General features: G+C 69.4%; 110 protein-coding genes, 1 tRNA gene, 1 other RNA gene, 1 pseudogene and 1 riboswitch (2 of these 114 cut by a window edge). Of the genes and pseudogenes, 69 read left to right on the top strand and 44 right to left on the bottom strand.

Going from position 1 to position 111,269, the window contains the following annotated elements; genetic code table 11:
- Positions 1-554 carry the 5' end (the start) of a M48 family metalloprotease gene (locus EOD42_RS05635; RefSeq protein ID WP_206020245.1) on the bottom strand. The gene continues 1,579 nt to the left of window position 1, outside the view, so only the first 554 of its 2,133 coding nucleotides appear in the window; it begins with the start codon at positions 552-554; the stop codon falls past the left edge of the window.
- A 121-nt stretch (positions 555-675) separates the two neighbouring features.
- Between EOD42_RS05635 and EOD42_RS05630 the strand changes: the two genes are divergently transcribed.
- Positions 676-1,098: a DUF1489 family protein gene (locus EOD42_RS05630; RefSeq protein WP_127786599.1), complete on the top strand. Its 423-nt coding sequence runs from the start codon at positions 676-678 to the stop codon at positions 1,096-1,098.
- Positions 1,099-1,101: 3 nt separating this feature from the next.
- Here the strand turns inward: EOD42_RS05630 and EOD42_RS05625 are convergent, their stop codons facing one another.
- Entirely contained in the window at positions 1,102-1,344 is a 243-nt protein-coding gene (locus tag EOD42_RS05625) for a DUF3297 family protein (protein WP_127786457.1), read from the bottom strand.
- A 78-nt stretch (positions 1,345-1,422) separates the two neighbouring features.
- Here EOD42_RS05625 and EOD42_RS05620 point away from each other — a divergent pair, with 78 nt between their 5' ends.
- Positions 1,423-2,280 (top strand): alpha/beta hydrolase, encoded by an 858-nt coding sequence (locus tag EOD42_RS05620; RefSeq protein WP_127786456.1) that lies wholly within the window; start codon positions 1,423-1,425, stop codon positions 2,278-2,280.
- Positions 2,281-2,604: 324 nt separating this feature from the next.
- Positions 2,605-4,608 (top strand): TonB-dependent receptor domain-containing protein, encoded by a 2,004-nt coding sequence (locus EOD42_RS05615; RefSeq protein WP_127786455.1) that lies wholly within the window; start codon positions 2,605-2,607, stop codon positions 4,606-4,608.
- A gap of 36 nt (positions 4,609-4,644) precedes the next feature.
- Here the strand turns inward: EOD42_RS05615 and secB are convergent, their stop codons facing one another.
- Entirely contained in the window at positions 4,645-5,118 is a 474-nt protein-coding gene (gene secB, locus EOD42_RS05610) for a protein-export chaperone SecB (RefSeq protein ID WP_127786454.1), read from the bottom strand.
- Positions 5,119-5,364: 246 nt separating this feature from the next.
- Between secB and EOD42_RS05605 the strand changes: the two genes are divergently transcribed.
- The 7 genes from EOD42_RS05605 (at position 5,365) to EOD42_RS05575 (ending at position 11,114) form a co-directional block, all read left to right on the top strand.
- Positions 5,365-6,639: a hypothetical protein gene (locus tag EOD42_RS05605; protein ID WP_127786453.1), complete on the top strand. Its 1,275-nt coding sequence runs from the start codon at positions 5,365-5,367 to the stop codon at positions 6,637-6,639.
- Positions 6,636-7,085, top strand: coding sequence for a hypothetical protein (locus tag EOD42_RS05600; protein ID WP_127786452.1), 450 nt, complete (start codon positions 6,636-6,638; stop codon positions 7,083-7,085). The genes EOD42_RS05605 and EOD42_RS05600 overlap by 4 nt, the downstream gene beginning before the upstream one ends.
- Complete coding sequence (locus tag EOD42_RS26485) at positions 7,085-8,002, top strand: peptidoglycan-binding protein (RefSeq protein ID WP_127786451.1); 918 nt, start codon at positions 7,085-7,087, stop codon at positions 8,000-8,002. The genes EOD42_RS05600 and EOD42_RS26485 overlap by 1 nt, the downstream gene beginning before the upstream one ends.
- Positions 8,003-8,046: 44 nt before the next feature.
- Positions 8,047-8,517 (top strand): RidA family protein, encoded by a 471-nt coding sequence (locus tag EOD42_RS05590; protein ID WP_127786598.1) that lies wholly within the window; start codon positions 8,047-8,049, stop codon positions 8,515-8,517.
- Positions 8,518-8,762: 245 nt separating this feature from the next.
- Positions 8,763-9,698 (top strand): FAD-dependent thymidylate synthase, encoded by a 936-nt coding sequence (thyX, locus tag EOD42_RS05585; protein ID WP_127786450.1) that lies wholly within the window; start codon positions 8,763-8,765, stop codon positions 9,696-9,698.
- Entirely contained in the window at positions 9,691-10,266 is a 576-nt protein-coding gene (locus EOD42_RS05580; protein WP_127786449.1) for an HD domain-containing protein, read from the top strand. Before thyX ends, EOD42_RS05580 begins: the two co-directional genes overlap by 8 nt.
- Positions 10,263-11,114, top strand: a complete 852-nt coding sequence (locus EOD42_RS05575; protein ID WP_127786448.1) for a PfkB family carbohydrate kinase — start codon at positions 10,263-10,265, stop codon at positions 11,112-11,114. The genes EOD42_RS05580 and EOD42_RS05575 overlap by 4 nt, the downstream gene beginning before the upstream one ends.
- Here the strand turns inward: EOD42_RS05575 and EOD42_RS05570 are convergent.
- Entirely contained in the window at positions 11,111-11,578 is a 468-nt protein-coding gene (locus EOD42_RS05570; RefSeq protein WP_127786447.1) for a hypothetical protein, read from the bottom strand. The two genes, EOD42_RS05575 and EOD42_RS05570, sit on opposite strands and share 4 nt — an antisense overlap.
- Before the next feature lie 5 nt (positions 11,579-11,583).
- Positions 11,584-12,321 (bottom strand): hypothetical protein, encoded by a 738-nt coding sequence (locus EOD42_RS05565; protein WP_127786446.1) that lies wholly within the window; start codon positions 12,319-12,321, stop codon positions 11,584-11,586.
- Positions 12,322-12,642: 321 nt separating this feature from the next.
- Between EOD42_RS05565 and EOD42_RS05560 the strand changes: the two genes are divergently transcribed.
- Positions 12,643-13,983, top strand: a complete 1,341-nt coding sequence (locus EOD42_RS05560) for an MFS transporter (RefSeq protein WP_127786445.1) — start codon at positions 12,643-12,645, stop codon at positions 13,981-13,983.
- Positions 13,984-14,030: 47 nt separating this feature from the next.
- On the opposite strand, the gene EOD42_RS05555 is transcribed toward EOD42_RS05560, so the two are convergent.
- Genes EOD42_RS05555 through EOD42_RS05540 form a run of 4 tightly spaced genes read right to left on the bottom strand, consistent with a single transcriptional unit; the run spans position 14,031 to position 18,451 of the window.
- Positions 14,031-15,788 (bottom strand): ATP-dependent nuclease, encoded by a 1,758-nt coding sequence (locus tag EOD42_RS05555; RefSeq protein WP_127786444.1) that lies wholly within the window; start codon positions 15,786-15,788, stop codon positions 14,031-14,033.
- Positions 15,789-15,822: 34 nt separating this feature from the next.
- Positions 15,823-16,686, bottom strand: coding sequence for an HpcH/HpaI aldolase/citrate lyase family protein (locus tag EOD42_RS05550; protein ID WP_240654911.1), 864 nt, complete (start codon positions 16,684-16,686; stop codon positions 15,823-15,825).
- Positions 16,683-17,561, bottom strand: coding sequence for a polysaccharide deacetylase family protein (locus EOD42_RS05545; RefSeq protein WP_127786443.1), 879 nt, complete (start codon positions 17,559-17,561; stop codon positions 16,683-16,685). Before EOD42_RS05545 ends, EOD42_RS05550 begins: the two co-directional genes overlap by 4 nt.
- Positions 17,558-18,451: a polysaccharide deacetylase family protein gene (locus EOD42_RS05540; protein ID WP_127786442.1), complete on the bottom strand. Its 894-nt coding sequence runs from the start codon at positions 18,449-18,451 to the stop codon at positions 17,558-17,560. Before EOD42_RS05540 ends, EOD42_RS05545 begins: the two co-directional genes overlap by 4 nt.
- 146 nt (positions 18,452-18,597) lie before the next feature.
- Here EOD42_RS05540 and EOD42_RS05535 point away from each other — a divergent pair, with 146 nt between their 5' ends.
- The 3 genes from EOD42_RS05535 to EOD42_RS05525 are packed head-to-tail and all read left to right on the top strand — an operon-like array spanning position 18,598 to position 21,325.
- Positions 18,598-19,800 carry an aspartate aminotransferase family protein gene (locus EOD42_RS05535; protein WP_206020244.1) on the top strand — a complete coding sequence of 401 codons (1,203 nt, stop codon included), beginning with the start codon at positions 18,598-18,600 and terminating at the stop codon, positions 19,798-19,800.
- Positions 19,797-20,750 (top strand): ornithine carbamoyltransferase, encoded by a 954-nt coding sequence (gene argF / locus EOD42_RS05530; RefSeq protein WP_127786441.1) that lies wholly within the window; start codon positions 19,797-19,799, stop codon positions 20,748-20,750. The genes EOD42_RS05535 and argF overlap by 4 nt, the downstream gene beginning before the upstream one ends.
- Before the next feature lie 2 nt (positions 20,751-20,752).
- Entirely contained in the window at positions 20,753-21,325 is a 573-nt protein-coding gene (locus EOD42_RS05525; RefSeq protein WP_127786440.1) for an HDIG domain-containing metalloprotein, read from the top strand.
- A gap of 4 nt (positions 21,326-21,329) precedes the next feature.
- On the opposite strand, the gene EOD42_RS05520 is transcribed toward EOD42_RS05525, so the two are convergent.
- Both EOD42_RS05520 and EOD42_RS05515 read right to left on the bottom strand, forming a co-directional pair.
- Positions 21,330-21,542, bottom strand: coding sequence for a hypothetical protein (locus tag EOD42_RS05520; RefSeq protein WP_127786439.1), 213 nt, complete (start codon positions 21,540-21,542; stop codon positions 21,330-21,332).
- A 141-nt stretch (positions 21,543-21,683) separates the two neighbouring features.
- Positions 21,684-21,766, bottom strand: a tRNA-Leu gene (locus EOD42_RS05515).
- Between the two features lie 73 nt (positions 21,767-21,839).
- On the opposite strand from EOD42_RS05515, the gene lipB reads away from it, so the two are divergent.
- Together lipB and arsC are read left to right on the top strand one after the other, a co-directional pair.
- Positions 21,840-22,535, top strand: a complete 696-nt coding sequence (gene lipB, locus EOD42_RS05510) for a lipoyl(octanoyl) transferase LipB (protein ID WP_127786438.1) — start codon at positions 21,840-21,842, stop codon at positions 22,533-22,535.
- Positions 22,532-22,876: an arsenate reductase (glutaredoxin) gene (arsC, locus tag EOD42_RS05505; protein WP_127786437.1), complete on the top strand. Its 345-nt coding sequence runs from the start codon at positions 22,532-22,534 to the stop codon at positions 22,874-22,876. The genes lipB and arsC overlap by 4 nt, the downstream gene beginning before the upstream one ends.
- A gap of 96 nt (positions 22,877-22,972) precedes the next feature.
- Here the strand turns inward: arsC and EOD42_RS05500 are convergent, their stop codons facing one another.
- The 7 genes from EOD42_RS05500 to lgt all read right to left on the bottom strand — a co-directional run bounded on the left by EOD42_RS05500 (position 22,973) and on the right by lgt (position 29,660).
- The gene (locus tag EOD42_RS05500) at positions 22,973-23,794 is read right to left on the bottom strand and encodes a putative hydro-lyase (RefSeq protein WP_127786436.1); all 822 of its coding nucleotides are present in this window, start codon (positions 23,792-23,794) and stop codon (positions 22,973-22,975) included.
- An 11-nt stretch (positions 23,795-23,805) separates the two neighbouring features.
- On the bottom strand, positions 23,806-24,756 hold the full coding sequence (locus EOD42_RS05495; RefSeq protein ID WP_127786435.1) for a Bug family tripartite tricarboxylate transporter substrate binding protein: 951 nt from the start codon (positions 24,754-24,756) through the stop codon (positions 23,806-23,808).
- Positions 24,757-25,187: 431 nt separating this feature from the next.
- On the bottom strand, positions 25,188-26,120 hold the full coding sequence (locus EOD42_RS05490) for a ribose-phosphate pyrophosphokinase (protein ID WP_127786434.1): 933 nt from the start codon (positions 26,118-26,120) through the stop codon (positions 25,188-25,190).
- Positions 26,121-26,159: 39 nt separating this feature from the next.
- Complete coding sequence (locus EOD42_RS05485) at positions 26,160-27,068, bottom strand: hypothetical protein (protein ID WP_127786433.1); 909 nt, start codon at positions 27,066-27,068, stop codon at positions 26,160-26,162.
- 71 nt (positions 27,069-27,139) lie between these two features.
- Complete coding sequence (gene pgeF, locus EOD42_RS05480; RefSeq protein WP_127786432.1) at positions 27,140-27,892, bottom strand: peptidoglycan editing factor PgeF; 753 nt, start codon at positions 27,890-27,892, stop codon at positions 27,140-27,142.
- Complete coding sequence (locus EOD42_RS05475; protein ID WP_127786431.1) at positions 27,889-28,866, bottom strand: class I SAM-dependent methyltransferase; 978 nt, start codon at positions 28,864-28,866, stop codon at positions 27,889-27,891. Before EOD42_RS05475 ends, pgeF begins: the two co-directional genes overlap by 4 nt.
- Entirely contained in the window at positions 28,863-29,660 is a 798-nt protein-coding gene (gene lgt, locus EOD42_RS05470) for a prolipoprotein diacylglyceryl transferase (RefSeq protein WP_127786430.1), read from the bottom strand. The genes EOD42_RS05475 and lgt overlap by 4 nt, the downstream gene beginning before the upstream one ends.
- Before the next feature lie 58 nt (positions 29,661-29,718).
- Here lgt and EOD42_RS05465 point away from each other — a divergent pair, with 58 nt between their 5' ends.
- The 3 genes from EOD42_RS05465 to EOD42_RS05455 all read left to right on the top strand — a co-directional run bounded on the left by EOD42_RS05465 (position 29,719) and on the right by EOD42_RS05455 (position 31,498).
- Positions 29,719-30,021 carry an accessory factor UbiK family protein gene (locus EOD42_RS05465; RefSeq protein ID WP_127786429.1) on the top strand — a complete coding sequence of 101 codons (303 nt, stop codon included), beginning with the start codon at positions 29,719-29,721 and terminating at the stop codon, positions 30,019-30,021.
- 235 nt (positions 30,022-30,256) lie between these two features.
- Positions 30,257-30,763 carry a type III secretion system chaperone family protein gene (locus tag EOD42_RS05460; RefSeq protein ID WP_127786428.1) on the top strand — a complete coding sequence of 169 codons (507 nt, stop codon included), beginning with the start codon at positions 30,257-30,259 and terminating at the stop codon, positions 30,761-30,763.
- A 9-nt stretch (positions 30,764-30,772) separates the two neighbouring features.
- Positions 30,773-31,498 carry an SOS response-associated peptidase gene (locus EOD42_RS05455; RefSeq protein WP_127786427.1) on the top strand — a complete coding sequence of 242 codons (726 nt, stop codon included), beginning with the start codon at positions 30,773-30,775 and terminating at the stop codon, positions 31,496-31,498.
- Positions 31,499-31,508: 10 nt separating this feature from the next.
- Here EOD42_RS05455 and EOD42_RS05450 read toward each other — a convergent pair whose 3' ends face one another.
- Complete coding sequence (locus EOD42_RS05450; RefSeq protein ID WP_127786426.1) at positions 31,509-32,456, bottom strand: hypothetical protein; 948 nt, start codon at positions 32,454-32,456, stop codon at positions 31,509-31,511.
- A gap of 47 nt (positions 32,457-32,503) precedes the next feature.
- A complete protein-coding gene (locus EOD42_RS05445) occupies positions 32,504-32,959 on the bottom strand; it encodes a hypothetical protein (protein WP_164867797.1) in 456 nt (151 codons plus the stop codon).
- A 176-nt stretch (positions 32,960-33,135) separates the two neighbouring features.
- Between EOD42_RS05445 and EOD42_RS05440 the strand changes: the two genes are divergently transcribed.
- The 5 genes from EOD42_RS05440 to EOD42_RS05420 all read left to right on the top strand — a co-directional run bounded on the left by EOD42_RS05440 (position 33,136) and on the right by EOD42_RS05420 (position 37,824).
- Complete coding sequence (locus tag EOD42_RS05440) at positions 33,136-34,278, top strand: ATP phosphoribosyltransferase regulatory subunit (protein WP_127786424.1); 1,143 nt, start codon at positions 33,136-33,138, stop codon at positions 34,276-34,278.
- 5 nt (positions 34,279-34,283) lie between these two features.
- On the top strand, positions 34,284-35,573 hold the full coding sequence (locus tag EOD42_RS05435) for an adenylosuccinate synthase (RefSeq protein WP_127786423.1): 1,290 nt from the start codon (positions 34,284-34,286) through the stop codon (positions 35,571-35,573).
- Positions 35,574-35,638: 65 nt separating this feature from the next.
- Positions 35,639-36,367 (top strand): Crp/Fnr family transcriptional regulator, encoded by a 729-nt coding sequence (locus EOD42_RS05430; RefSeq protein ID WP_164867796.1) that lies wholly within the window; start codon positions 35,639-35,641, stop codon positions 36,365-36,367.
- Between the two features lie 159 nt (positions 36,368-36,526).
- Positions 36,527-37,480 (top strand): NAD(P)H-dependent flavin oxidoreductase, encoded by a 954-nt coding sequence (locus EOD42_RS05425; protein ID WP_127786421.1) that lies wholly within the window; start codon positions 36,527-36,529, stop codon positions 37,478-37,480.
- Between the two features lie 110 nt (positions 37,481-37,590).
- Positions 37,591-37,824, top strand: coding sequence for a hypothetical protein (locus tag EOD42_RS05420; RefSeq protein ID WP_127786420.1), 234 nt, complete (start codon positions 37,591-37,593; stop codon positions 37,822-37,824).
- 12 nt (positions 37,825-37,836) lie between these two features.
- Here the strand turns inward: EOD42_RS05420 and EOD42_RS05415 are convergent, their stop codons facing one another.
- Positions 37,837-39,411, bottom strand: coding sequence for an ABC transporter substrate-binding protein (locus EOD42_RS05415; protein WP_127786419.1), 1,575 nt, complete (start codon positions 39,409-39,411; stop codon positions 37,837-37,839).
- A gap of 104 nt (positions 39,412-39,515) precedes the next feature.
- Between EOD42_RS05415 and EOD42_RS05410 the strand changes: the two genes are divergently transcribed.
- From EOD42_RS05410 to EOD42_RS05385, 6 genes are read left to right on the top strand one after another with little or no spacing between them, the layout of a single operon-like run.
- Positions 39,516-39,965, top strand: coding sequence for a DNA polymerase III subunit chi (locus tag EOD42_RS05410; RefSeq protein WP_127786418.1), 450 nt, complete (start codon positions 39,516-39,518; stop codon positions 39,963-39,965).
- 46 nt (positions 39,966-40,011) lie between these two features.
- Entirely contained in the window at positions 40,012-41,304 is a 1,293-nt protein-coding gene (locus EOD42_RS05405; protein WP_127786417.1) for a DUF1800 domain-containing protein, read from the top strand.
- Entirely contained in the window at positions 41,301-42,482 is a 1,182-nt protein-coding gene (locus tag EOD42_RS05400; RefSeq protein WP_127786416.1) for a DUF1501 domain-containing protein, read from the top strand. The genes EOD42_RS05405 and EOD42_RS05400 overlap by 4 nt, the downstream gene beginning before the upstream one ends.
- A 26-nt stretch (positions 42,483-42,508) precedes the next feature.
- Positions 42,509-43,651, top strand: coding sequence for a GNAT family N-acetyltransferase (locus EOD42_RS05395; RefSeq protein ID WP_127786415.1), 1,143 nt, complete (start codon positions 42,509-42,511; stop codon positions 43,649-43,651).
- On the top strand, positions 43,648-44,517 hold the full coding sequence (locus EOD42_RS05390) for a DMT family transporter (RefSeq protein WP_240654909.1): 870 nt from the start codon (positions 43,648-43,650) through the stop codon (positions 44,515-44,517). The genes EOD42_RS05395 and EOD42_RS05390 overlap by 4 nt, the downstream gene beginning before the upstream one ends.
- 10 nt (positions 44,518-44,527) lie before the next feature.
- Positions 44,528-45,157, top strand: coding sequence for a histidine phosphatase family protein (locus EOD42_RS05385; protein WP_127786414.1), 630 nt, complete (start codon positions 44,528-44,530; stop codon positions 45,155-45,157).
- 4 nt (positions 45,158-45,161) lie between these two features.
- On the opposite strand, the gene EOD42_RS05380 is transcribed toward EOD42_RS05385, so the two are convergent.
- The gene (locus EOD42_RS05380; RefSeq protein WP_127786413.1) at positions 45,162-45,449 is read right to left on the bottom strand and encodes a putative quinol monooxygenase; all 288 of its coding nucleotides are present in this window, start codon (positions 45,447-45,449) and stop codon (positions 45,162-45,164) included.
- Between the two features lie 66 nt (positions 45,450-45,515).
- Between EOD42_RS05380 and aat the strand changes: the two genes are divergently transcribed.
- Positions 45,516-46,220, top strand: coding sequence for a leucyl/phenylalanyl-tRNA--protein transferase (gene aat, locus EOD42_RS05375; RefSeq protein ID WP_127786412.1), 705 nt, complete (start codon positions 45,516-45,518; stop codon positions 46,218-46,220).
- Here the strand turns inward: aat and EOD42_RS05370 are convergent.
- Positions 46,219-47,217: pseudogene (locus EOD42_RS05370) on the bottom strand (methylated-DNA--[protein]-cysteine S-methyltransferase); the annotation flags it as partial. The gene aat and the pseudogene EOD42_RS05370 sit on opposite strands and share 2 nt — an antisense overlap.
- 76 nt (positions 47,218-47,293) lie before the next feature.
- Between EOD42_RS05370 and EOD42_RS05365 the strand changes: the two are divergent.
- Together EOD42_RS05365 and EOD42_RS05360 are read left to right on the top strand one after the other, a co-directional pair.
- Positions 47,294-47,752, top strand: coding sequence for a hypothetical protein (locus EOD42_RS05365; RefSeq protein WP_127786411.1), 459 nt, complete (start codon positions 47,294-47,296; stop codon positions 47,750-47,752).
- Positions 47,749-48,243, top strand: coding sequence for a L,D-transpeptidase family protein (locus EOD42_RS05360; RefSeq protein ID WP_127786410.1), 495 nt, complete (start codon positions 47,749-47,751; stop codon positions 48,241-48,243). The genes EOD42_RS05365 and EOD42_RS05360 overlap by 4 nt, the downstream gene beginning before the upstream one ends.
- 266 nt (positions 48,244-48,509) lie before the next feature.
- Here the strand turns inward: EOD42_RS05360 and EOD42_RS05355 are convergent, their stop codons facing one another.
- Genes EOD42_RS05355 through EOD42_RS05340 form a run of 4 tightly spaced genes read right to left on the bottom strand, consistent with a single transcriptional unit; the run spans position 48,510 to position 53,030 of the window.
- Positions 48,510-50,039 (bottom strand): class I adenylate-forming enzyme family protein, encoded by a 1,530-nt coding sequence (locus tag EOD42_RS05355; protein WP_127786409.1) that lies wholly within the window; start codon positions 50,037-50,039, stop codon positions 48,510-48,512.
- Positions 50,032-51,270, bottom strand: coding sequence for an acyl-CoA dehydrogenase family protein (locus EOD42_RS05350; protein WP_127786408.1), 1,239 nt, complete (start codon positions 51,268-51,270; stop codon positions 50,032-50,034). Before EOD42_RS05350 ends, EOD42_RS05355 begins: the two co-directional genes overlap by 8 nt.
- A gap of 3 nt (positions 51,271-51,273) precedes the next feature.
- Positions 51,274-52,029, bottom strand: a complete 756-nt coding sequence (locus EOD42_RS05345) for an alpha/beta fold hydrolase (protein ID WP_164867795.1) — start codon at positions 52,027-52,029, stop codon at positions 51,274-51,276.
- The gene (locus EOD42_RS05340; protein WP_206020243.1) at positions 52,026-53,030 is read right to left on the bottom strand and encodes a M29 family metallopeptidase; all 1,005 of its coding nucleotides are present in this window, start codon (positions 53,028-53,030) and stop codon (positions 52,026-52,028) included. The genes EOD42_RS05345 and EOD42_RS05340 overlap by 4 nt, the downstream gene beginning before the upstream one ends.
- A gap of 326 nt (positions 53,031-53,356) precedes the next feature.
- Here EOD42_RS05340 and EOD42_RS05335 point away from each other — a divergent pair, with 326 nt between their 5' ends.
- The 5 genes from EOD42_RS05335 to EOD42_RS05315 all read left to right on the top strand — a co-directional run bounded on the left by EOD42_RS05335 (position 53,357) and on the right by EOD42_RS05315 (position 58,240).
- A complete protein-coding gene (locus EOD42_RS05335) occupies positions 53,357-53,851 on the top strand; it encodes a MarR family winged helix-turn-helix transcriptional regulator (RefSeq protein ID WP_127786405.1) in 495 nt (164 codons plus the stop codon).
- A 77-nt stretch (positions 53,852-53,928) separates the two neighbouring features.
- A complete protein-coding gene (locus EOD42_RS05330; protein WP_164867794.1) occupies positions 53,929-55,065 on the top strand; it encodes a glycosyltransferase family 61 protein in 1,137 nt (378 codons plus the stop codon).
- 56 nt (positions 55,066-55,121) lie between these two features.
- On the top strand, positions 55,122-55,553 hold the full coding sequence (locus EOD42_RS05325) for a MarR family winged helix-turn-helix transcriptional regulator (protein WP_127786403.1): 432 nt from the start codon (positions 55,122-55,124) through the stop codon (positions 55,551-55,553).
- The gene (locus EOD42_RS05320) at positions 55,550-57,109 is read left to right on the top strand and encodes an MFS transporter (protein ID WP_127786402.1); all 1,560 of its coding nucleotides are present in this window, start codon (positions 55,550-55,552) and stop codon (positions 57,107-57,109) included. The genes EOD42_RS05325 and EOD42_RS05320 overlap by 4 nt, the downstream gene beginning before the upstream one ends.
- A 3-nt stretch (positions 57,110-57,112) precedes the next feature.
- Complete coding sequence (locus EOD42_RS05315) at positions 57,113-58,240, top strand: HlyD family secretion protein (RefSeq protein ID WP_127786401.1); 1,128 nt, start codon at positions 57,113-57,115, stop codon at positions 58,238-58,240.
- Positions 58,241-58,318: 78 nt separating this feature from the next.
- Here the strand turns inward: EOD42_RS05315 and lpdA are convergent, their stop codons facing one another.
- Complete coding sequence (lpdA, locus tag EOD42_RS05310; protein WP_127786400.1) at positions 58,319-59,710, bottom strand: dihydrolipoyl dehydrogenase; 1,392 nt, start codon at positions 59,708-59,710, stop codon at positions 58,319-58,321.
- Between the two features lie 210 nt (positions 59,711-59,920).
- Here lpdA and EOD42_RS05305 point away from each other — a divergent pair, with 210 nt between their 5' ends.
- From EOD42_RS05305 to EOD42_RS05265, 10 genes are all read left to right on the top strand, one after another.
- Complete coding sequence (locus EOD42_RS05305) at positions 59,921-60,895, top strand: tripartite tricarboxylate transporter substrate binding protein (RefSeq protein WP_127786399.1); 975 nt, start codon at positions 59,921-59,923, stop codon at positions 60,893-60,895.
- 302 nt (positions 60,896-61,197) lie between these two features.
- Positions 61,198-62,157: a Bug family tripartite tricarboxylate transporter substrate binding protein gene (locus EOD42_RS05300; RefSeq protein WP_127786398.1), complete on the top strand. Its 960-nt coding sequence runs from the start codon at positions 61,198-61,200 to the stop codon at positions 62,155-62,157.
- A gap of 321 nt (positions 62,158-62,478) precedes the next feature.
- Positions 62,479-62,649, top strand: coding sequence for a hypothetical protein (locus EOD42_RS25820; RefSeq protein ID WP_164867793.1), 171 nt, complete (start codon positions 62,479-62,481; stop codon positions 62,647-62,649).
- Between the two features lie 151 nt (positions 62,650-62,800).
- The gene (locus EOD42_RS05295; RefSeq protein ID WP_206020242.1) at positions 62,801-63,568 is read left to right on the top strand and encodes a (Fe-S)-binding protein; all 768 of its coding nucleotides are present in this window, start codon (positions 62,801-62,803) and stop codon (positions 63,566-63,568) included.
- 1 nt (position 63,569) lies between these two features.
- The gene (locus tag EOD42_RS05290; RefSeq protein ID WP_127786396.1) at positions 63,570-64,292 is read left to right on the top strand and encodes a 2OG-Fe dioxygenase family protein; all 723 of its coding nucleotides are present in this window, start codon (positions 63,570-63,572) and stop codon (positions 64,290-64,292) included.
- Between the two features lie 65 nt (positions 64,293-64,357).
- Positions 64,358-64,912, top strand: coding sequence for an NADPH-dependent FMN reductase (locus EOD42_RS05285; RefSeq protein ID WP_127786395.1), 555 nt, complete (start codon positions 64,358-64,360; stop codon positions 64,910-64,912).
- Positions 64,913-64,920: 8 nt separating this feature from the next.
- Positions 64,921-65,667: an alpha/beta hydrolase gene (locus tag EOD42_RS05280; protein ID WP_127786394.1), complete on the top strand. Its 747-nt coding sequence runs from the start codon at positions 64,921-64,923 to the stop codon at positions 65,665-65,667.
- A gap of 39 nt (positions 65,668-65,706) precedes the next feature.
- A complete protein-coding gene (locus EOD42_RS05275; RefSeq protein ID WP_206020241.1) occupies positions 65,707-67,038 on the top strand; it encodes an LLM class flavin-dependent oxidoreductase in 1,332 nt (443 codons plus the stop codon).
- A 185-nt stretch (positions 67,039-67,223) separates the two neighbouring features.
- Positions 67,224-68,576 (top strand): leucyl aminopeptidase family protein, encoded by a 1,353-nt coding sequence (locus tag EOD42_RS05270; RefSeq protein WP_127786393.1) that lies wholly within the window; start codon positions 67,224-67,226, stop codon positions 68,574-68,576.
- A 212-nt stretch (positions 68,577-68,788) separates the two neighbouring features.
- On the top strand, positions 68,789-69,211 hold the full coding sequence (locus tag EOD42_RS05265; RefSeq protein ID WP_127786392.1) for a MarR family transcriptional regulator: 423 nt from the start codon (positions 68,789-68,791) through the stop codon (positions 69,209-69,211).
- On the opposite strand, the gene EOD42_RS05260 is transcribed toward EOD42_RS05265, so the two are convergent.
- A complete protein-coding gene (locus tag EOD42_RS05260; protein WP_127786391.1) occupies positions 69,195-69,599 on the bottom strand; it encodes an Hsp20 family protein in 405 nt (134 codons plus the stop codon). The genes EOD42_RS05265 and EOD42_RS05260 overlap by 17 nt on opposite strands.
- Positions 69,600-69,778: 179 nt before the next feature.
- On the opposite strand from EOD42_RS05260, the gene def reads away from it, so the two are divergent.
- Positions 69,779-70,297 (top strand): peptide deformylase, encoded by a 519-nt coding sequence (gene def, locus EOD42_RS05255; RefSeq protein ID WP_127786390.1) that lies wholly within the window; start codon positions 69,779-69,781, stop codon positions 70,295-70,297.
- Here the strand turns inward: def and pdxR are convergent.
- Entirely contained in the window at positions 70,280-71,743 is a 1,464-nt protein-coding gene (gene pdxR, locus EOD42_RS05250) for a MocR-like pyridoxine biosynthesis transcription factor PdxR (RefSeq protein ID WP_240654903.1), read from the bottom strand. The genes def and pdxR overlap by 18 nt on opposite strands.
- An 83-nt stretch (positions 71,744-71,826) precedes the next feature.
- Between pdxR and EOD42_RS05245 the strand changes: the two genes are divergently transcribed.
- Positions 71,827-72,540 carry a pyridoxamine 5'-phosphate oxidase family protein gene (locus EOD42_RS05245; protein ID WP_127786389.1) on the top strand — a complete coding sequence of 238 codons (714 nt, stop codon included), beginning with the start codon at positions 71,827-71,829 and terminating at the stop codon, positions 72,538-72,540.
- 22 nt (positions 72,541-72,562) lie between these two features.
- Here EOD42_RS05245 and EOD42_RS05240 read toward each other — a convergent pair whose 3' ends face one another.
- From EOD42_RS05240 to EOD42_RS05215, 6 genes are read right to left on the bottom strand one after another with little or no spacing between them, the layout of a single operon-like run.
- Positions 72,563-73,408, bottom strand: a complete 846-nt coding sequence (locus EOD42_RS05240; protein WP_127786388.1) for a ParB/RepB/Spo0J family partition protein — start codon at positions 73,406-73,408, stop codon at positions 72,563-72,565.
- Complete coding sequence (locus EOD42_RS05235; RefSeq protein WP_127786387.1) at positions 73,405-74,202, bottom strand: ParA family protein; 798 nt, start codon at positions 74,200-74,202, stop codon at positions 73,405-73,407. The genes EOD42_RS05240 and EOD42_RS05235 overlap by 4 nt, the downstream gene beginning before the upstream one ends.
- On the bottom strand, positions 74,195-74,794 hold the full coding sequence (gene rsmG / locus EOD42_RS05230) for a 16S rRNA (guanine(527)-N(7))-methyltransferase RsmG (RefSeq protein WP_127786386.1): 600 nt from the start codon (positions 74,792-74,794) through the stop codon (positions 74,195-74,197). The genes EOD42_RS05235 and rsmG overlap by 8 nt, the downstream gene beginning before the upstream one ends.
- Positions 74,794-76,641 carry a tRNA uridine-5-carboxymethylaminomethyl(34) synthesis enzyme MnmG gene (gene mnmG, locus EOD42_RS05225; protein ID WP_127786385.1) on the bottom strand — a complete coding sequence of 616 codons (1,848 nt, stop codon included), beginning with the start codon at positions 76,639-76,641 and terminating at the stop codon, positions 74,794-74,796. Before mnmG ends, rsmG begins: the two co-directional genes overlap by 1 nt.
- Positions 76,642-76,659: 18 nt before the next feature.
- Positions 76,660-77,949 (bottom strand): tRNA uridine-5-carboxymethylaminomethyl(34) synthesis GTPase MnmE, encoded by a 1,290-nt coding sequence (mnmE, locus tag EOD42_RS05220; RefSeq protein ID WP_127786384.1) that lies wholly within the window; start codon positions 77,947-77,949, stop codon positions 76,660-76,662.
- Positions 77,946-78,260 carry a (2Fe-2S) ferredoxin domain-containing protein gene (locus EOD42_RS05215; protein ID WP_127786383.1) on the bottom strand — a complete coding sequence of 105 codons (315 nt, stop codon included), beginning with the start codon at positions 78,258-78,260 and terminating at the stop codon, positions 77,946-77,948. The genes mnmE and EOD42_RS05215 overlap by 4 nt, the downstream gene beginning before the upstream one ends.
- 57 nt (positions 78,261-78,317) lie before the next feature.
- On the opposite strand from EOD42_RS05215, the gene EOD42_RS05210 reads away from it, so the two are divergent.
- The 3 genes from EOD42_RS05210 to EOD42_RS05200 are packed head-to-tail and all read left to right on the top strand — an operon-like array spanning position 78,318 to position 81,772.
- Positions 78,318-80,297, top strand: a complete 1,980-nt coding sequence (locus tag EOD42_RS05210; protein WP_127786382.1) for a thioredoxin domain-containing protein — start codon at positions 78,318-78,320, stop codon at positions 80,295-80,297.
- Between the two features lie 48 nt (positions 80,298-80,345).
- The gene (locus tag EOD42_RS05205) at positions 80,346-80,801 is read left to right on the top strand and encodes a methylated-DNA--[protein]-cysteine S-methyltransferase (RefSeq protein WP_127786381.1); all 456 of its coding nucleotides are present in this window, start codon (positions 80,346-80,348) and stop codon (positions 80,799-80,801) included.
- Positions 80,798-81,772 (top strand): quinone oxidoreductase family protein, encoded by a 975-nt coding sequence (locus tag EOD42_RS05200; RefSeq protein WP_127786380.1) that lies wholly within the window; start codon positions 80,798-80,800, stop codon positions 81,770-81,772. Before EOD42_RS05205 ends, EOD42_RS05200 begins: the two co-directional genes overlap by 4 nt.
- On the opposite strand, the gene EOD42_RS05195 is transcribed toward EOD42_RS05200, so the two are convergent.
- Entirely contained in the window at positions 81,769-82,983 is a 1,215-nt protein-coding gene (locus tag EOD42_RS05195; protein ID WP_164867792.1) for a flavin monoamine oxidase family protein, read from the bottom strand. The two genes, EOD42_RS05200 and EOD42_RS05195, sit on opposite strands and share 4 nt — an antisense overlap.
- A 34-nt stretch (positions 82,984-83,017) precedes the next feature.
- On the opposite strand from EOD42_RS05195, the gene EOD42_RS05190 reads away from it, so the two are divergent.
- Positions 83,018-84,121 (top strand): DSD1 family PLP-dependent enzyme, encoded by a 1,104-nt coding sequence (locus tag EOD42_RS05190; RefSeq protein ID WP_240654900.1) that lies wholly within the window; start codon positions 83,018-83,020, stop codon positions 84,119-84,121.
- 220 nt (positions 84,122-84,341) lie between these two features.
- Here EOD42_RS05190 and EOD42_RS05185 read toward each other — a convergent pair whose 3' ends face one another.
- Positions 84,342-85,136, bottom strand: a complete 795-nt coding sequence (locus EOD42_RS05185; RefSeq protein WP_164867791.1) for an urease accessory protein UreD — start codon at positions 85,134-85,136, stop codon at positions 84,342-84,344.
- Between the two features lie 47 nt (positions 85,137-85,183).
- On the opposite strand from EOD42_RS05185, the gene EOD42_RS05180 reads away from it, so the two are divergent.
- From EOD42_RS05180 to ssrA, 8 genes are all read left to right on the top strand, one after another.
- Positions 85,184-86,035, top strand: coding sequence for an NHL repeat-containing protein (locus EOD42_RS05180; RefSeq protein ID WP_127786376.1), 852 nt, complete (start codon positions 85,184-85,186; stop codon positions 86,033-86,035).
- A gap of 121 nt (positions 86,036-86,156) precedes the next feature.
- Positions 86,157-86,663 carry a VOC family protein gene (locus EOD42_RS05175; RefSeq protein WP_127786375.1) on the top strand — a complete coding sequence of 169 codons (507 nt, stop codon included), beginning with the start codon at positions 86,157-86,159 and terminating at the stop codon, positions 86,661-86,663.
- Positions 86,664-86,674: 11 nt separating this feature from the next.
- Positions 86,675-87,631, top strand: a complete 957-nt coding sequence (locus EOD42_RS05170) for an ABC transporter substrate-binding protein (RefSeq protein WP_127786374.1) — start codon at positions 86,675-86,677, stop codon at positions 87,629-87,631.
- Positions 87,632-87,642: 11 nt separating this feature from the next.
- On the top strand, positions 87,643-88,599 hold the full coding sequence (locus EOD42_RS05165) for an ABC transporter substrate-binding protein (RefSeq protein ID WP_127786373.1): 957 nt from the start codon (positions 87,643-87,645) through the stop codon (positions 88,597-88,599).
- On the top strand, positions 88,589-89,353 hold the full coding sequence (locus EOD42_RS05160; protein WP_206020240.1) for an ABC transporter ATP-binding protein: 765 nt from the start codon (positions 88,589-88,591) through the stop codon (positions 89,351-89,353). The genes EOD42_RS05165 and EOD42_RS05160 overlap by 11 nt, the downstream gene beginning before the upstream one ends.
- Complete coding sequence (locus tag EOD42_RS05155; RefSeq protein WP_206020239.1) at positions 89,350-90,099, top strand: ABC transporter permease; 750 nt, start codon at positions 89,350-89,352, stop codon at positions 90,097-90,099. Before EOD42_RS05160 ends, EOD42_RS05155 begins: the two co-directional genes overlap by 4 nt.
- A gap of 197 nt (positions 90,100-90,296) precedes the next feature.
- Positions 90,297-95,147, top strand: coding sequence for a DUF4011 domain-containing protein (locus EOD42_RS05150; RefSeq protein WP_127786371.1), 4,851 nt, complete (start codon positions 90,297-90,299; stop codon positions 95,145-95,147).
- Position 95,148: 1 nt separating this feature from the next.
- Positions 95,149-95,471: a transfer-messenger RNA gene (gene ssrA, locus EOD42_RS05145) on the top strand.
- A 161-nt stretch (positions 95,472-95,632) separates the two neighbouring features.
- Here the strand turns inward: ssrA and EOD42_RS05140 are convergent.
- The 4 genes from EOD42_RS05140 to EOD42_RS05125 all read right to left on the bottom strand — a co-directional run bounded on the left by EOD42_RS05140 (position 95,633) and on the right by EOD42_RS05125 (position 98,534).
- A complete protein-coding gene (locus tag EOD42_RS05140) occupies positions 95,633-96,202 on the bottom strand; it encodes a class I SAM-dependent methyltransferase (protein WP_127786370.1) in 570 nt (189 codons plus the stop codon).
- An 88-nt stretch (positions 96,203-96,290) separates the two neighbouring features.
- Positions 96,291-97,490 carry a cupin domain-containing protein gene (locus EOD42_RS05135; protein ID WP_127786369.1) on the bottom strand — a complete coding sequence of 400 codons (1,200 nt, stop codon included), beginning with the start codon at positions 97,488-97,490 and terminating at the stop codon, positions 96,291-96,293.
- Between the two features lie 3 nt (positions 97,491-97,493).
- Entirely contained in the window at positions 97,494-97,973 is a 480-nt protein-coding gene (locus EOD42_RS05130; RefSeq protein WP_127786368.1) for a hypothetical protein, read from the bottom strand.
- Positions 97,974-98,078: 105 nt separating this feature from the next.
- Positions 98,079-98,534 (bottom strand): hypothetical protein, encoded by a 456-nt coding sequence (locus EOD42_RS05125; protein WP_127786367.1) that lies wholly within the window; start codon positions 98,532-98,534, stop codon positions 98,079-98,081.
- Positions 98,535-98,790: 256 nt separating this feature from the next.
- Here EOD42_RS05125 and EOD42_RS05120 point away from each other — a divergent pair, with 256 nt between their 5' ends.
- From EOD42_RS05120 to EOD42_RS05110, 3 genes are all read left to right on the top strand, one after another.
- The gene (locus EOD42_RS05120) at positions 98,791-99,507 is read left to right on the top strand and encodes a SapC family protein (RefSeq protein ID WP_127786366.1); all 717 of its coding nucleotides are present in this window, start codon (positions 98,791-98,793) and stop codon (positions 99,505-99,507) included.
- 313 nt (positions 99,508-99,820) lie between these two features.
- Entirely contained in the window at positions 99,821-100,633 is an 813-nt protein-coding gene (locus EOD42_RS05115) for a formate/nitrite transporter family protein (protein WP_127786365.1), read from the top strand.
- A 19-nt stretch (positions 100,634-100,652) separates the two neighbouring features.
- Entirely contained in the window at positions 100,653-102,377 is a 1,725-nt protein-coding gene (locus EOD42_RS05110; protein ID WP_127786364.1) for a bifunctional protein-serine/threonine kinase/phosphatase, read from the top strand.
- Here the strand turns inward: EOD42_RS05110 and EOD42_RS05105 are convergent.
- A complete protein-coding gene (locus EOD42_RS05105; RefSeq protein WP_127786363.1) occupies positions 102,374-103,198 on the bottom strand; it encodes a GNAT family N-acetyltransferase in 825 nt (274 codons plus the stop codon). The two genes, EOD42_RS05110 and EOD42_RS05105, sit on opposite strands and share 4 nt — an antisense overlap.
- A 47-nt stretch (positions 103,199-103,245) precedes the next feature.
- Between EOD42_RS05105 and lysA the strand changes: the two genes are divergently transcribed.
- Positions 103,246-104,586 (top strand): diaminopimelate decarboxylase, encoded by a 1,341-nt coding sequence (gene lysA, locus EOD42_RS05100; protein ID WP_127786362.1) that lies wholly within the window; start codon positions 103,246-103,248, stop codon positions 104,584-104,586.
- Entirely contained in the window at positions 104,583-107,102 is a 2,520-nt protein-coding gene (locus EOD42_RS05095; protein ID WP_127786361.1) for a DUF4175 domain-containing protein, read from the top strand. The genes lysA and EOD42_RS05095 overlap by 4 nt, the downstream gene beginning before the upstream one ends.
- Before the next feature lie 233 nt (positions 107,103-107,335).
- Here EOD42_RS05095 and EOD42_RS05090 read toward each other — a convergent pair whose 3' ends face one another.
- Positions 107,336-110,101, bottom strand: a complete 2,766-nt coding sequence (locus EOD42_RS05090; protein ID WP_127786360.1) for a [protein-PII] uridylyltransferase — start codon at positions 110,099-110,101, stop codon at positions 107,336-107,338.
- A gap of 123 nt (positions 110,102-110,224) precedes the next feature.
- Between EOD42_RS05090 and EOD42_RS05085 the strand changes: the two genes are divergently transcribed.
- Positions 110,225-110,497, top strand: coding sequence for a PGPGW domain-containing protein (locus EOD42_RS05085; protein WP_164867790.1), 273 nt, complete (start codon positions 110,225-110,227; stop codon positions 110,495-110,497).
- A 27-nt stretch (positions 110,498-110,524) separates the two neighbouring features.
- Positions 110,525-110,663, top strand: a riboswitch (TPP riboswitch).
- 52 nt (positions 110,664-110,715) lie between these two features.
- Positions 110,716-111,269: the start of a phosphomethylpyrimidine synthase ThiC gene (gene thiC, locus EOD42_RS05080; protein WP_127786358.1), read on the top strand. The gene runs 1,252 nt beyond the window's last position; the window shows 554 of its 1,806 coding nt (coding positions 1-554); it begins with the start codon at positions 110,716-110,718; its stop codon lies off the right edge, out of view.

The following is a 111,269-nucleotide window of genomic DNA, read 5'->3' as shown; positions in this document are numbered from 1 at the left end:
GCCTCGATGATCGCCGAGGCCTCGAAGGCGATGACCGCGACGACGCCGACCGTGGCCAGCACCACCTGCGCGCCCATCAGCGGCGGCAGCAGGCGCCGGACGACGGAAAAGCCCCGCACCAGCGCATCGCGCGATGCCCGCCCCAGCCGCCCGAGCAGCACGGAGGCCAGCAGCGCCAGCACCGACAGGCCGGCCACCAGCGCGGCGCAGGCCATCACGACCGGCGGCAGGAACAGGCGATAGCCGTGCAGCCGCTGCGCCTGCTCGACCTCCGCCAGCGCCGCCCGGGCCTGGGTCACGGCCAGGGGGCCGGCATAGTTCTGGCCGTTGCGGCGGTAGCGGGCACTCATATCGGGGCGCGATTCCAGCACCGCCACGGTCTTGGCGGCCTGCATGCGCTGCTGCGCCAGCTCGGCCGTGCCATCCGCGCCGCGCTGCTGTTCCCAGAAGCCCAGCGCCAGGAAGGCCAGGGGCAGCAGGATGGTGCCGAAGATGAGGCTGAACAGGGCGCGGCCCCGCCGGGATGGCTCAGAAATGGCCGGTCTCCTCCACACGCCCCGATGGCGAACGTTTAGGAGCGCGATCCGGTTGCCGGAACCCAGTCCTCGGCATGATCGAGAGGGTGTGATCTCACCCTTGCCCGACTCCACCCGGCACCCCATCCTGTGGGGTGTCATGCTGAACCTGGTGAAACTGTGCGTCGGCGTGCGCGATATCGCGCATCTGACAGCCCTTCAGGCCGCGCGGATGGTCAATGACCCGCCGCTGCGCCACCAGACGCGCATGGTGCCCAAGCGGCGCGAGGAATTGCTGGCCGGCGGCAGCCTGTACTGGGTGATCCAGGGGCATGTGCTGGTGCGCCAGCGCCTGCTGGATATCACGGACGACAAGTGGGACGACGGCACGAGCTGCGCCGGGCTGATCCTGGACCCCGTGCTGGTGCCGGTGCAGGGGCGGGCCATGCGGCCCTTCCAGGGCTGGCGCTATCTGGCGCCGGACGCGGCGCCGCCCGATGTGGGCGCCACCGGCCCGGCGGACGGGCTGGACGCCCTGCCGCCGGAGATGGCGCGCGAACTCAGGGCGCTGTGCCTGATCTGAGCGTCACTCGCCCTTGATATAGGCCTCGACCTTGCCCTTCAGCAGCTGGGTCAGCGGCTTGCCGCGGCGGTCCACGGTCTTGCCCAGGCTGACGCGGACCCAGCCTTCGGAGATGCAGTACTCCTCGACATTGGTCTTCTCGACGCCGTTGAAGCGGATGCCCACGCCCTGCTGCAGCAGCTCGGCGTTGTGGTGCGGGCTGGACGGGTCCACCGAAAGGCGGTCGGGAATGGTCTGGTCGCTCATGCGGCGTCTGGTGCCGCTTTCGCGCGCGGGATGCAAGAGGCATGGCGGCGCGGCGGGCCGCATGACAGGCTGCCGGCCATGACCGACGCGCCCGACACGCCCGAAGCCGCCCGCCGCGCCCGCGCCCTGTATGACCTGGGCCCGACCGCCATCTACTCCTGCAAGGCGGACCCGCGCTTCCACTACTGCCTGTATGTGCCGCCCGTGGTGGGTGAGGGCGAGAAGGTGGAGCTGCTGGTGGCGATCCATGGCACCAGCCGCACGTCGTTCCTGGATTTCCGGGACGGCTTCGCCGCCTTCGGCAAATGGAACAAGGTGGCGATCCTGTGCCCCGTCTTCCCGGTGGGCGTGCTGGGGGACGGCGCGCGGTCCGGCTACAAGTACATGCGCGAAGGCGACATCCGGTACGATGAGCTGGTGCTGAAGATGGTGGCCGAGGTCGCGGCCACCTATGGCCAGGACTGGTCGCGCTTCGCGATGTTCGGCTTTTCGGGCGGCGGGCATTTCACCCACCGCTTCGCCATCCTGCACCCCGAGAAGCTGTGGGCGGCCAGCATCGGCTCCCCCGGCTCCGTCACGCTGCTGGACCCGGCGCGGGACTGGTGGGTGGGCATCCGCGACATCGAGGCGCGCTTCGGCCGGCCCTTCGACCAGGCGGCGCTGGCGCGCGTGCCGGTGCAGATGCTGGTGGGCGACGCGGATCTGGAGACCTGGGAGATCACCCACAAGCCCGGCGGCACCTATTGGATGGAGGGCGCCAACGACGCAGGGCGCACCCGGCCCGAGCGCCTGAAGACCCTGGCCGCCAGCTTCGAGGCGGCCGGGGTGACGGTGCGGCTGGAGCTGGTGCCCGGGGTTTCCCACGACCGGATGAAGGTGCTGGACCGGGTGCAGGACTTCCTGGCGGGTGTGCTGAAGCGCATGCGCGCCCCCTGATTGTGCCTTTCCTGCCACGGGCCGCGGCCTTTGCGGGGCGGCGCCTTGCGGCGTTATTGCAAGCGATTCTCATTCTCGTTAGATCACGATTGCCGGCGCCGGGAGCGACGGGGCCATGCCTCGTCTGACCCGGCGAATGATCTGACACAGTTACAATTTCGGTCGTTGACCGAATCAATTCATAAAATTACGTAATTCTCGGGGCAGATCACAGATCAGAAGTTTCAACCTGATGGTTGTTCGTTTCCTTTACTGGATTCCGAACGCGATGATGCTTGCCCTTCTGATGTGTGATGTCACCAATCACGCATTGAGGTTCAACCCGTGACCGACACGACTTTCCGCCGATCCCTGATGCTCGGCGCCTCCGTCCTGGCCATGGCCTTCGCCGCGCCGGCCTTGGCGCAGCAGGCCGCGAGCGGGGCCGGTGTCCAGCTCCGCCCCGTTCAGGTCGAGGGCGAGCTGCCGCCCGAGAACACCACCACCATCGACAGCGCGCGGCTGAACCTGGAAGGCGCCGCCAGGCTGGACGACGTGCTGCGCGGCACGCCCGGCGTGTTCACGCGGCAGAACGCCCAGCAGCCGGGCGTGGCCGTGAACATCCGCGGCTTCGAGGGCGCGGGCCGGGTGAACATGTCGATCGACGGCGTGCGGCAGAACTTCCGCTTCACCGGGCATGAGGCCGCGGGCTTCACCTATGTCGACCCCAACCTGCTGGCCGGCATCGACATCGCGCGCGGAGAGGTGACGGGGCTGGGCGGCGGCGCGCTGGCGGGCAGCGTGAACTTCCGCACCCTGAACGTGGATGACGTGGTGCGCCCGGGCCAGACCTATGGCGGGCTGGCGCGCCTGTCCTGGGGCACCAACGGCGCGCTGTTCAACAACATGATGGCCTATGGCGTGCGGCTGGAGAATGCGGGGGTGGTGGGCGCCATCAGCAAGCGCAATTCCAACCTGTACCATGACGGCAACGGCAACATCGTGGCCGGCACCAGCCAGGACCTGCTCTCGGGCCTGGTGCGGGCCAATGTCAGCCACGGGTCGCACAGCCTGTCGCTGGGGGCCCTGTTCTACAGCAACTACTTCCTGGCCAATTCCTACAACCAGCAGGTCGACAACCGCACCGTCTCGGCCAACTACCGCTACAACCCGGGCAATCCGCTCGTCGATCTGCGGGTCAACGCCTACTACAACCAGCTGCGCATGAACTACACGGGCGGGACCAGCACCAGCGGCATCGGGCGCGACATCACGGATGACGGGCTGGGCTTCGACATCTCCAACGTCTCACGCTGGAACCTGGGGCGCATCGCGGTGCGCAGCACCAACGGCGTGGAGTATTTCCACGACGACGTGCGCAGCACCAATGGCGGCGTGAACCCCGGCAGCGGCACCAGCTCGCAGCTCGGCATCTTCACCAACAACACCTTCAGCTACGGCATCGTCGATTTCACGGCGGGGCTTCGCTACGACCATTACACGCTGAACGGGTCGGGCGTGACGAATGACCGGGTGGGGGCGTTCAACATCGATACCTCCACCGGTTCCCTGAACCCGAAATTCACCCTGGGGGTGAACGTCACGAACTGGCTGCAGCCCTATGTCAGCTGGGGGCGGTCCATGCGCTCGCCCACGCTGCAGGAGACCATGCTGGGCGGCAGCCACCCCGGCACCACCAGCGGCAGCTACCTGCCCAACCCCAACCTGCGGCCCGAGACGTCCCAGGGCTGGGAGATGGGCGTGAACCTGCGCCGCCACGCGCTGCTGAACGAGCGCGACAGCCTGCGCCTGCGCGCCAACTACTTCATCAAGAGCGTCGAGGATTATATCGCGGCGAGCTATCTCACCGCCTCTCGCGCGTTCCAGTACACGAACATCGCGGGCCGCACCCAGGTGCAAGGCTTCGAGGTGGAGCTGGGATACGATGCGGGCTTCGTGTTCGGCGGCATCAACTACACCAACATGCGCTCCTCCATCCCGACGCAGGTGCCGGGGCTGGGCGCCAGCCAGTACATGCCGGACCACGTGCTGTCGGTGGATGCGGGAATGCGCTTCCTGCGGGAAAGGCTGACGGTGGGCGCGCGCTACAACTACGTCTCGGCCGGGCCGGTGGCCACGCTGAACAGCAGCTTCACGGGGGCGACGGCGACCGAGGGCGGCAAGCCGTACAACATCGTCAACCTGTTCACGAACTATCGCGTGACGGACAATTGGGACGTGAGCTTCCGCATCACGAACCTGCTGAACGAGAGCTACACGCCCTTCCTGAGCACCACCGGCAACGGCCAGGGGCGCACCTTCTACCTGGCGACGCAGATCAGGTTCTGAAACGAAAACGGGGGCCTGCACGGCCCCCGTTGCTGTTCAGGCCGTGCCGACGGCGGGGCCGTCCAGGCTGGTCTGGCCGCGGCGGTTCTGCCACAGCGCCACGAAGTCGATCGGCTGCAGCATCACGGGCGGGAAGCCGCCTTCGCGCGTCGCATCCGCCAGCACGTTGCGGGCGAAGGGGAACAGCAGGCGCGGGCATTCCACCAGCAGCACCGGCTCCAGATCCTGCTCGTTCACGTTCAGGGTGAAGATGCCGCAATAGACCAGCTCGGCGATGAAGCAGACCTGGTCGCCGGCCTTGGCGTCGGCGCGGATTTCGAGGGCCACCTCAAAGACGTTCTCGCCTTCCTGGATGGGGCGGGCCTGCACGTCCAGCCGCAGGTCCACCTGCGGGGCCTCGCGCAGGGTGGTGTAGATGGCGGGGGCGTTCGGCACCTCGAAGCTGAGGTCCTTGGTGAACTGCATGTTCACCACGATGGGCGGCATGGGCTGCTGGGCCTGATCGGACATGAGAGAGGTTCCTTGATCGCGCCTGCGGGGTAGCACGCCGGGCCGGGCCGCCCAAGGGGCAGACAATTTTCTTGCTTTGTTCGCATATATAGGATTATGTGCCTGTTCCCTTTCCCGGAGACAGGCATGCCCCCCGACAATCCCCGCCTTCTCTCACCGGCACTGATAGCCGGCACGATAGGCATCGTGGCGATTTTAGCCGCCATGGCCTGGCCGGGGGGCATGAATGCCACCCATCTGGCCGCTATGCTGATATTCCTTGTAGGGCTGGCCTTTGCCGCCTTCCTGTGGTGGCTGGCCGCGCGCAGCTTCGCGATGCTGAACAACCCCGCCACCACCGCGGAGCAGATCGCGGCCATGCGCGAACTGCCCATGGCCCTGCCCGAGGGCACGGTGCGCGCGGTGCTGGCGCTGATCGTGGGCGTTGTGGGCCTGCCGCTGCTGCTGTTCGCGGCCACGCTCGGGCTCTCGGACGCGATCGCGGGCTATGTGAACGGCATCATCGCCGGCGTGTTCGGCTATTACTTCGGCGCCCGCACCCAGACGCCGGATGCCCAGGCCCAGCGCCGCGTCAGCGAGGCCCTGACCACCGAGCAGCGCGCCCATGCCGAGACCCGCGCCACCGCCGCCGCCAATACCGAGAACGCGGTGGCCGCCGCCCTGCGCCCGGTGCACGAGAGCGACGCCACCGGGAAGCTGAACCGCCACCTGGCCGTGGCCGAGCTGGTGGTGGAGGGGCTGGGCAGCGCCCTGCCCGGCGGCATCATCCCCCAGGGTGCCACCAACCTGCTGCGCCAGGCACGCCAGGCGCTGAGCGGCGGCGACATCTCCGCCATCACCGCCGCCACCACGGCGCTGACGGGCGCCTCCGGGCCGCTGGCCAGCCTAATCTCGGCGGCGGCGCCCGTGCTGGGCGGCGTCGCGGGCGGGCCGCTGGCCGGGGCCGCGCTGGTGCTGGGGCTGGGGTGGAACCTCTCGGCCTCCGGCTGGCGGCGCTGGCAGGCGCAGGTGCTGGACGCGCCGCATGACCCCACTTTGTTCGACCCTGGCAGCATCACCCCCGCGGATGCGCTGGCGAGCCTGGCCGCCGTGCCCGACATGGCCCAGGCCCTGGCAGACAAGCGCAACAGCGCGGGCTTCGCGGCGGAGCTGACCGACATGGCCCTGCGCGACGACGGCGCGGCGCGGCTGTGGTCGGCCTGGGGTGCGGGCCGTTTCGCCTCGCCTGCCGCCGTGGAGGACGCGATGACCCGCTTCCGCCGCGCCCTGCTGGGCACCGAGGCGCGGCAGGACGTGACGGACGCCGCCGTGACCGATGTGGCCGCGCGGCTTGCCACCGCCAGCCCCGCGCTGCGCCCGGATGCGCCGGACCCGGAGGCGGTGCGCCGCCTGCTGGCCCCCACCTCCGCCAACGCGCCCGAGGCCGCGCGCGCGGCGATGGAGGCCCTGACCCTGCTGACTGGCACCCTGCGCGACACGCATCAGGACCCCGTGCAGCTGCTGCAGGAGATCACGCCATGAACCGCCACCTGTGGCTGCTGCTGGGCTGCATGGGCTGCGCGCCGCTGGCCGCCGTCATCGACCCGCCGCTGGCCCAGCTGAACCGCTGGAACAGCGCGCCCCTGGCGGAGATCGCGGCCGAGCCCGTGATCTCTCCCTGCCCGGCCGACAATGCGGCCTGCCCGCGCCTGCACGCCCGGCGCGCCGAGGCCTGCATGACCCAGGCCATGGCCGCCCGCGCCCCGCGCGCGGCCTGCCCGGGCCTGGCCGCGCGGCCGATGCTGGATTGCGCGGCGGGTGAATACGAGGCGGCCGGCGGCCCACCCGACAACCAGGCCCAGGCGCTGATCTGCCTGGGCTGGCTCTCCGGGCCCGAGGAGGCCGCGCGGCATGCCCGCGCGGCACTCGCCGTGGCCCGCAACCCCGTCCTCATCGCCCGTGCCCGGGCGCTCGGAGAATCACGCTGATGATGATGCTCGATCGTGCCCTGTCCTTCCGGCTGCCGATGCTGCGCGGGGCGGATGTGCGCCAGGCCCAGCAGGCGCTGCGCCGCGCAGGGCTGCTGGCGCTGGAACCCGACGGCGTGTTCGGCCCCGCGACGCGGGATGCCGTGCTGGCCTTCCAGCGCGCCAACGGCTTGCTGGCCGACGGCATCCTGGGGCCGCGCAGCTGGGCGAGGCTGATGGAGCAGGCCCCGCCCGCGACCAGCGAACCCGGCTGGCAGGCCATGCTGGCGCCCTATCTGCCGGCGCTGACCGCGCTGCATGGGGCGCCCGTGGGCAATGCCGCGCGCCGCTGGCGGCTGACCGCCCAGGGCGTCGAGGTCGATGGCGCCCTGCCGCGCGGCAATGCCGCCACCGTGCTGCGCTGCTGGACCACGCACGGCCCCGCCATGTCCAGGGTCGCGGCCGCCCGCCAGGTGCCGGTGGAACTGCTGCTGGCCACCGCCTGCACCGAGAGCGGCGGCCGTGCCGATGCCGTGCGGGAGGAGCCGGGATACCTGGACGATGAGAGCACGCCCATGCGCGTCTCGCCCGGGCTGATGCAGACGCTGATCGGCACGGCGCGGGAAGCTCTGGCTGACCCGAAGATCGACCGCGCGGCGCTGCTGAAGCCCGAGACGTCAATCGCGGCGGGTGCGGCGCTGATGCGCCGGCAGGCGATGGGCGGGCGCGTGCCCACGGGCTTCGACCCGCCGCTGGTCGCCTGCGCCTATAACGCCGGCAGCCTGCGGGCGGCGACCAACCCCTGGGGGCTGGTGCAGACCAATCGCGGGGCCGGGCACTGGCACGCCGATGCCTTCGTCGAATACTTCAACGAGGCCTGCGCGCTGATGGACGGCAACCCGGATACGCCCAGTGTGGTGGCGTTGCTGAAAGGATAGTGGCGGTTATGCTGCCGGCCATCGAACCCAATCTGGAGGTCTCCATGGCCGGCCGCATCGACGCCCGTCTCGCCGAACTCGGCATCACCCTGCCCGCCGCCCCGGCGCCGGTCGCCAACTATGTGGGCTGGACCCGCACGGGGAACATCGTGGTCGTCTCCGGCCAGATCCCGCTGAAGGACGGCGCCATCGCATACACCGGCAAGGTCGGCGCGGACGTGACGCCCGAGACGGCGAAGGAAGCGGCGAAGCTTTGCTTCGTGAACGTCATGGCCCAGCTGAAGGCCGCCTGCGGTGGCGATCTGGACAAGGTGGTGAAGGTAGTGCGCCTGGGCGGCTTCATCGCCGCACCGCCGGAATTCACCGCGCATCCGGTGGTGATGAACGGGGCGTCCGACCTGGCGGTGGAAGTGTTCGGCGACGCCGGGCGCCACGCGCGCAGCACCATCGGCGTGCCCAGCCTGCCGGGGAATGCGGCGTGCGAGGTCGAGGGGATGTTCGAGATCGCGGGGTAAGCAAGCCCCAAATATTGGCGGGTGTGGGAAGAATGTTCTTTTTTGTAAAAAAGAACCAAAAAACTTTTGATAGTTTTATCTAACATAAAACTCGAAAAGTCTTTTTGCTTTTTTTTCTTCAGAAAAAGAAGATTAATTTTACCCACACCTATGATAACTATGTAAGCCCCTGCTTGGCCGTGCGACGCTGGTGCAACGCCACGCCAGGCTCTACACAGGCGCCTTTACACCACAGGGGTTCCGCCATGGCGCTGACCGACGAACAGAAGGCCGAGATGGCCGAGGCCGCCGCCCAGCGCACCCCGACGGCCCGCCCGGTCTCGGCCGGGCTGGAGGCGATGCTGGCCACCGCCATTCCGGTGCTCGACCACGGCTTCGTGCGGGTGGTGGACTATATGGGCGACGATGCGGCGGTGGTGCAGGCGGCGCGTGTGTCCTACGGGCGCGGCACCAAGGCCGCGAATGAGGACCGGGGGCTGATCCGCTATCTGATGCGGCACCGGCATTCGACGCCGTTCGAGATGTGCGAGATCAAGTACCACATCAAGCTGCCGATCTTTGTCGCGCGGCAGTGGATCCGCCACCGCACCGCCAATGTGAACGAGTATTCCGCGCGGTATTCCGTGATGGACAAGGAGTTCTACATCCCGGCCCAGGCCCAGCTGGCGGCCCAGAGCAGCGTGAACCGCCAGGGCCGCGGCGATGTGCTGGAGGGCGAGGAAGCCGCCCATGTGCTGCGCCTGCTGCGCGACGACGCCAGCCGCAACTACGACCACTATATCGAGATGCTGAACGAGGATGAGGCCGGCACCACGCTGAGCGCCGAGAAGTCCGGCCTGGCGCGTGAGCTGGCGCGGATGAACCTCACGCTGAATACCTACACGCAGTGGTACTGGAAGACGGACCTGCACAATCTGCTGCATTTCCTGTCCCTGCGTGCCGACGCGCATGCGCAGTATGAGATCCGCGTCTATGCCGAGGCGATGATCGACACGGTGAAGGCCTGGGTGCCGCATTGCTATGAGGCGTTCCGGGATTACCGCATGGGGGCCGTGACGCTCTCGGCGCAGATGCTGGCGATCGTGAAGCGCCTGCTGGCCGGGGAAGTGGTGGAGCAGCCGGCCTCCGGGCTGTCCAAGCGCGAGTGGCGGGAACTGATGGAGACGCTCGGTCGTGAGTGAGGACGGCCTGCTGGGCTTCTTCAGCCTGGCAAGCCGCCTGAAACACGTCCATCGCGCGGCCTTTACCGAAGGCCGGCCGGAGAACAGCGCCGAGCATGCGTGGCATGTGGCGCTCATCGCGGTGCTGCTGCATCCGGAAGTGACGCCGGCGCCCGATCTGGGCCAGACCCTGGCGATGATCGCGGTGCATGACGTGGTGGAGATCGAGGCGGGGGATACCTTCGCCTTCGACGATCGCGGGCTGGAGACGCAGGTGGAGCGCGAGCGCGCCGCCGCCGAAGCCCTGTTCGCCCGCCTGCCGCCCGCGCAATCCGGCCGCATGCACGCGCTGTGGCGCGAGTTCGAGGAAGGCGTGACCCCCGAGGCGCGCTTCGCCATGGGCTGCGACCGGCTTCAGGGCTTTCTGCAGCAGGTGGATTGCGGGGCGCCGGCCTGGGCCGAGGTGGGGCTGACGCGCGCCCGCAGCCTGAAGCGCATGCAGCCCGCCATCGACCTGGGTGCGCCGTTCGAGGGCATGATCAACGCGCTGTATGACCGCGCGCTGGAACTGGGGCTGATGCGGCCATGACCGTGCTGGTGTTCGGCTCCGCCATCGTTGACCAGATCTTCCGCACCGCCGCCCTGCCGCTGGCCGGGGAGACGGTGCTGGCCGAGACCAGCCCTGCCTCGGCCGGCGGGAAGGGGCTGAACCAGGCGGTGGCGGCGGCGCGCGCGGGGGCGCGGGTGTCCTTCTTCGGTGCCGTGGGGCGGGATGCCAATGCGGCGCTGCTGCGCCAGGCGCTGGAGGATGCGGGCGTGGCCGCGCATCTGACCGAGGTGGAGGCGCCCACCGGCATGGCCGCCGTGGTGGTGGATGCGCAGGGGCGCAACCAGATAGCGGTCGCACCCGCCGCCAACATGCTGGCCAGGGCGCCGGAGGTGCCGGCCGGCACGCTGGTGATGCTGCAGATGGAAGTGCCGCCCGCCGAGAATGCCGCGATGATCCTGCGCGCGCGGTCCGTGGGGGCGCGCAGCATGCTGAACCTGGCCCCGGCCGCGACCCAGCCGGAACTGTCGGCGCTGAACTGGCTGGTGGTGAATGAGCCGGAGGCGGCGTGGCTCGCCTCTCAGCTGGGGCGCGCGCCGGATGCGGCGGCGCTGGCGGCCGCACTCGGCATCGGGGTGGCGCGCACCCTGGCGGAACGCGGCGCGGAATATGCGGGGCCGGAGGGGCGTTTCCACGTGCCGGCCTTTCCCATCGCCGTCACGGACAGCGTGGGCGCGGGCGATGCCTGGTGCGGGGCGCTGGCGGCGGCGCTGCACGCGCGGGTGCCGATGGGCATCGCGCTGCGACGGGCGAATGCGGCGGGGGCACTGGCCTGCACGCGGCCGGGCGCCTGGGCGCCGACGGCCGCGGAGATCGACGCGCTGCTTTAGCGCCCGCCATTGGCACGGCTGCATTCCCGCAGCCGGGCCACTGCCGCACCCACATTCTGGTCGAAGCCGATGGTGCCGCTGCGCGGGCTGCCGTTGACGAGCAGGCGCCATTGGAAGCCGCGCCCCCGCACGACATGGGCCAGGGAGCCCTCGTCCAGGTTCAGCGTCAGCCGCTGGGCGTTCGCGGTGGCGTTGACCGGCTCCGATTCACCGGCCGCCGAGAAGAAGGTCTCGCGATAGGTCGCGGGCGGAATGCCGTTGGCCGGAACCGATACGGCGACGGCGCCCGACGTCCAGCGCAGGATGCGGTTGTCGCCCAGATAGGCGCGGCACAGGACCACGTTCCGGGGCTGGTCCTGCTGGGTGAAGCGCCAGGGGCCGATGTTCTGGCCGAAGGGCTCCTCGGCGGCGCGGGCGGTGCCGGTCGTCAGCAGCAGGGCGGCGAGGATCAGGATGTGCTTCATGGGCCTCAGCCTCGGGACAGGATGAACTTGGTGGCGGTGGCGGCGCAGGGGGCGACGTTGACCGTGTACGGGAAGGGCGTCTCGGGGCGGGCCATGGCCGGGATGGTCAGGCACATGCCCGCTGACGAGCGCACGATCGCTTCCTCGGTGGCGGTGGCCTGAGTGGTCCAGCGGGGGGAGCTGGGGGCGCAGGGCTCCGCGATCAGCTCTGCCGGGCGGCCCATACCGGGGGCCTCGACGCCGAGGCAGAGGTTGCCCGAGAGGGTGAGCGCGCCGTCCGGGGCGCGCTGGACGAGCAGATCCGCCGGAACGCGGCAGTTGCGCAGCACCATCCGGGTGCCGGCGGCGAGCGCCCCCTGGGGGCCGATGCAGGCCGTCAGGCCCGGGGTGATGGGCCACAGCGCGAAGCCGTTGGGCTGGGCGGCCTGGGCGGTGCGCAGGGCCTCCGGCGACAGGGCGCGGGCGCAGATGCGGACATTGGCGCCGACCCAGCAGGCACCCTGGCGGCGCAGCTCACCCAGCGGGTTGTGGGCGTGGGTGGAGGCGGGGTCCGCGTTCCAGCTGGCCTCGGCCACGCCGGGGGCGGTGACGTTCACATAGGCGAAGTAGTCCGTGCCGTTGATGCGGAAGCTGCCATCCGCATCGGCATCGAACTGGCACTGGCCGCGGATGTAGCTGCGGCCGTTCACCGTCAGCTCGCAATCGGCGGGGCGGGGGGCGGCCCCGGCGGTGCGACTTTGCACGGCAAGACACACAACCGCAGCGAGCAAAGCAACGGCAAGACGCATGGGGCTCTCCAACCTCGGGATACTGGTAACGTTTCAGTGATCGAAGGCGGAAACAAGGCGTGATTCAGTTATTTTCGGGCCTGCGCCTGGGGCGGGGCTGCCCAGCGCGCCCCGCGCTGGCCGCATGACATTTCAGCGACTAGCCTCGGCGGAACATTGCTGCGGGGCGCATCGGCGCGACCGGAAATGTCGGCGGGCCCTGCCCGGCCGCAGCATTGCAACGAGGACGCGACGAGACAGGCCAGCGAGGGCACGCCCCGCACTGAAAGAGCCACCATGTCCGCCACCACTGCCGAGGCCGTTCCCGCCAATCCGCGATCCCGCGTGATCATGGCCAGCCTGATCGGCACCACCATCGAGTTCTATGACTTCTATATCTACGCCACGGCGGCGGTGCTGGTGTTTCCGCACCTGTTCTTCCCGGCGGGCAATGACACGGTGGCGCTGCTCGCGAGCTTCGGCGTGTTCGGCGCGGCGATGGTGGCCCGGCCGCTGGGGGCGATCGCCTTCGGGCATATGGGCGACAAGAAGGGCCGCAAGGTGACGCTGGTGGGGTCGCTGCTGACCATGGGCATCGCGACCTTCCTGATCGGCGCGCTGCCGACCTATGAGATGGTTGGGTGGCTGGCGCCGGCGCTGCTGACGGTGATGCGGCTGGCGCAGGGTTTTGCGCTGGGCGGCGAGTGGTCCGGTGCGGCGCTGGTGGCCACCGAGAACGCGCCGAAGGGCAAGCGCGCCATCTATGGCACCTTTCCGCAGCTGGGCGCGCCGCTGGGCTTCATCATCGCCAACGGACTGTTCCTGATCATCGCGGCGGTGCTGCCGTCCAGCGATCCGTCCCGGCCGTCGGAGGCCTTTCTGAGCTGGGGGTGGCGGGTGCCGTTCCTGTTCTCGATCGTGATGGTCGTGGTGGGGATGTGGGTGCGGCTGAACCTGGTGGAGAGCGCGGCCTTCAAGAAGACCGTGGACCAGGGCCAGGTGCACAAGGTGCCGCTGGCCGCCGTGTTCCAGAACCATGGGCGGCAGCTGGTGCTGGGCACCTTCTACATGCTGGCGACCTATGTGCTGTTCTATCTGATGACCACGTTTTCGCTGAGCTATGGGCGGGCGGCGGTGAACGCGGCGCTGCCGGGGCTGGGGTATGACTATCGCAGCTTCGTGCTGATGATGATTTTGGGCGTGGTGTTTTTTGGCGTGTTCACGCTGGTCTCTGGCCCCTGGGCGGAGAAGTGGGGGCGGCGGAAGACGATGATCGGCATCACGCTGGGCATCGCGGTGTTCGGGCTGCTGTGGGTGCCGATGCTGGCCGGGGGCTTCGTGGGCGTGATGGCGTGGCTGGTGCTGGGCTTTTCGCTGATGGGGCTGACCTTCGGGCCCATGGGCGCGCTGCTGCCGGAACTGTTCCCGGCGAGCGTGCGGTATACGGGGTCGGGGATCAGCTACAACCTGTCCTCCATCCTGGGGGCCGCGCTGGCGCCGTTCGTGGCGGTGGCGCTGTGGAGCGCCGGGGGCGGGAGCCCGTTCTGGGTGGGGGTTTATTTGAGCGCGATGGCGGTGCTGACGCTGGTGGCGTTGGTGTTAGGGCCTGAGACTAGGGATGTGGATATGGAGGGGTGAGGCCCGCAAACGTTGGGAACGGGCGGGTTTACAACCCGCCCACGCTTTCAATTGCACATATTCACAATTTCGTTGATCAAATACGACACATCTTCCGGCACTTCGTCTTTTTTAAAATTTGAAACAACTTTAAATTTGTCTACCTTAAATAATTTATTTATATTATTGTCTACCTCTTCCATTATTTCTTTTGCTCGCGCGTCCAGTATGGCTGAAGCGACGTCACGGGACTTAAAGTCGTCAGGTATAACAAGAGCTTGCGCTGCCATTGCACTAATTATTTCACTTTCATCACAGCCTCCAGCTCTAGCTATAGCCGGTGGATAAATAATATAACCTTCGATTTGCCTACGTCGCCATGTTTTTAGTGACATATCAGGTTCTTTTCCCGAAAATGAACCATCCTCGAGGCTTATTGGGTCAACCTGTGCTAATTCAAGATCATCGCGATCCCTAATTCCAATCGCCTTTAGATCAGGTATTTCTTTTTTTAATTGAATAAATAGTTGCTTTCTTTCCTTATTTCCACCATTCCACGGCCAAACGACCAAATTTGATGGCCATTTTACTTCTAGTATTTCGGAAAATATTTTCAATATTCTAAAATCGCTGTTATTTTCGACAATTAGCATCCTTTTGTTCTTTTTTAATGGATCAATTTTTGGCGAATACTCACTTCCAAGACCTATAAATAAACTCAATTTTCCATTATCATCAACTAAATATTTCGGAGTTTTATTTGAAAAAGAAAGGACTTTCGTACTTTCGGCCCACCTGAGAATTTCTGTACTATGGGTTGCCATTATTATTTGTTTTTCAGACTTAGATCCAATTTCAGCGAGTGCATTTATAAGTTGATCTTGCAAAAGCGGGTGTAGATGAGCATCTGGCTCATCGAGCAAGAGGATATTATTTGATTGGCTTAATGCAAGAACATAAACGCTAAGCCACTGTAGGAAACCACTACCTTCTGCCATTAGATCGCGCGGTGTATAGCCTGAGTATTTTTTAAAACTATAACCTTCTTGCTTTCCCTTGACACTATATATTTTTATATAAGTATGAAATAAATCGTTAAAATGATCCACTATTAAATTCATAGAGAATAAATTTCCCAGAGTAACTTGTAGTATTTCCCATGGATCTGAATTTCTAATTATTTTTAAGTCTGAGCTTTTTATTTTTGATCTCTCGCCTCGTTTCATACTCCTCGTATTAATATTATCATTGTGCATATCTAAAAGCAGATTTCGGATAATTCCTCCAGCAAGACCGCGACCAATCATGCCGCGCCTCTCTGCAACTGACATCTTATTTTCGCGCGATGCTATCCCAGCAAAGGTCGGCAGGTAAGCAATGGTAGGAATTTGATCTTCTCTCGATAAATTTGAATTCTCTGATTTAATAAAAAGCCGATCATTAGTTAAGGCAAGAGATATTTTCAGATGCTTTAGTTTTCCGGATGCATCACTCCAATCACATTGAATGGATAATGAATACCCATCTTTTCCCGGTAGCTGGCTTTTTAGGTTCGTCCACAAATGCTTTAGCGTTGCAATGGAAATAGGAGAAAATTCATCATCAGATATTCCTAGTCCCTGCCCGGAATATCCCGATAGTAGACTTTCTATTCCTTTTTCATTTTGTAGGACGATTTTGCAAAATTCCCACACAGCCAGCGCTTGGAGTAAAGTTGATTTTCCAGAATTATTAGCGCCGGCAGCAAAAGTTATATTATTTGGATGTAATTTTATGACACTATCAGAAAACTTTTTAAAATTCTTTAAATGAACTGTATGTATCATGTTAATCCTTTTTTTCAAAATATTATTATTGTTTCTACCTCTGCCTTTCCACCAACCTCCTCGCCCTCTCCACCACCGGCAAATCAATCATCTGCCCCTCAAAACTCACCGCCCCCAGCCCCTGCCCCAACGCCACCTCAAACGCCGCGATCATCCTTTTCGCCCGGGCCAGTTCTTCTTCGCTCGCCCCATACTCCTCATTGATGATCGCCACCTGAGACGGGTGCACGCAGCTCGCGCAGGCAAACCCGATCGCCCGAGACCGCCGCAGCATCGCCCGGTACCCCTCCAGGTCGCTCAGCCCCGCCACCGTCCCGATGAAGCCCAGCGGCAGCACCCCGGCCGAGCGCGCCGCCAGCACCCCCAGCCGCTTCGGCAGTTCCAGCGCATCCGGCGTCGCCTCGGCGCCCAGATCGGTCGCCAGATCCTCCCCGCCGATCCCCAGCGCCACGATGCGCGGGTGTGCGCGCGCAATCTCCTCCGCGCGCAGCACGCCGGCCGCATCCTCTGCCAGCACCACCATGCCGGTGTGCCCGATCTCCATGCGCTGCCGTGCCTCGGCCTCCTCGATCAGCTCAGCCAGCAGTTTTACGTGGTCCGAGCCCATGATCTTGGTGCAGACCAGCGCCCGCACACCGGGCATCACCGCGGCCTCGATATCCTGCACGGTCATCTCCAGCGGGCGGTTGATGCGCACCACCACATCCGCGCCGTTGGCCGAAACCCGCGGCACCGCGCCGGCCAGCGCCGCGCGCGCCGCGGGCTTTTCCGCCGGCGCGATGCTGTCCTCCAGGTCCAGGATGATGGCATCCGCGCCGCGCTCATGCGCCTTGGCGATGAATTTCTCCCGCGCGGCCGGCACGTACATCAGGGAACGCCAATGGGGCAGCTTCTTCACGGCGGATGTTCCTTTTCCCAATGCCGCGCGATATCCACGCGCCGGCAGACCCAGATATCAGGCATCGCGCGCACCCGCGCCAGGATGCGCTTCAGCCCGATCGCGCGCGCCGGGTGCCCGATGATGCGGTTGTGCAGCCCGACCGAGAGCATGCGGCTCCCCGGCTCATGCAGCGCCATTTCGATGGCACCCATGATGTAGCGCTCGAACTCCTCGCCGGTCGTCAGGGCAGCGCGCTGGAAGCGCACGTCGTTGTTCACCAGCGTATAGGGCACCACCAGGCGCGGCTTGCCGATCTGATGGTCCCAATAGGGCAGCTCATCGTCATAGGCGTCGCTGTCGTACAGGTAGCCCAGCTCATCCAGGATGCGCCGCGTGTTCAGGCTGGGCGCATAGCGGCAGTACCAGCCGAGCGGGCGCTGGCCGGTGGTTTCCTCGATGATGCGTGTGGCTTCGGTCAGGTTATGGCGCTCGGTCGCCTCGTCCATGTCGGCGTGGCTTTCCCAGCGCAGGCCGTGGCCCGCGACGTCCCAGCCGGCCTCGCGGATGGCGGCGGCCGCCTGGGGGGTGCGTTGCAGGCATTGCGCCACGGCAAACACGGTGCAGGGCAGCCCGGCTTCCTGGAACAGCCGCCACAACCGCCAGAAGCCCACGCGGCTGCCGTATTGGAACATGGATTCCGCGCCCAAATCCCGGCCCTGGGGCGGGATGGTGCTGCCCTCGGTCAGCGCGGTTTCCGAGACGGGGTCGCCGTCGGGCACGCTGCGCTCGCCGCCTTCCTCGTGGTTGATGACGAAGTTCAGCGCCAGCCGCGCGCCGCCGGGCCAGCGGGCGTCGGGCGGGTTGCGGCCATAGCCCTCGAAGTCACGGATCATGGGATCACTCCCTCGGGCATGCCGGCGATGTAGTCGGTCAGCTCCCCGGGGCGGGTGATCCACAGCCGGTCGCGGTGGGCCAGGATGTGGCGCAGCGCCTGGCGCAGCGGGCGCAGCCGGTGCGGCTGGCCCAGGATGAAGGGGTGCAGCACCACGCTCATCACCAGGGGGCGTTTTTCGCTCTGCACCAGCATCTCGTCGAACTGGTCGATGATCATCTGGGCGAATTCGCGGCCCGTGTGGTGGCGGGCGACCATGGCGGGGCTGTCGTTCAGCTCGACGGAGTAGGGCACGGACAGAATGCGCCCGCCGTCCCGTGTGTTCATCCAGATCGGCTGGTCGTCCACCGGCCAGTCCATGACATAGGTGAAGCCGGCCTCCTTCAGCAGGTCCAGCGTGACGGCGGATTGCGCGATATAGGGGCCGAGCCAGCCGCGCGGCTGTTTGCCCCCGTTATGGCGCGCCAGCACGTCGCGGGATTCGAGGATGAGGCGGCGCTCATCTTCCTCCCACATGATGTCCTGGCGTTCGGCGTTGGTGCGGCCGTGGCCGATGATCTCGTCGCCGCGCGCGAGCAGGGCGGGGGCGATCTCCGGGCAATGGTCCAGCACGGCGGAGTTGCAGTTGTGCCCGGCGGGGATCGCCAGTTCATCCAGCATGTCCAGCAGGTTCCACAGGCCCACGCGGTTGCCGTAGTCGCGCCAGGCATAGGGGCGCTGGTTCTGCACGGGGCTGAGGCCGGTGTTGTCGCTGCCCATCCCGGCGCGGAAGGCGAAATGCTCGATGTTGTTGACCACCAGCAGGGCCAGGTTGGCGCCGTTGGGCCAGGAATAGGGCGCGCGGTGGATGATCGCGCTGTGCGCGTAGCGGGTATGGGCGGGCAGCTTCATGGTGTGGATGCTTGCGCGTGAAACGTCACACGGCAAGCGGGTGCCTCAGCTTTACTCAGTGTCCGTTTTACGCCACTCTCGGCCGCTTCCCGCCCCGAAGCAGCGATTTCCGCCCTTCGCGCGGGATGCTTCGGGAGAAGCCAGACGTGATCCCCGCCTTGATGCCGACCTACAACCGTGCCGACCTCGCCTTTGTGCGGGGCCAGGGTGCACAGCTGTGGACCGAGGATGGGCGACGATTCCTGGACTTCGGCTCGGGCATTGCCACCACGTCGATCGGGCATGCCCATCCGCACCTGGTGCAGGCCATTCAGGAACAGGCGGCGCAGGTGATGCACGTCTCGAACCTGTATCGCGTGCCGCAGGCGGAGAAGCTGGCGGCGCGGCACGTGGCCGCGTCCTTCGCGGATTCCGTGTTCTTCTGCAACTCGGGCGCCGAGGCGAACGAGGGCATGGTGAAGGCCGTGCGGAAGTACTACGCCGAGAACGGCCAGCCCGAGCGGTATGAGATGATCTGCTTCGAGGGCGCCTTCCACGGGCGTACCCTCGGCATGCTGTCGGCCACCGGCAACGAGAAGTACCTGGCGGGTTTCGGCCCGCCGGTGCAGGGCTTCAGCCATGTGCCCTTCGGCAACATGAACGCGCTGCGCGCGGCCATCGGGCCGGGCACGGCGGGCATCATGATCGAGCCGATCCAGGGTGAGGGCGGCGTGCGCCCCGCCAGCCTGGATTTCCTGCGTGACCTGCGGAAGGTCTGCGACGAGTACGGGCTGCTGCTCGCGCTCGATGAAGTGCAGACCGGCATGGGGCGTTCCGGCAAGCTGTGGGCCCACCAGTGGGCCGGCATCGAGCCGGACGTGATGTCGGCCGCCAAGGGTATCGGCGGCGGCTTTCCGCTCGGCGCCGTGTTCGCCAAGGAAGCCGTGGCCAAGCACCTGAAGGCCGGCACCCACGGCACCACCTATGGCGGCGGGCCCCTGGCCTGCGCGGCGGGCAACGCCGTGCTGGACGTGATCCTGGCCGACGGCTTCCTGGCCGAGGTGGACCGCATCGCCCGCAAGCTGTGGGACGGCCTCGTGGCGCTTGCCGCGAAGCACCCCACCGTGGTGTCGGGCGTGCAGGGCGCGGGCCTGCTGCTGGGCCTGAAGCTGCAGCCCGAGGTGACCAACGGCGACGCCCAGGCTGCCGCCGTGGCCGAGGGCCTGCTGACGGTCGCGGCCGGCATGAACGTGCTGCGCCTGGCGCCCGCGCTGATCGTGCGTGATGCCGAGGTGGAGGAGGCGCTGGAGCTGCTCGACCGCACCTGCCGCCGCCTGACCCCGAGCCTGAACAAGGTGGCTGCCAAGTGAGTGCTGCGTTGAAGCAGGACACGACCGCCGGGGGGCCCGCCGCCCCCCGGCACTTCCTGGAACTGATGGATATCGACGGCCCCGCGCTGCGCCACATGCTGGAGCTGGGCAAGCGCACCAAGAAGGGCGAGTTCGCCGACAAGCCGCTGGCCGGCAAGACCGTCGCGCTGATCTTCGAGATCCCCTCCACCCGCACCCGCGTCAGCTTCGAGGTGGGCATCCGCCAGCTGGGCGGCGAGCCCATCATCCTGACCACGCGCGACATGCAGCTGGGCCGGGGCGAGACGCCGGCGGACACCGCCCGCGTGCTGTCCCGCTTCGTGGACGCCATCATGCTGCGCACGACGGATGTCGATAAGATCCGGGAGCTGGCGGCCCATGCCACCGTGCCGGTCATCAACGGGCTGACCAATGTCAGCCACCCGTGCCAGCTGATGGCCGATGTGATGACCTTCGAGGAGCATCTGGGCCCCATCGAGAACCAGGTGATCGCCTGGACCGGTGACGGCAACAACGTGGCGCAGAGCTTCATCCAGGCCGCCGCGCGCTTCAACTTCATCCTGCGCATCGCCACCCCGGCCACGCTGGCGCCCCCCGCCGAGCTGATCGAGTGGGCGCGCGGCCAGGGTGCGCGCATCGAGCTGACGAACGACCCGGTGGCGGCCGCCCGCGGCGCCAAGTGCCTGGTGACGGACACCTGGGTGTCCATGAGCGACGAGAAGGACAAGCCGGGCAGCCGGCACAACCTGCTCAAGCCGTATCAGCTGAATGCCGGGCTGCTGAAGCACGCCGCCCCCGATGCCATCGTCATGCATTGCCTGCCCGCCCATCGCGGCGAGGAGATCACCGACGAGGTGATCGACGGCCCGCAGAGCGTGGTGTTCGACGAGGCCGAGAACCGCCTGCATGCCCAGAAGGGCGTGCTGCTGTGGGCGCTGGGGCTGGCCTGAGGATGTATGCCGTCACCCAGGGCAGCAACGCCCAGCGGGCGGCGGTGCATGACTGGCTGAAGGGCCTGGACGGGCTGCGGCCCGAAACGGCCGATCGCGTCGTCACCGCCTGGGTCACCAGCTGGACCAGCTCAGACTGGGCGGAGATCGGCGATGTGCCGTTCTCGGCCAAGGCGCCGGGCTATCCGCTGGCGAAGCATGTGAATGAGGTGACGCTGGCCGGCCGCGCGCTGATCCCGCGCGCCGAGGCCGATTGGGGTGTCACGCTCGACCCCGAGATCATCCTGCCCATCCTGATCCTGCATGACGTGGACAAGCCGCTGCTGGCCACGAGGGACGGGGAGAAGGTGGTGAAGTCCTCACTGGCCAACCGCATGCCGCATGGCGTGGTGGGGGCCATGCTGCTGCGGGAGCTGGGCTTCGACCAGCGCGTGGTCGAGACTGTGGCGACCCACGCCACCGACGCGCCGTTCCATAACGACAGCGCCGAGGCCCATGTGCTGCACTACGCCGACCTGTTCGCGGCGGACCACGCCCTGCGGGTGCAGGGCCTGGTGCCGTTCTATCGGCGATAGGCGCCTACCAGCGCCGCCAGCCGCGACCGTAGTAGCCGCCGCCACCGTAGTAGCGCGGATAGGCATAGCCATAGCCGCCGTAATAATAGGGCCTGGGCGCCACGACGACGGGCGCGGGCGCGACCGCCACGGGCGCGGGGCCATAGGTTCCGTCCGGATAGACCGCGCAGCCCGCGAGGCCCGCGGTGCTGACCAGCAGCAGCATGATCTTGCGCATGTTAAGCTCCCTTTGACCGGGAACGCGCCCGGCCCTGCAAGGCTGCATATAGGCAGCGTGCAATCCGGCTTAAATGCGGCAGCGATGTGAAGGGAAAAGGCACCTGTCCGGGCCGAGGGCTACCGGGCGATGGGGGCAAAATGCGGACGAGAAGACTCGAACTTCCACGGGGTTTCCCCCACTAGCACCTCAAGCTAGCGCGTCTACCATTCCGCCACGACCGCAAAGGTGACGGGCTTCTACCGCAAGCCGCGCCGGCTTACAACCGGGGGGCAGCCACACCATTTTGCGGAAATCATGCCCGATACGCCCTTGATCGCCGTGCCTTCCGTCATTCCGCCCGGCACCGCCCGCGCGGGGGTGGAATGGAGCATCTCCGACGGCCTGACCCCCTATGCCGACGCGCTACGGCTGATGGAGCACCGCGCGAAGGAGATCCGGGACGGAACCTCCGGCGAATGCGTCTGGCTGGTGGAACACCCGCCCACCTACACCGCCGGCACCAGCGCCCGGCCAGAGGACCTGAAGGACGCGCGCTTCCCCGCCGTGCCTGCCGGGCGCGGCGGCAAATGGACCTATCACGGCCCCGGCCAGCGCGTGGCCTATGCCATGCTGGACCTGACGCGCCCGCATGGCGATGTCGCGGCCCGGGACGTGCGCGCCTATGTCCACGCGCTGGAGGAATGGATGATCCGCGCGCTGTGGCGCTTCAACGTGCGGGGGGAGCGGCGTGAGGGCCGGGTGGGCATCTGGGTGGTGCGGCCTGACGGCGCGGAGGAGAAGATCGGCGCCATCGGCGTGCGCGTGACGCGCTGGGTGGCCTGGCACGGCCTGGCGCTGAACCTGGAGCCCGACCTGTCGCATTTCGGCGGCATCGTGCCCTGCGGCATCGCGGAGCACGGCGTGACCTCCCTGCACGCCCTGGGCATTCCCGTCACGATGGAGGAGCTGGACGTGGCGCTGATGGCCAGCTTCGAGGAGGTTTTCGGATGATCACGATCTGGCACAACCCGCAGTGCTCCACCTCCCGCAAGGTGCTGGACCTGCTGCGGGCCGAGGGGCATGAGCCCCGGATCGTGGAATACCTGAAGACCCCGCCCAGCCGGGCCGAGATCGCGGCGGTGGTGAAGCAGCTGGGCATCCCGGCGCGCGGGCTGCTGCGCAAGAAGGCGCCGCCCTATGCGGAGATGGGGCTGGGCGACCCGGCCCTGCCGGATGACCGCGCGCTGGATGCCATGGTGCAGCACCCGGTGCTGATCGAACGGCCGGTGGTGATCACCGGGAAGGGTGCGCGGATCGGGCGGCCGGTGGAGGCGGTGCGGGAGGTTCTGTAGCGCAGGGGCTTTGCCCCCGAGACCCCCACCGGAGGGCTTTTGGGAGATATGATCGACTGGCGGAGGTGTCGGGGGCAGAGCCCCTGACAAGCGTCCTCAAGGCTTCGGCGTCCCATCCAGCGCCAGATCCGTCACGAACATATGCCCGGCATGGTGCGTGAACATCTCCGGAATGCGCGCGGCCATCGCGACAGCCTGCGGCGTGACCCCACAGCCCCAGAACACCGATGTCTGCCCCTCGCCCAGCCTGTCGCCGGTCACGAACTCCGGGTTCTCCAGGTCGGTGATGCCGATATCGGCCGCATCCCCGATATGCACCGGCGCGCCATGGGCCAGGGGGTAGCGGCCGGTCACCTCCACCGCGCGCACCACCATGTTCGTGGGCACCGGGCGCATCGTCACCACCATGGGGCCGGAGAACGGGCCCGCCGGCACGCAGGGGATGTTGGAGCGGAAGGTCGAGACGCGGCTGGTGGTGTCGCGCAGATGCGGCATCGGGATGCCGGCACTGTCCAGCGCCTCGTCGAAGGACAGGCTGCAGCCCAGCAGGAAGCCCACATGGTCCTCGGTCCAGAGGTCCAGCAGGTCGGGCACCGTGTCCGTCAGCTCCCCGTTGCGATAGACGCGATAGGAGGAGAGGTCGGTGCGCAGGTCGGCGCCGGGCGCCGCCACGGTGGGCTCGGCACTGCCGGGGTCGGTCACGTCGATCACCGGGCAGGGGCGCGGGTTGCGCAGGCAGAAGCGCAGGAAGTCGAAGGCGTACTTCTGCGGCAGCACCACCAGATTAGCCTGCAGCCGGCCGCGCGCGGCGCCATGCGTCGTGCCGGTCCAGCGGCGATCGCGGATCGCCTGGCGCACCTCATGCGGTGCCCAGGTCGCGAGGTCCGTGCGCTGGATGGTCTTTTCCTGGACGGTCATGGCGGTCTCCTTCACAGGGCCAGGTTCAGGCGGCGGATCTGCGGGCCGGCGGCAGCGTATTCCTGATGCAGCCGCGCGGTATAGGCGGCGGACCCTTCATAGGCAGAGACGGAATAGAAGCGCTGCATCAGCGTGTTCCAGGCGGGCGTCTGCACTACCTCCTCCAGGATCTTCTCCCAGGTCGAGACAATCTCGGGCGACAGCCCGGCGGGACCACCCAAGCCAAAGGCGGTGGACAGGCACAACGGGTATCCCAGCTCGCCGAAGGTCGGCAGCGCCTCCATGCCCGGCAGGCGCTCGGTGCCGATCTCGGCCAGCAGCTTCACCCGGCCGGCGGCCAGCAGGTTCGGGTAGTCGGTGGACACCGCCATGTCGACGGTGCCGTTCAACAGGGAGGTCAGGCCATCGGCCATGCTGCCGAAGGGCACGAAGGTGGTCTCCAGCCCCAGATGGGTGAAGGCGGCCTGGGTGGCGATGTGGGCCGCACCGCGCGGGGCGGCCACCGTCCATTTCAGGTCGCCAGGGTGGGCCTTCGCGTAGTCCAGCACATGCTGCCAGGTGGCCAGCGGGCTTTCCGTCAGCACATAGGCCGGGCTGGGGGAGGCAGCGTAGCGGCCGATGAAGGTGAAGTCCTTCATGGCGTCATAGGGTTGGCGCTGGATCTGCGGCGCGATGACGAAGGGGCTGACGCTGGTGATGGTCAGCGTGTAGCCGTCGGGGCGGGATTTTGCCACGCGGTCGGCCGCGATGGTGGCGCCGGCGCCCGGCCGGTTCTCGACCACCACCGGCACGCCCAGCTTGCCCTGCGCGTAATCCGCGATCTGGCGGGCGGTGGCATCGGTGGTGCCGCCGGCGGAAAAACCCACCACGATGGTGACGGCTCGGCTGGGATAGGCAGGCTGCGCCACGGCAGGCGTGGCGAGCAGGGAGGACAGCATCAAGGAGCGGCGGCGCAGCATCATGTACCCTTTCACAGTCCGGCACCGTGTCGGGCGCCTGGCGGGAATGGCCGGGGTTCATGGCGGGCCGCGGTCTTGGGCCGCGTGCCTGAACGCAGTTCGGCATGGCGGAACCTGCGCGTCAATATAGCTTTGTTGGGAAGTGAATGGGAATGCTCACCCAGGGGCGAGACAGACAGGGGCTTTGCTCCTGGACCCCACCAAGGGGCCCTGCCCCTGGGAACCCCACCAGGAGGTCAAATCTCCTGGGCCTGAAATCAGTTTAGCGCCTTACCTTCGCAGGTAAGGCGCCATTTTCATTATAAATATCAATGAGAAAAACCTTGGCAGGGTTCAGTGCCAAGTGCCCGGGGTCCAGGGCCGCTACGGTCCTGGCGGGGATCCAAGGGGCAGGGCCCCTTGGTGGGGATCCGGGGGCAACGCCCCCACCCGCCTCAGTCGAACAGCGAGCTGACGGAGCTTTCCACGCTGATGCGGCGCATGGCTTCGGCCAGCAGCGGCGCGATGGGCAGCTGGCGGGTGTTGCGGGCCGTGCGCACGGCCTCGGTGGCGGCGATGCTGTCGGTCACCGTCATCATTTCCATCGGGCCGGCGCCCACGCGGGCCACGGCACCGCCGGAGAACACACCGTGCGTGACATAGGCGGACACGCTGCGCGCGCCGTGCTTGATCAGCGCCTCGGCCGCGTTGCAGTGGGTGCCGCCGCTGTCGATGATGTCGTCGATCAGCACGCAGTCGCGGCCGCGCACGTCACCGATCACGTTCATCACCTCGGACACGCCGGCCTGCGGGCGGCGCTTGTCGATGATGGCCAGGTCGGAATGGATGCGGCTGGCGATGACGCGGGCGCGGGCCACGCCGCCGACATCGGGGCTGACGACCATGACGTCGCGGCCCTTGTAGCGTTCCTGGATGTCACGCACGAACAGCGGCGCGGCGTACAGGTTGTCCACCGGGATGTCGAAGAAGCCCTGGATCTGGCCAGCGTGCAGATCCATGGTCAGAACGCGGTTGGCGCCCGCCTCGGTGATCAGGTTGGCCACCAGCTTGGCGCTGATCGGCGTGCGGGGGCCGGACTTACGGTCCTGCCGGGCATAGCCGAAATACGGGATCACGGCGGTGATGCGGCGCGCGGAGGACCGGCGCAGCGCATCCATCGTGATCAGCAGCTCCATCAGGTGGTCATTGGCCGGGAAGCTGGTGGACTGGATGACGAAAACGTCCTCGCCGCGGATGTTCTCGTGGAACTCCACGAAGATCTCCATATCCGCGAAACGCCTCACGGAGGCATTGACCAGCGGAAGGTCGAGGATGTCGGCCACGGCCTGGGCGAGAGGCCGGTTGCTGTTACACGCGACGATTTTCATGGAAACCCCAGCACTCCACCGGCTGCGCGCGGGTGATTATCAACGGGATGCGGGCGTGGCAACCGGCGTCGTGGGGGAGGCTGCATTGCGGATGATGGTCATCACCCCGCCGGAGGCCTGTTCGGCGGCCACATAGGCGATGTCGCCCCAGAAACGGTCGAGCCTGCCCGCGTCCACTTCCTCCACCTGCACCACCCGGCCGAGCTCCTGGCCATCGAGGCGGGTGACGATCCATTGCAGGTCCACCACCTGCTTGCCGTTGGCCGGGCGGTCGACGCGCACGGCCGCCGTCAGGCCGTATTGCGCGCCCTGGGCGCCGTCCTGCACGACATAGCCCAGATTGGCCATGAACTCTCGCATGCGGCCGGCCAGCGCCTGCGGGCCGTCGCCCGGCGCGCCGGTCACGGGCAGGAAGCGGATGCGCGGCGTGCCGCCGGAAATGGCATCGGCCGTGCCGGCGGCGCGGGCGGCCTGGATGGACAGCAGCAGCCGGGCCACGCCGGGGGCGGCCTGGCGGGCGGTGCCCTCCAGCGCCGGGGGCTGGGCCATGGCCCAGACGGCGGTGGGCACGGGCGCGCCGTCCACCTGCCCCTGGGAGGCACCGTCGGCATTCACCAGCGCGAAGCGCGGCACCACGGCCGCGCCGTTGTTCACGGCCGTGATCTCCAGCCGCCAATCCAGCGGCAGGGGCGTGTCCAGGCGCACGGCCGGGATTTCCTCGGCCTGCAGGCCGGCGGCCACGGCCTCGGCCAGGGCCTCGGCACCGCGCGCGTCCAACAGGGCGCCGGTGGGGGTGGGCACGGCCACGCGGATGGCCAGCGGCACCGCCAGGCGCCGCGCGTTGCGCCCCGGATTGCCCCAGAGCGGCGAGCCCGGGTTGTTGCTGCAGGCCGCCAGCAACAGGGGGGCGAGGGCGAGGGGCGCCAGCAGGGCCCGCCGGCGCTTCACAGCATCAGCGCGCAGGTGCCCAGCATCGCGACCACCGTGAACATCATGAACATCCAGAGGTAGGGCACGGGTCATGCTCCGATCCCGATCGCTGAGAGTTGGTGGCCGATGGGGCCCTCGCCGGCCAGGGTGCGGCGGCGGTGGCTGAAGAAAAGGTCGGGGGTGGCCAGGGTGCAGTGGCCGGTGGCCTCGGCCCGGGCGCCGGCGGCGGTCAGGCGCGCCACGCAATAGCCGGGCAGGTCGAACTGGTATTTGCCGGGCCGCGCGCCGGGGGCGAAGAAACGGGCATCGGCGGGGTCGCGGGCCAGCACCTCGTTGCGCAGATCGTCGCTGACCTCATAGCTCGCCTGGCCGATGCAGGGGCCGACGACGGCGCGGATGTCGCGCGCGCCCAGGGCCCGCATCGCGTCCAGCGTCGCTTCCAGCACGCCGCCCACGGCACCGCGCCAGCCGGCATGGGCGGCGCCGACGACGCCGGCCTGGCTGTCCGCGAACAGCACGGGGCCGCAATCGGCGGTGACGACGCTCAACATCAGGCCCGGGCGGTCGGTGATGACGGCATCGGCCTGGGGGCGGGCCTCGCGGGCCCAGGGGGCCGCCTCGGCCACGGCCACCACCGGGCCGTGCACCTGATGGACGGAGACCAGCCGGTCGGGCGCGAAACCGAGCGCGCGGGCGGCGCGGGCGCGGTTCTCGGCCACCGCCGCCGGGTCGTCCTGGCCGCGGTCGGAGCAGTTCAGCGAGGCGAACAGGCCCGTGCTGACCCCGCCCTGCCGCGTGAAGAAGGCGTGGGGGAAGCCGGAGAGGAGGTCGTGCTGGATCATTCGGCAAATCCCGCGGGCGTTGGCAGATCGGGGTGGCACAGGCACAGCGCCTTGAACAGCCTGCCCATCTGTTCGGGCATCACAAGCCTCTGTGCGCCGGACAGGATCATGCCCGCCTGCTTCGGGGCCGATTGCGCCAGCATGGCGGCGCGCGACATCAGCCCCAGCCGTTGCAGGAACAGGCCCATGGGCAGGATGGGCTCGGCCCGGGCGGGGCCGGCAGCGCGGGCAAGAGCCGCGAAATCCACATGGGCGGTCAGGTCGGCGCGGCCGGGGTCGGCCAGCGGCTCGGCGCGGGCGTGCTCGCGGATGGCCTGCAGCGTGTCGCCATAGCCGCTCTCGCCCGGGCCGTAGTCGAGGATGAGGGCCGCGCCGCCCTGGGCCGCCAGCCGCGCGCCGAGCGCCGCGACGATGGCCAGCGCCGGTTCGCAGCGTTCCACGATGCTGCCCTCGGGCGCGTCTGGCAGGGGGTCGGTGGGCTGTTCGGTGAAGGCGCCGTCCGTCACGAAACGCTCCATCCAGGCTTCGCGCTTCACGAATTGCCGGATCGGCAGGGCGTCGAAGAACTCGTTGGCCAGGATGATGGCGGGGCCGGGCGGCAGGGCCTCCGGCGTGGGGAACCAGCGCACCGGGGCGCCGGCCAGCGCGCGGGCCTGCATGGCCATCAGGCTGGGGGAGGTCTCGACCAGCGCGATTTCGGCGGCCGCGCAGAACTGCGGCATGACGCCGCGCACGGCGCGCCAGGCATCGGCCATCAGCGTGCCGCGGCCGGGGCCCAGTTCCGCCAGCACGAAATGCGCCGGTGATCCCATCTGCTGCCAGGTGACGGCGGCCCACAGGCCCAGGCATTCGCCGAAGGCCTGGCTGATCTCGGGCGCGGTGGTGAAATGGCCCAGCGCGTCGCCGGTTCCGCCCCCTTGGGCATAGAACGCGGCGTTGGCGCGCGCCATGAAGGCGTCGAGACGTTCGCTCATGCAGCCGGCTTGGAGCGCGCCATCAGGAAGATGCCCACCGCGATCATGGGCAGGGACAGCAGCTGGCCCATGGTGGCGCCGGCGACCAGGAAGCCCAGATTGGCGTCGGGCTCGCGGAAGAACTCACCGATCACGCGGGCGGTGCCGTAGCCCGCGATCAGCGCCCCGGTCAGGAAGCCGAAGCGCGCCCGGATGGACGGCCGGCTGGCCAGGATGGCCATGACGGTGAACAGGGCCAGACCCTCCATGCCCGCCTGGTACAGCTGGCTGGGGTGGCGCGGGATCTGCAGCGGGTCGGTCGGGAAGACCATGGCCCAGGGCACGTCGGCCGCGCGGCCATACAGCTCCGCATTGATGAAGTTGGCGATGCGGCCGAGGCCGAGGCCGATCGGCACGCCGACCGCCACGCGGTCCCCGAAGCCCAGCGGGTGCAGCTTCTGCGAGCGGCAATAGAGATAGGCCGCGACGATCACGCCGAGCGCGCCGCCGTGGAAGCTCATGCCCCCGGTCCAGATCATCGGGATCTCCCACGGGGAGAACAGGTAGTGGCCCGGCCGGTAGAACAGCACATAGCCCAGCCGCCCGCCCAGGATGATGCCCAGCGTGGCCCAGGTGACGAAATCATCCACCTGTTCCGGCTTCGCGACGGCCGGCGTGGCCTGGGCCACGCGGCGCACCAGCCGCCAGGCCAGGATGATGCCGGCGATATAGGCCAGCGCGTACCAGCGCACCCCGAAGGGTCCGATCTGGACCGCCACGGGGTCGATCATGGGGAAGGCAATGATGGGCAGCATGCGATCTCGCGGGTTCCGGCCAGGAAGCGTATAACGCCGAAAGCCACAGGAGGGCAGCATGGGTCCGTTGCGAGAGCGTCTGCAGGCATTGAAGGGCGAAGGCTCGCGGCTGGATGACATGGCCGGCGTGGCCGGCGGCGCGTTCAGCGTGCTGGCCGGGCTGAAGGCGGAGGCCGAGGCGCTTGCCAAGTCCCGCGCCGATGCCTTCGCCCAGAAGATGGAGCTGGTGCGGCGCGAGGAGTTCGACGCCGCCATGGAACTGGCCCGCCGCGCGCGTGAGGCGGCCGAGGCGCTGGAGGAGCGGGTGGCGAAGCTGGAAGCCCGGCTGACCGCGCTGGAAGGCCCCCCCGCCAAGGATTGAGCGGCGCCCGCCACCAGCATGGCGCGCATCCCCCCGCCACGCCGCAACCGCGCGTGGCAATACGGGGCGAATCATCCACAGAAGCATCTTAATCCGCCTCTTGCGGCGCGGGATTCGGGCTGCGTAGGCTACCCCTAGTGGTGTCGGGCACTGAATCACCCCAATCCCTGGGCAGGGGGGCCCATGGGTCGAGTTGGGGGAGGTGGGTCGGCGCCGCCGAAATGGGGGCGATACCATGTCGGGCATGCTGGCACTGGAAAGCGAAAGCCACGCGACCAACCCGTTGGACGTGCTGGAACAGATCCTGGGCGCCAATGAGTGGGTCTGCGAGCGCCCATCAGAGCGTGAGATGGTCGCCGAAGCCCCCGGGAAATGGTGCGACTACGCCATGTTCTTCTCCTGGGCGCCGGAAATGTCGGCCATGCACTTCTCCTGCGCCTTCGACATGAAGGTGCCGCAGAACCGCCGCGCCCCGCTGTTCGAGCTGCTGTCTCTGGCGAATGAGAAGCTGTGGATCGGTCATTTCGGGCTGGAAAGCGAGGAAGGCGTGCCGGTCTATCGCCATGCCGTGCTGCTGCGCGGCGCCCCGGGCGCCAGCGCGGAAAGCCTGGAGGACCTGGTCGACATCGCGCTGAACGAGTGCGAGCGCTTCTTCCCCGCCTTCCAGTTCGTGCTGTGGGGCGGCAAGCCGCCGAAGGAGGCGCTGGAAGCCGCGATGCTGGATTGCGTGGGCGAGGCCTGAACCCTTTCGATGTGCGGTCGTTACCAGCTGAAGCGTGAGCCGGGGGCGCTGGCCGATTATTTCGAGGCCGTGTCCCTGGTGCCCAATTTTCCGCCCAGCTGGAACATCGCCCCCACCCAGGATGCCCCGGTGCTGCGCCTGAACCCGCAGACGGGCGAGCGGCAGCTGAACATGCTGCGCTGGGGCCTGGTGCCCCATTGGGCCAAGGACGCCGAGGGCGCGGCCCGGCTGATGAACGCCCGCAGCGACGGCATCGCCGACAAGCCAAGCTTCCGCGAGGCCTTCCGCAAGCGCCGCTGCCTGGTGCCGATGGACGGATTCTATGAATGGCAGGCGGAAGGCCAGGGCGGCGGCAAATCCCGCCAGGCCTTCGCCGTGGCGCTGCGCGATGGCTCGCCCATGGCCGTCGCCGGGCTGTGGGAGGGGTGGAAACGCCCCGATGGCGAGTGGCTGCGCACCTTCACCATCATTACCGTTGAGTCAGCCGGGCGGCAGGCGCAGATCCACCCGCGCATGCCCGCCATCCTGCCGCCGGAGCTGTGGGACGCCTGGCTGGGCGCGGAACCGGCCGAGCCGGATGAGCTGCTGGGCCTGCTGGAACCCTGCCCGGATGAGGAACTGGCCTTCTGGCCCATCAGCGCCCGGGTGGGGAAGTTCAGTGAGAACGACCCGGGGCTGCTGGCGCGCGTGGCCGCCGATGTGCCGGCGGCCTTGAATGATGAGCCGGTGATGTAGCGCCCTGGGTTTATCCGGTCATCGCGCTCCGCAGTGCCTGCGTGACATTCAATGAGGCCGGAAGCTGAGTGTTGGTGTGATGCCACGCAAAGGGCACCAGAATATCGGCCGGGATGGAAGGGCGGGAATTGAGGCCGCCGAACCAGTCCAGGGCACCCATGATGTCGATCACGTCGCGGAACTCATGCGGCATGGCAACCCGGGCGCTGATGGTGACGATCCGGCTTTGCTCCGCGAGAACGCGCAGCCGTGCCCGGTCTGAATGCTGCATTTCATATAGTGCCTCGGACAACACCAGATTGCCCTTGGAATGGCCGGTTAACAGATCAAACCGAAAGGCAGCGTCGCTCAGCAACGCGGTCACGGTACGCGTGTCGCGGCTTTCACGCACCGGGGCGGGCACGCTGGCGTCAGTCATCGCCAGCGCGGCTTCAGCTTTATGGTTGGCCTCCGTCAACAGGTCGATGGGCTCGAACGCATGGCGGATGCCGTTGAGGGCGCCGAACCAGAAGAATCCGCCCACGGCCTCGGTCAGCAGATCCGCCATGCCGTAACCCGATACGACGGCCGCCACATGCCAGCCGGTGGCATCGGCGACGTTACGGGCAAATGCGGCGGCACCCAGGGCAGAGCTGCCCACGCCCGCCACGGCAAGCGCACGCACGTGCGGGCCATGGATTGCAGTGTAGTCGGCGATGGTGGGGCACAGGATGAGGTCACCGCCGCCGGTCGGCGGCACCACGAGGATGGCGCCTTCGGCGGCCAGCCAGGGCGCGATGGCCTTGGCCTCCGCGGTGCTGACGCAAGACACGTCGTAAAAGACGCCGTCCAGGAACGCGTTGCGTTGCCGCCAGCCTTCCAGCACGGCGGCGCGGATCGGCGCCTTCGCGGCATGCGGGGCGAACGTGGACGCACGGCTCGCTTGAGTGGCCGCAAGCGTCAGCAGGGTGGATTGCATCGGGCTCCTCCGTTCTTCGATGAAAGGGGCGCCCGGTGCTGGTCGGCTTAGCCCCCGCTGAGCCGGAACCCGCGACCCGACCCGCCGCGCCAAAGCTCGGAGGAGACGAAGCCGGCGGCCTCGGACACGCGGGCCAGGCGGGGCATGTCGGTCAGGCGCTGGATCACGCCGTAGCGGCAATCGGAGAGATAGGTCTCGGCACGGGCGGTGCTGCCTTCGCGCAGGGCGGTGGCGGCGGCGCGCAGATTGGCCTCCGCGACCTCACCCGGCACACTGGCGGGCATGCCGATCTGGCGCCGCATCTCCAGCCGCGCCATGCGCAGGGCATGCAGCGTGCCGAAATCGGCGGTGATGGACACGCGCGGGTCGTTCTCGAAGCTGCGCGTCAGGAATTCCAGCTGTGCCGCCGCCAGGGCCGCCCCCGCGGGGTCACCATGCCAGCGGCTGGTGTCGCCCAGAAGGCGCTCCGCATTCACGGCGGCGCCGCGCAATGGGTCGCCCACGCCCATCATGTAGCCGCCGCCCGATGGGTCGTTCGTGCATGCGGCAAGGGGGCCCAGCGCAAGGCTGAATGCAACGGCGAGGAGGGCGCGGCGTTTTGGCATGTTCAAAACGTAGCACGGCAATTCGCCGGGGTGTGTTTCCATCTTTGTAATGCTGTGCGAAACCGCCTCATGCGATGACCGAAGAACAGCCAAACCCAGCCCTGCTGCCTGCAGGGCTGGCAGATCTGCTGCCGCCCGATGCGGAACGCGAGGCCGCATTGGTCGAGGCGCTCATGGGCGTCTTTGCCACGCATGGCTATGACCGCGTGAAGCCGCCCCTGCTGGAATTCGAGGATTCCCTGCTGGCGGGCAGCGGCGCGGCCGTGGCCGAACAGACATTCCGCCTGATGGACCCCGTCAGCCAGCGCATGATGGGCCTGCGGGCCGACACCACCCCCCAGGTGGCGCGGATTGCCGCCACCAGGCTGGGCGGGGTGCCGCGCCCGCTGCGGCTTTCCTATGCCGGACAGGCACTTCGCGTGCGCGGGACGGAGCTGGCGCCGGAGCGCCAGACCGCCCAGGCCGGCATCGAGGTGATCGGCGGCATGGCCCCGGAAGCGGACGCGGAAGTCGCGGTCGTGACGGCCGAGGCGCTGGCCGCCGTGGGCGTCTCCGGCTTCTCGCTGGACGTGACCCTGCCCACCATGACCCCCGCCCTGCTGGATGCGGCGGGTCTTTCCGGCACCGAAGCCAACCGCCTGGCCCGCGCGCTGGACCGCAAGGACGCCGCCGCCGTGGCGTCGCTGGCCGCCGGGCGCGGCCCCGTGGCCGCCCTGCTGCCGGGGTTGCTGGAGGCCGCGGGCCCCGCCGACCGCGCGCTGGCCGCGCTGGCCGCCGCCGATCTGCCCCCCGGCCCGCGCGCGATCGCGGAGAACGCGGCCGCCGTGGTGCGTGCCATCCAGGCCGCCGCCCCCACCCTGCGCGTCACGCTGGACCCGCTGGAGTTCCGGGGCTTCCAGTACCATGTGGGCGTGGCCTTCACCGTCTATGGCCCCGGCCGCAGCGGAGAGCTGGCGCGCGGCGGGCGGTATCTGTCGCAGGCCGATGAGCCGGCGACGGGCATGACGCTGTACCCCGACGCGGTGCGCCGCGCGGCCGCTCCCGCGCCCCGGCGCGCGCGGGTCTTCATTCCCCTGGGCGGCGACCGTGCCGCCGCCGCGCGCCTGCGCGGCCAGGGTTACGCCACCGTGGCGGCTCTATCCGCCACAGACACCCCGCAGGCCTTGGCCTGCACCCACATCCTGCGCGGTGAAGAAGCCGCGCCCATCCAGGAGTAACACCCATGGCCAATGTGGCTGTCATCGGCGCCCAGTGGGGCGACGAGGGCAAGGGAAAGGTCGTCGACTGGCTTGCCAGCCGTGCGGATATCGTCGTGCGCTTCCAGGGTGGGCACAATGCCGGCCACACGCTGGTCGTGGACAACACCACCTATAAGCTGTCGCTGCTGCCCTCCGGCGTGGTGCGCGGCAAGCTGGGGCTGATCGGCAACGGCGTGGTGCTGGACCCCGAGGCGCTGTTCAGCGAGATCGAGAAGGTGCGCGCCCAGGGCCTCGACGTGGGGCCCCACAACCTGCGCATCGCGGAAAACACCCCGCTGATCCTGCCGCTGCACCCCGCGCTGGACCGTGCGCGTGAGGCCGCGCGCGGCCAGGACAAGATCGGCACCACCGGCCGCGGCATCGGCCCCGCCTATGAGGACAAGGTGGGTCGCCGCTCCATCCGCGTCTGCGACCTGGCGGAGCCCGAGACCCTTTCCTTCAAGCTGGATGAGCTGCTGCTGCACCACAATTCCCTGCTGAAGGGGCTGGGTGCCGAGCCGTTCGAGAAGCAGCCGCTGCTGGACCGCCTGCTGGAGCTGGCGCCGAAGCTGCTGCCCTATGCCACCCCGGTGTGGGAGGTGCTGGAGCAGGCCCGCCGCGACGGCAAGCGCGTGCTGTTCGAGGGCGCGCAGGCCGTGATGCTCGACGTCGACCACGGCACCTACCCGTATGTGACCAGCAGCAACACGGTCGCCGGCAACGCGGCGGCGGGTGCGGGCGTGGGTCCGGGTTCCATCGGCCTCGTGCTGGGTATCGCCAAGGCCTATTCCACCCGCGTGGGTTCCGGCCCCTTCCCCAGCGAGCTGCACGACGACATCGGCAAGAGGCTCGGCGAGCGCGGCCATGAGTTCGGCACCGTGACCGGCCGGCCGCGCCGCTGTGGCTGGTTCGACGCCGCGATGGTGCGCCAGGCCGTGAAGATCGGCGGCGTGGACGGCATCGTGCTGACCAAGCTGGACGTGCTGGATGGGCTGGACGAGCTGAAGATCTGTGTCGGCTACAAGCTGAACGGCCAGGTGGTGAAGCACCTGCCGCCCGCCATGAAGGCGCAGATCGCCTGCGAGCCGGTGTTCGAGACGCTGAAGGGCTGGCCCGGCTCCACCCGCGGCGCGCGTTCCTATGCGGAACTGCCGGCCGAGGCGGTGAAGTATGTGCGCCGCATCGAGGAGCTGGTGGAGGCGCCGGTGATGATGCTCAGCACCTCACCCGACCGCGATGACACCATCGCGCTGAAGGACCCGTTCGCGGGCTGACGACACGGCTGGGGGAAACCTTTCCCGGATCGATCCGTTCTCGATCCATGATGCAAGGTTCCCCCATGCTCCCCTGCGAGGCCTGTCCGCTTCGCTCCCTGCCCGATATCCGGGACTTCACGCCGGACCAGCTGGCCTGGATCTCGCGGCAGAAGCGCACGGAACTGCGCCATGCCGCCGGCGAGACGATCATCCCCGAGGGCTCGAAGGACGAGCGGTTCTACACGCTGCTGCGCGGCTGGGCCTTTCGCTACAAGAGCCTGCCCGACGGCCGCCGGCAGATCCTGAACATCCTGCTGCCCGGTGACCTGGTGGGGCTGCAGGCGGAGCTGATGGGCGCCTCTCCGCACGGGATCGAGGCGCTGACGGACGTATCCCTGTGCGGCTTCCGCCGCGACATGATGTGGGAGCTGTTCCGCGACCACCCGCCCATGGCGCTGGACCTGACCTGGCTGGCCGCCCACGGCGAACGCCTGACCGATGACGTGCTGATGAGCGTGGGCCAGCGCAGCGGGCTGGAACGCATGGCGATGCTGCTGGTGCACATCTTTCGCCGCGCCGTTTCCAGCGGGTTGAAGCGCGCGGACGGCGCGGTGCCCTTTCCTCTGACGCAGCAGCACATCGCGGATGTGCTGGGCCTGTCGGCCGTGCACACCAACCGGGTGCTGCAGGTGCTGCGCAAGCAGGGGCTGATCACGCTGAAGGAAGGCGCGCTGGCGATCGGGGATGTGCGGGCGCTGCGGCGGGTGGCGGAATATTGGGAACAGCCGGCGCCGGCGAGGCCGATCCTGTAGGGATTCTTCTTTTTCTGTAGAAAAAGAAGCAAAAAGACTTTTGTATTATTACGAGCCAGCTGGTTCGTTCTATTATCAAAAATTTTTTGGTTCTTTTTTATAAAAAAGAACATTGTTTCTATGCTACACGGCACCCCCTATTTGGAGGAAGCGCCGCGCATGCGCACACGCGTCACTGATTTGCTGGGCATCCGGCACCCCATCATCCAGGGCGGCCTGGCCCGGGTGGCCTATGCGGAGCTCGCGGCCGCCGTCTCCAACGCCGGGGGCTGCGGGCAGATCAACACCGCGACCTTCGAGGACGCGGAGGCGCTGCGCGCCGAGATCCACCGCTGCCGCGCCCTGACGCCGCATCCGTTCGGGGTGAACTTCCCGCTCGGCCGGCGGGACATCACGGCGATGCTGGATGTCTGCCTGGAGGAGAAGGTGCCGGTCATCGCCTTCACCGCCGGCAACCCGGCACCCTGGCTTCGCCGCTGCGAAGGCCATGGCGTGCGCACCCTGGTTCTGATCGCAGGCCCGGAACTGGCGAAGAAGGCCGAGGCGGCCGGGGCCGACATGGTGGCGACCGTGGGCTTCGAGGGCGGCGGCCATATCGGCCGCGGCGACGAGACGACGCTGGTGATGGTGCCGCGCGTGGTGGCGGCGGTGAAAATCCCGGTGCTGGCCAGCGGCGGCATCGCGGACGGGCGCGGCATGCTGGCGGCGCTGGCCCTGGGCGCCGAGGGCGTGGAAATGGGCACGCGCTTCGTCGCGACCCATGAGGCACGCGCGCATGACGCCTACAAGCAGGCGCTGGCGGCCTCGCTGCCGGATGACACCACGCTGATCAAGCGCAGCATCGGCCAGCCGGGGCGGGCGTTGAACTCCAGCTATGTGCGGATGATCCTGGAGCGCGAGGCCGCCGGGACGCCGAAGGAGGAGCTGCTGCCGCTGATCTCCGGCGCCGCCAATGCGCGCGGCGTGGAAGGCGGCGAGCTGGATGATTCCTATGTCTGGGCCGGGCAATGCGTGGGGCTGATCCATGAGGTGCTGCCGGCCGGCGAGGTGGTGCGGCGCATGATGGAGGAGGCCGAGGCGGGGCTCGCGAGACTGAACGCTTTCAATAGATAACGTCTATCGAAAACATAAATATCATCGCATTTTGTCTATGATCAGGCGCGGATAAAACTGTCTTCAGAGAGGAAGCCAAGCCGGCTTCCACCGAGAAAGGAGACAGTGACATGCGCAAGATGATGATCGTGACCCTGGCCCTGGCCGCGGTGGTGAGCATGGGCGGCGCGGCCGAGGCCCGGAACGTGACGGTGAGCGGCCAGAACTGGATCATGGGCCAGAACCTGGCGATGAACGACCCGAACACGGGCGCCACCACCACCACCTTCGCCCAGGAACGCGCCCGCCGGCAGGCCATCCAGCAGAGCATGGGGCAGCGGGCGATGCGGGGCGGGCGGCGCTGAGGCCGCCCGGGACTACGCCGGCCTGAACTCCATCGCCCGCGTCGTTTCCCAGATGCGGGGCGCATAGCTCACATGGCTGCGGGTGGCCCAGACGTTCACCTGATGATGCAGCGGAATGGTCGCGACATCGCGCATGATGCCGATGCGGATGGCTTCCTTGTACAGTTCCGCGCGCTCGGTCGGGTCGATGGTGGCCAGGGCACGTTCGATGATCGCGTCGGTCTCGGGGTTGGAATAGTGGCTGGCGCGGCGGGTGGTGCCCCAGCCGCGCTCGGGCATCTGCGTCGCCACCTGGTTGATCAGCGTGGTGTTCGGTTCAGCGGTGTTGGAGGACCAGCCGGTGAGCGCGATGCTGTTCTCGTCGCGCGGGGTGCGCGGGAAGAACACGCTGCTGGGCATGGCGTTCACTGCGGTGCGGATGCCCACGCGCGTCCACATCTGCGCCAGTGCCTGGGCGATCTCGGCATCGTTCACATAGCGGTCGTTGGGCGCGTGCAGGGTGATGGCGAAGCCTTCGGGCAGGCCCGCCTCGGCCAGCAGGCGGCGGGACAGGGCGGGGTCGAAGGCCGGCACCGGGATGGTGGGGTCGTAGCCCATGCCGCCCTCGGGCACGAACTGGCCGGTGGGGCGGGCGAAGCCCTCCATCAGCTGGCGGGCGATGCCCTCGCGGTTGATGGCGTGGGTGATGGCGCGGCGCACGCGCACGTCGCGCAGCGGGTTCGGGATGGGGTTGCCGCGCAGGTCCGTCACGAAGGGGCTGCGTTCGCGCGCCACGTCCAGATACAGATAGATCAGCCGCTGGCCGACCTTGGTCTGCACCGTGATACCGGGCACCTGGCGCATGGCGGCCACGTCGCGGGTCGGCACGTTGTCGATCGCGTCCAGGTCGCCGGCGCGCAGGGCCGCCACGCGGCCGCTGTCGTTCGGGATCATGCGGTACACCACGCGCGACCAGGGCTGCACGCCGCCCCAATAGGCGGGGTTGGCGTCGAACAGCGCACGGTCGCCGGGGGTGAAGCTGACATATTTATAGGGGCCGGTGCCCACCGCCGCGCGGCCGGAATTGTAGTCGCGGGTGTCCATGCCCTCGCCATGCTTGCGGCTGACGATGACGAAGGAGGACAGCATGCGCGGCACCAGCGGCACGGGGGCCGCGGTGCGGATGTGCAGGGTCAGCGGGTCCGGCGTCGTCACATTGGTCAGCGGGCGGATGTACTGGCCCATGCTGGCCGGGCTGTTGGGCACGTTGGGCGCGCGCTGGAAGGTGAACAGCACGTCGTCCGCGGTGAAGGGGGAACCATCGTGCCACGTCACGTTCGGGCGCAGCTTGATCTCCCACAGGGTGGGCTCCAGCGCCTGCCAGCTGGTCGCCAGGCACGGGATGGGGATGCCGTCCGCATCGGTGGTGATCAATGGCTCAAAGATATGCTGCGTCAGGGCGTGGTTGGGCGAGAGGTCGTGGTAGTGCGGGTCCATCGAGGAGAAGGCGCCCCCGATACCGATGGTGAGCGTTCGCCCCTGGGCCTCCGCCCGGCGGGTGAGGAGGGGGGCCGCCAGCGGCGTGGCGATCAGGGCGCGTCTCTGCATGGGTGCGATGGTGGCGCGGCGCCGGGGCTGCGCGCCATGGGAAAATCGATGTAGGAAACGGGGTGGGCGGCAGCGGCTGCCCAATTCCCAGGCATGAAGGGCGCATGGCGGAGATCGGCTTCTACCACCTGACGCGCAGCAGCCCCGAGCAGGCGCTGCCGAAGCTGCTGGGCCGGGTGCTGTCCCTGCCGGGGCGCGCGGTGCTGCTGTGCGCCAGCGAGGAACGGCTTCAGCACATCGACAGCACCTTGTGGCTGAGCCAGGACCCGGACTGGCTGCCGCACGGCACGCCCGCCACCGGCAATGCCGATCTGCAGCCCATCTGGATCACGACCGAGGATGCGCCGGCGCCCAACGGGGCGCGCCACCTGTTCCTGATGGAAGGCGCCGAAAGCGCGCATCTGGCTGAATATGACCGCGTGTTCGACCTGTTCGACGGCAATGACGAGGGCGCGGTGCAGGCCGCCCGCAACCGCTGGCGGGCGGGCAAGGCGGCGGGGCATACGCTGGCCTATTGGCAGCAGGGGCCGAAGGGCTGGGAGAAGAAGGCCTGAACACTATTTTACGTTCGCCCCCGGCGAGCGGTGATAGTGTCGGCCCATGGCATCGCGTTCCCACATCGCAGCCATCCGGTTCGGTCTCGGGCCCCGCGCGGGCGAAGCCCTGCCCGACACCCCGGAAACCTGGCTGCTCGCCCAGATCCGCCCGCCGCTGGCCCAGCCCGGCCTGCCGTTGCGCGTCTGCATGGATTCCATGCGGCTGGGCGGGCGTGCCCGGCTGGAAGGCGGGCTGGACCCCGGCCAGCTGATGCGCGCGGAGGCCCTGGCCTGCACCGCGGAGGCAGTCGCCAGCGACGCGCCCTTCGCCGAGCGGCTGGCGCAGTTCTGGCTGAACCACTTCACCGTCAGCCGCGGGCGGGGCCAGACCACGGCGCTGATCGGCCATTTCATGCGCGAGGCGATCCGCCCGCATATCTTCGGCCGGTTCGAGGACATGCTGCTGGCGGTGGTGCGCCACCCGGCCATGATCCTCTACCTGGACAACCAGAACTCCATCGGGCCCGACAGCCCGGCGGGGCAACGCCGGCGGGGCGGCGGGCTGAACGAGAACCTGGCGCGGGAGGTGCTGGAACTGCACACCCTGTCGCCGCGCGGCGGCTATGCGCAGGCCGACGTGACGGAATTCGCCAAGGTGCTGACGGGCTGGTCGATCGGGCGCAATCCCAATGAGCCCGAGGGCTTCATGTTCCGCCCCTTCACACATCAGCCGGGCGACAAGACCCTGCTGGGCCAGACCATCCCCGAGGGCGAGGAAGGCGGCATCGCCGCCCTGCGCATGCTGGCGAACCAGCCGGCCTGCCATCGCTTCCTGGCGGAAAAGCTGGTGCGGCATTTCGTGGGGGATGACCCGCCGCCCCGCGCGGTGGCGCGTATCCGGGCTGTATTCGGCCGCACGGGCGGCGATCTGGCCGCCGTGTCGCGCGCCCTGGTGGAATTGCCGGAGGCCTGGGCACAACCCCTGTCAAAGCTGCGCACGCCCTGGGATTTCGTGATGGCGGCGCTGCGCGCGACGGGGGCCGATATCTCGGCCGTGCCCAATGCGGTCTTTGCGATGGAGCTGCTGGGCCAGCCGATCTGGTCAGCCGGCATGCCCAACGGCTACCCGGATGATGCCGCCAGCTGGGCCGTGCCGGAACAGCTGATGCGCCGGGTGGATTGGGCACAGGCCCCGGCCGGCCAGGCGGTGACGCGCGGGCTGCAGCCGGTGCCGGTGGCGGAAACCGTGCTCGGCCCCCTGCTGGGGGCGGAAAGTGCCGCCGCGATCCGCCGCGCGCCTTCGGCACGGGAGGCGATGCTGCTGCTGCTGAGCTGCCCGGAGTTCCAGCGCCGATGAGACATCTTCCCTCGATCTCCCGCCGGGCGACGCTGCTCGGCCTGTCGGGCGCCATGCTGTTCGGCCGCACGCGGCTGGCCGTGGCGGAAGTGCCTGGTGACGCCAGGCTGGTGGTCGTGATCCTGCGCGGGGCGCTGGACGGGCTGTATGCCGTGCAGCCCTATGGCGACGCGGCATTGCGCGAGCTGCGCGCGCCGCTGGTGCTGCCGGAGCCGGGGCAGGAAGGCGGCTTGCTGGACCTGGGCGGGCATTTCGGCCTGCACCCGGCCATGCCGAAATTCGCCGCGATGTATGCGGCGAACCAGGCGATGGTGCTGCATGCGGTGGCCGGCGCCACCCGCAGCCGCAGCCATTTCGACGCGCAGGACAGTCTGGAGAGCGGGGCGGACCATCGCCTGTCCTCCGGCTGGTTGAACCGCGCGCTGGAGGCGATGCCAGAGGCGGGGCGCGCGCGGCGTGGCCTGGCGCTCGGAACCGATGTGCCGCTGCTGATCCGCGGCAGCGTGCCGGTGGGCGCCCATGCGCTGCGCGGCGCCCGCCCGCCCGGATCGGAGCTGCTGGCCACGCTGGCCCGGCTGAACGCGGCCGACCCGGTGCTGGGCCCGGCCTTTAACGAGGGTCTGCGCGCGCGCGGCTTCTCGGCCGAGGTGCTGGGCGGGCTGGAGCCACCGCCTCGCGGCGCCAACGGCTTCGCGGCACTGGCCGAGGCGGGCGGGCGCCTGCTGGCCAGCGCCGACGGCCCCCGCGTGGCCGCGATGGAACTCGGCGGGTGGGATACCCATCTGGCGCAGCCCAACCTGCTGCCGCCGCGCCTGGCCGAGCTGGACAACGGGTTGGAAACACTGCGCCAGGGGCTGGGCGACGCGTGGCCGCATACCGCCGTGCTGGTGGTGACGGAGTTCGGCCGCACCGTGCGGGTGAACGGCACCAACGGCACCGACCATGGCACCGGCACCGTGGCGCTGCTGGCCGGCGGTGCCGTGCGGGGCGGGCGGGTGCTGGCCAATTGGCCGGGGCTGACCGATCTGTTCGAGAACCGCGACCTGGCCCCCACCCGCGACCTGCGCGCCGTGGCCAAGGCGCTGCTGGCGCAGCACCTGAAGCTGCCGGACGAGGCAGTGGCCAAGGCCTTTCCGGGCAGCGAGGCCATTCGGCCGGAAGGCGGGCTGTTGCGGTAACGGGGTCGCGCGCTCATCTTCGACGGATGGCCGCGCCCGAATTCACCCTCAGCCTGCATCAGCATATCGGGGACATCCCGGCGGAGGAGTGGAACGGTCTGGCGGGGGGCAACCCCTTCGTGCGGCATGAGTTCCTGGCGGCGCTGGAAGATAGCGGCAGCGTGGGCCGGCGCACCGGCTGGCTGCCGCAGCACGCCGCCCTGCGCGACGAGGCGGGCCGGCTGGTGGCGGCCGCGCCGGTCTATGCCAAGGGGCACTCCTACGGCGAATACGTGTTCGACCATGGCTGGGCCCAGGCCTTCGAGCGCGCGGGCGGGGATTATTATCCCAAGCTGCAGGTGGCCTCGCCATTCAGCCCCGTGCCCGGGCCGCGCCTGCTGACCGCACCCGACGTGCCGCACGCCCTGCCCGCCCTGGCGCAGGGGCTGACGGATGCGATGGAGAAGATCGGCTGTTCCTCGGTCCACGTCACCTTCTGCACCGAGGCCGAGCAGGAGGCGCTGGCGGCGCAGGGCTGGCTGCCGCGCCTGGGCACGCAGTTCCATTGGGCGAATCCCGGCTATGCCAGTTTCGAGGACGCGCTGGCGCCCATGGCCAGCCGCAAGCGCAAGCAGATCAAGCGCGAGCGGCGGGATGCGCAGTCGGCGGGCCTCGAGTTCCGCGCGCTGCGCGGGCCCGAGATCACGCCCGCCTTGTGGAAGGCGTTCCATGGCTTCTATCGCGCGACGGTCGATAAGCGCTGGGGCACCGCCTATCTGCAATCCGGCTTCTGGCCGCTGCTGGGTGAGCGGCTGGGCGATGCGGTGGTGCTGATGGTGGCGTTCCGGGGCACGGAGCCCGTCGCCGCCGCGCTGAACCTGCTGGGGCCGGATGCGCTGCATGGCCGCAACTGGGGTGCCTCGGAGGAGGTGCCCTTCCTGCATTTCGAATTGTGCTATTATCAGGCCATGGACTTCGCCATCGCGCAGAACGTCCCGCGCGTGGAGGCCGGCGCGCAGGGAGAGCACAAGATCCAGCGCGGCTACATGCCGGTGCCGACCTATTCCGCGCATGCCATCGCGCATACCGGGCTGCGGCGCGCCGTGGCGCAGTTCCTGGACCAGGAACGCCCCGCCATCCTGCTGCACATGCGGGAGCTGGCGGAACTGTCCCCCTTCAAGGCCGAGTGACCGCCTATCTGCAACTGGCGCTGGCCATGGCGCTGGTGGGCGCCAATGTCGGCGTGGCGAAGCTGCTGAGCGAGGCGCTGCCGATCGCGCTGATCGCGCATCTGCGCTGCGTGCTGGCCTTCGTGGTGCTGTTTCCGCTGGCGCGGTCGATCGAGGGATTTCCGCGGCCGTCCCGCGCCGTGCTGGGCAACCTGTTCTGGCAGGCAGTGTTCGGCACCGCGATCTACAATGCCGGGCTGCTGGCCGGGCTGCGGCTGACCAGCGCGCTGGAGGGGGGCATGGTGCTGGCCACCCTGCCGGCCGTGGTCGCGATGGGCAGCTTCCTGTGGCTGCGGGAGAAGCTGAGCGCGCGGCAATGGGTGGCGGCCGGGCTGGCGGGGCTCGGCATGGCCGCGATCACGCTGGCCAGGCTGGGCGATGCCGGGGGCGTGGGCAGCCTGCTGGGCAATGCGCTGATCTTCGTGGGCGTGGTGGGTGAGGCCGTCTATGTGCTGCTGGCCAAGCGCGTGGCGGGCCAGGCGGGGGTGTATACGGCCAGCTTCTGGATGCAGCTGTTCTCGGCGGCGGTGCTGCTGCCGTTCGCGGCGCCGGATTACGGGGCGGTGGCGAAGCTGGCGGACCCCGGGCTGGGCGGGCTGCTGGTGTTCCATAGCCTGACGGCGAGCGTGGCCTGCCTGGTGCTGTGGTACCGCGGGCTGCGGCGGGTGCCGGCGGGGGTGGCGGGGGTGTTCACCGCGCTGCTGCCGGCCAGTGCGGCGGTGACGGCGGTGGCGGTGCTGGGGGAGCGGTTCTCAGCCGTGCATGTGGTGGGGTTTGCGTTGATGGGGGTGAGTGTGGTGCTGGCGACCTGGCCGAAGAGGGGATAGACACCCCCCCATGCCGGTCACCCGTTTCTTCCTCATCCGCCACGCCATCGTCACCCCTGCCGCACGCGCCGTGCTCTATGGCAGCATGGACGTGGCGCTCTGCGACATCGCGATGGCAGAGGAAGCCGCGCTGTATCGCTGGCTTGCCTATCGGCTGCCGCAGGGCGCGCATTGGGTCACCAGCACCCTGACCCGCACCCAGGCCACCGCCGAAGGCATCTTCGCCGCCGGCTACCCCCGCACCCCCCTGGTGCGTGAGGAAGACCTGGTCGAGCAGCATCTGGGCGACTGGCAGGGCATCACGCATGAGGAGCTGGTGGAGCGCCTGACCGAGCCCGCGCACCCCTTCTGGCCCCATGGCGCCGGTGAGCGCCCGCCGGGCGGCGAGGCGTTTTCCGATGTCGTGGAACGTGTCGGCCCCGTGCTGGACGGGCTGGCCGACAGCCACCCGGACCAGGATGTGGTGATCGTGGCCCATGGCGGGTCCATCCGCGCGGCACTGGCGCATGCCACCGGCATGACGGCGCATCAGGCGCTGCAGTTCAGCATCAAGAACCTGGGCCTGACGCGGCTGGAACGGCATGACGGCGACTGGCGCGTCGCCGCCGTCAACGAGGAACCCTGGACGCCCCCGGCCTGAGGCCCTAGCCCACGTCCACCACCGTGAAGCGCGGCGCATCCGTGCCGTGTTCCAGCGCGACGTCGATCATCGCCACCGTGTGGTCGGCCTCCTGATGGGCCTGGGCCGACATCCGGTCTTTCCAGCGGCCGACGCTGCACATCAGGTCCACATCGGTGGAGGAATACATCACATCGAAGGCCAGGCACCCCGCCTCCTGCCTGGTCGCAGCCTCGAAGGCCGGCACGCTGGCCATGATTTCCTGACGCTTAGTCGGCTTCAGCCGCAACTCAACCAATACCAGAACTGGCATGAACCGCCCTTTTTCGTCACTTCGCGGTTGCGTAACGGGCCGCTTCCGGCGTTGGATGCAGAAAGAATGAGCCGTCGCAGCATCGAGATCACGCCGGAGTTGATGCTCCGCGCCTATCAGGCGGGTCTCTTTCCCATGGCCGAGAAGCGGGAGAGCAACCGCCTCTATTGGCTGGACCCCGAATTGCGCGGCGTGCTGCCGCTGGATGGCTTCCATCTGCCGCGCCGGCTGCTGCGCACGGTGCTCTCGGGCCCCTTCACCGTCACGGCGGACCATGACTTCCCGGCCGCCATCGCCGCCTGCGCCGAACCCGCGCCGGGCCGCGAGGACACCTGGATCAACCCCGAGATCGAGGCCCTGTTCACCGCCCTGCACCGCCAGGGCCACGCCCATTCGGTGGAGGTCTGGCAGGACGGCGCGCTGGTGGGCGGGCTGTATGGCGTGTCCATCGGCGGGGCGTTCTTCGGGGAAAGCATGTTCAGCCGCGCGCGCGATGCGTCGAAGGTGGCGCTGGTGCATCTGGTGGCCCGGCTCAGGCTCGGCGGCTTCACCCTGCTGGATACCCAGTTCCTGACCGCGCATCTGGCGCAGTTCGGCACCGAGGAAATCCCCCGCGCCGACTACAAGGCCCAGTTGGCCGCCGCGATCACGCAGCCTGCCCGGTGGCTTTCCGCGCCCGGGCCGCGGATTCTGGAGGAAGCGATCCGCTCGCTTCGGCCTCCGCCACCAGAAGACGCGCCTTGTTCGGCACCCCCCAGCGATAGCCCGTGAGGTCGCCGCTGGTGGCCACCACCCGGTGGCACGGCACGGCCAGCGAGACGGGGTTCTGCGCGCAGGCCCGCGCCACGGCGCGCGTGGCGGCCGGCGTGCCCATCCGCGCGGCCAGGCCCGAATAGGTGGTGGTCTCGCCGAAGGGGATGTTCTGCAGGGCCTCCCACACGCGGCGCTGAAAGGCGGTGCCCCGCAGGTCCAGCGGCAGGCGCAGAGCGGATTGCGGTTCCGCGATGAAGGCCACGATCTGCCGCACGGCATCGGCCAGCCCGTCGGGCGCTTCCTCGACGGCGGCGGCGGGGAAGCGGTGGCGCAGGTCGCCCTCCAGCGCCTCCATTTCCTCGCCGAAGCCCAGGAAGCAGATGCCGGCGGCAGTCGCGCCCACCAGCAGCGGGCCCATGGCGGATTCCGCGCGGGCGATGCGGATGGCCTCTCCGGCGCCGCCGCGCCGGGCCGCGCCCGGCGTCATGCCCAGGTGGCGGGCGGTGTTCTCATAGACCCGGCTCTCACTGCCGAAACCCGCGCCCGCCACGGCATCGGCCACGCGCTCGCCCTTGGCCAGCGCGGCCGACAGGCGCCGGCCGCGCGCGTTCTCGGCATAGGAACGCGGGGTCAGCCCCGCCACTTCCTTGAACAGGCGCAGGAAGTGGTGGCGGGCATAGCCGGCGCGGGCGGCCAGCGCGGCCAGGGAGGGGATCTCCTCCGCCTCGTCGATCATGCGCATCGCGGCCTCGATGGCGGCGCGGTGCAGGGCGGCGCGGTCGCCCCTGGGGTCGCAACGCTTGCAGGCGCGGAAACCCGCGGCCTCGGCGGCGGGGATGTCAGCGAAGAAGCGGGTGTTGCGCCGCAGGGGCGGGCGCGACGGGCAGCCGGGCAGGCAGAACACCCCCTGCGTGGTCACCGCATACAGGAAGGGCCCGCAGGCGGGGGCCGCGTCGCGGTCCACCACCGCCTGCCAGCGGCTGTCGTCGAGCGAAGGGATGGTGAGCGTGTCCATGGGGGCAATGTGGGGCGGAAGCACCGCCGCCGCCATCCGCGCGTTGCGCTGGCACAAGGCTTGCTGTGCCCCGCGCATGATCTCAGACCCCGTGCGCCTCAGCATCGCCCCCGCCCATGTGTGGCGCGATACGCCGACCGCCGATGGCGGCCCGCCGTTGAACGACGACGCGGCCATGCCCATCCAGGGCCACACAACCTTCGACGAGATGCTGCGCGCGCTGAACCCGCTGCAGCATATTCCCGTGGTGGGCACGATCTACCGGGCAGTGACCGGGGATGACATCCAGCCCGCCTTCCGCGTGCTGGGCGGCGCGCTGTTCGGCGGCGTGACCGGCATGATGACGGCGGCCGCCACCACCGCCGTGGAACAGTTCCAACCGGTGGAGCGCATGCGCGCCTATCTGGCCGGGCGGCCCGACCCGCTGCTGAGCGTCAGCGGCAGCGCGCTGGCCTATGCCACCACGCCCGACCAGGCCCTCGCCGCCTATCGCCGCTGGACAGCGCCGCCCGGCGACAATACCGCTGTGGCATGACCATCGCACGCGTGACCCCCGACGGGCTGTTCCACTTCCAGGGCGACATCTGGCGCTGCGCCCTGGGCAAGGGCGGCATCCGCGCCGACAAGACCGAAGGCGACGGCGCCACGCCGCCCGGCGAAATGCGCCTGCTGCGGCTGCTCTACCGCGCCGACCGCGTGGCCAAGCCCGTGACCACCCTGCCCGTGGAACCCATCGGCCCTGACGACGGCTGGTGCGACGCACCCACCCACCGCCAATACAACCGACCCGTCACCCTGCCCTTCGACGTCAGCCACGAACGCCTGTGGCGCGACGATGCCCTGTACGACATCATCGGCATCCTGGACTGGAACATCGAACCCGTGGTGCCCCACCGCGGCAGCGCCATCTTCCTGCACATCGCCCGGCCCGCCTTCGCCCCCACCGAAGGCTGCGTCGCCCTGGAACTGCCGGCCCTGCAACAGGCGATCAGCCGGGGACTGAGCGGGGTGATGGTGGTGGGGTAGGGGGCGCTTTCCTGGGGCTTCGCCCCCGGACCCCCAGCCAGGGGCGCTGCCCCCGGCACCCCCGCCAGGAGCCTGTGGCCCCTGGACCCCCATGAGTTTCTGGAAAGTTGGGGAGGGGGCTCAGAACGAGTTCCCGGCCCGACGCCCCCTTTGTGCCCCCTCCCCAACTTTCCAGCTCCCGGTTTCCAAAGGCCTTTCGGCCTTTGGCGGGTTCCAAGGGCAGAGCCCTTGGTCGGGGCCCGGGGGTGAAACCCCCGGAGTGCGCCCTATCCCTCCGCCAGCACCCGTTTCAGTTCCGGCAGGTTGACCTTGCCGAGTGCCGTGCGGGGCAGGCTGTTCAGGGTGACGACGGCGCGGGGGTGCTTGAAGCGGGCCAGGCGGCCGTCGAAGTGGTTGAGGGTGGCCTGGGCGTCGAAGCCGGGGCCCGGCACCACCACCGCCACGGGCACTTCGCCCCAGCGCGGGTCGGGCCGGCCCACCACAGCGCATTCCAGCACGCCGGGTGCCTCGCGCAGCACGCGCTCGATCTCGGCGGGCGAGATGTTTTCGCCCCCCGAGATGATGATGTGCTTCAGCCGGTCGGTGAACCAGTAGCGGCCTTGTTCGTCCAGCCGGCCCATGTCGCCGGTGCGGTACCAGCCGTCGGGGGTGAAGGCGTCGAGCGTGGCCGCTTCGTTGTTCCAGTAGCCGCGCATGACGTGCGGGCCGCGCACCAGGATCTCGCCGCTGTCGGCCAGCTTCGCCTCACCGAAGGGGGCGGAGGTGCCGATGGAGCCGGGGGCCGCCAGGGCCTGGTCGCGGGTCTGGGCGATGGCGATGGGCGCGGTCTCGGTGCTGCCGTAGACCTGCTGGACGGGAACGCCCTTGGCGTGGAAGGCCTCGATGAGTTCGACCGGCACGTCGGAGGACCCGGCCCCGGCGGCGCGCAGGCAGGACAGATCCGCCCCCGCCCAGCGCGGGTGGCGGATCAGCACGGACATCACGGCGGGCACCACCAGGGTCAGGCTGGGCTTCTCGCGCTCCAGCGTGTCGAAGAAGGCCTCGGGCTCGAACTTCTGGTGCAGGATGATCTCGGCGCCGGCCAGCAGGGCGGGCAGGGTCTGGATGTTCAGCCCGCCGACATGGAACAGCGGCAGCACGGTCAGCACGCGGTCTGGGGCGGTGATGCCGAACAGGGACTGCGCGTTGCGGGCATTGGCCAGCATGGCGGCCTGGGTCAGCACCGCGCCCTTCGGCCGGCCGGTGGTGCCGGAGGTGTAGCAGATGACGACCGGCGCATCGGGCAGGCCCTTGTCCTGACCGCCGGGCAGGACCTCTCGCGGCAGCATGCGCCAGCTGGAGGCACCGATGGTGCCGATGCCCTGCTGCTGCATGAAGCGTTCGGGCATGCGGTGGCCGAAGCCCTCGACCACGGCGGCCAGCCGCGCATCCTCGGCGATCCAGCACCATTCGTCCTCGGCCAGGCGCCAGTTGATGGGCACCATGGCCAGCCCCGCGCGGGCGCAGGCCAGCAGGGTGGCCAGGTGCACCGCGCCGTTCTGGCCCAGCATGCCGATATTGGGGCGGGAGGGGTCGCGCGCGGCCTCACGCGCCAGCACGGCCGAAAGCTGGGTGGCCACGCCGTGCAGCTGGGCAAAGGTCAGGCTGCCGTCGACGTCGCGGATGGCGCGGCGGGAGGGGTGGCGCAGCGCCACATCCTCGAAGGCGGCCCAGAGGGAGCCGCCCAGGGCAGCCGCAGGTGCCGGCGCCGATGGGGGCGCGGCCTTGCGGCCCGGGAAGGGGATGACGTTACTCATCCGTCTCGCCGCGCTCGTACAGCGTCTCGCGGCCCAGTCGGTCGATGCAGATCTCGGCGGTCCAGGGCAGCATGAGGGAGCCGCAGCGGCTGTCGCGGTAGATGCGCTCCAGAGGAAGCGATTTCAGCATCGACTGGCCCCCGCATGTCCGCACGGCCTTCGCGGCCAATGAATTCGCATTTTCCATGACTGTATGCTGAGCCGCCAGCGCGCGCAGCATGGAATCGCGCCCCGGGTCGGCGCAGGCCTCGGAAATCGCCTGGAACCACAGCGCCTTGGTCTGTTCCAGCATCACGCGCATCTCCGCCACCGCGATCTGCTTGGTGGGGTACATGCGGCGCTTCACGGGGGGCGTGCCCGGCTGTTCGCCGCGCAGGTAGCGCACGGTGAAGTCATAGGCCGCCTGGGCCAGCCCCATGTAGGTGGGCGTGAGGGTCATGAACATGTGCGGCCAGCGGCTGGCGGCCTGGAAGTACAGGCCGCCGGGCATCAGCGCCGCGTCGTCCGGCACGAACACGTCCTTGAACAGCAGATTGCGGGAGACGGTGCCCCGCATGCCGAGCGGGTCCCACTCGCCTTCGACCGTGACGCCCGGGGCGGTGGCGGGCACCGCCATATAAAGAGTGTTGCGGCGGGAGGAGGTTCCGTCCGTCACATCGGTGCACAGCACGCCGTAGAAGTCGGCATGCCCCGCCAGCGAGGCGAAGATCTTCTTGCCGTTGATGGTCCAGCCGCCCTCGACCTTGGTGGCGGTGGTGCCGAAGGCGATGGTGCCGGCGGCGGCGGCGCCCCCTTCGGAGAAGGGCTGGGAGTAGATCGCGCCGTCCTCGAGGATGCGCTTGTAGTGAACCAGCCGGCGGGCGTGATGCTGGGCGCGGACGTCGGCCGGCATCTCCAGGTCATCGGTCAGCACGCCGGTCCAGAGCGTGCTGCACACATGCATGTTCCAGGTCAGCGCCGTGGCGCCGCAGTACCGGCCGAGCTCCGCCGCCGTGAGGCAATAGGCGCGGAAATCGGCGCCCAGCCCGCCATCGGCGGTGGGGATGCACACGCCAAGCCAGCCCTCGCGGTGCATGTCCCGGTAATTGTCCATGGGGAAGGTCGCCTCGCGGTCCCAGCGGGCGGCGCGCGGGGCCAGCACGCGGGCGCCGAATTCGCGGGCGCGGGTGGTCAGGTCGGCCTCCAGCGGCGAGAGGCGGAAGGCGCGCGGGTCGAAGATCGGGGCGTCCATGGGTCAGCGGTCCAGCAGGGAACGAAGGGTGGCGTGGAAGGCGGCGGGCTGTTCCAGGTGCGGCAGGTGCCCGGCACCGGGAATGAGGGAGAGGGTGGCGCCCGGGATGGCATCGGCCATGCGCTGCATGGTGCGGGCGGGGGCCACCTTGTCCTCGGCGCCGGCGATGCAGTGGGTGGGCTGGGTGATGGCCCCCAGCGCGTCACGGCGGTCGAAGGTGGTGAGGCAGGCAAGGGTGGCGCGGTAGGTCGCCTCCGGCACCAGGCTCATCGCGGCGATGGCGGCGGGCTCGGCGGCCGGGTCGGCCGTGGGGGCGCACATGCCGCGCACCAGCCCGGCCGCGCATTCGGCCATGCTGGCCCCTGCATCGAGCGGCGCCAGGCGCTTGGCCAGGAAGTCCCGCGCGAAGGAGGGGTCCTTGCCGCCGAAGGCCGGGGTGGTGGCATAGGGGATCAGGGTGCGGACCAGGCCCGGATGACGCAGCGCCAGCTCGATCGCAACCATTCCGCCCATGGAATGTCCGATGAAATCCGCGGAGGTGATGCCTTTTTGAACGAGCTCGGCGGCCAAATTATCGGCCAAGGTCGAAAAACTGAGATCGGCGAGCAGCGGATTTCCGCCATAGCCCGGCTGATTCCAGGCCAGAACCTGTCGGCCGGGTAACGCGGCGGCCGTGGGGGCCCATAGATCCGCCGCGCCGCCTATGCCGTGCAGGCAAATCAGGGGGGCGCCGCTGCCCCAGGTCAGGAAGGCCGTCACAGCACCACCCCGTCCCGGACCACGGCTTCGCCGTCCAGCTCGATGGTGGTGTTGAAGACGGGGATGTCGAAATGGCCCTCGGTGAAGCGGCCCGCGAATTCGTTGGCACCGGTCGAAAACAGGAAGTTACCGGCGACCGCGCGCAGTTCGGTGCCGTTGGTGTCGCGCTGGTCGTACATCGAAAGCGCCTCGTAGCGGGCGCGGGGGTTCAGCCCCCAGCCGACATGGGAGACGGCATAGGCCGCCCGATCGCCCCAGGCCTCCAGGTAACGGCGCATCAACATGGCGTCGGTGCCGCTGCCTTCGATTTTCGTAATATGGTCGTCCTCGATGGTCAGGGCGACCCTGGATTGCAGGTAACGTTTGAAGGTGAGGTTTACGTCACCTTCGGCGAGCACCAGGCGCCCGTTCACGCTGCCGGCGGCAGGGAAACTGACCACGATTCCACCCGGCCAATGGGCGATGGTGCCGGGCCGGTCGGTCCAGCCCCAGACGCCCGCGGTGACCGCGCGCTCCATGGAGATATCAAGGTCGGTGCCGGCGGCGGAGGTGACGCGCATGCGCTTGGCCGCGCGGGCGCGCTTGACCGCGGCCTTCACCATCGGCTCGTCGCCGGGCTGCGGCAGAAGGCGGGCCAGGGCCTCGGGATGTTCGTTGCTGATCATCAGCACGCGGGCGCCGGAACCAAGGATTTCCTTGAGTTCCGGGGCATGGAGCAGGCCCTCGACCGTCAGGTCCAGCACCAGGGGGCTGGCCTTGATGGCGGCCAGGGCGGCGGGGTGGTGCTGGATGGCGCGGGAGGCACCGGTGGAGCGCACGGGCACCGGCGCGGTGGGGGCCGGGGTGGGCAGCACGCAGCGGAACGGGCGCAGCCCGAGCTTCAGGCAAGCGAGCTCCGCGAGCTCGATATTGAGCAGGCGGGACTGGCTTTCGGCCAGGAGGCAAACGGCATCGCCGGGGGCAGGGTGGCAGAGGGCGATAGCGGATGCGAAGGCATCCATCCAAGCCGATTCAATGCGTTCCGTCAACAATGCTGTCGCTCCCGAAACCTGTCATGATTAATAAATTGAACATTCCTGGGAATAAAAATCCCTCGCATGTCCTGTTTGTAAGGCAATATCAAGAGATTAGTAGCATGCATTTTCATAAAAGACCAACAGTAACTATTGCGACGGACGTTGCGTTCAGCCATGTTCCGCTCGCAGGGTGGTCAAAGATGCGAGAGCGGCATGGCAGGGCTTAGAAGCCACTCGCCTTGTCAGTCGACTCATATCTGGACGCCATTTCGTCATCTATATGAGTGATACGCGTCAGGGGAGCGCGCGACATGGTGGCAGCCACGATTTCGGTCCAGAGTGCAGCGGCGGCAGTGCCCGCCCAGCGGTTTATCGATGATTACCTGTTGTACCTGCTGGCCCGCGCCTCGCATGTCGTATCCACGGAGTTCCATACGGTCTTGCGCCGCGCCGGCGTGCAGGTGCCGGTGTGGCGCGTGCTGGCCACGCTGGCCGGCAGCCCGGGTGAGACGGTGAGCGGCCTGGCCGACGCCTGCCTGCTGCAGCAGCCGACCATGACCAAGCTGCTGGACCGCATGGTGCGCGACAACCTGGTCAAGCGCCTGCCGGACCCCAAGGACCGCCGCGTGGTGCGCATCCAGATGACCACGCGCGGCGAGACCGTGGTGAACGAGCTTCTGGCCAGCGCCAAGAAGCACGAGACCGAGGTGCTGGCCCGCCATCCGGACATCGATGCCACGGCGCTCAAGACCCTTCTGCGCGGCATGATCGGCCGCCACCGGCGCGGCAAGCGCCTGCCGGGCTGAGCGCGGCACCCGACACCGCTTCTGGCGCGGTGCAGCCGGGCATGCGAGAACGTCGCATGCTTGGCCATGGCCTTCCGTTGGAATTGCCCCCTGAGAGCGGGGCCGAGGTCATGTGGACCGCGCCCTTCCGCGCGGAATGGGCCACCGACCCCGACGGCACGATCCGCCGGCCCGAACCGCTTTTCGTCGAGGCGCCCTTCGAGCCCTTCCCCGAGGCGGAATACCTGCACGCCCGGCGAGAGGTGTATCCGATCACGCATTTCTGCCTGTCGGTGCCCGATGCGCTGCTGGTGGGCGAACGCGCGATCATTCCGCGCGGCTATACCCACCTCATCACCGACACGCTGCACTGGAACCATTCCTCCCGCATCTTCATGGAGGATTTCCGTTGCGAGTTCGAATACACCCACCTGCGCTACGGAGAGGGTGAGTTCCACATCACCCTGGGCGAGGAGCGGCGCGTCGATCATGACGAGGCCGTGCTGATCTCCTCCATGGAGCAGAACAACTACGGCGCCTTCCTGCTGCGCTGCGTGCCGAAGCTGGCCACGCGCCGGCTGCTGGGGCTGGAGGGGCTGCCGGTCTTCGTCTCGGACCAGCAGGGCTGGCAACGCGCCATCCTGCGCGCCTTCGGCATCGGGCCGGACCAGATCATCAGCTATGACCGCAGCCGGCTGCATCACTTCCGCCGCCTGGTGGTGCCCGACCTGCCGAGTTCGGAGTTCTTCCTGGACGACATGACCTCGGACTTCCTGGACGAGTTCGTGGCGGGGCTGCAGGCCAGCGACCCGCGGCGCGGCACCAGGCCCGAGAAGATCTATGTCTCGCGCATGCAGCAGACACGGCTGAAGCCGCATTACCGCCCCTTCGTGAACGAGGCGGAGCTGGCGGCGCTGCTGGAGGCCCAGGGCTTCGCGATCATCGAGCCGGAGAACTTCGACTTCGAGGAGCAGGTGCGCATCTTCGCGGCCGCCCGCGTGGTGGTGGGGCCCGGCGGTGCCGGCATGTTCAACACCATCTTCTGCCGCCCCGGCGCGAACATCGTGGCGCTGGAGCCCCTGCCGACCTGGATGGTGCAGCACGCCAACCTCTACTCCGGGCGGCGGCACGGCTTCGCCATGGTGCTGGGCGGCAGCGACGCCACCGACCCCAGCGCCCAGAAGCGCTGGCGCACCGATGCCGGGCTGGTGGCGGGACGTGTGCGGGAACTGTGATGCTGCAATGCAATAAGTAGCTTGCTAACGGTAGCACGCTACATATATTGCGCTGCATGAGCTCGCGCACCCAGTTCACCGAACAGCTTCGCCGCGTGTCCCTGCGCTGGCGCACCCGCTTCGACGCGGAGCTGCGCGCGGCGGGCCAGACGCTGACGCGCGCCAATGTGCTGCGCTTCCTGGCGCGCCACCCGGACGGCGTGACCCAGCGGGAGCTGGCGGAACACCTGATGGTGGAGCACCCCACCCTGGTGCGCATGCTGGACGCGCTGCAGGAACAGGGACTGATCGCGCGCCGACCGATCGAGGGCAACCGCCGCGCCAACAGCCTGCACCTGCTGCCCGCCGCGCTGCCGATGGTGGCCGAGCTGGAGGCCACCTTCGCCGCGGAGGCCGAGCGCGTGCTGGGCGACATCCCGCCCGAGGAGCTGGAGCGGGCCACCCGCCTGCTGCGCCGCATCGCGGAGAAGCTGGAGGACGGGTCGTGAACGCCAATCTGCGCGTCCTGGCCCATATCCTGGCGGCGTTGACGCTGGGTATCACCCAGGGCCTCGGCGACCAGTTCGTGACCGCCAACCAGCAGACCATCCAGGGCCATTTCTCGGTGACGAGCAGCGAGGCCGCCTGGCTGGTCGCCGCCTATTCCGCCACCCGCATCCCCGCCACGCTGCTGCTGTACAAGGCGCGCACCCAATACGGGCTGCGCGTGTTCACCGAGCTCGGGCTCGCCGTCTATGCCGTGATGACGCTGCTGCATCTGGTGGTGCGTGACTTCGACACGATGGTCATGCTGCGCGCGGCCGCGGGCTTCGCCGCCGCGCCGCTCAGCACCCTTGCGCTGTTGTACTGCGTGCTGGTGCTGACCGAGCGCTTCCGGCTTTCGGTCGGGCTGTCGATCGGGCTGCTGGGGTCGCAGATCACCCCGCCGCTCGCACGGCTGATCTCTCCCTACATCCTGGACCGTGTGGGCTGGGATGGGCTGGTCATCATGGAATGCGGCCTGGCGCTGCTGTCGCTGGCCGTGGTGCTGATGCTGAAGCTGCCGGAAATGCCGCGCAGCCGCGTGTTCGGCGCGACGGATGCCATCAGCTTTCCGCTGCTGGCGGGCGGCATCGGGCTGGTCAGCATGGTCCTGACGCTCGGCCGTTTCTACTGGTGGCTGGAGGCGCCCTGGCTCGGCTGGTGCCTGGCGATGGGGGTGCTGCTGCTGGCGCTGGTCTGCGCCATCGAGATCAACCGCAAGCAGCCCATGCTGGAGCTGCGCTTCATGATGCAGCCCACCCTGCTGCTGTTCGCGGGCACCATGCTGGCCGCCCGGCTGGTGATGGCGGAGCCGGTGACGGGTGCGGTGGGCTTCTTCCAGAACCTCGGCCTGCTGAACGACAACATGGCCGGGCTGCAGATCGCCATCCTGTCGGGCACCTTGGCCGGCACCGCGATCAGCTGCGTGTTCTGCTCGCCCGATCGGGCGCATTGGCTGCACATGGCCGGGCTTGCCGTGATCGGCACGGCGGCCTGGATCGAAAGCGGGTCGACCAGTGTTACCCGCCCGCCCGATTTCTACCTGCCGCAGGCGATGATCGCCTTCGGCACCGCGCTGTTCCTGCCGGCCGCCATGGCGTGGTCGCTGGCCTGGGTGATGCGGACCAACCCGACCAAGCTGATGGGCTACATCGCCATGTTCCTGGGCAGCCAGGTGCTGGGCGCGCAGATCGGGTCCGCCCTGCTCGGCAGCTTCGTGATCATCCGCGAGAAGTTCCACTCCGCCCAGGTCGTGGCCCACCTGACGCTGCAGGACCCGTTGGTGGTCCAGCGCGCGCAGCAATACGGCGCGGCGTACCGGCCCGTGCTGGGCGACACCACGCTGCAGAGCGCGGAGGGGCTGGTGCGGCTGGGGCAGCTCGCGACGCGAGAAGCCTATGTGCTGGCCTATGACGACCTGTTCCTGACCGTTTCGGCCGCGGCGGCGCTGATGCTGCTGGGCCTTCTTACCCACCGTGCCCTGGTCGCCCTGCGCGGCCTGGGCGCCACTCGAACCGCGTGAACCATGAAACGCCTTCTCACCACCGTCTTCCCTGCCCTTGTCATCGGCATCGCCGGTGCGCTGTTCGTGCTGCACGCCTGGGGGCTGCCGCCCTTCACCAGCGCCGTGCAGATGACCGACAATGCCTATGTCCGCGGTGCCGTCACCACCATCAGCCCGCAGGTGTCGGGCTACATCGTCGACATCCCGCTGCAGGATTACGCGGAGGTGCATGAGGGCGACCTGATCGCGCGGATCGACGACCGCAGCTATCGCGCGCGGCTGGAACAGGCCCGCGCCACCCTGGCCTCGGCCCAGGCGGCGCTGGCCAATCTGGAACTGACCCGGGCCTCACGCGAGGCATCGATCGTCGTGGCCACCGCGCAGATCCACAACGCCCAGGCGGGGGTGGAGAAGGCGCAGCTGGACCTCAACCGCATCCTGCCCCTGTTGGCGAGCCAGGTGCAGTCGCGCGCGACCGGCGACAACGCCCGCGTCGCGCTGCGCCAGGCGGAGGCCGCGCTGGAGCAGGCGCGCGCCTCGCATCTGGTGGCCGAACGGGCGCTGGCCGAGACCCAGGGCCAGCGGCAAAACCTGCAGGCGGCCGTCGAGGGTGCGGAGGCCGCCGTGCATCTCGCCGAGATCGACCTGGCCAACACCCGCGTGGTCGCGCCGCGCAACGGCCGGCTGGGTGAGATCGGCGCGCGGGTGGGGCAATATGTCTCGCCCGGTACGCAGGTGACGGCGCTGGTGCCCGACCAGGTGTGGGTGATCGCCAACTACAAGGAAACCCAGATCGCGGGCATGCGCCCGGGCCAGGTCGCGACGCTGCGGGTGGACGCGCTGGGCGGGCTGGCGCTGACGGGGCATGTGGAACGCTTCTCGCCGGCGGCGGGGTCTGAGTTCAGTGTGATCCGCGCCGACAACGCAACGGGCAACTTCACCAAGGTGGCGCAGCGCATGCCGGTGCGCATCGCGATCGACCCGGGCCAGGCCATGGCCGGGCTGGTCAGCCCGGGCATGTCCGTGGTGGTCAGCATCGACACCGACCAGGGCAGCCAGGGCGGCATGCGGCTGGGCGCGCGTGAGGGCGCGCAGCCCACGGCGCCGCGCCCCCAGGCCGAGGCGGCGCACGGCGTGAACCCCGGCTGAGGCCGGGTACAGAAAAGGCGCCCGGCCGTCTCCGGCGGGCGCCTTTCAGGCTGGGGGGCCGAGGCCGCCCGCGCGGGATCAGATGTGCAGCGCGCGGCCGTCCACGGCCAGGGCCGCTTCCTTCACCGCCTCGTTCAGCGAGGGGTGCGCGTGGCAGGTGCGGGCCACGTCCTCGGCGGAGGCGCCGAACTCCATGGCCAGCGCCAGCTCCGCGATCAGCGTGCCGGCGTCCGGGCCCAGGATATGGCAGCCCAGCACCGCGTCGGTCGCCTTGTCGGACAGGATCTTCACGAAGCCGTCCGTGTCGCCCATGGCGCGCGCGCGGCCGTTGGCGGTGAACGGGAACTTGCCGACCTTGTAGGCGATGCCGCGGGCCTTCAGCTGCTCCTCGGTCTCACCCACCGCGGCCACTTCCGGCCACGTGTAAACCACCGAGGGGATGGCGTTGTAGTTGATGTGGGGCTTCTGGCCGGCCAGCATCTCGGCCACCGCCACGCCCTCATCCTCGGCCTTATGGGCCAGCATGGCGCCGACGATCACGTCGCCGATGGCGTAGATGCCCGGCACGTTGGTCGCGTAATGCGCGTCGGTCTTCACGCGGCCGCGCTCATCCAGGGCCACGCCGGCCTTGTCGAGGCCCAGCGCCTCGACATAGGGGCGGCGGCCGATGGCCAGCAGCACCACATCGGCCTTCAGCGTCTCGGCGGCGCCGCCGGCGGCGGGCTCCAGCGTCAGCTCCACGCCATCGGCGGACTTGGTGGCGCCCGTGACCTTGGTCTTGAGCTTGAACTTCATGCCCTGCTTGCCGAGGATGCGCTCGAACTGCTTGCCCACCTCATTGTCCATGCTGGGCACCAGGCGGTCCAGGAACTCCACCACCGTCACCTCGGCGCCCAGCCGCTTGTAGACGGAGCCAAGCTCCAGCCCGATCACGCCGCCGCCGATGACGACCATGTGGCCGGGCACCTTCTCCAGCTCCAGCGCGCCGGTGGAGGTGACGATCTGCTTCTCGTCGACCTCGACGCCCTTCAGCGGGATGCTCTCGCTGCCGGAGGCGATGACGATGTTCTTGGTCTGGTATTCGGTGCCGTCCACCGCGACCACGCCGGCCTTCACGATGCTGCCGGTGCCCTTCAGCCAGGTGACCTTGTTCTTCTTGAACAGGAACTCGACGCCCTTGACGTTGGCGCCCACGACCTCGCCCTTGCGGGCCATCATGCGGGACAGGTCGAAGCCGACATTCTCGACCTTGATGCCGTGGTCCGCGAACTTGTGCAGGGCTTCCTCGTAATGCTCCGAGGATTGCAGCAGCGCCTTCGAGGGGATGCAGCCCACGTTCAGGCAGGTGCCGCCCAGGGTGTCGCGCTTCTCGACGCAGGCGACCTTCATGCCGAGCTGTGCCGCGCGGATGGCGCAGACATAACCGCCGGGACCGGCGCCGATGACGATGAGGTCGAAGCTTTCGGACATGGAGGCAACCCTTACGTGATGTTGGGCGGAAAGTGGCGAAACCGGACCGAACGCGCAAGGCGCGGCGGCGGGCGCGGGGCGCAAAACCGCGCGTGCATTGCAGCGGGCAGATGCGCATGGGCCGCATGAGGCACTTTTGCTTGGCAAAGCATGCCCGGACATGGCCTGATGCATGCAACAGCGGGCGCCAAGGCCCGCAGGAGGATAACGATGCCGAGCATGAGCCGCCGGGCAGCGATCGCGCTGCCTTTGGCGGGAGGCCTGTGCGCCCCCGCCTTCGCCCAGGGCGCATGGCGCCCCGACCGCCCGATCCGCCTGATCGTGCCCTGGCCGCCGGGCGGCAGCGCCGATGCGCAGCTGCGCAGCCTGTCCGACCTGTCGACGCGCGTGCTGGGCCAGCCCATGCTGGTCGAGAACCGCTCAGGCGCCGGCGGCACGCTGCACGCGACCTATCTGGCGCGCGAGGCCCGGCCGGACGGCTATACGCTGGGGCAGATGCATCTGTCGGTGGTGCGCCGCCCGCTGCTGGTCAGCCGGCCGCAATGGGATGCCACCACCGATTTCACGCACATCATCGGACTGACCGGCTGGTTGTTCGGGATGGCGGTGCCGGCCAATTCGCGCTTCGCGGATTTCCGCGCGATGGTGGCCTATGCCAAGGCCAATCCGGGCAAGGTGACGTATTCCACCTCCGGCATCGCGACCACGAACCACCTGGCGATGGAACAGATCGCGGAGCGCGAGGGCATCGAGCTGCTGCATGTGCCCTTCCGCGGCAGCAATGAGGGCGTGACGGCGGCCCTCGGCGGGCAGGTGGACATGGTGGCCGACAGCTCGGCCTGGGCGCCGCAGGTGGATGCGGGGCAGATGCGGCTGCTGAGCGTCTGGAGCGCGGAGCGCGCGCCGCGCTTCCCCACCGTGCCCACGCTGAAGGAGCTGGGGCACGACATGGTCGTCACCAGCAACTACGGCATCAGCGGGCCGCCGCGCATGGACAGCGGCGTGGTGCGGGTGCTGCACGACGTGTTCAAGGACGCGCTGATGGGCGCCGAGAACACCCGCGTGCGCGAACAGTTCGACATGCCGCTCGTCTATCTCAGCACCGAGCAATACACGGACTTCATCCGGGCGCGGGTGGACCAGGAACGGGCGATCATCAACCGGCTGGGGATCAGGATGGAGTAAGGCCGGGGCTTTGCCCCAGGCCCCATTGAGGGGCTCCGCCCCTCAAGCTCCCCGCCAGGACCGTAACGGCCCTGGACCCCGGGGAGTTGGCGCCAAATCCTGACAACGTATTGTTTATTATAATATAATTGGCGTCCTACCTTCCAGGAAATGCGCCAAACTCATATCAGGTCCAGGAGATATTATCTCCTGGCGGGGAGCCGAGGGGCAGCGCCCCTCGGTGGGGGTGCGGGGGCGAAGCCCCTGCCCCTCGCGTCACCCAACACAAGGGCCCCGGCAGAGGGCCCGGAGGGAGATTCACGATGCGTATCACCCGTCGTTCCACATTGGGCGCGCTCACCCTGGCCACCCCGGCTTTCGGCCAGGCGCGTTTCCCCAACCGGCCGATCCGTTTCCTGATCCCTTGGCCGCCGGGCGGCAGCCTGGATGCGCTGCACCGGCGCATGTTCGAGGTGTTCCAGCAGGACCACGGGCAATCCGTGGTGATCGAGAACGTGCCCGGCGCGCGCGGCACGCGGGCCGCCATCCAGCTGGTGCAGCAGGCGCGGCCCGACGGCTACACGCTGGCGCACCACCACCTGTCCATCATCCGCCACCCCTTCCTGACGCGGCAGCCCACCTGGGACCCGGTGACGGACTTCACCTACATCATGCAGATCACGGGCTTCGTGTTCGGCACGGTGGTGCGCAGCGATTCACCCTGGCGCACATGGGCGGATCTGATGGAGGCCGCGCGGCAGAAGCCGGGGGAGCTGACCTACTCGACCTCCGGCATCGCCACGACCAACCACATCGCGATGGAGGATCTGCTGACGCGGGAACGCGCTAGCATGACGCATGTGCCCTTCCGCGGCAGCCAGGAAGGGGTGACGGCGCTGCTCGGCCGGCAGATCAGCGCCATCAGCGATGCCCAGACCTGGCGGGAACAGGTGCTGGCGGGGCAGTTCCGCGCGCTCAGCGTCTGGACGCCCACGCGCCTGCCCGACCTGCCGAACGTGCCGACGCTGAAGGACCTGGGCTACAACATGGCCGTCACCAGCCCCTATGGCATCGCGGGGCCCAAGGGCATGGAACCTGAGGTGGTGGACTTCCTGCACCGTGCCTTCCGCAAGGCGCTGCAGGATGAGGTGAGCCAGCGGATCATGCGGCAATGGGACATGCCGGACGAGTATCTGGACCCTCGTGCCTATTGGGAATTCGCCCGCGAACGCACCGCCTATGAACGGGAGGTTGTGGCGAGGCTGGGGTTGAGCATCGACTGAGGCCCCAGCCGGCATGGAATTTCGTTTCGAGTTCGGCACGGACCCCTGATTTCGGCACGGCTGGGGTCCGGTTGAGGCAGGTTCCGGGCCCGATCTCGCAGTCTGGTTGTATCGGGATGACAGGGTTGCAACCCGTTTTGGCCCAGCTTTCGGGACACCAATCACAAACACGCGAGATAAGCTCTATATTAGACTATTTCTCACTTTTTGAGACAAATCACCCAATTATTCGGTTGCAGTCGCGAGGGGCTGCATGCTTTTTCAGCCCTGCAGCGCCGGTGAGCCACAGGGGCAGCCGCCGCAAACAGGAGGTTTAGTAGCGTGAGCGGTGCCCGTATGTCCCCCCCCCGTTCCACCATGGTTGCTGAGCCCGAGCAGCCCAGCATGGTCGGCAATGTCGCCCTCTTTGGCCTGCGCGTCGTGCTGATGGGCTGCGTCGTCGCCCTCGGCGGCGTGCTGCTGCATGTGGGCTGGAAGATCGTCGCCGGCTGAGGCCGGGCCGACTGGCCAACAGGGCGCCGCACCCGTCCCCCGACGGCAAGGCGCCCAACATTAACGCCCCGCGCCCGGTTCAATACCGGGCCGCACGCCAAGCATCACCTTGGCATTTCCCTTGCTCTCACAGCGCCCTATGCTGCCTCTCATGGCCAAGCCCCGCGTCGCGCTGTTCGTGACATGCCTCGTCGATCTGCACCGCCCCAGCGTTGGCTTCGCCGCCATCAAGCTGCTGGAGGATGCCGGTTGCGAGGTGGATGTGCCCCCGGGCCAGACCTGCTGCGGCCAGCCCGCCTATAACAGCGGCGACAGGCGCACCGCGCAGGACATCGCGCGCCGCACCATCGGCGCCCTGTCGGGTTTCGATTACGTGGTGGCGCCCAGCGGCAGCTGCGCCGGCATGATCAGCCACCACTACCCCGCCCTGTTCGCGCATGAGGACCCGGAGTGGCATCGCCGCGCCCTGGAACTGGCCGAACGCACGCATGAATTGACGGCCTTCCTGCACGATGTGCGGGGGGTGAAGCGCGTCGCCGGCCAGTATGCCGGGGTCGCGGCCTATCACGACAGCTGCTCCGGCCTGAGGGAGCTGGGGGTGCGGGAACAACCGCGCGCCCTGCTCTCCGGCATCGAGGGGCTGCAGGTCAAGGAACTGCCCAACACGGAACTGTGCTGCGGCTTCGGCGGCACCTTCTGCGTGAAGTACCCGGAGATCAGCACCCGCATGGTGGCGGACAAGGTGGCGGACATCACCGCCACCGGCGCCGACACGCTGCTGGCCGGGGATATGGGCTGCCTGTTGAACATGGCCGGGCGCCTGAAGCGCGAAGGCCACAACCAGGTTCGCGTGCGGCATGTGGCTGAAGTGCTGGCTGGCAGCACCACCACCGTGCCGCCGATCGGGGAGGGTGCGTGACATGGCCGCTGCCGAGGACTTCCAGCAGCCCGACATCGTGACGGTTCTGAAGGGCCAGGGCTTTGCCCGCCTGCGCCCGGCCGAGATGGCCGCCAGCCTGCCGGTGCCGCCGGCGGCCCTGGCGGAATTCGCCGAGAGCTGGAACCGGCTGGAGGTGGATCGCTTCATGGCCGATGGCGGGCGTTATCGCCGCCGCCGCCACACCAGCTTCAACGCGCTGCCGGGCCGGCCCGCGCTGCGCAACCTGCATCGCCCGCATTTCCAGGCGACGGTGCACAACACGCTGAACGGCGGCGTGGACCGCTGGTTCGCCCCCGTCGAGGACGGCGTGGCCCACGGCCCCGCGCTGGAGGCCCTGCTGCGCCTGGGCACCGGCGTGGCCGATGAGCTGCGCCCCGATACGTCCTGGTTCATCGAGATGCACCAGTTCCGCATCGAGGCCGCCGCCGGCTTCCCCGGCTATCCGACGCCCGAGGGCGTGCATCATGACGGCGTGGATTTCGTCATGATCGCCATGATCGCCCGCACCAACCTGGCGGGCGGCGAGACGGTCATCACCGACGATGACGGGCAGGAGCTGGCGCGCTTCACCCTCGACGGGCTGCTGGACACCGCCTTCGTGGACGACGCGCGGGTGATGCACGGCGTCTCTCCGGTGAAGCCAGCGGATGCGGCCCGTGCCTCCTGCCGCGACGTGCTGGTGCTGACCTGGAAGAAGATGTGACGCGGCGCAAACCCGGCGACTGCGCCATGTGTTAGGCTCCTCGGGCCTTCAGAGGAGATAAGGGCATGGCGCAGTACAAGGTTGGATTTCTCGTCGGCAGCCTGGCGACGGCTTCCATCAACCGCAAGCTGGCCAAGGCACTGGTGAAGCTGGCGCCGCCCAGCCTGGCGCTGACCGAGATCCCGATCCGCGATCTTCCGCTGTACAGTCAGGATTACGACGCGGATTTCCCGCCCGTGGCCAAGACCTTCAAGGCGGCGCTGTCGGCCTGCGACGCGCTGCTGTTCGTCACCCCGGAATACAACCGCTCCATCCCCGGCGGGCTGAAGAACGCGCTGGACTGGGGCACGCGCCCCTATGGCCAGAACGGCTTCACCGGCAAGCCGACGGCGGTGATCGGCACGTCGCCCGGTGCCATCGGCACGGCCCTGTCGCAGCGCGACCTGCGCGCCGTGCTGACCTTCTGCGCCGCGCCCATGATGCAGCAGCCCGAAGCCTATCTGCAGTTCAAGGAAGGGCTGATCAACGATGAGGGCGAGGTGAGCGTGGACGGCACCAGGCAGTTCCTGGCCACCTTCATGCGCGCCTTCGAGGCGTTCATCGGCAAGACCCTGGGCTGAACCCCGGCATGGAAGACGCGCGCTGGCAGTACATGGAGGGGCAGATGCGCCCCGGCTTTCCGGCGCTGTTCCAGGCATTCGCGGCGGAATCCGCCGCGGTGCAGGGGCAGTTCGACATCGCCTACGGCGCGCATCCCCGCATGGTGTTCGACGGCTTCCGCGCGCCAGGAAGCCGCGCCCTGCTGGCCTGGTTCCATGCCGGCTACTGGCAGTCCCGCGACAAGGCGCAGTTCCGCTTCATCGTGCCCGGGCTGCTGGCGGCGGGCTATGACGTGGCGCTGGTGAATTATCCGCTGTGCCCCGATGTGGCGATGCCGGAGCTGCTGGCCGCCACCCGCGCGGCCATCCCGGCCGTGCTGCGCTGGGGCGGGCGGGACAGGCTGGTGGCCGCCGGGCATTCGGCGGGCGGGCATATCGTGACGGAGTTGGCGATCGCGGGGGTGGAGGGCGTGGCGTCGGTCGCGGCGTTCTCCGGCATCTATGACATGGTGCCGCTGGTGGGCATTCCGCTGAACGACAATCTGCGGCTGACCGAGGAAACGGCGCGCGCGCATTCCCCGCTGCATCGGGTGCGGCCCGGGCTGCCGCCGGCGCTGTTCGGGGTGGGGGCGGCGGAGACGCCGGCCTTTCTGCGGCAGAACCGCGCGATGGCCGAGGCCTGGACGGCCGCCGGGAACGATGCGCGCGTGCATGAGGAAGCGGGGGCGGACCACTTCACGCTGCTGCGGGCGCTGCCCGCGATGCTGGCCGGGTAACCCCTTCCGCCGGAGGCATCCGCGCCGCACAATCGCGGCATGAACAAGCAGATGATCCTGGCCGTGATGGCCAGCGGTGCCGGCTCCCATGTGGCCTCCTGGCTGCATCCGGCCACCCAGGCCAATGCCGGCATCGACATCCGCAACCACATGCGCGTGGCCCAGCTGGCCGAGGCGGGCCTGTTCCATCTGTATTTCGTGGCGGACACGCCGGCGGCGCGGACGAACAACCTCGAAGCCTATTCGCGCATGCCGATCTTCATGAACCAGCTGGAGCCGATCACGCTGCTCTCGGCACTGAGCACGGTCACCAGCCGCATCGGCCTGGGCGGCACCGCCAGCACCAGCTTCTATGAGCCCTACAACCTGGCCCGGCTGTTCGCCTCGCTGGACCACATGAGCCACGGCCGCGCCGCCTGGAACATCGTGACCAGCGCCAATGACTATGCCGCGCGGAACTTCGGCCAGGACAAGCTGGCGCCGCACGGCGAACGCTATGAGCAGGCCATCGAGTTCACCGAGCTGATGCTGAAGCTGTGGGACAGCTGGGAGGACGACGCCTTCGGCTTCGACCGCGAGAGCGGGCTGACCTTCGACCCCGCCAAGCAGCACGCGGTGGACCACCAGGGCAAGCATTACCGGCTGCATGGCGCGCTGAACCTGCAACGCACGCCGCAGGGCCGGCCCGTCATCATCCAGGCGGGTGCCTCCGAGACCGGCATGGATTTCGCGGCGCGCTTCGCGGAGCTGGTGTTCGGCGCCAACAGCACCGCCGCCGAAAGCCGCGCCTTCTACGACCAGTTGAAGGCCCGCCTGCCGAAATTCGGCCGCAGCACCGCGGACATGCGCCTGCTGGCCGGCATGCCCACCATCGTGGCCGAGACCGAGCAGGAGGCGGAGGACCAGTTCCAGACCCTTCAGGCGCTGATCCAGCCCATGGTGGGCCGGATGCGGCTGGGGATGGATCTGGAGGCGGATTTGTCCGGCGTGCCGCTGGATGAGCCGGTGCCGGAGGAGCTGATCCCGTCCTCGGCCAACCTGCACAAGAAGTTCTTCGACGCGATCGTGCACATGATCCGCGTGGAGAAGCTGACCCTGCGCCAGATGTACATGCGCTACGAGCGCGGGCGCAGCACCATCCGCGGCAACCCGCAGCGCATCGCGGATATCCTGGAGGAATGGTTCAAGGGCGACGCCTGCGACGGGTTCATGCTGACCTTTCCGCTGCTGGAGGAAGGGCTGGGCTGCTTCGTGAAGCAGGTGGTGCCAGAACTGCAGCGGCGCGGGCTGTTCCGCACGGAGGCGCCGGAAGGCACGCTGCGGGAGCAGATCGGGCTGGCGCGGCCGGTGCATCCGGCTGTGGCGGGGTGAAGTGTTCTTCTTTTTCTGAAGAAAAAGAAGCAAAAATACTTTTCGATTTTGGCGACCTTCATTGGTGAAGGCAGCGCCTTATTCAATATGTACTAAATTTATAAAAGTTTTTTGGTTCTTTTTTACAAAAAAGAACGTCACCCTTGAGACTTCTCCCACGCCCCATTCCGCGTTACGCCTTGCGGATGGACGCATTCATCACCGAGGCGCCTGCCGCGCTTCCGCTCTACACCGCCACCCCGGCCACGCTGGACCAGCTGCCGGGTGAGTTCGCGGGCTTCCTGGCCGGATCGGGCTTCAAGGCGCAGGCCGGCCGGCTGGTGCTGCTGCCGGGCGGTGACGGCATTGCGGGCGCCGTGCTGGGGCTGGGCGACAAGCCGGCCACGGCCGAGAGCTTCGGCGGCCTGCCGATGAGCCTGCCGGAGGGCACCGAATGGCGCCTGGTGGATGAGGCCCTGGCGCCGCTGGCGACGCTGGGCTGGGGAATGGGGTCCTATCGCTTCACCCGCTTCAAGGCGGCCAAGCGCGCCCCGGCCAGGCTGCTGCTGGGGGCGGGCGCGGGCGACGCGCCGCTGGTGGCCGCCGCCATCGCCCGCGCGCGAGACCTGATCAACACCCCCGCCAACCTGCTGGGACCGGCCGAGCTGACGGCGGCGGTGGGTGAGCTGGCCGCCGCGCATGGCGCGCAGTTCCGCGTGATCGAGGGCGAGGCGCTGGCCCAGGGCTTCCCGGCGGTGCAGGCGGTGGGGAAAGGGTCGCCCCGTGCGCCGCGCGTGGCGGTGCTGGAATGGGGGCCGGCCCAGGCGCCGCTGCTGGCGCTGTGCGGCAAGGGCGTGTGCTTCGACACGGGCGGGCTGGACCTGAAGCCGCCCTCCGCGATGCTGCGCATGAAGAAGGACATGGGCGGTGCTGCGGTGATGATCGCGCTGGCCGAACTGCTGATGGCCACGAAATCCCCTTGGCGCATCCTGCTGCTGGTGGGCGCGGTGGAGAACTCGGTCTCCGGCGAGGCTTTCCGCCCCGGCGACGTGATCGGCACCCGCAAGGGGCTGTCGGTGGAGATCGGCAATACCGACGCCGAGGGCCGCCTGGTGCTGGCCGACCTGCTGACCTATGCCGGGGAGCACAAGCCCGCCGCGATCCTGGATGCCTCGACGCTGACGGGTGCGGCGCGTGTGGCGCTGGGGCCGGATCTGCCGGCGCTGTTCGCCAATGACGACAAGCTGGCCCAGGCGCTGCTGGCGGGCGGCGAGGCGGCGGCGGACCCGCTGTGGCGGCTTCCGCTGTTCGATGGCTATGACCCGTGGCTCGACAGTTCCGTGGCGGAGCTGAACAACGTGTCGACCAAGCCGATGGCGGGGGCGATCGTGGCCGCGCTGTTCCTGCGTCGCTTCGTGCCCGATGGCGTGCCCTGGGCGCATCTGGACCTGTATGCGTGGAATGATTCGACGCGGCCGGGCCGCCCCGAAGGGGGCGAGGCGACCGGCTTACGCGCTGTATTTGCTGGAATACAGAGGAATTTTTACATTCCTAATTAAGTAGATGACGATTTTTTCAGAAAATGCGTGAAACTAGGGCCGCCGCTGGACCGTTTCGGGTATGGCGGCTCTACAAAGTCCTCCATATTACCCGAGGGTATCGCTCAACAAGCGTTGCACCCGGGTAACGGATGGACACCTAGCAGGTTATTACCTGACCTATTTGGTTCGAGCCGTTCATTGTTCGATCTTGGCTTGTAAAGGGACAGGTAATGGCAAGTGCAGAGTATCCTGATCGTCTGGTTGGTATTCTGCGTGACACCATGACGTCATTGGTGCGGCGGGATGGACCCGATCTTTCCGCCCGACAGATGGCCGTTTTTCTGACTGTCTACCTGTCTGATGGCCCGCACACGGTGCGCGGCCTGGCCCAATGGCTGAATGTGTCCAAGCCCGCGATCACCCGCGCGCTGGACCGTCTGGGGGAGCTGGATATCGCCCGCCGCAAGCTGGACCCGATGGACCGGCGCAGCGTGCATGTGCAGCGGACCATCCGTGGCGCGGAACTTCTTCAGGAAGTGCGCGACACCATGGCCCAGGCTGAGAAGCAGACCATGGACTGGATCCACGGAGGGACGGACCCAAACGGCCCTAACCCGCCGCAGACCATGGCGGCGTTCAATCCTCGCGGATAGCGCGGCCCGGAACCACCGTGCGCAGCGGGGCTGAACTGCCTCGCGTCGCGATGGGGATGGAACGGACGCGAACCTCAGGCATCGGCCGCTTCAGGTCGATGTGCAGCAGGCCGTTGTCCAGCCAGGCACCCTCGATCTCGATCCCCTCGGCAATCACGAAGGCGCGCTGGAACTGGCGCGCGGCGATGCCGCGATGGATGAAGATCCGGCCCTCCGCGTCGTCACGCTGGCGGCCGCGGATGACCAGCTGGTTGTCCTCCTGCGTGATCTGCAGGTCGTCCATCGAGAAGCCTGCGACGGCCAGCGAGATGCGCAGACGCGCCTCGCCGATCTGCTCGATGTTGTAGGGCGGATAGCCCTCGGCGTTCTTCTGTACTCGGTCCAGCATCTGTTCCAGATGATCGAAACCGAGGAAGAGCGGCGAGCCGAAAACGGATGTGCGCGACAAGTGATCCCCCCGGAGGATGGCGGAGCTACGGGCACCCCTTTACGGCGGCACCCGCCCGCACAAAATGGCGAGCCCAGCGGCGCGTTGCAAGCGGCGCCGCGTGGCGCTAAGGCCCCCAGATGACCGAAACCCTGCCCATCCTGTATGTCCCAGCGCCCGTGCTGCGCGCGAAGGCCCGCGCTGTCGGCCCCGCGGACGCCGACCGCGTGCGCGACCTGGCCCCGCGCATGCTGGCCACGATGTATGAGGCGCCGGGCATCGGGCTCGCGGCACCGCAGGTGGGTGAATCCCTCCGCCTCGTCGTGATCGACGTGAGTGGCAAGGAGGAGGAGCCGCGCCCGATCGTGCTGGTGAACCCCGAGATCATCGGTGCCAGCAAGGAACTGGCGACGCGCGAGGAAGGCTGCCTGTCGCTGCCCAACCAGTATGCCGAGGTGACGCGCCCGGCCGCGGTGAAGGTGCGCTATCAGGACCTGGAGGGCGCGAAGAAGGAGATCGAGGGCGACGGTCTGCTGGCCGCCTGCCTGCAGCATGAGATCGACCACCTGAACGGTGTGCTGTTCGTGGATTACCTGAGCGCGCTGAAGCGCAACATGCTGCTGCGCAAGCTGCAGAAGGAACTAAAGAATCGCGCGTAGGGCTTCCACGCCGTTGCGCAGCGCCTGGGCGCTGTGGCCGGTGAAGCCCAGCATCAGCGCCTGCACGGGCGGCGCGGCCAGGAAATAGGTGCTGGCGGGCCGCAGGATCAGCCCCGCCGCCGCACCCCGCGCGGCCAGCGCCGCGTCGCTCTCACCCGCCGGCAGGCGCGCCATGATCTGCATGCCCTGGTCCGGCACCTCGATGCCGAGCCGGTTGCCCAGCCGCGCCGACAGCGCCTCCGCCAGCACGTCGCGCGCGCTGCGGTATTCGGCACGCATGCGGCGCAGATGGGCGCTGAAATGGCCTTCCTCCAGGAAGTCGGCCACCACGGCCTCCATCAACCCGGGCGGCTGGCGATCGGCCAGGTAGCGCGCGGCGGTGAAGGCCGGCAGCAGGGGCTTGGGCACCACGGCGTAGCCCAGGCGCAGGCCCGGAAACAGCACCTTGCTGAAGCTGCCGAGGTAGATGACGCGGCCTTCCTCCCGGTCGATGCCCTGCAAGGAAGCCAGCGGGCGGCCGGCGTAGCGGAACTCGCTGTCGTAGTCGTCCTCGATGATCCAGGCGCCGGTCTCCCGCGCCCAGGCCAGCAGTTCCAGCCTGCGCGCCATGGAGAGCACGACACCCATGGGCGCCTGGTGGGAGGGGGTGACATAGGCGAGCCGTGCGTCGGGCGCGGCGGCGATGCCCTGGCCCACATCCAGCCCGGCGCCATCGACGGGCACGGGCACCACCCGGGCGCCCGCGGCGCGCAGGGCGCCCAGCAGGGCGGGGTAACAGGGGTCCTCCACCCAGGCGGCGTCGCCGGGTTCCAGCAGCACCTTCATCACCAGGTCCATGCCCTGCTGCGTGCCGGAGAGGATGAGGATCTGCTCCGGTTCGCAATGCACGGCGCGGGAGGTGCGCAGGTAGCGCGCCACCGCCTCTCTCAGGCGCGGGTTGCCGCGGGGGTCCGTGTAGCCCAGCAGCGCGGGGTCGGGGCGGCGCATGTGGCGGGCGGTCAGCACGCGCCAGGTCTCCAGGCTGCGGGCGTCCATGCCGCAGCGGCCGGTGTTGAAGGGGGCGGGGCCGAACTGCGTCAGGTCCGGCAGCAGGGCCGCGAGCCGAAGGGCAGGGGCCGGCAGCGGGTGTCGCGGCGGCTGGGGGCTGGGCGCGGGCTCGGGCGGTTCGCGCAGGCCCTCGGCCACGAAGGTGCCGGCGCCCACGCGGCCGGTGACGTAGCCCTCGGCCAGCAGCTGTTCATAGACGCCGACGACCGAGGTGCGGGAGACGCCGAGCTTCTCCGCCATCCGCCGGCTGGGCGGCAGGCGCGCGCCGGGCGGGATGGCGCCTGCGAGGATCAGTCGACGCAGCCCCAGGTAGATCTGCCGGAACACCGGCACCGCGCTGGCGCGGTCCAGCGGCAGGTCCAGCAGCTCCGACCAATCGGGTGAAATTGGTATGCTCATCTGGGCCAGGATTGGACCTTTCGGCAAACCGATCAAGCGGCTTGAGTGTCAGCATCCAAGCCTGACCGCCAGGAGCGTCGCTGATGTCCGAAGCCGAGAGTTATCCCGTCACCAACCGCAACAAGGTGAAGCGCAAGCCCCAGCGCGGCTCCTATGACAAGCAGGCGGTCTACGACATCCTGGATTCCGCGATGATCTGCCACATCGCCTATGTCATCGACGGCCAGCCCTATTGCACGCCCACCAGCTTCTGGCGCGAGGGCGACGACCTGATCTGGCACGGGTCCTCGGCCAGCCGCATGGTGCGCGCGCAGTCCGGCGGGGTGCCGGTGTGCCTGACGGTGACGCATCTGGACGCCGTGATCCTGGCGCGCTGCGGCTTCAACCACTCGGTCAACTACCGCTCCGTCATGGCCTATGGCACCGCGCATATCGTGGATGACCTGGACGAGAAGCATAAGCTGATCGACGCCTTCCTCGACCGCTTCTTCCCCGGCCGCGCGGCCACCATGCGCCCGGCCACCGTGCAGGAGGTGAAGGCCACCACCTTCATCCGCATGAAGATCGACGATGCCTCGGCCAAGGTGCGCGACCTGCACATCGCCGATGACGAGGAAGACTATGCCTGGCCGGCCTGGACCGCGCTGTACCCGGTGAAGCAGGTGATCGGCCCGGCCGAGGAATGCCCGCGCCAGCTGCCCGACGTGAAGATGCCGGAGGGCATGGCCGGCTGGACGCCGGGCCGGAAGCTGGATGAGGTGATGCTGGAAATGTACCGCGAGCACTACGAGAAGTAGCGCCCGAGGGCGGCGGGGAAGACTACGCCATCTTCCCCGTCAGCAGGGCCAGCACGCCATCCAGCTGGTCCAGGTCCTTGTACTTGATGGTCAGCGTGCCGCCGCGCCCGCCATGCGCGATGCTGACCTGCAGGCCCAGATGGCGCGACAGGTCATTCTCCAGCGCCTTGATCTCGGGGCTTTCGGGCTTCGGCGCGGGCTTGCCCGGCAGGCCCGGGCGGGTGGCCAGCGCCTCTGCCTGGCGCACGTTCAACCCACGATCCACGATATGCAGGGCCAGCGCGATCGGGTCCGGCGCGCCGATCAGCGCGCGCGCATGGCCGGCCGAGAGCGCGCCGTCGCGCAGCAGCTCCTGCACACGGGGCGGCAGGTTCAGCAGGCGCAGGGTGTTGGTGATGTGCGAACGCGACTTGCCCACCGCCTGGGAGAGCTGAAGCTGCGTCAGGCCGAACTGGCCGGTCAGGCGCTCATAGCCCTCGGCTTCCTCGACCGCGTTCAGGTCCTCGCGCTGCAGGTTCTCGACCAGGCCCGCGGCCATGGCGGCGCTGTCGTCGAAATCCCGGATCACCACCGGAACCTCATGCAGGGGGGCGGCCTGTGCCGCGCGCCAGCGGCGCTCACCGCCGATGATCTGGTAGGTGCCGGCGGCACCGGGCTTCGGCCGCACCAGGATAGGCTGCAGCACGCCGTGCTGGCGGATGGAGGCCGCGAGCTCCTCCAGCGCGTCGGGGTCCATGGGGCCGCGCGCCTGGAAGGGGCTGGGCTCCAGCGCCGTGACGGGCAGGGAGCGGGCTTGCTCGGCGCTGGGGGCGGCGGCTTCGCCGAGCAGGGCGGAAAGGCCCTTGCCCAGACGGGGTGGCTTGCTCATCCGGCGTTGGCTTTCAGGCGTTGGCGATGGCGGCGCAGCAGCTCGGCAGCCAGCGCCACATAGGCCTGCGCGCCGGGCGAGCGGAAATCATAGACGGTGACAGGCAGCCCGTGGGACGGCGCCTCGGAGACGCGGACATTGCGCGGGATGGCGGTGTCGAACACGGCCTTGCCGAAATGCGCGCGCACATCGGCGGACACCGCCTCGGCCAGATTGTTGCGGCGGTCGAACATGGTCAGCGCGATGCCTTCCAGCTCCAGCGCCGGGTTCAGCGCGCGCTTCACGCGCTCGATGGTCTGGGTGATCTGGGACACGCCTTCGAGCGCGTAGAACTCGGTCTGCAACGGCACCAGCACGCTGTCGGCGGCGACGAGCGCATTCAGCGTCAGCAGGCCCAGCGACGGCGGGCAATCCAGCATGACCCAGCCATAGCCGGTCAGGCCCTTCAGCGCCTGGCGCAACCGTGTCTCGCGGCCCTCGATGTCCACCAGTTCCAGCTCGGCGCCGGCCAGATCGGGGTCGGCCGGGATGATGGAGAGGTTGGGGATGGCGGTGGCGCGGATGCAGTCGGCCGGCAGCTTGCCGTCCAGCAGCATGGCATAGCTGCCGGGCTTGCGCTGCGCGCGGTCGATGCCGAGGCCCGTGGAGGCATTGCCCTGCGGGTCCAGGTCGATGACCAGCACCTTGTGGCGCGCGGCCAGGGCGGCCGCCAGGTTCACCGCCGTGGTGGTCTTGCCCACGCCGCCCTTCTGGTTGGCGAAGGCGACGATGCGGGGTTTCGCGGCGTCAGACAGGGTGGATGTCCCGGATGCGGAAAATGGTGGCCTCGGCGTCCGTTCGGCTGCCGAAGCGCTCCACCGACATGTGCCAGCCGGGGGCGGCCTCGGTCAACTCAACCTCGGCATTGCGGCCCTTCGGAAAGATCGCGACACCGCCGGGGGCGAGCAACCTGTGGGCGTGCGGCAACAGCACCTTGAGCGACGCCAGGGCGCGGGCGGTCAGCGTGCCGGCCGGGGGCAGGGCGGCGGCCTCTATGCGCTGGGCGTGCACCGTCACATGGGTCATGCCCATCTCCCGCGCGGCCTCTCGCAGGAAGGCGGATTTGCGCTGGTCTGACTCCACCAGATGCACCGGGCGGGTGACGGCGGCGGCCAGGATCAGCCCCGGCAGCCCGCCGCCGGAACCCAGATCGACCAGCGGCAACTCATCATCAGGCAGCAGCCCCAGCAGCTGCCACGAATCCTCGACATGCCGCGCGCGCCATTGCGAAACGGGCAGGGGGCCGACCAGATTGATGCGCTGGTTCCAGCGCGCCAGCAGCGCCAGATAGGTATCAATCCGGTCTGATGTTTCACGTGAAACATCGACGTCAGGCGGCAGGGTCATCACGCGCGCCTCAGATGCACGGCAAGCGCCGCGACGGCCGCCGGGGTGACGCCGGCCAACCGCGAGGCAGCACCCAGCGTGGCGGGCCGGGCCGCCTCAAGGCGCTGCTGCATCTCGCGCGAGAGCCCGGCAATGACGGCGAAATCCACGCCGTCGGGGATGGCCAGCGCCTCCTCCCGCCGCAGTAGGGCCAGCTCGGCCTCCTGCCGCGCCAGGTAAGGGCCGTAGAGCGCCTCGCACTCCACCTGCGCCCGCACGCGCGGCGCCAGGTCACGCAGCCAGGGGAACATGGTCTCCGCCACCTCCACCGGCATCGCCGGCAGGGCCAGCACATCCAGCAGGCTGCGCCAGCGGCCGTCGAGGTTCACGGGCGCGCCGGCCGCGCGGTACTGGGCGGGCGTCGCGCCCTCCGCCCGGGCGCGGGCAATGGCGTCGGACACCGCCGCCTGGAAGCCCCGGAAAGCATCGGCCCGCACCTGACCCACGCAGCCCCACTCCATGCCCTTGGCCGTCAGCCGCAGCATGGCGTTGTCGGCGCGCAGACGCAGCCGGTACTCGCTGCGCGCCGTCAGCATGCGATAGGGCTCTGACACGCCCTGAAGGGTCAGGTCGTCGATCATCACGCCGGCATAGGCCTCGTCGCGCGCCAGCACGCGGTCGGGCTCGGTGCCGGCGGCACGCTGCACGGCGTTGAGGGCCGCCATCATCCCCTGGGCGGCGGCTTCCTCGTAACCCGTGGTGCCGTTGATCTGCCCGGCCAGGAACAGGCCCGGCACATCGCGCAGCTCCAGCGTGGGGCGCAGGGCGCGCGGGTCCACATGGTCGTATTCGATGGCATAGCCCGGCCGCATGATCACCGCGCGGGACAGGCCCGGCATGCTGGCGATGATGCCGCGCTGGACGCTCTCGGGCAGGGAGGTGCTGATGCCGTTCGGATACACGGTCGGGTCGTCCAGCCCCTCGGGCTCCAGGAAGATCTGATGGCGGTTCTTGTCGGCGAAGCGGACCACCTTGTCCTCGATGGACGGGCAATAACGCGGCCCGACACCGGAGATGCGCCCACCATAGACCGCGCTTTCCTGCAGGTTCGCGCGGATCAGCGCGTGGGTTTCCTCGGTGGTCCAGGTGATGCCGCAATGCAGCTGCGGGTTGGTGATGCGCGCCGTCATCCAGGACAGCGGCTCGGGCTCGGCATCGCCGGGCTGGGCCTCCAGCGCGGCCCAGTCAATGGTGCGCCCGTCCAGGCGCGGCGGCGTGCCGGTCTTGAGGCGGGCCATGGGCAGGCCCAACCTCTCCAGCGCCAGCGCCAGCCCGACCGAAGGCGCATCGCCCACGCGGCCGGCGGGCGTGCGCTCACGCCCCAGATGGATCACGCCGCGCAGGAAGGTGCCGGTGGTGATGACGACGGCGCCGGCGCGGAACGCCGTGCCCGAGGCACCCACCACGCCCACGACGCGCCCGGCCTCGATCAGCAGGTCCTCGGCGCCTTCGGCGCGGATGGTCAGGTTCGCGGTCTCGGCCAGCAGGGCCTGCACGGCGGCGCGGTACAGCTTGCGGTCGGCCTGGGCGCGCGGGCCGCGCACGGCCGGGCCCTTGCTGCGGTTCAGCAGCTTGAAGTGGATGCCGGCGGCGTCGGCGGCGCGGCCCATGATGCCGTCCAGCGCGTCGACCTCGCGCACCAGATGGCCCTTGCCGATGCCGCCGATGGCCGGGTTGCAGCTCATCTCGCCGATCGTCTCGGCCTTGTGGGTCAGAAGCAGGGTGCGCGCGCCGCAGCGGGCGGCCGTCGCCGCTGCTTCCGTGCCGGCATGGCCGCCACCCACGACAATCACATCGAACTGGGTCATGCGCGGGGGTTTAGCGCGTCACTTCCCGATGCAGAACTCGGAAAACACGCGGTCCAGCACCGCTTCCACGCCGACCCTGCCGGTCAGCCGCCCCATGGCCGCCAGCGCGCCGCGCAGTGCCTCGGCGCGCAGCTCGGGCAGCGGGTTTTCCAGCGTATCGAGCGCGGCGACCGCGTCCGCCAGGGCTGCGCGGTGGCGCGGACGGGTCAGCCCGGCCTCCATCGCCACACCGGCGCTGGCACGCACCGCGTCCTCCAGCGCCGCCCGCAGCTGCGCCAGCCCCATGCCGCTGCGGGCCGAGACCGCCTGGCCCGCCATCATCGGCGGCACCACGTCGCATTTGTTCACCACGGCCAGGGCGCCCGCCTCGACCAGCGCGCGCGTCTCCGCATCGGGCGGCGCGTCGGCGGCAAAGACGGCCAGCACGATCTCGGCCCCGGCACCGGCCGCGCGGGCCCGCCGCACGCCCTCGGCCTCGATCACATCGTCGGTCTCGCGCAGGCCCGCGGTGTCCGAAAGGGTGACGGGCACGCCCGCCATCACCATCCGGGTTTCCACCACATCGCGCGTCGTGCCGGCCTGGGGCGAGACGATCGCCGCCTCCCGCCCCGCCAGCGCGTTGAGCAGGGAGGATTTGCCCGCATTGGGCGCACCGAGGATGGCGATGCGCACACCCTCACGCAGGGCCTCCGCGCGCGCGGCGCCGGCGATCTCGGCGGCGAGCTCCGCGCGCAGCTCCGCGACATCGGCGGCCACGGCGGCATCCAGCCCCTCGGGCAGATCCTCATCCTCGAACTCGATGAAGGCCTCCTGCCGGGCCAGCAGATCGGTCAGCCGCTCCACCCAGCCGCGCACGCGCAGCGCGAGCGCGCCGCCGGCCTGGCGCAGGGCCTGGCGGCGCTGGGCCTCGGTCTCGGCGGCGATCAGGTCCGCGATGCCTTCGGCCGCCGTCAGGTCCAGCTTGCCGTGGGTGAAGGCGCGACGGGTGAACTCGCCGGGTTCCGCCGGGCGCAGGCCCAGCATCGCCAGCGCATCGCCCACCGCCGCGATCACGGCGGGGCCGCCATGCAGGTGCAGCTCCGCGCTGTCCTCTCCGGTGTAGCTGTGGGGCGCGGGGAACCACAGCACCAACGCCTCGTCCAGAACCTCACCGCGATGGCGCAGGCGGCGAAGGCTCGCATGGCGCGGGCGCGGCAGGCCGCCCGCCAGCGCCGCCAGCGCCTGCCCGGCCTCAGGGCCGGAGACGCGCATCACCGCCACCCCGGCGCGCCCCGCGCCGCTCGCGATCGCGAAGATCGTGCCGCTCAACGCTTGCGCCCCGGCAGCATCAGGCGCTCCACCCGCCCGCCGTCCCGCAGATGAGTGGCCAGGATCTCCTCCACGTCGTCGCGGTCCTGCGGGCTGTACCAGACGCCTTCCGGATAGACTGCGAAGACCGGCCCGAACTTGCAGCGCCCCATGCAGCCGGTCGTGTTCACCCGCACGCGCTTCAGCCCCATCGCCTTCGCCTGGGACTTCATGTGCTTGGCCAGCTTCTTCGAGCCCTCATCCGCGCAGCCGCCCTTGTTGGTACACACGAAGACGTGGTGGTCGAAGAACGGCGGGGGGTCCTCGGGCATGGGAATTCCTCTCAAGAGGCGCCATGTAGGATGCAGCACCAAAGGGCGCCAGGGCATATGAATCTTCTCTCGCGGGAAACCTCGCCATACCTGCTGCAGCACGCGGACAACCCCGTGCACTGGCGCCCCTGGGGGCCGGAGGCGCTGGAAGCCGCGCGCGCGCAGAACAAGCCGATCCTGCTCAGCTCGGGCTATGCCGCCTGCCACTGGTGCCATGTCATGGCCCATGAATCCTTCGAGGATGAGATCACGGCGGCCGAGATGAACGCCCGCTACATCTGCATCAAGCTGGACCGCGAGGAGCGGCCGGACATCGACGCGCTGTACATGAACGCCCTGCATCTGCTGGGCGAACAGGGCGGCTGGCCGCTGACCATGTTCCTGACGCCCGCCGGCGAGCCCTTCTGGGGCGGCACCTATTTTCCGCCCGAGCCGCGCTGGGGCCGCCCCAGCTTCCGCCAGGTGCTGGGCGGCATCGCCCAGGCCTGGGCCGAGGGCAGCGACAAGGTGGCCCAGAACACCCGCGCGCTGAAGCAGGCGCTGGACCGCATGGCCGCCGCCAACCCCGGCCCGCTGCCCGGCCCCGCCGCGCATGACGCGGTCGCCCGCCAGCTGCTGAAGTCGCAGGACCCGGTCGAGGGCGGCTTCCAGGGCGCCCCCAAATTCCCCAATCCGCCGATCTACCGCTATCTGTGGCAGGTGGGCGGGCATGTCGGCGCGGCGGAGCTGATGCTGCGCCGGATGGCGCTCGGCGGCATCCATGACCATCTGGGCGGCGGCTTCGCGCGCTATGCCGTCGATGAGCATTGGCTCGTCCCGCACTTCGAGAAGATGCTCTACGACAACGGCCAGCTGCTGGAGCTGTTCGCCCTGGCACAGGCCCGCCGCGCCGAGCCCCTGTGGCGGGAGGCCGCCGAGGGCATCGTGGGCTGGCTCGCCCGCGACATGCTGGCCGAGGGCCGCGCCTTCGCCGCCGCCGAGGACGCCGACAGCGAGGGCGTCGAGGGCAAGTTCTACGTCTGGTCCCTGGCCGAGATCGAGGCCGTCCTCGGTGCCGACGCCGCCTTCTTCGCCGAGCATTACGACGTGACGGCCGACGGCAACTGGGAACACCACAACATCCTGAACCGCAGCAAGGGCCGCCGCCTGGATGAGGCCGGCGAAGCCCGGCTGGCCGGCCTGCGCGGCAAGCTGCTGGCCGCCCGCGCGCCCCGCATCCGTCCCGCGCGCGACGACAAGATCCTGGCCGACTGGAACGGCATGATGATCGCGGGGCTGGCCAGGGCCAGCGCCGTGTTCGGCCACCCGGAATGGCTGGACCTGGCCGAGGCGGCCTTCCGCTTCGTCACGACCACGATGCAGGGCCCGGACCACCGGCTGCACCATGCCTGGCGCCTGGGCCGCCCCAGCGCACCCGGCCTGCTGGAGGACTACGCCCAGATGGCCCGTGCCGCGCTGGCGCTGTTCCAGCACCGGGGCGACCCGGCCCTGCTGGACCAGGCCATCGCCTGGATGCGCGTGCTGGAAGCCGATTTCGCCGCACCCGAGGGCGGTTTTTTCACCAGCCCCACCACCGCCACGGACGTGCTGGTGCGCGGCTTCACCGCCGGCGACAACGCCACCCCCGCCGGCAACGGCATCGCCGCCGAGGTCGCGGCCCTGCTGTACCACGCCACCGCCGACGAGCATTGGCGCAGCGTGGCCGAAGGCACGATCGGCGCCTTCTCGGGGCTGGAGGCAGGGCTCGCGGCCATGCCCAGCCTGCTGGCAGCCGCCGACCTGCTGGAGCGCGGCGCGACCGTGGTCATCGCCGGCCCGCCGGAACACCCCGGTGCCCTCGCCCTGCGCCAGGCGGCGCTGACCCTGCCGGACCCGGCGGTGCTGGTGCTGTGCGCCCCCACGCCCGACGCCCTGCCGCCGGGCCACCCGGCGCATGGCAAGCCCATGCAGGACGGCGCGCCCGCCGCCTATATCTGCCGCGCCGGCAGGTGTGGCCTGCCGGTGACGGATGCCGCCGCTCTGCAAGCCCCCGCTTGACGCCACACCCCAGCCGGTGCTGCATCACCGTCTGGAATCCGGGCAACAATGGCGCAACTCTCGCTGCTCACCCCCCTCGGGGACATCACCGTATCCGAGGATGAGGGGGCTATCGTCTCGCTCGACTGGGGGCGGGTGGAGGATCAATCCCCCACCCCGCTGCTGCTGCGCGCCCGTGACCAGCTGAACGACTATTTCGACGGCGGCACCCAGGGCTTCGACCTGCCGCTGAACCCCTATGGCACGCCGTTCCAGCGCCGCGTCTGGGCCGCGCTTTCTGATATTCCCTACGGCGCCCGACGCAGCTATGCAGACCTGGCGCGGTTGCTGGGCTCCGGCCCGCGCGCCATCGGTGGCGCCAACGGGCGCAACCCCATTCCCATCATCATCCCTTGCCACCGCTGCGTGGCGGCGGATGGTTCGCTGGGTGGCTATTCCGGCCTCGACGGGCCGGCCACCAAGCAATTCCTTCTCGACCTCGAAACCCGGGATCTCCTGACATGACCTATGCCATCCGCATCCACGAATATGGCGGCCCCGAGGTGATGAAGTGGGAGGAGCTGCCCAAGCCCGAGCCGAAACCCGGCGAGGCGCGGGTGAAGCATGAGGCCGTCGGCCTGAACTACATCGACGTCTATTTCCGCAACGGCCTGTACAAGGTGCCGCAGCTGCCCGCCATCATCGGCATGGAAGGTGCGGGCGTGGTGGACGCCGTGGGTGCCGGCGTGACTGATGTGGCCGTGGGCGACCGCGTGGCCTATGCCTCCGGCCCCATCGGCGCCTATGCCGAGATGCGCTGCATCAAGGCCGACCGCCTGGTGAAGCTGCCCGACAGCATCTCCGCCGACACCGCCGCCGCCATGATGCTGCAGGGCATGACGGCGCAGTTCCTGATCAACAGCTGCTTCCCGGTGAAGGCCGGCCAGACCATCGTGCTGCATGCCGCGGCCGGCGGCGTGGGCCTCATTCTGCTGCAATGGGCCAAGTATCTGGGCGCCACCGTCATCGGCACCGTCTCTACGCCCGAGAAGGCGGAGCTGGCCAAGTCCTTCGGCGCCGACCACATCGTGCTGGCGCATGAGGACCTGCCGGCGGCGGTGAAGAAGATCACGGGCGGTGCCGGCGTGCCCGTCGTCTATGACAGCATCGGCCGTGACACCTTCATGGCCAGCCTGGACTGCCTGGCGCCGCGCGGCACCATGGTCAGCTTCGGCAATGCCTCGGGCCCCGTCACGGGCGTGGACCTGGGCATCCTGTCCGCCAAGGGCAGCCTGTATGTCACCCGGCCCACGATGAACACCTACACCGCCTCGCGTGAGGACCTGGTGCATTGCGCGACCTCGCTGTTCGACGTGGTGGCCAAGGGTGCGGTGAAGATCAACATCAACCAGCGCTATGCGCTGAAGGATGCCGGCCAGGCGCATAGCGACCTGGAGGCGCGGAAGACGACGGGCAGCACCATCCTGCTGCCCTAAGCGACGGCGGCCTCGCCCTCGGCCCACGCCCCCCCGATGGTGCCGGCCAGGCCGAGCGACGTGGCCTCCCCCGCGAAGCGCAGGGCCCCCAGCGGTTCCCGCAGCACGGCCCGCGCCCCGGCCATGCCCGGCAGGGCCTGGCTGTAGCTGCCCAGGAACAGCGGGTCCGTCCCCCAATCGGTCACCAGCGCCTGGCCCAACGGCATGGGCCCCAGCATGCCTTCCAGCTCCGCCCGCGCCACGCGCAGCGTCTCGGCGGGTGGCTGGCGAGAGAGCGCCCAGGCCGCCTCGCCCCCCACGAAACCGAACAGGTGGTCGCGCCCGAACGGCCACATGATGAAGCCCATCGGCGGCTCATGCCCCGGCTGCGGCGCGCGGCGCACGGTGTGGAAGGGCTCGATGCCCATGCGGCCCCCAAGGGAGGATGCACAGCGGAAGGCGAATTTCGTCAGCAGCGCCATGGGCAGGCCGTGGATGGCCTGCTGGTAGGCCGGCGGCAGCGCGGGGGTGAAGCGGATGCCCCCCGCCGCCAGCACGCCGGTCGAGACCGTCACGATCGCCCGCTGCGCCCGCACCGTGCCGAATTCGCCGCGCACCACCACGCCCGGCCCGGACCAGTCGATGCCGGTGACGCGCGCGTTCAGCCGGATGGGCAGGTCGCGCGCGAGCTCCGCCACCAGCGCGCCGATGCCGCCGGGCAGCAGCAGGTTCGGCCCCTCCAGCCCATTGTCGAACTGGTCATGGGCCGAGAGGTATTCGGCCTCCCGCGCCTGGATCTGGGTGCAGAGCCAGTGGGTGACGGTCGCATCCCACGGGCCGCCACGGGGTGCGACCTCGGACACGGCGCGGTCCGGCCCGGCGCGCGCGGCTTCCAACGCCGCGTCGAACCTCTCCTCGGCGGCGGAGATGGCGGCCAGCTCGGCGGGTTCCGCCCAGCGTTCGCCCACGCGCACATGGCGTTCCCGCACCTCGTCATGGTTCTTGGCCGCCGTGGCGAAGCGCGTCAGCGGGTTGCGGTCGGCGGCGTGCAGCCAGGTGGCACCGTGGTCCAGCGGGGAACCCAGCGTGGCGCAGCTGTGCGCGCGCCCGCCCACGCGCGGCCCGCCCTCCAGCACCAGGCAGCTTCTGCCCTGGCTGCGCAGGGCACGGGCGGCGGCGATGCCCGCGGCACCCGCGCCAATGATGACCACCTCTGGATCGCTGGACGACATCGGTGCAGTTTGCCGCATCTTGAGGAGAGTTGCGATGCAGCCACCGCCCGCTGAACCCGGCATGCACGAGCAGGAAATCGATACCCCTGCCCTGGTGCTGGACCTGGACGCCTTCGAGGCCAATCTGGACGCCATGGCCGCCGCCCTGGCACCCACTGGCACGAAGCTGCGCGCCCATGCCAAGACCCACAAATCCCCGGTGGTGGCCAAGCAGCAGATCGCGCGCGGCGCGGTCGGCCAATGCGTCCAGAAGGTCGCCGAGGCCGAGATCCTCGCCTGGGGCGGCATCCACGACGTGCTGGTGACCAACGAGGTCGTGGGCGCCCGCAAGCTGGCCCGCCTGGTGGCGCTGGCCGGCATCGCGGAGGTCGGGCTGTGCGTCGATGACGAGCGCCAGATCGTCGCCATCGAGGAAGCAGCCGCCGCCGGTGGCCGCCGCATGAAGGTGCTGGTCGAGATCGACGTGGGCATGGGCCGCGCCGGCGTCGCCTCCGGCCCCCCCGCCGTGGCCCTGGCCGAGCGCATCGCGGCGTCGAAGCACCTGATCTTCGGCGGCCTGCAGGCCTATCACGGCCGCGCCCAGCACATCCGCTCTCCGGAGGAGCGCGCGGCGGCCATCGGCGGCGCCATCGACGCCAGCCGCCGCACGGTGGAGCAGCTGCGCCAGCGCGGGCTGGCCTGCCCGATCGTGGGCGGCGCCGGTACCGGCACCTTCCGGCATGAGGCCGCGAGCGGCGTCTACACCGAGATCCAGGCCGGCTCCTACGCCTTCATGGACGCTGACTACGCCCGCAATGAGGACGCGCCCCCGTTCAAGCAGGCGCTGTTCGTGCTCTCCACCGTGATGAGCACGGCCACCAGCGGGGTCGCGGTGCTGGATGCGGGCCACAAGGCGGTGTCCATCGACAGCGGCATGCCGCTGGTGTGGGACCGGCCGGGGCTGGCCTATGTCGGGGCCTCCGACGAGCACGGCAAGCTGGAAGTGCGCGACGGCAGCCGCCCCGAACTGGGCGAGAAGCTGCGCCTGACGCCGGGGCACTGCGACCCGACCGTGGACCGCTACGACTGGTACGTCGGCGTGCGGAAAGGCCGGGTGGAATGCCTGTGGCCAGTGGCCGCGCGCGGGGCGATGGCGTAGGGCGGGGCTTTGCCCCGGACCCGACCAGGGGGCGCTGCCCCCTGGACCCCCATCTGTTATCTGAAAGTGTGGGGAAGGGGCACGACGCACGCTCCTGGCCCAGAGCGCCCACGAAGCCCCTTCCTCAAACTTTCAGCTCCCGGTTTCCAAAGGCCTCTCGGCCTTTGGCGGGGTGCAGGGGCAGAGCCCCTGCGCGGGGGCCCGGGGGCAAGGCCCCCGTTCAGCACCGCCACAGCCTCGGCAGCACCCCCGGCAGCCCGAACGCCGCCGCCCGCAGCCCCACCACGGCCCGCGCCACGAAATCCCGCACGGCGCCCACCTCGCCTAGCGCGCGGCCCAGCAGCAGTCCCGCGCGCGGCACTGTCGCGGCGCCGATCTCACGCAGCACCGGCAGGTGGGCCTCAGCCCCCGGCATGGCCAGCAGCACCGTGGCCATGGCCTGCGCGGCGCCGAAGCGGAACGGGTCGGCCAGTTCCACCGCACCCATCGCCAGCGCGTCGGCCCACAGCAGCCCGTCGGGCCCGCGCAGGCGCCAGGTGTCCAGCACCTGGCCCTGGCGGAACACCTCGCCGCGCGCGCTGCGGCCGAACACCAGCATTTCCGCCAGCAGCAGTTCGGCACCTTCAGCCAGGCTGAAATCCTGCCGGCGTTCCAGATGCGCGTTGTCGAACAGGATCACCTCCTGCGGCAGCCATTCCAGCCGGGCGCCGGCGCCCACCCGCACGGTGGCCCCGATGCGCGTCGCGGGGCCCAGGGTGCGATAGACCTTCTCGGCCGCCGGGGTGGTGATGGTCAGCCGCGACCCGGCGCCGAGCGTGATCTCGCTGTCCAGGCTGTCGCCGCCCGCGAGCCCCCCGGCCACATTCACCAGGGCGGCGGTCGCGGGCTCATCCGTGTCGGGGTGCGGGAACAGCGCGCGCAGCGGCGCCTGCTGGTACAGGCCCCGCAGCCCCTTCGCCCCCCAGGACAGTTCCAGCCGCCCGGCAGAGCGTTGATGACCGATGATTCCGTGCACACAGGGAACCTGACACGACAGCGCCCCGCGTGCCACACTCCCCGGGCATGACCCGACACACCCTCTTCATCACGCTGGGCCACCAGCGCTACGAAATCCAGCGCGACTGGGGCGACACCGCCGGCCCCGGGGGCATTTCCGATGTCGCCTGCGACAAGGACGGCCGCATCTTCGTGCTGCTGCGCGCCGATGCCTACAAGGACCCCGAGGGGCCTGCCGTCATCGTGCTCTCCCCGGACGGCCGCCGCGAAGGCGAGTTCGGCCACAAGGAGGTGGCGGACGGCCACATGCTGGGCGTCTCGCCCGACGGCATCGTGCATGTGGTGGACCGCGACGCGCACCAGATCATCGCCTTCGACCGGCATGGCCGCGAACAGGGCCGCATCGGCCGCCGCCACTATGCCGGTGAGCCCTTCAACTCCCCCTGCGATGTCGGCTTCGCGCCCAACGGGGACATCTATGTGGCCGACGGCTATGCCGGCCATAAGGTGCATGTGTTCTCCTCGGGCGGAACGCCCATCCGCTGGTGGGGCGAAAGCGGCACCGGCAACGGGCAGTTCATCGCGCCGCACGCGGTCTGGGTGCTGGCCGACGGCCGCGTGGCGGTGGCAGACCGCGACAACAACCGCGTGCAGATCTTCAGCCCCGACGGCGCCTGGCTGCACAGCATCACCGATGTGTTCAAGCCGATGGACATCTGGGGTGACGCCAACGGCAACCTGCTGATCTCCGACCAGGTGCCGCGCCTGTCGCTGTATACGCCTGAGGGCGTGCTGCTCGGCCGGGGCCGCGCGGTGCTGAACGGCGCGCACGGCATCTGCATCACGCCCGACGGCGTGATCCTGACTGCGGAATTGAACCCCCGCCGCATGTCGCGTTTAGTCCCACTCAAGAAATAGCCCAAAGGGGCAGCAGGCGGCGCGCGTTTGGGCAGCATATCGCCCGCGCGCCGCGTTTCACCTTCACCCGGGGCAAAAATCCTGTTGATGCCCCCGCCCCTTCGGCGCTGCACTCAGGGGCATGAGTGACAGCACGCCCCCTCTCGTCGCCGGCCTGTTCCATGTGGCCATCAAGACCAATGACCTGGCCGCCACCGAGCATTTCTATTGCCGGGTGATGGGGCTGGCGAAGGTGTTCCGCCCCGATTTCGGCTACCCCGGCGCCTGGCTCGGCGTGCCGCTGCCGGGCGGGCAGGCCATCATGCACATCTACGCCGGCGGCCCGGCCCTGGGTGCCGAGGGCGTGGCCCCCAGCGGCACGGCGGCCATCGACCATGTCTCCCTCGCCTGCCGCGGCTATCACGCCTTCATCGCGCGCTTCCGCGCCTCGGGGCTGGACTGGCGGGAGTTCCTGGTGCCCGGCACCACCCTCTGGCAGCTGTTCGTCTACGACCCCTCCGGCGTTCAGTGTGAGCTGACCTTCGACGGCAGCACCGAGACCGGCGCGCCCCCCGACATGAGCGACGGCCGCCGCTACATCGCCGGCAGCTCCTTCTTCGACCCCGCCACCTACCCCAAGCTCAGCTGAAGGAGCCGCCCATGCAGCGCCGTGCCCTGCTTGCCTCTGCCCTCGCCACGCCGGCCGTCGCCCGCGCCCAGGCGACGGAGCGCGTGCGCGTGGCCGTGTTCGACGTGACCTCGGCGCTGCCCTTCTATGTCGCGCGGGAGCGCGGGATGTTCGCCCGCCAGGGCATCGAGATCACGACCATCCCGCTGCAGACCCACCCGCTGATCGTGCAGGCGCTGGTCGCGAATGAGGCCGATGCCTGTTCCAACCTGGTCACGCTGGAAGCCGCCAACATCAACCAGCGGCGCGCCAACAGCGTCATCTACTTCGCGCTGAACGGGCAGAACGAGCAGTTCCGGATGGAACAATTCGTCGTCCGCCCCGACAGCGCGCGGCGCAGCCTGACGGACCTCCGCGGCGCGCGCATCGCCTCCGCGCCCGGCCCCGCCAACATGGCCGCGGCCCGCGGGGTTCTGGCGGCCGCGGGCCTCGGCCCGAATGACTACACCCTGACCGAACAGCCCATGGGCGTGCATATCGGCGCCGTGCAGTCGGGCCAGTTCGACGCCGCCTATACGCTGGAACCGGTGGGCACGGTGGGCCAGCGCGCCGGCGCCTTCCGCCTGCTGGAGGCCGGCGTCATCTCCACCCATCTGCTGGGCCGCAAGGACGCCAAGGCCTTCGCGGCGGGCGCCGGTTTCTCCGGCAAGTACCTGGCGGAAAAGCCCGCCGTGGCCGCCCGCTTCGCCACCGCCTGGGCCGAGGCGCTGGCCGCCATCCGCACCGACCCCACCACCCTGTCCTATCTGACGAGCCACCTGAACACGCCGGCCGACCTCGCGGCCAGCGTGCCGCTGCTGGCCTACACCATGGTCAAGGACATGACCCCGCAGGACCGGCAGGACCTGCAACGCTTCGTCGACATCGCCGTGCAGCAGGGCGTGCTGCGCGGGGCCATCGACACCTCCACCTTCATCCGCGCCTTGTAGGAGAAGCCACCATGCACCGCCGAGCCCTTCTGGGTGCGAGCCTGCTCGCGCCAACGGTACTGCGCGCCCAGACGCTGGACCGCGTGCGCATCGCGCTGTTCAACGTCACCTCCGTGCTGCCCTACTACACCGCGATCGAGCGCGGGATCTTCGCCAGGCACGGCATCGAATGCGTGACGCAGACGCTGCAGACCCCGGTGCTGATCGTGCAGGCCATGGTCTCGGGCGAGGCGGACGGCACCTCGAACCTGGTGACGCTGGAGGCCGCGAACATCAACGCGCGGCGCCCCGGCAGCGCGGTGTTCTTCTCCATGGTGGGGCAGAATTCCGAGAACGTGATGGAGCAGTTCGTGGTGCGCCCGAACAGCACCGCACGGACCGTGGCCGACCTCAAGGGCGCGCGCATCGCCTGCGCGCCAGGCCCCGCCAACATGGCCGCGGCCCGCGGCTGCCTGGCGGGTGCCGGCCTGGCGCCGGCCGACTACACGCTGACGGAACAGCCCATGGGCGTGCATGTCGGCGCCGTGCAGTCGGGCCAGTTCGACGCCGCCTATACGCTGGAACCCGTCGCCACGGTGGGTGAGCGCGCGGGCGTGTTCCGCCGCCTGGAAACCGGCGTCATCGCCAAATACATCCTGGGCCGGCCGGAGGGTAAGGCGTTTGCCGCCGGCACCGGCTTCACCCAGCGTTTCCTCGACCAGAAGCCCGACGTCGCCCGCCGCTTCGCGCTGGCGTGGGAGGAAGCGATCACCCTGATCCGCACCGACCCCACCACGCGCCAGTACCTGACCAGCCACATCAACGTGCCCGCGCCGCTCGCCGAGCATGTGCCCCTGCTGGCCTACGTCCTCATCAAGAACTTCACCGCGTCGGACCGGCAGGACATGCAGCGCTTCGTGGACTTCGCCGTGCGCCAGGGCGTGGTGCGCCAGAACGTCGATATCGAGAGCTTCATCCGTGCCCTCTAGGCCCGCCCTATCCGTCCGGGGCCTGCAAAAGGCCTTCGGCGGGCAGCCGGTCTATTCGGGCTTCGACCTGGACGTGCGCCAGGGCGAGATCCTGGCCATCTTCGGCCCCAACGGCTGCGGCAAATCCACCCTGATCAACATGGCCGCCGGGTTGATGCCGGTGGATGGCGGGACCATCCTGTTCGACGGCCGCACGGCGCGTGAGGCCGGCATCGGCTACGTGTTCCAGAACTACCGCGAGGCGTCCTTCCCCTGGATGACCACCGCCGACAACATCCGCTACCCGATGCGCCGCAAGGGCATGGCCAGGCGCGACATCGAGGCGCGGCTGGATCACCTGAAGGCCGAATTCCGCGTCCGCTTCGACCTCAACCGCTACCCGTATGAGCTCTCGGGCGGGCAGCAGCAGCTCGCCTCCATCATGCGCGCGCTGGCCGTGCAGCCGGAGGTGCTGTTCCTCGACGAACCCTTCTCCGCGCTGGACTACGAGACCACCCTCTCCCTGCGCACCTTGTTGCAGGAGGTGCTGAAGCGCCTGTCCATCACCACCATCCTGGTCAGCCATGACCTGGAGGAAAGCATCGCGCTGGCCGACCGCGTGCTGATGCTGACCCGCCGCCCCACCACCATCGCGGATGACATGCCCGTGCCCCTGCCCTGGCCCCGCACGCCCGACACCCTGAGCGACCCCGCCTTCGTCGCGCTGAAGAAGCGCGCGCTCGATGTCTTCACCGCCTCGGTCGCCGTGGCATGAGGGCGATCCTTCCCCCCATTTTCGGCGCGCTGGGCTTCATCGTGTTCTGGTGGGTGGCCGTGCTGCTGAAGGTGGCCGACCCCGTGCTGCTGCCCAGCCCCGCCGAGACCCTGCGCGACACCATCGACGGCTTCCGCAACGGCCCGCTGCTGTTCGACACCTGGCGCACCATCTGGCGCACCATCCAGGCCTTCCTGATCGCGACCGCGATCGGCGTGCCGCTCGGCGTGGCCCTTGGCGCGCGGGAGCGCATCTACCGCGCCGTCGAGTTCGTGGTGGACTTCTTCCGCTCCACCCCTGCCTCCGCGCTGTTCCCGCTGTTCCTGATCCTGTTCGGCGTGGGTGAGGGCACCAAGATCGCGGTGGCCGCCTTCGGCGCCGCGCTGGTGATCCTGTTCAACGCCGCCTATGGCGTGATGAACGCCCGCCGCACCCGCGTGCTGGCCGCGCGCGTCATGGGCGCCTCAGAGGGCCGCATCCTGTGGGATGTGATGCTGTGGGAGGCGATGCCGCAGATCCTGGTCGGCATGCGCAGCGGCATCTCGCTGGCCCTCGTCATCGTCGTGGTCGCGGAAATGTTCATCGGCAGCACGGACGGGCTGGGCCAGCGCGTGATCGTGGCGCAGACGCTATTCGAGACCGGGCTGATGTATGGGGTGATCTTCATCGCGGGCGCACTGGGGTATTCGCTGAACCTGCTGTTTCTGGTGGCTGAGAAGCGCCTGGTGCATTGGGCAGGAAAATAGGCGAAGCGTCTTTGTTCTTTTTTATAAAAAAGAACCAAAAAATTTCTGTCTTATATGTGATGTCTCGGGGGTTAAGGCAGCACCTTACCTTCCAGGCGCCATCAAACTAACGAAGTCTTTTTGCTTCTTTTTCTTCAGAAAAAGAAGAACAACTCCAGCCCCTTGGTCCTCAGCACCCACCCTGATACCCTCCCCGGGTGCCAGACATCGACATCGCCGCCCGCGCCTATGAGGAGCTCCGCGAACGCCTGGTGGACCGCAGCCGCCGCAACCGGCTGCTGCATTTCCCCCATGGCTCACGCGGCGCCGGCATCCGCATCGTGGATGAACAGCCCGAGGCGGTGCTGAAGCGCCTGCGCGACGACAAGGCGCTGCGCTTCAAGGGCCTACCCGAGCCCGAGCCCAACCCCCGCGACGAGGACAATGACGAGTTCCGTGCGGCGCTCGAAGCCGCCCGCGCGACCGACGAGGCCTATCGCCGTGACCACGCCGCCGCCGATGCCGACAACGCGGTGGCCGTGGCGCGCGTCGAACGCGCCCTGCGTGACCGCGTCCGCGCTGCGCGCGGCATGCCGCCCCGGCCGGAGCGCCGCAACCTCGACCTCGCGGCCTGGGCGAAGGAACATGGCGTCGAACCGTCCTTCGACATGCCGCCCGCCGCCGAGGCCGCACCCGACAAGCATAAGGACGACGCCCTCCAGACCCTGCTGTTCCCCGACCAGCTGCGCGCCCAGCTCGGCTCGCTCAGGAACCGCGTGCGCGGCATCGAGCAGGAAACCGGCGTCGCCACGCTGCACCTCGCCCTCGGCTTCCTGGAATGGTTCGAGAGCGAGCGCGACGACAAGCCCTGCGTCTCGCCCCTGCTGCTGCTGCCGGTGGCGCTGGAGGGCAAGCGCGGGCGTGGTGGCGAGGAGGAGTTCCGCCTGACGGCCACCGACGGCACGCCGGTCGGCAATCTCAGCCTGGAACTGCGCCTGCGCGACGATTTCCGCTTCGCCCTGCCCGCGCTGGACGCCGAGGCCGAGAACCCCGCCGAAACCTATCTGGCGGCGGTGGCAGAGGCGGTGAGATCCCGCCCGCGCTGGCGCGTGCGGCGCTTCATCACGCTGGCCCCCTTCAGCTTCGCGCGCATCGCCATGTACCGCGACCTGGAGCGCGCGAACTGGGCCGCACCGCCCACGGACCACAGCCTGGTGCGCCCCCTGCTGCGCGCCGGCTCCACCGCCGGCGAGGGCGACGACTTCGCCCAGGAATACGACATCGACGCGCCTGAATCCGTCAGGCTGGCCCCGGTGCTGGTGCAGGATGCCGACAGCAGCCAGCACAGCGCCATCATCGACGCCATGCAGGGCCGCTCGCTGGTCATCGAGGGGCCGCCCGGCACCGGCAAATCCCAGACCATCGCGAACCTGATCGCCAACGCGCTGTATCACGGCAAATCCGTGCTGTTCGTGGCCGAGAAGATGGCCGCGCTGGAGGTAGTGAAGCAGCGGCTGGACCGCGTGGGCCTCGGTGCCTTCTGCCTGTCGCTGCACTCGGCGGGCGCGCGCCCGGCAGCCGTGATCGAGGCCCTGCGCCAGCGCGACGCCCTGCCCCGCACGGCCCCCGCCGGCAACGCCGCCAGCCTGGCCGAAGCCGCCCGCGCCAAGACCGAGATCGACCACCACCTGGCCGTGATGCACGCCAAGGCGGGGCCCGAGGATGAGACCGTCCATGACCTGATCGGCCGCCTGGCGGAGCTGGGGCGGCAATACCCGGCGCTGCCCGGGCTGCTGCGCGGCGTGGTGCTGCCCGCCCCCGGCGATGCGGCCGCCCCGCGCCTGGCGCGCCGCAAGCTGGAAGCCGTGCAGGCCGCCGCCCAGGGCTTCGACCCCGCCGCCTCGCCCTTCGCCGGGCTGGCCCGCTCAGACCTGTTCCCCGAGGAACGGGAGAAGCTGCTGGCCGGCATCGCCACCCTGGCGCCGCTGGCCACCGCCGTGGAACAGGCCGGCAGCGTGCTGGCCGCCCGGCTGGGTGCGCCCGTGACGGACATGCGCGCGACGCTGGAGGCCCTGACCCGCCTGCCGGAACCGCCCGCCGACCGTTCCCTGCTGCCCGGCCTCGCCGCATCCGGCGCCATCGACGCGCTGCTGGCGCTGGATGCCGCACAGGCGCGGCTGGACGCGGCGGGCGTGCAGGGTGACGGCGCGGACCTCGCCCCCCTGGCCGACCTGGCCGAGGGGCTGGGCGACGCGCCCCTCTCCACCCTGCCGCAGCTGCTGGCCCAGGCCGAGACGGAGGCCGCGGGCCTCGCCGCCCAGGCGCAGGCCGTGCTGGCGCTGGGCGTGCCCGCCACGTCCGACATCGGCGCCATCCGCCGCGCGGCGCGCGCCGCCCAGGCCGCCGCCGCCCTGCCGCCCGAGGCCATCGCGCATCGCCGCCCGGGGCTTGAGGCCCATGCCGCCGTGCTGGCCGACGGCGCCGCCCGCCAGCGCCGGCTGCGCGACACGCTGCTGGGCATCGAGAAGTTCGACCTGACCCGCGCCGATGCGCAGAAGCTGCGGGAGGCCGCCGCCACGCTGCGCGCCTCCGACGGCATGCTGGCCTTCCTGAAGGCCGATGTGCGCGAGGCGCGCTATCTGTTCGAGGACCGCTGGCGCACCGAGCCCCGCCCGCCGCGCAACCAATGGCCCGCCCTGCTGGAACAGGCGGCGGAGGCAGCGGCGCTGCGGGAATCCCTGTTCTCCGACGCCGCGCTGCGCGCCCTGCCCGGCGCGCTGGACCCGCGCGAGGCACCGCTGGCCGCCATGGCCGAGGCCGCCGCCTGGCAGGCCCGGCCCGAGGCCGCCCCCCTGCTGGCCGCAGCACCCGAGGAAGTGCAGCGCCTGGCCGCCCTGGCCGCCCCTGCCACCGCGTTGCTGGCCTTCCTGGACGGCACCGGCCTGCCGGACGACAAGCCCTGGGCCGCCGCGCAATCCCTGCTGGCGGAGCGCGGCGACCGGCTGAAGCGCATCGCGGCGCTGACCGCCGGGCTGAACCCCGCCCTGCGCCTGTCGGAGCTGCCCGCCCTGGCCCGCGCCGCCGCCACCCGCGACGCCGCGCCCAGCGTGCCGGAACGCGGGCTGCTGCGCGCCACGGCGGGCTTCGTCATGGCCCTGCGCGCCGTCCTGCCCAACCCCGGCCCCCTGCTGGCCGATGGCTGGACCGATGCCGCGCGGCAGCTGCGCCAGGTGGCCGATGTGCTGCGGATGGCCCTGCCGAAGCTGGACAGCGAAATGGCCGCGCTGGCGCCGCTGGGCCTGCCGGCCGGCACCGGCGCCGCCACCCTGCGCGCCATGCAGGCAGCGCCCGAGGGGCTGGGCCAATGGCTCGCCTATGCCCGCACCCGCGCCGAGGCGATGGAAGACCCGCTGGCCGGCCCCGTGCTGGCCGCGCATCCGCCCCAGGGCTTGGGGCCCGCCCTGGACTGGGCCCTGGCCTGGAACGCCGTGCGCCCCCGCGCGGAGGCCGAGCGCGCCGTGTTCAGCCGCCCCGGCGCCCAGCTCTCGGCGCTGCGCCAGGGCTTCGCCGCGGCCGACCGGGAGCGCATCAGGAACGCCGCCGGCGCCGTCACCGCCGAATGCCAGAAGCGCCCCATCCCCAAGGGCAGCGCGGAGGGCAGCCGCCGCCAGTGGCGCGGAGAGCCGCTGCTGCAGAACGAGATGGGCAAGAAGCAGCGCTTCATCCCCGTGCGCGAGCTGATGGCCCGCGCCGCCGATGCCGTGCTGGCCCGCGCGCCCTGCCTGATGATGTCGCCGCTGACGGTCGCACAATACCTGAAGCCCGACGGGCTGCGCTTCGACCTGGTGGTGATGGACGAGGCCAGCCAGATCAAGCCCGAGGATTCCGTGGGCGCCCTGCTGCGCGGCGCGCAATGCGTGATCGTGGGCGATTCCAAGCAGCTGCCCCCCACCAACTTCTTCGACCGCTCCCTGCTCGACGACGAGGAGGATGAGGAGGACGAGGCCGCGCTGTCAGCCGAGGACAAGGTGGAGGCCGAGAGCATCCTCGATCTCGCCAGCCGCGCCTTCCGGCCCGGGCGGCGCCTGCGCTGGCATTACCGCAGCCAGCATGAATCGCTGATCGCCTTCTCCAACCAGGAATTCTACGACGGCAACCTGGTGGTGTTCCCCGCCGCCCGCGCGCCCTCGGCCACGCTGGGCATCGAGCTGGTGCAGGTGAACGGCCACTGGCGCAGCAAAGTGAATGTCGAGGAAGCCCAGGCGATCGCGAAGGCCTCCGTCGAGTTCATGAAGGCGAACCCCGGCCTCAGCCACGGCATCGTGGCGATGAACCAGCCGCAGAAGGAACTGATCGAGGCCGAGCTGGCCCGCCTGACCCGCGACGACGAGGCCGCCGCCCAATACGCCGATGCCTGGGAAGCGAAGCTGGAACCGCCCTTCGTGAAGAACCTGGAAAACGTCCAGGGCGACGAGCGGGACGTGATCATGATCTCGCTGGGCTGGGGCCGCACCCCGCAGGGCGTGATGTACCAGCGCTTCTTCCCGGTGAACCGCGCGCAGGACGGCCATCGCCGCCTGAACGTGCTGTTCACCCGCGCCAAGCGGAAGATCATGCTGTTCGCCTCCCTGCAGGCCGAGGACATCGTGGTGGAGCCCGGCCGCACCGCGCGCGGCGTGCAGGTGCTGAAGGATTATCTGCTCTATGCGCGCGAGGGCCGGGCCGACCCCGCCCGGCCTGACCCCGCGGCCGCCGAACAGGCGCCCTTCGAGGCCTCGGTCGCCGCCGCCCTGCGCGCGAAGGGCCATGAGGTCGCGCTGTCCCTCGGCGTGGCCGGCTATCGCATCGACATCGCGGTGAAGCGGCAGGGGCGCTTCGTGCTGGGCATCGAATGCGATGGTGCCACCTATCACGACGCCCGCAGCGCGCGCGACCGCGACAGGCTGCGCCAGGATGCGCTGGAGCGGCTGGGCTGGAAGCTGGCGCGGGTGTGGTCCACCGACTGGTTCCAGGACCCGGCGGCCGAAACCGAGCGCCTGTGCCGCGAAATCGAGAAGGCGGCAGGCTAGCCCCCTCGATTCCGGCGGGGCGGCACGCTATATGCCCCCTGTCACCTTCGGGGACTATGGCGATAAACGCCGTGTGGAATAAGCGTTACGGACCCGGGGGCAGTGCCCGGCGTCTCCACCAATTTCCCGCCCAGGATCGTGGGGCGCGTGTGGGGACGAAACAGCTTCGACGTGCGCGGTAAAGACACGGTTTTTGCCCGGCATTGTACCGCCGTTATCGGGCTAAATCACAAGTGCCAACGATAACAGCCGTGAGGCTGTGGCGCTCGCTGCCTAATAGGTAAGCGCGGTCCGGGGGGAACCGGGCAACAGAATCCCCCCACTTGAAAAGCCCGCTGCAAGGCGGGCTTTTTCAGTGGATTGTTCCCGCCCTCAGACGCCGGGCGCGGCCTCCGGCCGCTTGGCTTTCGGCGCGCCGCCCGCGTGCCCGGCCCGACAGCCTTATGGGCGCCGCCCGGCGCCGTGCGCCGGGGAAATGGGTGAGTTCAGAAACTCGCGGCCAGGATGTAGTAGGGCGGCTGGCGGAACGCCGGCCGCAGATCCGGCCGGTCCGTGAAGCGCGTGAAGCCCGCATCGGCCAGCATCTGCCGCGTCTCGGCCGGCGTGTGCACGAAGAACTTCTTGTGCGGCGTGAAGATCGCCTTGCTGTAGCGGTCGATGGTGCCGGCCACCCCGGTCGGGTCGGGGTCCGCCACCAGCATGGTGCCGCCGGCCCGCAGGCGCTGCCGCGCCAGGCTGAAGATCTCGCGCACGATCTCCTTCGGCAATTGCAGGATCACGCCGAACAGCATCGCCAAGTCGAAGGGCGGTTCCGTCAGCGGAATGTGGCTGGTGTCCGCCACATCGGCGCCCACACCCGGCTCCGGGTTCACGATCACCAGCCGGGCACCCGCCGGCAGCACCGCCTGCGCCTTGAAGCCATGCGCCGTGCCGCCGATGTCCATCACCCGCCCGCCGGCCGGCACGTAATCCCGCACGATGCGCGCCACGATCTGCGGATGGCTGGAGGGCGAGGCCCCGTTGAACACCGCCCCGCCGCCGAAATTGCTGCCCATTGCCCGCGCCCTCCCGTGGAAGGCGCAGGCTAGGCGGGCGGGCAGGCGCCGCGCATCGTCAGATCGCGCGACGCCAGCGGGAAGTTGATCAGGCCGCTTCCAGCAGCCCGTTGCGGTTCAGCGCCTGCATGAACTCCAGCGCGCCCTCGCCCAGCTCATCGGCCGAGGCACCCTCCGTCAGCGCCTCCAGCCAGCCCAGCTCGGCCTCGTTGAGCGGGATGTTGCCGCAGGTCCAGTGCAGGGCGGCCATCCCATCGGGGGTGATGGCCACATGGTGGTGCATGCCGTCGGCCATGCGCAGGCGCCGCGCGGGGTCGATCGGGGCGGGGAACAGCCCGCGCGCCGGCAGGGGCTGCCGGTCCTCGTTCAGCCCGTCCAGCAGCATCACCGACAGGCGTTCCGCCTGGGCCTGGCCGGCCAGGCCGCGCAGGCGCTCGGCCATCTGTTCCAGCAGCAGCGCGATGCCCTCCGGCCCGCCCAGCCGCCAGGTGGGCACGGCATGGCGCAGGGCCGGGTTCTCCGCTTCCTCGGCCGCGATCAGCCGGCCCAGCAGATCACCCCAGCCGACCTCGACGAAGCCCAGCGTGATGTGCAGCGAAGGCTCGTCGCCCTCGGTGGCCGCGTCATGCATGATGCCGCGCGGGATATACAGCGCCTCTCCCGGCTCCAGCACGAACACATGCGGCTCGCCCTCCGGCGCCACGTCGCCGGGCCAGGGGGTGTTACGGGTGGCGTATTCCAGCCCCGGCTTGTCCCACACGCGCCAGCGCTTGCGGCCGGAGACCTGCATCACCAGCACATCATGCGTGTCGTAATGGGTGCGGAAGCCCTGGGCGCCACGGGGCGTCAGGTAGATGTTCGTCTGCATCCCGTGCAGGAAGAACTTCTCCAGCCCCCGGCAGAAGCGCGCCAGCGGCGGGTGCGTGTCCTGGAACTGGGACAGCACGAGCGACGCGCCCTTGTCGAAGCGGTGATACAGGCGCGGCAGGTCCACGCGCCCGTCCGGCAGGGCGTATTCCTCCGTCGGCACGGCGGCGCTGCCCTGGCGGCTGTCATCGGCCATGGCCACGCGCGGGCTGCGCGCGCCGTCGGTGCGCAGATAGGCGTCGATATCCGCCAGGCTCAACAGATGCGCGAAGCGCTGGGCGCCCCGCGCGGGAAAATGCTTCCACGCCGTGCCCTCACGCAGGGCCAGTATCTCCTCCGGCGCCAAGCCGACGAAGGCGAGGCCCACGGCCTCCTCCGTCAGCGAAGGGTCGGGCTGCTGGGTCACGGCGTCATGCGGCATGGATCAGTAGCCCCGGCGGCCACGGCCCACGCCGTCACGCGGGTCGCTGTCGGTCAGGCCGCTGCGATAGCCGCCGCGATACCCGCCGCGCCCGTTGCCCGGGCCGTCGCTGGGGTCGGCATCCGTGATGCCCGTGCCGCGCCGGCCGCCACGGCCGTTGCCGGGCCCGTCGCTCGGGTCCGCATCGGTGATGCCGGTGCGATAGCCGCCGCGATACCCGCCACGGCCGTTGCCCACGCCGTCATTCGGGTCGCTGTCGGTGATGCCGGTGCCGCGACGATAGCCGCCGCGCCCGTTGCCCGGGCCGTCATTGGGGTCGGCATCCGTGATGCCCGTGCCGCGATAGACGGGGGCCGGCGCATAGCCGACGGGCTGCGCGGGCACACAGGCGGCGGTGGCGCCAGCAGCGCCCAGCACCGTCAGCCTGACCACCAGTTGGCGACGCCCCAGACGTGGCTTGTTCTCGTTGTTATCGTCGCTCATGGGCGTTTCTTCCTGCCTGCCGTGAAGTGAGGTGGGTGGAACCTTCCGTTACATTTGGCCATGGGCGGCACGGGCCGTCCATGGCCTGAAACGATGACGCGGCGCCTACTTGCCGCCGCGGCGGTAGCCGCCACGGCCGTTGCCCGGCGAATCGTTGGGGTCGTTGTCGGTCAGGCCGGTGCCGCGGCGCCCGCGCCCGTTGCCGGGCGAATCATTGGGGTCGCTGTCCGTCAGGCCGGTACCGCGGCGGCCACGACCGTTGCCGGCGCCGTCGTTCGGGTCACTGTCCGTGATGCCGGTGCCGCGCGGGCGATAGCCGCCACGGCCGTTGCCGGCACCGTCGCTCGGGTCGTTGTCGGTGATGCCGGTGCCGCGCCGGCCGCCACGGCCACGGCCGGGGCCGTCGCTGGGGTCCGCATCGGTGATGCCGGTATAGGGCTGGGCCGCCGCGTCGCCAGGCAGCAGCGCGCCCACGGCGGCACCCGCCGCGCCGGCCGCCGCCACGCCACGCACCACCAGCAATCGCCTGCCGAGCGCCGGCTTCTTCTCTTCATCTGCCATTGGGTTGTCCTGTCTGGTCTGCCTGGATGGCGCGACTGGAATCTCTGCCAGTCGATTGTCCTTTGCAAGTGTTTCCAAAATCTTGCGGCGGAACTGTGGCGCCAGGCGGTTGAATTCGCCGTTACGGCGAAGCTTCGGCCAAGTCCTCTACCGGATTTCGACGACGCCATTTCATCGGTTCGCATGATGCAACGCCGCATTCCCTTGCGCCGTTCCGCCCCCGACCCCACAACCACCCGATATCGGGAGGATCGACATGACCGGCGAGACCACGCTGCTGCCTTCGCTCTATCGCGCGCTGGAACCCGTGACGCCCGAGCGCCACGGCACGCTGCGCCTTCGCGACGCGGGCTACGGTTTCGCGGCCGAACTCGCCGCCGTGCCCGTCGCGCAGGAGGAAATGGCCGTCGCCGGCCGCCACCACCCCGTGGTGTTCACGGCGGAGGCCCCGCACATGCCGGTGGCCATCATGGGCCTCACGCCCGGCCGCAACCCCCATGTCGGCCCGGACGGCAGCTGGCCCGAGGGGCTCTACATCCCCGCCTATCTGCGCCGCTATCCCTTCTTCCTGGCCCGCCTGCGCGACGGGGCAGAGGACATGGCCCTGTGCCTGGACCCCACCGCCGCCCAGCTCTCCGGGGAAGGAGAGCCCCTGTTCGAGGCCGGCAAGCCCGCCCCCGCGCTGGACAAGGCCTTCGCCTTCACCCGCGACCTGGAACGCGCCATGCAGCGCACCCGCACCATGTGCGAGGCCCTGAACACGCTGGGCCTGCTGCAGCCCGCCGCCGTGCAGTTCCAGCGCGACGGCCAGCCCACCAAGATCGAGGGCTTCCGCGCCATCCAGAAAGAGGCGTTCTCCCGCCTCGACGGCGCCCAGCTGACCGAGCTGCGGGACAAGGGCTATCTGGAGGCCGTCTACGCGCACCTCTTTTCCATGGCCGAGCTGCCCAAAATGGCGGCAATCGCGGCCTAGCCCTCCAATCTGCCCCGACATTACGCAAATATATGTTGTTTTGTGCCATCTGGCCCGATATGTCCAAAAAACAGGCTGATCGGGGCAAGGGCGTTCCGGTCGGCATAAGCGCTGCAACCACGGGCCAAGGGCGGTCCGCCGTCTGAGGACAGGGTCTCCGTGCAGCAGGCCGGTTCATTCCGGCCTTGCCCGTTTCCTTCCCGCCATCATCGCACCGGCAAGCCCGGTACCGCGCCTGCTGCCCGGCAGGACGCGCGGATGAGGGCGCGGGCGCGGGTATCGCCCACCACGCTTCCCTCTGGAGAAATCGAGCATGTCTTACCTGGCGCCCCAGGAATTCGTGACCAAGATGATCGACGCCGGCGAGGCGAAGGTCTTCATGTCCACCCGCGACACCTTCATCCGCGCCTATATGGCGGGCGCGATCCTGGCCCTGGCCGCCGCCTTTGCCGTGACCATCACGGTGCAGACCGGCCAGCCGCTGGTGGGCGCCATCCTGTTCCCGGTGGGCTTCTGCCTGCTGTACCTGCTGGGCTTCGACCTGCTGACGGGCGTGTTCACCCTCGTGCCGCTGGCCGTGATCGACAAGCGCCCGGGCGTGACCGTGGGCGGCATGCTGCGCAACTGGACCATCGTGTTCTTCGGCAATTTCGCGGGCGCGCTGACCGTCGCGGTCATGATGGCCATCATCTTCACCTTCGGCTTCACGGAGGCACCGAACGCCGTCGGCCAGCGCATCGGCAGCATCGGTGAGGGCCGGACCGTCGGCTATGCCGCCCATGGCGCCGCCGGCATGCTGACGCTGTTCATCCGCGGCGTGCTCTGCAACTGGATGGTGTCCACCGGCGTGGTCGCGGCCATGATGTCCACCTCCGTCTCCGGCAAGGTGATCGCCATGTGGATGCCCATCATGGTGTTCTTCTACATGGGCTTCGAGCATTCGATCGTGAACATGTACCTGTTCCCCTCGGGCCTGATGCTGGGCGGTCACTTCTCCTTCTGGGACTACATGCTGTGGAACGAGATCCCGACCGTGATCGGCAACCTGGTGGGCGGCATCACCTTCGTGGGTCTCACGCTGTATTCCACCCATGTCCGCACCGCGCCCAAGCGCAAGCCCGCCTGAGCACAAGGGTTCCCGGCCGATGACCGCCGCGCTGCGCATCTCGGCCGGGCAGTATTCCGACAAGGGCCGCAAGGAAGCCAACCAGGACTTCCACGGCCTGCTGGTGCCCGAGGACGCGCTGCTGCGCGCCAAGGGCATCGCCGTCGCCCTGGCGGACGGCATCAGCTCCAGCGCCGTCGGCCACATCGCCGCCGAGACGGCGGTGAAAAGCTTCCTCAACGACTACTACTGCACCTCCCCCGCCTGGACGGTCCGCACCTCCGCCCAGCGGGTGATCGCGGCCACCAATTCCTGGCTGCATGCCCAGACGCGCTCCGCCATGGGCACGGAGGACATGGACAAGGGCTATGTCTGCACCCTGTCCGTGCTGGTGCTGGCCTCCGCCACCGCGCATCTGCTGCATGTGGGCGACAGCCGGATCTATCGCCTGGCCGGCCAGTCGCTGGAACAGCTGACGGAGGACCACCGCGTCATCGTCTCCTCCCGGCAATCCTATCTGGGCCGGGCGCTGGGGGCCGCGCGCGAGGTGGACATCGACTATCACGCCGAGCCCGTCTCGCCCGGCGACGTGTTCCTGCTGGTGACCGACGGCGTCTATGAGCACGTCCCCCCGCGCGACATCGCCCGCATCGTCCATGAGGGCACGGCCGACCTGGACGCCGCCGCCCGGCGCATCGCGGAGGCGGCGCTGGAGGCCGGCAGCACGGACAATCTGACCGTCCAGCTGATCCGCGTCGACGCCGTGCCCGCCCCCGACGCGGCCGAGGCCCTGACCCTGGCCGAGGCCCTGCGCCTGCCGCCCGCGCTGTCCCCGCGCATGGAATTCGACGGCTACCGCATCCAGCGCCAGCTGCACGCCAGCGCGCGCTCCCATATCTGGCTGGCCGAGGACATGGCCGATGGCGCGCTGGTCGCGCTGAAGGTCCCCTCCGTCGACCTGCGTGAGGACGCGGCCTATCTGAAGCGCTTCATGCTGGAGGAATGGGTCGCGCGCCGGGTGGACAGCGCCCATGTGCTGCGCCCGCGCGGCCGCCCCGGAGAGCAGCGCTACCTCTACGTCGTCAGCGAATACATCGAGGGCCAGACCCTGTCCCAATGGATGCGCGACAACCAGCACCCCACGCTGGAACAGGTGCGCGACATCGTGGAGCAGGTGGCGCGCGGCCTGCGCGCCTTCCACCGCAAGGAAATCCTGCACCAGGACCTGCGGCCCGAGAACATCATGATCGACCGCACCGGCACGGTGAAGATCATCGATTTCGGCTCCACCCGCGTGGCCGGCGTGGCCGAGGCGGCCGGCACCCCGGAGGAGGCCGAGATCCTCGGCACGGTCCAGTTCACCGCCCCCGAATACTTCCTGGGCGAGGCCGGGACCCCGCGCTCGGACCTGTTTTCGCTGGGCGTCATCGCCTATCAGATGCTGACGGGGCGGCTGCCCTATGGCGCGGCGGTGGCGCAGGCCCGCAGCCGTGCCCAGCAGCGCCGCCTGCGCTACCAGCCGGCCTCAGAGGACCATCGCCATGTGCCGGCCTGGCTGGATGCGGCGCTGGAAAAGGCGGTCGCGGTGGACCCCGCCGACCGCTACGAGGAATTGTCGGAGTTCCTGTTCGACCTGCGCCACCCCAACACGGCCTTCGGCGCGCCGCGCCCGCTGCTGCAGCGCAATCCGCTGCTGTTCTGGCAGGCCAGCTGCGCGGTGCTGGGCGTGACGGTACTGGCGCTGCTGTACCGGCTCTACACCTAACCCAGCTCGAAGCTCGCGACCCCGAACAGCCGCGCGCGGTCGATGGCGGGGGCAGGGCCCGCATACATGCGCGCCGTCTCGAACACCTTTTCCATGCCCGCCTCGCGCGCCAGGGCCACGGCGGGGGCGTGGTCCTCCGGCACGTCCAGCGTCAGGGGGCCGGGGGCCTGTGCCGCCAGGCCCTGGAACAGCAGGCGCGCGCCCGCCGCATCGGGCGCCAGCAGCGGGCCTATCTTGTGGCCCTCGCGGCAGGGGCGCAGCGCGGCCAGCCCCGCGCCGCCCGGCAGCGCCACCGCCACATGGCCCGGCGTCTCGATCCAGGCACGCAGGAAGGCCGGGCGCGGCGTGCCGAAGCACGCGGCGTCCAGCGCCACCAGCGCGCCGAAATCCACCGCCGCCGCCGGCACCACGCCCTGCGGCACGGGCCAGCGCGGCGCCCGGGCCACCGTGTAGCGCGCGTTGTTCCAGGCCAGCGCGAAGCCCGATTTCCGGTAATTCTCCTGCTGGGCCACCACCCCATCCAGCCCGATCACGCGCCCTTCCAGCCGCGCCATCGCCGCCTGCCACAGCGCGAAGCCCAGGCCCCGCCCCCTGATCGCGGGGTCCGCGATATAGAAGCCGATGAAGCCCATCTCGGCCCCATAGCGCACGGCGCTGATGCAGCTGCGCGCCACCCCCGCTTCCTCCAGCACCAGGAAGGCACCGGGGTCCTCAGCCAGGAAGGCCGGAACATCGTCCAGCCCCGGGTTCCAGCCCTCCCGGGCCGCCCATTCGACGGGCAGGGTCATCTCGGCGGTGGAAAGGCTGCGGATATTGGCCATGCTGCGTCATACCATCCCGCGCCGGCTTCCTATATGGTGCCGTGCAAATGGCACTCGACGCTGCATACACCACCCCCGACCCCTCCCTGCCGGAGCTTCTGGCCGAACGGCCCATGCTGCGCATGGACCCCTCTGCCGGCCTGCTGATGGAGGAAGTGCCGCTGGCGCGCATCGCCGCCGCCGTGGGCACCCCCACCTGGGTCTATTCCGCCACCACGCTGCGCAGCCGCGCCCGCGCCCTGCTGGGCGCGCTGAAGGACGCGGCCCTGCCGGCCGAGGTGCATTTCGCCGTCAAATCCAATCCCAACCTGGCCATCCTGTCCCTGCTGGCGGCCGAGGGCTGCGGCGCCGACGTGGTCAGCGAGGGCGAGCTGCGCCTGGCCCGCGCCGCCGGCATTCCGGGGCACCACATCGTCTTCTCCGGCGTCGGCAAGACAGAGCGCGAGATGCGCCTCGCGATCGCGGAGGACATCCACCAGATCAACCTCGAAAGCGCCGAGGAAGCGGTCATGCTGTCGGCGCTGGCGGAATCGCTCGGCCGGCGCATGCGCGTGGCCCTGCGCGTGAACCCGGACGTGGATGCCGGCACGCATGAGAAGATCACGACCGGCAAGGCCGAGAACAAGTTCGGCGTCGCCATCGAGGAAGCGCCCGAGCTGTACGCCCGCCTGTGCCGCATGCCGGGGCTGGAGGTCATGGGCCTGGCCGTGCACATCGGCAGCCAGATCACCGGCGGCGTGCGCCCCTATGTCGCGGCCTATCGGCGCCTGGGTGAGCTGGTCTCCGCGCTCCGCGCCCAGGGCCTGCCCGTGCCGCGCGTGGATTGCGGCGGCGGCCTCGGCATCGCCTATCGCGACGAGCAGCCGGCCTCCCCCGCCGCGCTGGCGGGTGCGATCCATGAGGGGCTCGGCAATCTCGGCCTGCAGCTGATGATCGAGCCCGGGCGCTGGCTGGTCGGCCCCGCCGGCATGCTGCTGTCCCAGGTCGTGATCGAGAAGCAGGCACCCGGCCGCCGCTTCGTCATCCTGGACGCCGCGATGAACGACCTGGCGCGGCCGGCCATGTACGGCGCCTGGCACGGCATCCTGCCGGTCTCTCCCGCCGCCTATCGCGCCCCTGCCAGCCCGGCCGACGTGGTGGGCCCGGTCTGCGAAAGCTCCGACACCTTCGCCGTCGCGCGGCCCCTGCCGGCCCTGCCGCCCGGTGAGCTGGTGGGCATCCTGGATGCCGGCGCCTATGGCGCGTCGATGAGCAGCACCTACAACTCCCGGCCCCTGGCCGCCGAGGTGCTGGTCGAGGGCAGCCAGTGGGCCGTGATCCGCGAACGCCAGGGCTTCGAGGCCCTGCTGGCCGGCCAGCGCCGTCCCGACTGGCTGGCCCCCGCATGACCCTGCCGCCGGGCCTGGAACGCCGCATCCTCCTCGCGCGGGTCGCGCTGGGGTGGGAGGCGTTGTGGCCCGGCGCATGGCCCATCCTGGGCGTGCTCGGCCTGTGGGCCGTCTTCGCCCTGCTCGACATCCCGGCCCTGATCCCCGGCTGGGTCCATGCCATTGTGCTGCTGGGCTTGCTGGGCGCGCTGGGCTGGTTCGGCTTCCGCGCCCTCCGCCGCGCCGCCATCCCCACCGAGCAGGCGGGCGAAAGGCGGCTGGAACATGCCTCCGGCCTCAGCCACCGGCCGCTGGCAGCCCTGCGCCACCAGGCCGAGGGCGGGGACGAGGTTTCCCAGGCCCTGTGGCTGCGCCACCAGCAGCGCGTGCTGGCCGGTCTGCGCCGGCTGCGCGTGGGCGCCCCGCGCCCTGGCCTGGCGAAGCGCGACCCCCGCGCCCTGCGCGCCGCCCTGCTGCTGGGGCTCATCGCCTCCGTCACCATCGCGGGCGACGACACCGCCGGCCGGCTGTGGCGCGGGGCGGTGCCGCGCTTCTCCGCCGGCTCCCCGCCCATTCCGGCCCGCATCGAGGCCTGGATCACGCCCCCCGCCTATACCGGCGCCGCCCCCATCTTCCTGCCCGCCCAGGGCGGAGATCTGACGGCGCCCGCGGGCAGCCGGCTGAACCTCTCCTTCTCGGGCCCGCCCGGCGCGGCGCCCGAATTGTCCGGGGCTGTCGGCGCGCATCCGCTGCAGCAGCTGGACACCACCAACTTCACCACGGAAACCCAGCTCGAACGCTCCGGCCTGCTGACGCTGGCGCGCGATGGCCGCACCGTCGCGGCATGGCGCCTGCAGCTGCAACAGGACACCCCGCCCCGCGCCACCTACCCGGAGGCGCCCGCGCGGTCCCAGCGGGGGCTGGCCATCCGCATCCCCTGGCGCGCGCAGGATGACTGGGGCGTCGCGTCGCTGCGCTTCTCCGCCCGGCTGACGGAACGCCCGGAAGCCGCCCCGCTGGAGCAGGACATCCCCCTTCCCGCCGGCCAGCCGCGCGATGCCTCGGGCGTGGCCCAGCCCGACCTGTCGGCGCATCCCTGGGCCGGGCTCGCGGTGCGCATCCGCCTGACGGCGCGCGACGGCGCCGACCAGCAGGGCCAGTCCGAGGAAGTCGAACTCACCCTGCCCGAGCGCAGCTTCAACCACGCCGTGGCCCAGCGCCTGGTCGCCATCCGCCGCGACCTGTCGCGCAACCCCATGGCCCGCGACAACGCCCGCCGCGCGCTGGAGGCCCTTTCGGCCGAACCCGATGCCTTCGAGGGCGACACCGCCACGGCGCTGGGCCTGCGCGTCGCGCGCAACCGCCTGTATGCCCGAGCGCCCGAAGCCGTGGAGGAAGCGCAGGAGCTGATGTGGGACATGGCCCTGGCGCTGGAGGAAGGCCGCGACGCCCGCACCGCCCGCGCCCTGCAACAGGCCGAGCAGGCCCTGCGCGAGGCCATGGAGGAAGCCGAGCGCCAGGGCGACCAGAACGAGCAGGAACGCACCGAGGTGCAGCGCCGCATCGAGGAGCTGCGCGAGGCGATCCGCCAGCACCTGGAGGCGATGGCCGAACGCCTGCAGCGCGAGAACGCGGAATCCATGCCCGAATCCCCGCGCAACCGCGGCCCGGAGCAGCGCGAGATGCAGCGCCGCACCGACCGCATGCGCGACGCCACGCGGGAGAACCGCATGCGCGACGCCCAGCGGGAGCTGGCGGAACTTCAGGAAATGCTGCGCGCCATGGAGCAGGGCCGCCAGCCGCGCGGCGAGAGTGCCGACCGCCAGCAGCGGCGTGAGCGCGGCCGCCAGCAGATGGGCGTGGTGCAGGACATGGTCCGCCGCCAGGGCGAGATGCTGGACAGCGCCGAGCGCCGCGCGGAAAACGCCGAGCGCGCCACCCGCGACGCCCGCCGCAACCCGCGCCCCGGCCAGCAGGCAGCCCCCGACACGCAGGCCGAACGCCAGACCGACGCCCGCCGCCAGCGCGCCCTGCGCCGCGCCCTGGGCGAGCTGATGCAGCAATACGGTGACCTGACGGGCGAGGTGCCGGAGGCGCTGGGCCGCGCCGACCAGGCCATGCGCGACGCCCAGGAAGCCCTGACCGGCAACCAGGACGCCCGCGACCCCCAGAACCGCGCCATCCGCGCCCTGCAGGAAGGCGGCCGCCAGATGTCGCAGCAGATGCAGCGCCAGTTCGGCCGCGACCCGGCAGGCGGCGAAGGCGAAGGCGAGGAATCCGACATGGCCGGCAACCCGGCCGAGGGCGGGCGGGGCGAGGGCGGCAACCGCGACCAGGGCGACGGCCGCGACCCGCTGGGCCGCCGCACCCGCGACGTGGGCGGCAACGCCGACCAGGGCAGCGACACCCGCGTGCCCGATGAGGCCGAGATGCTGCGCAGCCGGGAAATCCTGGAGGAGCTGCGCCGGCGCGGGGCCGAGCGCGGCCGCCCGCAGGAGGAGCTGGACTATATCGAGCGGCTGCTGCCGCAGTTCTGAGGAAGCCGGGGGCACTGCCCCCCCGCCAAGGGCTCTGCCCTTGGAACCCGCCAGGACCGTAGCGGCCCTGGACCCCGAGGAGCTTGGCGCTTCAGCCTGGAAGCGACTTTCTGATTGATTTTAATAAATCAAACGGCGCCAAACAATTATCAGGTCCAGGAGATATTATCTCCTGGCGGGGTTCCAAGGGGCGGCGCCCCTTGGCGGAAGCCCGGGGGCAGCGCCCCCGGCACTTACACCTCCACCATCTCCGGCGGCGTCAGCGCCTCCAGCAGGGACGACCGCAGCGGCCCCAGCTTGCGCTCATTCTCGACCTTCAGGCCGAAATTGTCCTTCACGTAGAACACGTCCACCGCACGCACGCCGTAGGTGGTGATGTGCGCCGACGCGATCTGGAAGCCGTGCCGGCTGATGGCCGCCGTCACGTCATGCAGCAGGCCCGGGCGGTCGCGCCCGTTCACCTCGATCACGGTGTGGGTGTTGCTCGCATGGTTGTCGACGACCACGCGCGGCGGCACCGTGACCGCGCGCAGCCGCGCGGGCTCGCGCCGCACCTTCCGGATTTCCTGCGTCAGCTTCAGCTTGCCGTTCAGCGCCTGTTCGATCAGCACGGACAGCTTGGCCAGCCGGTGCGGCTGGTCGAACGGCCCGCCGGAGCTGTCCTGCACCCAGAAGGTGTCCAGCGCCATGGAGTTGGTCAGCGTGTGGATGCGCGCATCCACGATGGTGGCCCCCGCCACGGCCAGCGCGCCGGAAATGCGGCTGAACAGGCCCGGGTGGTCCAGCGCATAGACCGTGATCTCGGTCACGGCGCGGGACCGCAGCACGGCGCTGCGCACGGTCAGCGGCGCCTTCTCGGCCTCCGCCTCACGCACGATGGAGGCATGGCGCGCATGGGTCTCGGCATCGAAGGACAGCCAGTAGCCGGAATATCCGAGCGACAGGAAGTGATCGAGGTCCTTCTGCGACCAGGCCGACATGGTCAGCTGCTCGGCGGCGGCTTCCTTGGCGCGGGCCACGCGCACGTCGCGCTCGGGCACGGTCAGCCCGCCGGCCAGCACCTCGGACACGCGCCAGTACACTTCGCGCAGCAGCGTGGCCTTCCAGCCGTTCCACACCTTGGGCCCCACGGCGCGCATGTCGCACACCGTCAGCACCAGCAGCAGGCGCAGGCGCTCCGGGGATTGGATGATGTCCGCGATGTCCAGGACGGTCTTGGGGTCCTCGATGTCGCGGCGGAAGGCGGTCTGGCTGATCAGCAGGTGGTGCAGCACCAGCCAGGAGACGGTCTCCGTCTCCTCCGGCGACATGCCGAGCTTGGGGCAGATCTCCTGCGCCAGGCGCGCGCCCAGCTCGCTGTGGTCGCCGCCGCGGCCCTTCGCGATGTCATGCAGCAGGGTGGCCACATACAGCGCACGGCGGGATTGCAGCTGGCCGATCAGCTCGCTCGCGACAGGCGCGATCTGGTCCAGCTGGTGCGCCTCCAGCTGCTGCAGCACGCCGATCGCCTGGATCGTGTGCTCGTCCACCGTGAAGACGTGATAGGTGTCGAACTGCATCAGGCCCACGATGCGGGCCCAGTCGGGCATGAAGCGGGACAGGAAGCCCGTCTCGTTCATCAGGCCCAGCCATTTGGGCGAATCCTTGCCCGTCAGCAGGTCCAGGAAGATGGCGTTGGCCTCTTCCTCGCCGCGCAGCTGCTCCACCTTGCGGGACTGGCGGATCAGCGCGCGGATGGCCAGCGGATGGATGTCCAGCGCGCGGTCGCGGGCGGCCCTCATGATGCGCAGCATCAGGATGGGCTCCTGCGCGAAATCGCGGTCGGGCGGGGCGGCCACCAGCTTGCCGTCGGCCAGGGCCAGGCCTTCCTTCTGCAGGTTGGCGTCGCCCTCCCTCCGGCGGGCCGGGGGGCCGAGGGCCGCGCGTTCCAGCGCCGGCTCCAGCACGCGCGTCAGGCGCAGCACCTCCCGGCTGGTCAGGAACAGGTGCTTCATGAACCGTTCCGCGCCGTCCTGCGGGCCGTGGCGCGTATAGCCCATGCGGGCCGCCAGCACCGGCTGCAGGTCGAAGGTCATGCGTTCCTCGGCACGGCCCGTGACGTAGTGCAGGTGGAAGCGGATGGTCCACAGGAAGTCCCAGGCGCGGCGGAAGGCGCGTGCCTCGCCCTCGGTCAGCAGGCCGCCGCCGGGGCTGTTCTCGCCCACCAGCTCATGCAGGCCGCAGGTGTTGAAGGCGTGGCGAGAGAGCCAGTACAGCGTCTGCAGGTCACGCAGGCCGCCGCGGCCTTCCTTCAGGTGGGGTTCCACCATGAAGGGCGTCTCGCCATAGCGCGCGTGGCGGGCGGCGCGCTCGGCGCGCTTGCCGGTCAGGAAGGGGCCCAGCCCGTCCTTCGCGCGCATCTTGGCGAATTCGGTGTTGAACTTGGTCCAGGTGGGCTCGTCGCCGCCCAGGAAGCGGCCATCGACCAGCGCGGTCTGAATGGTCAGGTCCTTGCGCGCATGCGCCAAGCAGTCCTTCACGCTGCGCGTCGCGTGGCCGACCTTCAGCCCCAGGTCCCACAGCAGGTACAGCATGAACTCCACCACGCGGGTGGTGCGGGTGCCCGGGCTGCTGGGCGAGAGGAACAACAGGTCGATATCGGAATAAGGCGCCAGCACGCTGCGGCCATAGCCGCCGGTGGCGATCAGCGCGAAAGGCTCCGGCTTGTCACGGAAGCCGCGCGGGATGGTGGCCAGCGCATAGGCATGGATGGACAGGATCAGCGCATCCATATGCGCCGACAGCTGCCGGGCCGCGGCCAGTCCCAGAAGCTCACGCGCCTCGAAGGCGCGCTGCACGCGGGCCTGCACGCCGCCGAGTTCGCTGCGCAGAAGCAATAGGGCGGTATCGCGCGCGACGGGGGTTCCGCCGGGCATCAGCCGGGATTTGAGTGCCGCTTCCTCGGCGGTGCAGAGGGCGTCCGAGCCCAGGGCGGCAGGCAGTGCCGCATCGGTTTTCATGCGCTGATCAATAATCCAGATGAAGGATGACAGGCTAGCTTGGTATTAGGGCTGTGAGGCGCGCTTTGCGCAAGGCTTATGCATATTGCATGGAGTTAATCTTTATCCCATATGGTGTGGCGCATGTTTGTTCGCAGACGTTCTCTGAAGCGCCGCATCGCCGGCATCGGACTGCTCCATGTGGGCGTGGCCGGCATCATCCTGCCTTTCCTGCATGGTGCCATCTTCCTGATGCTGGGGGTCTATGTCCTGCGCGACCAGTATAACTGGGCCTATCGCGCCGTGGGCCCGCTGGAGCGCCGCTTTCCGCGCATGATGGGCCGCATGGGCAGCATGGAAGAAAAGACCATGGCCTGGGTCGACCGGCAGGGCGCGCGCTTCCGCCGCCGCACTTGACCTTGCGCCGCACCCTGGCGCAGCATCCCGCCGTTCCAGGGGAGTCCCGGCAAAGGGGCTGAGAGGCTGTTGTCCGTCATTGGTTTCGACCAAGGGGCGGGCGCTACAGCGACCCTTCGAACCTGATCCGGGTCATGCCGGCGAAGGGACGGATACTATCAGCACCGCCATCGCAGACACCCGGATCTCCTTGAGCCATCGCCAGGAGGAGATCCAACTTGAACCACATCACCCCAGCCCCGCAGCGCGTCACCACCGGCCCCATCGAGGGTTCCCGCAAGATCTATGACGCGCCCCCCTGCGCGCCGGACATCGCCGTGCCCTTCCGCGAGGTCGCGGTGCAGGGTGAGGCCGCGATGCGGCTGTATGACCCCTCGGGCCCCTATACCGACAGCAACCACCATCTGGACCTGGCCGCCGGCCTGCCCATGGTGCGCGCCCCCTGGATCGCGAAGCGCGGCTTCGTGCCCGCCACCCCGCGCGCGGTCCGCCCGGAGGACAACGGCGATGTCGGCCCCGCCCACCTGCTGCCGCCCTGCCCCGCGCCCCGCACCCTGATCGAGGGCGTGGCCGGCAAGCCCGTCACCCAATACGAATACGCCCGCGCCGGCATCATCACCGAGGAGATGATCTACGTCGCGCATCGCGAGAACCTGGGCCGCGCCGCCATGGCTGCCGGCGCCGAGGAACGCCACGCCGACGGCGAGCAGTTCGGCGGCGAGCTGCCGCTGTTCGTCACGCCCGAATTCGTGCGCTCCGAGATCGCGCGCGG

Origin of the sequence: Rhodovarius crocodyli (genome assembly GCF_004005855.1) — a bacterium.
GTDB classification, from domain to species: Bacteria; Pseudomonadota; Alphaproteobacteria; order Acetobacterales; family Acetobacteraceae; genus Rhodovarius; species Rhodovarius crocodyli.
Note: the sequence above shows the minus strand (reverse complement) of the source record. Positions and strands in the feature narration are given on the sequence as shown.

Bases quoted from the DNA above. Each gene is read 5' to 3' on its own strand.
- EOD42_RS05340 (WP_206020243.1), bottom strand. From the start codon at position 53,030: ATGGATGCCTTCGCATCCGCTATCGCCCTCTGCCACCCTGCCCCCGGC.
- EOD42_RS05630 (WP_127786599.1), top strand. From the start codon at position 676: ATGCTGAACCTGGTGAAACTGTGCGTCGGCGTGCGCGATATCGCGCAT.
- EOD42_RS05420 (WP_127786420.1), top strand. From the start codon at position 37,591: ATGCGCAAGATGATGATCGTGACCCTGGCCCTGGCCGCGGTGGTGAGC.
- EOD42_RS05130 (WP_127786368.1), bottom strand. From the start codon at position 97,973: ATGAGCGACGATAACAACGAGAACAAGCCACGTCTGGGGCGTCGCCAA.
- EOD42_RS05120 (WP_127786366.1), top strand. From the start codon at position 98,791: ATGACCGGCGAGACCACGCTGCTGCCTTCGCTCTATCGCGCGCTGGAA.
- EOD42_RS05315 (WP_127786401.1), top strand. From the start codon at position 57,113: ATGAAACGCCTTCTCACCACCGTCTTCCCTGCCCTTGTCATCGGCATC.
- lgt (WP_127786430.1), bottom strand. From the start codon at position 29,660: ATGCTGCCCATCATTGCCTTCCCCATGATCGACCCCGTGGCGGTCCAG.
- EOD42_RS05240 (WP_127786388.1), bottom strand. From the start codon at position 73,408: ATGAGCAAGCCACCCCGTCTGGGCAAGGGCCTTTCCGCCCTGCTCGGC.
- EOD42_RS05105 (WP_127786363.1), bottom strand. From the start codon at position 103,198: ATGGCCAATATCCGCAGCCTTTCCACCGCCGAGATGACCCTGCCCGTC.
- arsC (WP_127786437.1), top strand. From the start codon at position 22,532: ATGATCACGATCTGGCACAACCCGCAGTGCTCCACCTCCCGCAAGGTG.
- EOD42_RS05190 (WP_240654900.1), top strand. From the start codon at position 83,018: ATGCAGCCACCGCCCGCTGAACCCGGCATGCACGAGCAGGAAATCGAT.
- EOD42_RS05155 (WP_206020239.1), top strand. From the start codon at position 89,350: ATGAGGGCGATCCTTCCCCCCATTTTCGGCGCGCTGGGCTTCATCGTG.
- EOD42_RS05265 (WP_127786392.1), top strand. From the start codon at position 68,789: ATGGCAAGTGCAGAGTATCCTGATCGTCTGGTTGGTATTCTGCGTGAC.
- EOD42_RS05465 (WP_127786429.1), top strand. From the start codon at position 29,719: ATGGGTCCGTTGCGAGAGCGTCTGCAGGCATTGAAGGGCGAAGGCTCG.
- secB (WP_127786454.1), bottom strand. From the start codon at position 5,118: ATGTCCGATCAGGCCCAGCAGCCCATGCCGCCCATCGTGGTGAACATG.
- EOD42_RS05385 (WP_127786414.1), top strand. From the start codon at position 44,528: ATGCCGGTCACCCGTTTCTTCCTCATCCGCCACGCCATCGTCACCCCT.
- EOD42_RS05285 (WP_127786395.1), top strand. From the start codon at position 64,358: ATGGCGCAGTACAAGGTTGGATTTCTCGTCGGCAGCCTGGCGACGGCT.
- EOD42_RS05325 (WP_127786403.1), top strand. From the start codon at position 55,122: ATGAGCTCGCGCACCCAGTTCACCGAACAGCTTCGCCGCGTGTCCCTG.
- EOD42_RS05260 (WP_127786391.1), bottom strand. From the start codon at position 69,599: ATGCTGGACCGAGTACAGAAGAACGCCGAGGGCTATCCGCCCTACAAC.
- EOD42_RS05170 (WP_127786374.1), top strand. From the start codon at position 86,675: ATGCAGCGCCGTGCCCTGCTTGCCTCTGCCCTCGCCACGCCGGCCGTC.
- pgeF (WP_127786432.1), bottom strand. From the start codon at position 27,892: ATGATCCAGCACGACCTCCTCTCCGGCTTCCCCCACGCCTTCTTCACG.
- aat (WP_127786412.1), top strand. From the start codon at position 45,516: ATGAGCCGTCGCAGCATCGAGATCACGCCGGAGTTGATGCTCCGCGCC.
- EOD42_RS05575 (WP_127786448.1), top strand. From the start codon at position 10,263: ATGACCGTGCTGGTGTTCGGCTCCGCCATCGTTGACCAGATCTTCCGC.
- pdxR (WP_240654903.1), bottom strand. From the start codon at position 71,743: ATGAGCATACCAATTTCACCCGATTGGTCGGAGCTGCTGGACCTGCCG.
- lipB (WP_127786438.1), top strand. From the start codon at position 21,840: ATGCCCGATACGCCCTTGATCGCCGTGCCTTCCGTCATTCCGCCCGGC.
- EOD42_RS05560 (WP_127786445.1), top strand. From the start codon at position 12,643: ATGTCCGCCACCACTGCCGAGGCCGTTCCCGCCAATCCGCGATCCCGC.
- EOD42_RS05140 (WP_127786370.1), bottom strand. From the start codon at position 96,202: ATGGGCAGCAATTTCGGCGGCGGGGCGGTGTTCAACGGGGCCTCGCCC.
- EOD42_RS05090 (WP_127786360.1), bottom strand. From the start codon at position 110,101: ATGAAAACCGATGCGGCACTGCCTGCCGCCCTGGGCTCGGACGCCCTC.
- EOD42_RS05295 (WP_206020242.1), top strand. From the start codon at position 62,801: ATGGCCAAGCCCCGCGTCGCGCTGTTCGTGACATGCCTCGTCGATCTG.
- EOD42_RS05270 (WP_127786393.1), top strand. From the start codon at position 67,224: ATGGACGCATTCATCACCGAGGCGCCTGCCGCGCTTCCGCTCTACACC.
- EOD42_RS05455 (WP_127786427.1), top strand. From the start codon at position 30,773: ATGTGCGGTCGTTACCAGCTGAAGCGTGAGCCGGGGGCGCTGGCCGAT.
- EOD42_RS05425 (WP_127786421.1), top strand. From the start codon at position 36,527: ATGCGCACACGCGTCACTGATTTGCTGGGCATCCGGCACCCCATCATC.
- thyX (WP_127786450.1), top strand. From the start codon at position 8,763: ATGGCGCTGACCGACGAACAGAAGGCCGAGATGGCCGAGGCCGCCGCC.
- EOD42_RS05300 (WP_127786398.1), top strand. From the start codon at position 61,198: ATGCGTATCACCCGTCGTTCCACATTGGGCGCGCTCACCCTGGCCACC.
- EOD42_RS05290 (WP_127786396.1), top strand. From the start codon at position 63,570: ATGGCCGCTGCCGAGGACTTCCAGCAGCCCGACATCGTGACGGTTCTG.
- EOD42_RS05110 (WP_127786364.1), top strand. From the start codon at position 100,653: ATGACCGCCGCGCTGCGCATCTCGGCCGGGCAGTATTCCGACAAGGGC.
- EOD42_RS05440 (WP_127786424.1), top strand. From the start codon at position 33,136: ATGACCGAAGAACAGCCAAACCCAGCCCTGCTGCCTGCAGGGCTGGCA.
- def (WP_127786390.1), top strand. From the start codon at position 69,779: ATGACCGAAACCCTGCCCATCCTGTATGTCCCAGCGCCCGTGCTGCGC.
- EOD42_RS05355 (WP_127786409.1), bottom strand. From the start codon at position 50,039: ATGAGTAACGTCATCCCCTTCCCGGGCCGCAAGGCCGCGCCCCCATCG.
- rsmG (WP_127786386.1), bottom strand. From the start codon at position 74,794: ATGACCCTGCCGCCTGACGTCGATGTTTCACGTGAAACATCAGACCGG.
- EOD42_RS05085 (WP_164867790.1), top strand. From the start codon at position 110,225: ATGTTTGTTCGCAGACGTTCTCTGAAGCGCCGCATCGCCGGCATCGGA.
- EOD42_RS05360 (WP_127786410.1), top strand. From the start codon at position 47,749: ATGACCATCGCACGCGTGACCCCCGACGGGCTGTTCCACTTCCAGGGC.
- EOD42_RS05095 (WP_127786361.1), top strand. From the start codon at position 104,583: ATGACCCTGCCGCCGGGCCTGGAACGCCGCATCCTCCTCGCGCGGGTC.
- EOD42_RS05555 (WP_127786444.1), bottom strand. From the start codon at position 15,788: ATGATACATACAGTTCATTTAAAGAATTTTAAAAAGTTTTCTGATAGT.
- EOD42_RS05175 (WP_127786375.1), top strand. From the start codon at position 86,157: ATGAGTGACAGCACGCCCCCTCTCGTCGCCGGCCTGTTCCATGTGGCC.
- EOD42_RS05495 (WP_127786435.1), bottom strand. From the start codon at position 24,756: ATGATGCTGCGCCGCCGCTCCTTGATGCTGTCCTCCCTGCTCGCCACG.
- EOD42_RS05430 (WP_164867796.1), top strand. From the start codon at position 35,639: ATGCTCCCCTGCGAGGCCTGTCCGCTTCGCTCCCTGCCCGATATCCGG.
- EOD42_RS05410 (WP_127786418.1), top strand. From the start codon at position 39,516: ATGGCGGAGATCGGCTTCTACCACCTGACGCGCAGCAGCCCCGAGCAG.
- lpdA (WP_127786400.1), bottom strand. From the start codon at position 59,710: ATGTCCGAAAGCTTCGACCTCATCGTCATCGGCGCCGGTCCCGGCGGT.
- EOD42_RS05400 (WP_127786416.1), top strand. From the start codon at position 41,301: ATGAGACATCTTCCCTCGATCTCCCGCCGGGCGACGCTGCTCGGCCTG.
- EOD42_RS05450 (WP_127786426.1), bottom strand. From the start codon at position 32,456: ATGCAATCCACCCTGCTGACGCTTGCGGCCACTCAAGCGAGCCGTGCG.
- EOD42_RS05210 (WP_127786382.1), top strand. From the start codon at position 78,318: ATGAATCTTCTCTCGCGGGAAACCTCGCCATACCTGCTGCAGCACGCG.
- EOD42_RS05620 (WP_127786456.1), top strand. From the start codon at position 1,423: ATGACCGACGCGCCCGACACGCCCGAAGCCGCCCGCCGCGCCCGCGCC.
- EOD42_RS05115 (WP_127786365.1), top strand. From the start codon at position 99,821: ATGTCTTACCTGGCGCCCCAGGAATTCGTGACCAAGATGATCGACGCC.
- EOD42_RS05490 (WP_127786434.1), bottom strand. From the start codon at position 26,120: ATGAAAATCGTCGCGTGTAACAGCAACCGGCCTCTCGCCCAGGCCGTG.
- EOD42_RS05200 (WP_127786380.1), top strand. From the start codon at position 80,798: ATGACCTATGCCATCCGCATCCACGAATATGGCGGCCCCGAGGTGATG.
- EOD42_RS05165 (WP_127786373.1), top strand. From the start codon at position 87,643: ATGCACCGCCGAGCCCTTCTGGGTGCGAGCCTGCTCGCGCCAACGGTA.
- EOD42_RS05280 (WP_127786394.1), top strand. From the start codon at position 64,921: ATGGAAGACGCGCGCTGGCAGTACATGGAGGGGCAGATGCGCCCCGGC.
- lysA (WP_127786362.1), top strand. From the start codon at position 103,246: ATGGCACTCGACGCTGCATACACCACCCCCGACCCCTCCCTGCCGGAG.
- EOD42_RS05600 (WP_127786452.1), top strand. From the start codon at position 6,636: ATGAACCGCCACCTGTGGCTGCTGCTGGGCTGCATGGGCTGCGCGCCG.
- EOD42_RS05460 (WP_127786428.1), top strand. From the start codon at position 30,257: ATGTCGGGCATGCTGGCACTGGAAAGCGAAAGCCACGCGACCAACCCG.
- EOD42_RS05195 (WP_164867792.1), bottom strand. From the start codon at position 82,983: ATGTCGTCCAGCGATCCAGAGGTGGTCATCATTGGCGCGGGTGCCGCG.
- EOD42_RS05545 (WP_127786443.1), bottom strand. From the start codon at position 17,561: ATGATCCGTGACTTCGAGGGCTATGGCCGCAACCCGCCCGACGCCCGC.
- EOD42_RS05395 (WP_127786415.1), top strand. From the start codon at position 42,509: ATGGCCGCGCCCGAATTCACCCTCAGCCTGCATCAGCATATCGGGGAC.
- EOD42_RS05135 (WP_127786369.1), bottom strand. From the start codon at position 97,490: ATGCCGCATGACGCCGTGACCCAGCAGCCCGACCCTTCGCTGACGGAG.
- EOD42_RS05275 (WP_206020241.1), top strand. From the start codon at position 65,707: ATGAACAAGCAGATGATCCTGGCCGTGATGGCCAGCGGTGCCGGCTCC.
- EOD42_RS05405 (WP_127786417.1), top strand. From the start codon at position 40,012: ATGGCATCGCGTTCCCACATCGCAGCCATCCGGTTCGGTCTCGGGCCC.
- EOD42_RS05415 (WP_127786419.1), bottom strand. From the start codon at position 39,411: ATGCAGAGACGCGCCCTGATCGCCACGCCGCTGGCGGCCCCCCTCCTC.
- EOD42_RS05625 (WP_127786457.1), bottom strand. From the start codon at position 1,344: ATGAGCGACCAGACCATTCCCGACCGCCTTTCGGTGGACCCGTCCAGC.
- EOD42_RS05435 (WP_127786423.1), top strand. From the start codon at position 34,284: ATGGCCAATGTGGCTGTCATCGGCGCCCAGTGGGGCGACGAGGGCAAG.
- EOD42_RS05335 (WP_127786405.1), top strand. From the start codon at position 53,357: ATGGTGGCAGCCACGATTTCGGTCCAGAGTGCAGCGGCGGCAGTGCCC.
- EOD42_RS05570 (WP_127786447.1), bottom strand. From the start codon at position 11,578: ATGAAGCACATCCTGATCCTCGCCGCCCTGCTGCTGACGACCGGCACC.
- EOD42_RS05125 (WP_127786367.1), bottom strand. From the start codon at position 98,534: ATGGCAGATGAAGAGAAGAAGCCGGCGCTCGGCAGGCGATTGCTGGTG.
- EOD42_RS05590 (WP_127786598.1), top strand. From the start codon at position 8,047: ATGGCCGGCCGCATCGACGCCCGTCTCGCCGAACTCGGCATCACCCTG.
- EOD42_RS05350 (WP_127786408.1), bottom strand. From the start codon at position 51,270: ATGGACGCCCCGATCTTCGACCCGCGCGCCTTCCGCCTCTCGCCGCTG.
- EOD42_RS05380 (WP_127786413.1), bottom strand. From the start codon at position 45,449: ATGCCAGTTCTGGTATTGGTTGAGTTGCGGCTGAAGCCGACTAAGCGT.
- EOD42_RS05520 (WP_127786439.1), bottom strand. From the start codon at position 21,542: ATGCGCAAGATCATGCTGCTGCTGGTCAGCACCGCGGGCCTCGCGGGC.
- EOD42_RS26485 (WP_127786451.1), top strand. From the start codon at position 7,085: ATGATGATGCTCGATCGTGCCCTGTCCTTCCGGCTGCCGATGCTGCGC.
- EOD42_RS05475 (WP_127786431.1), bottom strand. From the start codon at position 28,866: ATGAGCGAACGTCTCGACGCCTTCATGGCGCGCGCCAACGCCGCGTTC.
- EOD42_RS05605 (WP_127786453.1), top strand. From the start codon at position 5,365: ATGCTGATATTCCTTGTAGGGCTGGCCTTTGCCGCCTTCCTGTGGTGG.
- EOD42_RS05180 (WP_127786376.1), top strand. From the start codon at position 85,184: ATGACCCGACACACCCTCTTCATCACGCTGGGCCACCAGCGCTACGAA.
- mnmG (WP_127786385.1), bottom strand. From the start codon at position 76,641: ATGACCCAGTTCGATGTGATTGTCGTGGGTGGCGGCCATGCCGGCACG.
- EOD42_RS05500 (WP_127786436.1), bottom strand. From the start codon at position 23,794: ATGACCGTCCAGGAAAAGACCATCCAGCGCACGGACCTCGCGACCTGG.
- EOD42_RS05205 (WP_127786381.1), top strand. From the start codon at position 80,346: ATGGCGCAACTCTCGCTGCTCACCCCCCTCGGGGACATCACCGTATCC.
- EOD42_RS05540 (WP_127786442.1), bottom strand. From the start codon at position 18,451: ATGAAGCTGCCCGCCCATACCCGCTACGCGCACAGCGCGATCATCCAC.
- EOD42_RS05365 (WP_127786411.1), top strand. From the start codon at position 47,294: ATGATCTCAGACCCCGTGCGCCTCAGCATCGCCCCCGCCCATGTGTGG.
- EOD42_RS05305 (WP_127786399.1), top strand. From the start codon at position 59,921: ATGCCGAGCATGAGCCGCCGGGCAGCGATCGCGCTGCCTTTGGCGGGA.
- EOD42_RS05525 (WP_127786440.1), top strand. From the start codon at position 20,753: ATGTATGCCGTCACCCAGGGCAGCAACGCCCAGCGGGCGGCGGTGCAT.
- EOD42_RS05245 (WP_127786389.1), top strand. From the start codon at position 71,827: ATGTCCGAAGCCGAGAGTTATCCCGTCACCAACCGCAACAAGGTGAAG.
- EOD42_RS05215 (WP_127786383.1), bottom strand. From the start codon at position 78,260: ATGCCCGAGGACCCCCCGCCGTTCTTCGACCACCACGTCTTCGTGTGT.